At 69.0% G+C, this 112,292-nt stretch carries 106 protein-coding genes, 3 pseudogenes and 1 riboswitch (1 of these 110 only partly in view); of the genes and pseudogenes, 58 read left to right on the top strand and 51 right to left on the bottom strand.

Annotated features, from left to right (window positions below):
* Both QSK05_RS11715 and QSK05_RS11720 read left to right on the top strand, forming a co-directional pair.
* A protein-coding gene (locus tag QSK05_RS11715; RefSeq protein ID WP_285597028.1) for a CGNR zinc finger domain-containing protein crosses the window boundary here: on the top strand, positions 1-472 show its 3' portion. The gene continues 35 nt to the left of window position 1, outside the view; 472 of the gene's 507 nt are visible here — the last part of the coding sequence; its start codon lies off the left edge, out of view; the stop codon is at positions 470-472.
* A 129-nt stretch (positions 473-601) separates the two neighbouring features.
* A complete protein-coding gene (locus QSK05_RS11720) occupies positions 602-1,042 on the top strand; it encodes a response regulator (protein ID WP_285597030.1) in 441 nt (146 codons plus the stop codon).
* A gap of 6 nt (positions 1,043-1,048) precedes the next feature.
* Here the strand turns inward: QSK05_RS11720 and QSK05_RS11725 are convergent, their stop codons facing one another.
* Genes QSK05_RS11725 through QSK05_RS11735 form a run of 3 tightly spaced genes read right to left on the bottom strand, consistent with a single transcriptional unit; the run spans position 1,049 to position 3,313 of the window.
* The gene (locus QSK05_RS11725; protein WP_285597032.1) at positions 1,049-1,876 is read right to left on the bottom strand and encodes an alpha/beta hydrolase; all 828 of its coding nucleotides are present in this window, start codon (positions 1,874-1,876) and stop codon (positions 1,049-1,051) included.
* A gap of 37 nt (positions 1,877-1,913) precedes the next feature.
* The gene (locus QSK05_RS11730) at positions 1,914-2,465 is read right to left on the bottom strand and encodes a quercetin 2,3-dioxygenase (protein ID WP_285597034.1); all 552 of its coding nucleotides are present in this window, start codon (positions 2,463-2,465) and stop codon (positions 1,914-1,916) included.
* Positions 2,462-3,313 carry a cation:proton antiporter gene (locus QSK05_RS11735; RefSeq protein WP_352301035.1) on the bottom strand — a complete coding sequence of 284 codons (852 nt, stop codon included), beginning with the start codon at positions 3,311-3,313 and terminating at the stop codon, positions 2,462-2,464. Before QSK05_RS11735 ends, QSK05_RS11730 begins: the two co-directional genes overlap by 4 nt.
* 264 nt (positions 3,314-3,577) lie before the next feature.
* On the opposite strand from QSK05_RS11735, the gene QSK05_RS11740 reads away from it, so the two are divergent.
* The 3 genes from QSK05_RS11740 (at position 3,578) to QSK05_RS11750 (ending at position 5,301) form a co-directional block, all read left to right on the top strand.
* Complete coding sequence (locus tag QSK05_RS11740; RefSeq protein WP_285597036.1) at positions 3,578-4,171, top strand: sugar O-acetyltransferase; 594 nt, start codon at positions 3,578-3,580, stop codon at positions 4,169-4,171.
* A 41-nt stretch (positions 4,172-4,212) separates the two neighbouring features.
* A complete protein-coding gene (locus QSK05_RS11745) occupies positions 4,213-4,809 on the top strand; it encodes a sugar O-acetyltransferase (RefSeq protein ID WP_285597038.1) in 597 nt (198 codons plus the stop codon).
* A 72-nt stretch (positions 4,810-4,881) separates the two neighbouring features.
* Complete coding sequence (locus QSK05_RS11750) at positions 4,882-5,301, top strand: winged helix-turn-helix transcriptional regulator (RefSeq protein ID WP_285597040.1); 420 nt, start codon at positions 4,882-4,884, stop codon at positions 5,299-5,301.
* On the opposite strand, the gene QSK05_RS11755 is transcribed toward QSK05_RS11750, so the two are convergent.
* A complete protein-coding gene (locus QSK05_RS11755) occupies positions 5,282-6,037 on the bottom strand; it encodes an SDR family NAD(P)-dependent oxidoreductase (protein ID WP_285597042.1) in 756 nt (251 codons plus the stop codon). The genes QSK05_RS11750 and QSK05_RS11755 overlap by 20 nt on opposite strands.
* A gap of 118 nt (positions 6,038-6,155) precedes the next feature.
* Here QSK05_RS11755 and QSK05_RS11760 point away from each other — a divergent pair, with 118 nt between their 5' ends.
* From QSK05_RS11760 to QSK05_RS11770, 3 genes are all read left to right on the top strand, one after another.
* Positions 6,156-6,875 carry an MBL fold metallo-hydrolase gene (locus QSK05_RS11760; protein ID WP_285597044.1) on the top strand — a complete coding sequence of 240 codons (720 nt, stop codon included), beginning with the start codon at positions 6,156-6,158 and terminating at the stop codon, positions 6,873-6,875.
* A gap of 994 nt (positions 6,876-7,869) precedes the next feature.
* Positions 7,870-8,064 (top strand): hypothetical protein, encoded by a 195-nt coding sequence (locus QSK05_RS11765; RefSeq protein WP_285597046.1) that lies wholly within the window; start codon positions 7,870-7,872, stop codon positions 8,062-8,064.
* A 24-nt stretch (positions 8,065-8,088) separates the two neighbouring features.
* Positions 8,089-8,478, top strand: coding sequence for a PIN domain-containing protein (locus QSK05_RS11770; RefSeq protein WP_285597370.1), 390 nt, complete (start codon positions 8,089-8,091; stop codon positions 8,476-8,478).
* A gap of 490 nt (positions 8,479-8,968) precedes the next feature.
* On the opposite strand, the gene QSK05_RS11775 is transcribed toward QSK05_RS11770, so the two are convergent.
* The 3 genes from QSK05_RS11775 to QSK05_RS11785 form a co-directional block, all read right to left on the bottom strand.
* Positions 8,969-9,817, bottom strand: a complete 849-nt coding sequence (locus QSK05_RS11775) for an endo alpha-1,4 polygalactosaminidase (protein WP_285597048.1) — start codon at positions 9,815-9,817, stop codon at positions 8,969-8,971.
* A 183-nt stretch (positions 9,818-10,000) separates the two neighbouring features.
* Complete coding sequence (locus QSK05_RS11780; RefSeq protein ID WP_285597050.1) at positions 10,001-10,975, bottom strand: N-acetylglucosamine kinase; 975 nt, start codon at positions 10,973-10,975, stop codon at positions 10,001-10,003.
* Entirely contained in the window at positions 10,972-12,108 is a 1,137-nt protein-coding gene (locus tag QSK05_RS11785) for an SIS domain-containing protein (RefSeq protein WP_285597051.1), read from the bottom strand. Before QSK05_RS11785 ends, QSK05_RS11780 begins: the two co-directional genes overlap by 4 nt.
* 98 nt (positions 12,109-12,206) lie before the next feature.
* Here QSK05_RS11785 and QSK05_RS11790 point away from each other — a divergent pair, with 98 nt between their 5' ends.
* A complete protein-coding gene (locus tag QSK05_RS11790; protein ID WP_285597052.1) occupies positions 12,207-12,968 on the top strand; it encodes a DeoR/GlpR family DNA-binding transcription regulator in 762 nt (253 codons plus the stop codon).
* 17 nt (positions 12,969-12,985) lie between these two features.
* Here QSK05_RS11790 and melA read toward each other — a convergent pair whose 3' ends face one another.
* Positions 12,986-14,299, bottom strand: a complete 1,314-nt coding sequence (gene melA / locus QSK05_RS11795; protein ID WP_285597054.1) for an alpha-galactosidase — start codon at positions 14,297-14,299, stop codon at positions 12,986-12,988.
* Positions 14,300-14,795: 496 nt separating this feature from the next.
* Here melA and QSK05_RS11800 point away from each other — a divergent pair, with 496 nt between their 5' ends.
* The 4 genes from QSK05_RS11800 (at position 14,796) to QSK05_RS11815 (ending at position 18,723) form a co-directional block, all read left to right on the top strand.
* Entirely contained in the window at positions 14,796-16,031 is a 1,236-nt protein-coding gene (locus tag QSK05_RS11800) for an ABC transporter substrate-binding protein (protein ID WP_285597056.1), read from the top strand.
* Positions 16,031-16,930 carry a carbohydrate ABC transporter permease gene (locus QSK05_RS11805; protein WP_285597058.1) on the top strand — a complete coding sequence of 300 codons (900 nt, stop codon included), beginning with the start codon at positions 16,031-16,033 and terminating at the stop codon, positions 16,928-16,930. The genes QSK05_RS11800 and QSK05_RS11805 overlap by 1 nt, the downstream gene beginning before the upstream one ends.
* Entirely contained in the window at positions 16,927-17,757 is an 831-nt protein-coding gene (locus tag QSK05_RS11810; protein WP_285597060.1) for a carbohydrate ABC transporter permease, read from the top strand. Before QSK05_RS11805 ends, QSK05_RS11810 begins: the two co-directional genes overlap by 4 nt.
* Before the next feature lie 393 nt (positions 17,758-18,150).
* The gene (locus QSK05_RS11815; protein ID WP_285597062.1) at positions 18,151-18,723 is read left to right on the top strand and encodes a dihydrofolate reductase family protein; all 573 of its coding nucleotides are present in this window, start codon (positions 18,151-18,153) and stop codon (positions 18,721-18,723) included.
* 34 nt (positions 18,724-18,757) lie between these two features.
* Here the strand turns inward: QSK05_RS11815 and QSK05_RS11820 are convergent, their stop codons facing one another.
* From QSK05_RS11820 to QSK05_RS11830, 3 genes are all read right to left on the bottom strand, one after another.
* Positions 18,758-19,432, bottom strand: coding sequence for a GntR family transcriptional regulator (locus QSK05_RS11820; RefSeq protein WP_285597064.1), 675 nt, complete (start codon positions 19,430-19,432; stop codon positions 18,758-18,760).
* A 217-nt stretch (positions 19,433-19,649) separates the two neighbouring features.
* A complete protein-coding gene (locus QSK05_RS11825; RefSeq protein WP_285597066.1) occupies positions 19,650-20,222 on the bottom strand; it encodes a TetR/AcrR family transcriptional regulator in 573 nt (190 codons plus the stop codon).
* On the bottom strand, positions 20,219-21,883 hold the full coding sequence (locus QSK05_RS11830; RefSeq protein WP_285597068.1) for an MFS transporter: 1,665 nt from the start codon (positions 21,881-21,883) through the stop codon (positions 20,219-20,221). The genes QSK05_RS11825 and QSK05_RS11830 overlap by 4 nt, the downstream gene beginning before the upstream one ends.
* 254 nt (positions 21,884-22,137) lie before the next feature.
* Here QSK05_RS11830 and QSK05_RS11835 point away from each other — a divergent pair, with 254 nt between their 5' ends.
* The 3 genes from QSK05_RS11835 to QSK05_RS11845 are packed head-to-tail and all read left to right on the top strand — an operon-like array spanning position 22,138 to position 25,729.
* The gene (locus QSK05_RS11835; protein WP_352301038.1) at positions 22,138-23,259 is read left to right on the top strand and encodes a glycosyltransferase; all 1,122 of its coding nucleotides are present in this window, start codon (positions 22,138-22,140) and stop codon (positions 23,257-23,259) included.
* On the top strand, positions 23,256-24,269 hold the full coding sequence (locus QSK05_RS11840; protein WP_285597072.1) for a hypothetical protein: 1,014 nt from the start codon (positions 23,256-23,258) through the stop codon (positions 24,267-24,269). The genes QSK05_RS11835 and QSK05_RS11840 overlap by 4 nt, the downstream gene beginning before the upstream one ends.
* Positions 24,266-25,729: a glycoside hydrolase family 130 protein gene (locus QSK05_RS11845; RefSeq protein WP_285597074.1), complete on the top strand. Its 1,464-nt coding sequence runs from the start codon at positions 24,266-24,268 to the stop codon at positions 25,727-25,729. The genes QSK05_RS11840 and QSK05_RS11845 overlap by 4 nt, the downstream gene beginning before the upstream one ends.
* Positions 25,730-25,753: 24 nt before the next feature.
* On the opposite strand, the gene QSK05_RS11850 is transcribed toward QSK05_RS11845, so the two are convergent.
* The gene (locus QSK05_RS11850; RefSeq protein WP_285597076.1) at positions 25,754-26,752 is read right to left on the bottom strand and encodes a glycosyltransferase family 4 protein; all 999 of its coding nucleotides are present in this window, start codon (positions 26,750-26,752) and stop codon (positions 25,754-25,756) included.
* 165 nt (positions 26,753-26,917) lie between these two features.
* Positions 26,918-28,375, bottom strand: a complete 1,458-nt coding sequence (locus tag QSK05_RS11855; RefSeq protein WP_285597079.1) for an MFS transporter — start codon at positions 28,373-28,375, stop codon at positions 26,918-26,920.
* Positions 28,376-28,585: 210 nt separating this feature from the next.
* Here QSK05_RS11855 and QSK05_RS11860 point away from each other — a divergent pair, with 210 nt between their 5' ends.
* Positions 28,586-28,993, top strand: coding sequence for a MarR family winged helix-turn-helix transcriptional regulator (locus QSK05_RS11860; RefSeq protein ID WP_352301041.1), 408 nt, complete (start codon positions 28,586-28,588; stop codon positions 28,991-28,993).
* A 1-nt stretch (position 28,994) separates the two neighbouring features.
* On the opposite strand, the gene QSK05_RS11865 is transcribed toward QSK05_RS11860, so the two are convergent.
* Positions 28,995-29,423: an Lrp/AsnC family transcriptional regulator gene (locus tag QSK05_RS11865; RefSeq protein WP_231488013.1), complete on the bottom strand. Its 429-nt coding sequence runs from the start codon at positions 29,421-29,423 to the stop codon at positions 28,995-28,997.
* A gap of 120 nt (positions 29,424-29,543) precedes the next feature.
* Between QSK05_RS11865 and ocd the strand changes: the two genes are divergently transcribed.
* The 3 genes from ocd to lplAB are packed head-to-tail and all read left to right on the top strand — an operon-like array spanning position 29,544 to position 32,627.
* Positions 29,544-30,560, top strand: coding sequence for an ornithine cyclodeaminase (gene ocd, locus QSK05_RS11870; RefSeq protein WP_285597084.1), 1,017 nt, complete (start codon positions 29,544-29,546; stop codon positions 30,558-30,560).
* Entirely contained in the window at positions 30,541-31,530 is a 990-nt protein-coding gene (gene ctlX / locus QSK05_RS11875) for a citrulline utilization hydrolase CtlX (RefSeq protein ID WP_285597086.1), read from the top strand. Before ocd ends, ctlX begins: the two co-directional genes overlap by 20 nt.
* Positions 31,527-32,627, top strand: a complete 1,101-nt coding sequence (gene lplAB / locus QSK05_RS11880) for a lipoate-protein ligase LplAB (protein ID WP_285597088.1) — start codon at positions 31,527-31,529, stop codon at positions 32,625-32,627. Before ctlX ends, lplAB begins: the two co-directional genes overlap by 4 nt.
* Before the next feature lie 88 nt (positions 32,628-32,715).
* Here lplAB and QSK05_RS11885 read toward each other — a convergent pair whose 3' ends face one another.
* Complete coding sequence (locus QSK05_RS11885; protein ID WP_285597089.1) at positions 32,716-33,222, bottom strand: TetR/AcrR family transcriptional regulator; 507 nt, start codon at positions 33,220-33,222, stop codon at positions 32,716-32,718.
* On the opposite strand from QSK05_RS11885, the gene QSK05_RS11890 reads away from it, so the two are divergent.
* Positions 33,128-33,715: an NADPH-dependent F420 reductase gene (locus QSK05_RS11890; RefSeq protein WP_285597091.1), complete on the top strand. Its 588-nt coding sequence runs from the start codon at positions 33,128-33,130 to the stop codon at positions 33,713-33,715. The genes QSK05_RS11885 and QSK05_RS11890 overlap by 95 nt on opposite strands.
* A 1,079-nt stretch (positions 33,716-34,794) precedes the next feature.
* On the opposite strand, the gene QSK05_RS11895 is transcribed toward QSK05_RS11890, so the two are convergent.
* The 4 genes from QSK05_RS11895 to QSK05_RS11910 all read right to left on the bottom strand — a co-directional run bounded on the left by QSK05_RS11895 (position 34,795) and on the right by QSK05_RS11910 (position 38,368).
* On the bottom strand, positions 34,795-35,010 hold the full coding sequence (locus tag QSK05_RS11895; RefSeq protein ID WP_285597093.1) for a hypothetical protein: 216 nt from the start codon (positions 35,008-35,010) through the stop codon (positions 34,795-34,797).
* A 47-nt stretch (positions 35,011-35,057) separates the two neighbouring features.
* Positions 35,058-36,218 (bottom strand): 3-dehydroquinate synthase family protein, encoded by a 1,161-nt coding sequence (locus tag QSK05_RS11900; protein WP_285597095.1) that lies wholly within the window; start codon positions 36,216-36,218, stop codon positions 35,058-35,060.
* 144 nt (positions 36,219-36,362) lie between these two features.
* Positions 36,363-37,415 carry a S66 family peptidase gene (locus tag QSK05_RS11905; RefSeq protein ID WP_285597097.1) on the bottom strand — a complete coding sequence of 351 codons (1,053 nt, stop codon included), beginning with the start codon at positions 37,413-37,415 and terminating at the stop codon, positions 36,363-36,365.
* Between the two features lie 62 nt (positions 37,416-37,477).
* Positions 37,478-38,368, bottom strand: coding sequence for a helix-turn-helix transcriptional regulator (locus tag QSK05_RS11910; protein ID WP_352300925.1), 891 nt, complete (start codon positions 38,366-38,368; stop codon positions 37,478-37,480).
* A gap of 136 nt (positions 38,369-38,504) precedes the next feature.
* Here QSK05_RS11910 and QSK05_RS11915 point away from each other — a divergent pair, with 136 nt between their 5' ends.
* The 3 genes from QSK05_RS11915 (at position 38,505) to QSK05_RS11925 (ending at position 41,277) form a co-directional block, all read left to right on the top strand.
* Positions 38,505-39,542, top strand: coding sequence for a zinc-binding dehydrogenase (locus QSK05_RS11915; protein ID WP_285597102.1), 1,038 nt, complete (start codon positions 38,505-38,507; stop codon positions 39,540-39,542).
* Positions 39,543-39,699: 157 nt separating this feature from the next.
* Complete coding sequence (locus tag QSK05_RS11920) at positions 39,700-40,269, top strand: TetR/AcrR family transcriptional regulator (protein WP_285597104.1); 570 nt, start codon at positions 39,700-39,702, stop codon at positions 40,267-40,269.
* Between the two features lie 30 nt (positions 40,270-40,299).
* The gene (locus tag QSK05_RS11925; RefSeq protein WP_285597106.1) at positions 40,300-41,277 is read left to right on the top strand and encodes a zinc-binding dehydrogenase; all 978 of its coding nucleotides are present in this window, start codon (positions 40,300-40,302) and stop codon (positions 41,275-41,277) included.
* Between the two features lie 93 nt (positions 41,278-41,370).
* Here the strand turns inward: QSK05_RS11925 and QSK05_RS11930 are convergent, their stop codons facing one another.
* Both QSK05_RS11930 and QSK05_RS11935 read right to left on the bottom strand, forming a co-directional pair.
* A complete protein-coding gene (locus QSK05_RS11930; RefSeq protein WP_285597108.1) occupies positions 41,371-43,449 on the bottom strand; it encodes a PAS domain-containing protein in 2,079 nt (692 codons plus the stop codon).
* Positions 43,449-44,618, bottom strand: a complete 1,170-nt coding sequence (locus QSK05_RS11935) for an HDOD domain-containing protein (protein WP_285597110.1) — start codon at positions 44,616-44,618, stop codon at positions 43,449-43,451. Before QSK05_RS11935 ends, QSK05_RS11930 begins: the two co-directional genes overlap by 1 nt.
* A gap of 173 nt (positions 44,619-44,791) precedes the next feature.
* Between QSK05_RS11935 and QSK05_RS11940 the strand changes: the two genes are divergently transcribed.
* Positions 44,792-45,976, top strand: coding sequence for an HD domain-containing phosphohydrolase (locus tag QSK05_RS11940; RefSeq protein ID WP_285597112.1), 1,185 nt, complete (start codon positions 44,792-44,794; stop codon positions 45,974-45,976).
* 42 nt (positions 45,977-46,018) lie between these two features.
* Here QSK05_RS11940 and QSK05_RS11945 read toward each other — a convergent pair whose 3' ends face one another.
* The gene (locus QSK05_RS11945; protein WP_285597114.1) at positions 46,019-46,588 is read right to left on the bottom strand and encodes a hypothetical protein; all 570 of its coding nucleotides are present in this window, start codon (positions 46,586-46,588) and stop codon (positions 46,019-46,021) included.
* A gap of 124 nt (positions 46,589-46,712) precedes the next feature.
* On the opposite strand from QSK05_RS11945, the gene nhaA reads away from it, so the two are divergent.
* Entirely contained in the window at positions 46,713-48,026 is a 1,314-nt protein-coding gene (gene nhaA, locus QSK05_RS11950; protein ID WP_285597116.1) for a Na+/H+ antiporter NhaA, read from the top strand.
* 511 nt (positions 48,027-48,537) lie between these two features.
* Here nhaA and QSK05_RS11955 read toward each other — a convergent pair.
* Complete coding sequence (locus QSK05_RS11955) at positions 48,538-49,098, bottom strand: hypothetical protein (RefSeq protein ID WP_285597118.1); 561 nt, start codon at positions 49,096-49,098, stop codon at positions 48,538-48,540.
* 62 nt (positions 49,099-49,160) lie between these two features.
* On the opposite strand from QSK05_RS11955, the gene QSK05_RS11960 reads away from it, so the two are divergent.
* Positions 49,161-49,784: a TetR/AcrR family transcriptional regulator gene (locus tag QSK05_RS11960; RefSeq protein ID WP_285597120.1), complete on the top strand. Its 624-nt coding sequence runs from the start codon at positions 49,161-49,163 to the stop codon at positions 49,782-49,784.
* Positions 49,785-49,796: 12 nt separating this feature from the next.
* A complete protein-coding gene (locus tag QSK05_RS11965; RefSeq protein ID WP_285597122.1) occupies positions 49,797-50,294 on the top strand; it encodes a LysR family transcriptional regulator in 498 nt (165 codons plus the stop codon).
* Here QSK05_RS11965 and QSK05_RS36315 read toward each other — a convergent pair.
* From QSK05_RS36315 to QSK05_RS11980, 4 genes and pseudogenes are all read right to left on the bottom strand, one after another.
* Positions 50,262-50,876, bottom strand: coding sequence for a DUF6036 family nucleotidyltransferase (locus QSK05_RS36315; RefSeq protein WP_352300933.1), 615 nt, complete (start codon positions 50,874-50,876; stop codon positions 50,262-50,264). The two genes, QSK05_RS11965 and QSK05_RS36315, sit on opposite strands and share 33 nt — an antisense overlap.
* A 62-nt stretch (positions 50,877-50,938) precedes the next feature.
* Positions 50,939-51,529, bottom strand: coding sequence for a helix-turn-helix domain-containing protein (locus QSK05_RS11970; RefSeq protein ID WP_285597124.1), 591 nt, complete (start codon positions 51,527-51,529; stop codon positions 50,939-50,941).
* Positions 51,530-51,605: 76 nt separating this feature from the next.
* Positions 51,606-51,718: pseudogene (locus tag QSK05_RS36625) on the bottom strand (enterobactin ABC transporter permease); the annotation flags it as partial.
* 100 nt (positions 51,719-51,818) lie between these two features.
* On the bottom strand, positions 51,819-52,700 hold the full coding sequence (locus QSK05_RS11980; RefSeq protein WP_285597128.1) for a helix-turn-helix domain-containing protein: 882 nt from the start codon (positions 52,698-52,700) through the stop codon (positions 51,819-51,821).
* A 147-nt stretch (positions 52,701-52,847) separates the two neighbouring features.
* On the opposite strand from QSK05_RS11980, the pseudogene QSK05_RS11985 reads away from it, so the two are divergent.
* Positions 52,848-53,834 (top strand): annotated as a pseudogene (locus tag QSK05_RS11985) (aldo/keto reductase).
* Positions 53,835-53,933: 99 nt separating this feature from the next.
* Here the strand turns inward: QSK05_RS11985 and QSK05_RS11990 are convergent.
* The 3 genes from QSK05_RS11990 to QSK05_RS12000 form a co-directional block, all read right to left on the bottom strand.
* Positions 53,934-54,161, bottom strand: a complete 228-nt coding sequence (locus QSK05_RS11990; protein ID WP_285597129.1) for a DUF397 domain-containing protein — start codon at positions 54,159-54,161, stop codon at positions 53,934-53,936.
* Positions 54,162-54,543: 382 nt separating this feature from the next.
* Complete coding sequence (locus QSK05_RS11995) at positions 54,544-54,672, bottom strand: hypothetical protein (RefSeq protein WP_285597130.1); 129 nt, start codon at positions 54,670-54,672, stop codon at positions 54,544-54,546.
* 254 nt (positions 54,673-54,926) lie between these two features.
* Complete coding sequence (locus tag QSK05_RS12000) at positions 54,927-55,265, bottom strand: hypothetical protein (RefSeq protein WP_285597132.1); 339 nt, start codon at positions 55,263-55,265, stop codon at positions 54,927-54,929.
* A gap of 27 nt (positions 55,266-55,292) precedes the next feature.
* Here QSK05_RS12000 and QSK05_RS12005 point away from each other — a divergent pair, with 27 nt between their 5' ends.
* The 3 genes from QSK05_RS12005 (at position 55,293) to QSK05_RS12015 (ending at position 56,512) form a co-directional block, all read left to right on the top strand.
* Positions 55,293-55,682 carry a helix-turn-helix transcriptional regulator gene (locus tag QSK05_RS12005; RefSeq protein WP_285597133.1) on the top strand — a complete coding sequence of 130 codons (390 nt, stop codon included), beginning with the start codon at positions 55,293-55,295 and terminating at the stop codon, positions 55,680-55,682.
* Between the two features lie 90 nt (positions 55,683-55,772).
* The gene (locus tag QSK05_RS12010; RefSeq protein WP_285597135.1) at positions 55,773-56,300 is read left to right on the top strand and encodes a DUF5753 domain-containing protein; all 528 of its coding nucleotides are present in this window, start codon (positions 55,773-55,775) and stop codon (positions 56,298-56,300) included.
* The gene (locus tag QSK05_RS12015) at positions 56,297-56,512 is read left to right on the top strand and encodes a DUF397 domain-containing protein (RefSeq protein WP_285597137.1); all 216 of its coding nucleotides are present in this window, start codon (positions 56,297-56,299) and stop codon (positions 56,510-56,512) included. The genes QSK05_RS12010 and QSK05_RS12015 overlap by 4 nt, the downstream gene beginning before the upstream one ends.
* A gap of 78 nt (positions 56,513-56,590) precedes the next feature.
* Here the strand turns inward: QSK05_RS12015 and QSK05_RS12020 are convergent, their stop codons facing one another.
* Positions 56,591-57,400, bottom strand: a complete 810-nt coding sequence (locus tag QSK05_RS12020) for a hypothetical protein (protein WP_285597138.1) — start codon at positions 57,398-57,400, stop codon at positions 56,591-56,593.
* A gap of 97 nt (positions 57,401-57,497) precedes the next feature.
* Positions 57,498-57,701 (bottom strand): annotated as a pseudogene (locus tag QSK05_RS36320) (iron chelate uptake ABC transporter family permease subunit); the annotation flags it as partial.
* 26 nt (positions 57,702-57,727) lie between these two features.
* On the opposite strand from QSK05_RS36320, the gene QSK05_RS12025 reads away from it, so the two are divergent.
* Entirely contained in the window at positions 57,728-58,591 is an 864-nt protein-coding gene (locus QSK05_RS12025; RefSeq protein ID WP_285597140.1) for a PstS family phosphate ABC transporter substrate-binding protein, read from the top strand.
* A gap of 3 nt (positions 58,592-58,594) precedes the next feature.
* Here the strand turns inward: QSK05_RS12025 and QSK05_RS12030 are convergent, their stop codons facing one another.
* On the bottom strand, positions 58,595-59,818 hold the full coding sequence (locus QSK05_RS12030; RefSeq protein ID WP_285597143.1) for a hypothetical protein: 1,224 nt from the start codon (positions 59,816-59,818) through the stop codon (positions 58,595-58,597).
* Between the two features lie 82 nt (positions 59,819-59,900).
* The gene (locus tag QSK05_RS12035; protein WP_285597144.1) at positions 59,901-60,608 is read right to left on the bottom strand and encodes an MOSC domain-containing protein; all 708 of its coding nucleotides are present in this window, start codon (positions 60,606-60,608) and stop codon (positions 59,901-59,903) included.
* A gap of 527 nt (positions 60,609-61,135) precedes the next feature.
* On the opposite strand from QSK05_RS12035, the gene QSK05_RS12040 reads away from it, so the two are divergent.
* From QSK05_RS12040 to QSK05_RS12085, 10 genes are read left to right on the top strand one after another with little or no spacing between them, the layout of a single operon-like run.
* Entirely contained in the window at positions 61,136-63,706 is a 2,571-nt protein-coding gene (locus QSK05_RS12040) for a fibronectin type III domain-containing protein (protein WP_285597146.1), read from the top strand.
* Positions 63,707-63,761: 55 nt separating this feature from the next.
* Positions 63,762-64,730 carry an AAA family ATPase gene (locus QSK05_RS12045; protein ID WP_285597148.1) on the top strand — a complete coding sequence of 323 codons (969 nt, stop codon included), beginning with the start codon at positions 63,762-63,764 and terminating at the stop codon, positions 64,728-64,730.
* Complete coding sequence (locus QSK05_RS12050; RefSeq protein WP_285597150.1) at positions 64,730-65,914, top strand: DUF58 domain-containing protein; 1,185 nt, start codon at positions 64,730-64,732, stop codon at positions 65,912-65,914. Before QSK05_RS12045 ends, QSK05_RS12050 begins: the two co-directional genes overlap by 1 nt.
* Entirely contained in the window at positions 65,911-68,097 is a 2,187-nt protein-coding gene (locus QSK05_RS12055) for a transglutaminase TgpA family protein (RefSeq protein WP_285597152.1), read from the top strand. Before QSK05_RS12050 ends, QSK05_RS12055 begins: the two co-directional genes overlap by 4 nt.
* Positions 68,094-69,734: a protein kinase domain-containing protein gene (locus QSK05_RS12060; protein WP_285597154.1), complete on the top strand. Its 1,641-nt coding sequence runs from the start codon at positions 68,094-68,096 to the stop codon at positions 69,732-69,734. Before QSK05_RS12055 ends, QSK05_RS12060 begins: the two co-directional genes overlap by 4 nt.
* Before the next feature lie 24 nt (positions 69,735-69,758).
* On the top strand, positions 69,759-70,082 hold the full coding sequence (locus tag QSK05_RS12065) for a hypothetical protein (protein WP_285597156.1): 324 nt from the start codon (positions 69,759-69,761) through the stop codon (positions 70,080-70,082).
* Positions 70,079-70,720 carry a hypothetical protein gene (locus QSK05_RS12070; protein ID WP_285597158.1) on the top strand — a complete coding sequence of 214 codons (642 nt, stop codon included), beginning with the start codon at positions 70,079-70,081 and terminating at the stop codon, positions 70,718-70,720. The genes QSK05_RS12065 and QSK05_RS12070 overlap by 4 nt, the downstream gene beginning before the upstream one ends.
* A 3-nt stretch (positions 70,721-70,723) precedes the next feature.
* Positions 70,724-71,014 carry a WXG100 family type VII secretion target gene (locus QSK05_RS12075; protein WP_285597160.1) on the top strand — a complete coding sequence of 97 codons (291 nt, stop codon included), beginning with the start codon at positions 70,724-70,726 and terminating at the stop codon, positions 71,012-71,014.
* A gap of 40 nt (positions 71,015-71,054) precedes the next feature.
* Positions 71,055-75,500, top strand: coding sequence for an RHS repeat-associated core domain-containing protein (locus QSK05_RS12080; protein WP_285597162.1), 4,446 nt, complete (start codon positions 71,055-71,057; stop codon positions 75,498-75,500).
* Positions 75,501-75,516: 16 nt separating this feature from the next.
* Positions 75,517-75,963, top strand: a complete 447-nt coding sequence (locus QSK05_RS12085) for a hypothetical protein (protein ID WP_285597164.1) — start codon at positions 75,517-75,519, stop codon at positions 75,961-75,963.
* 40 nt (positions 75,964-76,003) lie between these two features.
* Here the strand turns inward: QSK05_RS12085 and QSK05_RS12090 are convergent, their stop codons facing one another.
* The 4 genes from QSK05_RS12090 to QSK05_RS12105 all read right to left on the bottom strand — a co-directional run bounded on the left by QSK05_RS12090 (position 76,004) and on the right by QSK05_RS12105 (position 82,585).
* Positions 76,004-76,210 carry a hypothetical protein gene (locus tag QSK05_RS12090; RefSeq protein WP_285597166.1) on the bottom strand — a complete coding sequence of 69 codons (207 nt, stop codon included), beginning with the start codon at positions 76,208-76,210 and terminating at the stop codon, positions 76,004-76,006.
* A 72-nt stretch (positions 76,211-76,282) separates the two neighbouring features.
* Positions 76,283-77,134 carry a hypothetical protein gene (locus tag QSK05_RS12095; protein WP_285597168.1) on the bottom strand — a complete coding sequence of 284 codons (852 nt, stop codon included), beginning with the start codon at positions 77,132-77,134 and terminating at the stop codon, positions 76,283-76,285.
* Between the two features lie 30 nt (positions 77,135-77,164).
* Positions 77,165-77,746: a hypothetical protein gene (locus QSK05_RS12100; protein ID WP_285597170.1), complete on the bottom strand. Its 582-nt coding sequence runs from the start codon at positions 77,744-77,746 to the stop codon at positions 77,165-77,167.
* 534 nt (positions 77,747-78,280) lie between these two features.
* Entirely contained in the window at positions 78,281-82,585 is a 4,305-nt protein-coding gene (locus tag QSK05_RS12105; RefSeq protein ID WP_285597171.1) for an FtsK/SpoIIIE domain-containing protein, read from the bottom strand.
* A 278-nt stretch (positions 82,586-82,863) separates the two neighbouring features.
* Here QSK05_RS12105 and QSK05_RS12110 point away from each other — a divergent pair, with 278 nt between their 5' ends.
* From QSK05_RS12110 to QSK05_RS12125, 4 genes are read left to right on the top strand one after another with little or no spacing between them, the layout of a single operon-like run.
* Entirely contained in the window at positions 82,864-84,090 is a 1,227-nt protein-coding gene (locus QSK05_RS12110) for an extracellular solute-binding protein (protein ID WP_352300950.1), read from the top strand.
* Positions 84,087-85,232, top strand: a complete 1,146-nt coding sequence (locus tag QSK05_RS12115) for an ABC transporter ATP-binding protein (RefSeq protein ID WP_285597174.1) — start codon at positions 84,087-84,089, stop codon at positions 85,230-85,232. Before QSK05_RS12110 ends, QSK05_RS12115 begins: the two co-directional genes overlap by 4 nt.
* 8 nt (positions 85,233-85,240) lie before the next feature.
* Entirely contained in the window at positions 85,241-86,170 is a 930-nt protein-coding gene (locus QSK05_RS12120) for an ABC transporter permease (protein WP_352301047.1), read from the top strand.
* Complete coding sequence (locus QSK05_RS12125; protein WP_285597177.1) at positions 86,167-87,048, top strand: ABC transporter permease; 882 nt, start codon at positions 86,167-86,169, stop codon at positions 87,046-87,048. The genes QSK05_RS12120 and QSK05_RS12125 overlap by 4 nt, the downstream gene beginning before the upstream one ends.
* Here QSK05_RS12125 and QSK05_RS12130 read toward each other — a convergent pair.
* Both QSK05_RS12130 and QSK05_RS12135 read right to left on the bottom strand, forming a co-directional pair.
* Positions 87,017-88,354 carry an NtaA/DmoA family FMN-dependent monooxygenase gene (locus tag QSK05_RS12130; RefSeq protein WP_285597179.1) on the bottom strand — a complete coding sequence of 446 codons (1,338 nt, stop codon included), beginning with the start codon at positions 88,352-88,354 and terminating at the stop codon, positions 87,017-87,019. The genes QSK05_RS12125 and QSK05_RS12130 overlap by 32 nt on opposite strands.
* Entirely contained in the window at positions 88,351-89,184 is an 834-nt protein-coding gene (locus QSK05_RS12135) for a helix-turn-helix transcriptional regulator (RefSeq protein ID WP_285597181.1), read from the bottom strand. The genes QSK05_RS12130 and QSK05_RS12135 overlap by 4 nt, the downstream gene beginning before the upstream one ends.
* Before the next feature lie 115 nt (positions 89,185-89,299).
* Between QSK05_RS12135 and QSK05_RS12140 the strand changes: the two genes are divergently transcribed.
* On the top strand, positions 89,300-90,355 hold the full coding sequence (locus QSK05_RS12140) for an aldo/keto reductase (protein ID WP_285597182.1): 1,056 nt from the start codon (positions 89,300-89,302) through the stop codon (positions 90,353-90,355).
* A gap of 5 nt (positions 90,356-90,360) precedes the next feature.
* Here the strand turns inward: QSK05_RS12140 and QSK05_RS12145 are convergent, their stop codons facing one another.
* From QSK05_RS12145 to mmsA, 8 genes are all read right to left on the bottom strand, one after another.
* On the bottom strand, positions 90,361-93,177 hold the full coding sequence (locus QSK05_RS12145) for an aminotransferase class III-fold pyridoxal phosphate-dependent enzyme (protein WP_285597184.1): 2,817 nt from the start codon (positions 93,175-93,177) through the stop codon (positions 90,361-90,363).
* Between the two features lie 98 nt (positions 93,178-93,275).
* A complete protein-coding gene (locus tag QSK05_RS12150) occupies positions 93,276-93,476 on the bottom strand; it encodes a hypothetical protein (protein WP_285597186.1) in 201 nt (66 codons plus the stop codon).
* Positions 93,477-93,495: 19 nt separating this feature from the next.
* On the bottom strand, positions 93,496-93,678 hold the full coding sequence (locus tag QSK05_RS12155; protein WP_285597188.1) for a hypothetical protein: 183 nt from the start codon (positions 93,676-93,678) through the stop codon (positions 93,496-93,498).
* A 65-nt stretch (positions 93,679-93,743) separates the two neighbouring features.
* Positions 93,744-94,793: an aldo/keto reductase gene (locus QSK05_RS12160; protein WP_285597191.1), complete on the bottom strand. Its 1,050-nt coding sequence runs from the start codon at positions 94,791-94,793 to the stop codon at positions 93,744-93,746.
* A 272-nt stretch (positions 94,794-95,065) separates the two neighbouring features.
* Positions 95,066-95,680 carry a phosphatase PAP2 family protein gene (locus QSK05_RS12165; protein WP_285597193.1) on the bottom strand — a complete coding sequence of 205 codons (615 nt, stop codon included), beginning with the start codon at positions 95,678-95,680 and terminating at the stop codon, positions 95,066-95,068.
* 91 nt (positions 95,681-95,771) lie between these two features.
* The gene (locus tag QSK05_RS12170; RefSeq protein ID WP_285597195.1) at positions 95,772-96,878 is read right to left on the bottom strand and encodes a substrate-binding domain-containing protein; all 1,107 of its coding nucleotides are present in this window, start codon (positions 96,876-96,878) and stop codon (positions 95,772-95,774) included.
* A 24-nt stretch (positions 96,879-96,902) separates the two neighbouring features.
* Entirely contained in the window at positions 96,903-98,192 is a 1,290-nt protein-coding gene (mmsB, locus tag QSK05_RS12175) for a multiple monosaccharide ABC transporter permease (RefSeq protein ID WP_285597197.1), read from the bottom strand.
* Positions 98,189-99,796 (bottom strand): multiple monosaccharide ABC transporter ATP-binding protein, encoded by a 1,608-nt coding sequence (mmsA, locus tag QSK05_RS12180; RefSeq protein ID WP_502879752.1) that lies wholly within the window; start codon positions 99,794-99,796, stop codon positions 98,189-98,191. The genes mmsB and mmsA overlap by 4 nt, the downstream gene beginning before the upstream one ends.
* Before the next feature lie 147 nt (positions 99,797-99,943).
* Between mmsA and QSK05_RS12185 the strand changes: the two genes are divergently transcribed.
* From QSK05_RS12185 to QSK05_RS12225, 9 genes are all read left to right on the top strand, one after another.
* Positions 99,944-101,179 carry an ROK family transcriptional regulator gene (locus tag QSK05_RS12185; RefSeq protein WP_285597202.1) on the top strand — a complete coding sequence of 412 codons (1,236 nt, stop codon included), beginning with the start codon at positions 99,944-99,946 and terminating at the stop codon, positions 101,177-101,179.
* 77 nt (positions 101,180-101,256) lie between these two features.
* Positions 101,257-101,354, top strand: a riboswitch (TPP riboswitch).
* Positions 101,347-102,165: a hydroxyethylthiazole kinase gene (gene thiM, locus QSK05_RS12190; protein ID WP_285597205.1), complete on the top strand. Its 819-nt coding sequence runs from the start codon at positions 101,347-101,349 to the stop codon at positions 102,163-102,165. (Overlaps the previous riboswitch by 8 nt.)
* Positions 102,162-102,812, top strand: coding sequence for a thiamine phosphate synthase (gene thiE / locus QSK05_RS12195; RefSeq protein ID WP_285597208.1), 651 nt, complete (start codon positions 102,162-102,164; stop codon positions 102,810-102,812). The genes thiM and thiE overlap by 4 nt, the downstream gene beginning before the upstream one ends.
* Positions 102,809-104,281, top strand: coding sequence for a bifunctional hydroxymethylpyrimidine kinase/phosphomethylpyrimidine kinase (thiD, locus tag QSK05_RS12200; RefSeq protein ID WP_285597210.1), 1,473 nt, complete (start codon positions 102,809-102,811; stop codon positions 104,279-104,281). Before thiE ends, thiD begins: the two co-directional genes overlap by 4 nt.
* A 164-nt stretch (positions 104,282-104,445) precedes the next feature.
* Positions 104,446-105,210 (top strand): DUF3152 domain-containing protein, encoded by a 765-nt coding sequence (locus QSK05_RS12205; RefSeq protein WP_285597212.1) that lies wholly within the window; start codon positions 104,446-104,448, stop codon positions 105,208-105,210.
* 114 nt (positions 105,211-105,324) lie between these two features.
* Positions 105,325-105,513: a hypothetical protein gene (locus QSK05_RS12210; protein ID WP_285597214.1), complete on the top strand. Its 189-nt coding sequence runs from the start codon at positions 105,325-105,327 to the stop codon at positions 105,511-105,513.
* Between the two features lie 9 nt (positions 105,514-105,522).
* Positions 105,523-106,290, top strand: coding sequence for a hypothetical protein (locus QSK05_RS12215; RefSeq protein WP_285597216.1), 768 nt, complete (start codon positions 105,523-105,525; stop codon positions 106,288-106,290).
* Position 106,291: 1 nt separating this feature from the next.
* Positions 106,292-107,554, top strand: coding sequence for an aminotransferase class III-fold pyridoxal phosphate-dependent enzyme (locus QSK05_RS12220; RefSeq protein WP_285597219.1), 1,263 nt, complete (start codon positions 106,292-106,294; stop codon positions 107,552-107,554).
* Positions 107,551-108,684: an MFS transporter gene (locus QSK05_RS12225; protein WP_285597221.1), complete on the top strand. Its 1,134-nt coding sequence runs from the start codon at positions 107,551-107,553 to the stop codon at positions 108,682-108,684. Before QSK05_RS12220 ends, QSK05_RS12225 begins: the two co-directional genes overlap by 4 nt.
* Positions 108,685-108,747: 63 nt before the next feature.
* On the opposite strand, the gene QSK05_RS12230 is transcribed toward QSK05_RS12225, so the two are convergent.
* Entirely contained in the window at positions 108,748-109,803 is a 1,056-nt protein-coding gene (locus tag QSK05_RS12230; protein ID WP_285597226.1) for a hypothetical protein, read from the bottom strand.
* A 333-nt stretch (positions 109,804-110,136) separates the two neighbouring features.
* On the opposite strand from QSK05_RS12230, the gene fxlM reads away from it, so the two are divergent.
* The gene (gene fxlM, locus QSK05_RS12235; RefSeq protein WP_285597228.1) at positions 110,137-111,360 is read left to right on the top strand and encodes a methyltransferase, FxLD system; all 1,224 of its coding nucleotides are present in this window, start codon (positions 110,137-110,139) and stop codon (positions 111,358-111,360) included.
* 31 nt (positions 111,361-111,391) lie between these two features.
* On the opposite strand, the gene QSK05_RS12240 is transcribed toward fxlM, so the two are convergent.
* Together QSK05_RS12240 and QSK05_RS12245 are read right to left on the bottom strand one after the other, a co-directional pair.
* Positions 111,392-111,886, bottom strand: a complete 495-nt coding sequence (locus QSK05_RS12240; RefSeq protein ID WP_285597229.1) for a GNAT family N-acetyltransferase — start codon at positions 111,884-111,886, stop codon at positions 111,392-111,394.
* Between the two features lies 1 nt (position 111,887).
* Positions 111,888-112,271, bottom strand: a complete 384-nt coding sequence (locus tag QSK05_RS12245; protein WP_285597231.1) for an ArsR/SmtB family transcription factor — start codon at positions 112,269-112,271, stop codon at positions 111,888-111,890.
* Between the last annotated feature and the right edge of the window lie 21 nt (positions 112,272-112,292).

Here is a 112,292-nt window from a genome sequence, read left to right on the forward strand (position 1 = left end):
GCTCGACGAGAGAACCTTCAGCCGGCACGGCGAGAACCATTTCGCCGCCGATGAGCTCACCTCGGTCGATGCGCTCGCGGCCTGGCTGGAGGCGCACGGCCTACCCTCGCCGGAACTGAGCGATTCCAGCCTGGCCACAGCCCTCACGCTGAGGGCGGCCCTGCGGGAGGTGGTCGCCGGTGACGCCCCGACGGTCGGGCTCCTGGGATTTCCCCTGCGGATGGCCCCCGACGAGAGCGGAGAGTTGCGTCTCGTCGCGGACAGTGGCGTCGCTGGTCTCGACGTGATCATCGAGACCGTCGCGGTGGCGGTGGCCTCAGGGAGATGGAGCCGTCTGAAACTGTGCGCCTCGACAGACTGCCACTGGGCCTTCTACGACACCTCACGCAGTGGCGGCGGCCGCTGGTGCTCGATGGAAGTGTGCGGCAATCGGCACAAGACGAGGACATATCGCAGGCGCCGGGCGGAGTAGGCGCGCGGGGGTGTTGTGGTGTGTGATGATTTCCCGACGTTCGTGCAGAGATTCGCGAACGTCGATGACGACGATGATGACCTGCAGAGAGCTATCGATGCAGTCCCGTAGTAAGGGCGTGTGTTGACGATGAATTCAAGGCTCCCGGTCGTGTTGCTGGTCGAGGACGATCCCGGTGACGTTCTGATGGTGACCGAAGCGCTCGAGCGCAGTCAGCGCCCGCCGGTGCTCCACGTGGCCGGCGACGGGCAGGAAGCCCTGGACTTCCTGCGTCGCGGTGGTCCGGACGCCGACCGCCCCGACCTCATCCTGCTCGACCTGAACATGCCCCGTCTCGACGGACGTCAGGCCCTGGCCGCGATCAAGGGTGACGAGAGGTTCCGCGCGATTCCAGTCGTGGTGTTCACCACCTCCGACGCCGAGAGCGACGTGCTGGCCAGCTACCAGCGGCACGCCAACGCCTACGTCACCAAGCCGATGGACCTGGATGCCCTCGAGGCCGTGGTGGACCAGATCGGGCACTTCTACACCGGGGTGAGCGCACTCCTGCCGCCCCAGCGCAACGGCTGAGCTGGATCAGGCCAGCCGCTCGCGCAGGAACTCGACGGTGAGATCGAAAGCAGTGCGAGCAGTTTCCGGAGAACCCAGCCACAGGTGATCCGCGCCCTCGAGCAGACGCAGACGAACGTCCACCCGCTGGGCCCGAAGGGCGTCGGCCAGTCGCTCCGACTGCCGGTGCGGCACAAAACGGTCTGCCGTACCGTGGATCAGTAAGAACGGGGGCGCGTTCTCGTGCACCCGTGCCACCGGGGACGCCTGAGCTGCCAGCTCAGGCACCTCGGCGGCCCGACCACCCAGCAGGGAAGCCTCGCGGGAGTCGGCGGCCGACGGATCGGTGACCGAGATACCCAGTTCGGCCGCGTCGGTGGGCAACCGGGCCAGGTCGGAGGGACCGTACCAGTCGACCACCGCGGCGACTCCCTCGGCGGTGAGCCCGAGCAGGGCAGCCAGGTGCCCGCCCGCCGACTCACCCCACACCGCGATCCGCCGCGGATCGATGCCCAGCTCGTCAGTGCGATCGCGCACCCAGGCCGCAGCGGCAGTGACATCGTCGAGCTGTGCCGGGAAACGCGCCTCCCCGGTCAACCGGTAGTCGACCGAGATCACCGCAAAACCCTTGCCCGCCAGTTGCTCCAGAGGTGACGGCAACCAGTCGGCATAGGTCGGCCCGACCGACGCCCGGCTGCCCACGTGCCAGCCGCCACCGTGCACGAAGATGACCGCGGGAACGGCCGCGCGGGTGTCGGGGCGATACACATCCAGCAGGAGCGGCCGGAACCCGGGTACCGTCGCGTACTCGATGGCTCTCCAGAACCGCAGGTCGCCATTGCGGTGAGGGCGCATCAATGGTGGACGCCCACCTCCCCCCACCGGGGCCGCCTCAGTCATGGAGGTGGACGTCGTGGTGGAACTCGTTCCGGAACTGCTGCGCGGCGGCCCCGAGCTGTTCACGGGACGGGATCAGCGGGACCGCCGGGGGCACACGCTCCTGCGTGCGCTCGCCGGCGGCGGCGAAGAACCGCTCGAAACCGCCCGTGTTCACGCCGAGTGTGCGGGCCCGGTGCGACTCGACCCGGAAGGAATGTTTGCGCCCCGCCGGCACGTATCCGAAATCGCCGGTGGTCAGCACCTTGTCGTGCCGGGTGCCGTCCAGGTCCTCGATGACGACACGCACCTTCCCGTCCAGCACGTAGAAGATCTCGTGGACGTCTGCGTGGGAGTGCACGGGAATGGCCTCGCCCCGGGGTGCCTCCATGGTGAACACCCCGAACTGGCCCTCGGTCTCGTCACCCGACAGCAGCACCGTGAACAGCTGGTCGAAGAGGTGGGCGCGCTCGCCCTCACCGGCTTCGAGGAAGTACGGCACCGGGCTGCCGGGCAGGGTGAAGGGCGGGTCCCCGCCGGTCGCTCGCTGGGTGAACTCCAGGGTCATCGTTGTCCTCCCGATGGTGGCGTCAGTGCCGCACCCAGCTTGCCCCAGGCACCTGATGATGTCCTGTGAGGAATCAGTTCGGCTGCTCCCGGCAGCGAGCCGGGTTCGCGGGGGAGCAGTGGCCCGGCCAGGGCTGTGGTGAAGAGAGCCATGATCACCATCATGGTGAACAGCTTCCCGTCCAGGACTCCCAGGCTGAGCGCGGCGTTGAGGATGATGAGCTCGGTCAGTCCCCGGGTGTTCATCAGCAGGCCCAGGATGCGGGCCTCCCGCCAGGGCAGCCCGAGCAGGCGGGCCGGTACCGTGGCACCGATCATCTTGCCGGCCGTGGCCACGACGAGGATCGCGGCAAGTTCCAGACAGTCTGCGCCGCCGAGACTTCCGAGGTCGACGCTGAGGCCGGTGACGATGAAGAACACCGGCAGCAGAATGGTCGCGATGTGGTTCAGCGGGGTGGCCACGTGCTCGGCCAGGGCCCGGGCGGGCTCGCGGGGGGTGATGAAACCGAAGGCGAAGGCGCCGAAGATGGCGTGGATGCCGATCCAGGTGGTGGCGTACGCCGACAGCAGGGCCCCGGCGCACAGCACCACGAAAAGTGCCCTCCAGTAGCCGCGGTCGCTCATGTGGCCGACGAACCGGGCGAGCACGGGGCGCGCGACGGCAACCATGAACGCCACGTAGACGAACGACAGAACGGCGATCTGGATCAGATCGCCGGGCCGGCCCTCCACGCTCACCAGCGCCGAGACCCACGCCAGCAGACACCAGGCGAGCACGTCGTCCACTGCGGCCCCGGCCAGTGCCAGTGCCGCCACCCGGGTGTGCCCGAGGCGGTTGTCGCTGATGATGCAGGCTCGGCCCGAGGATGATGCCGGCGGCGATCTCCCCGATGACCGCCGGCTGCGGGAAGCACTGGACCAGCCGGCCCAGCACCACCCCGCTCAGGAGCACCACGGCGACGGCGGCCATCACGGTGGCGATGCGCAGATCGGCCGCGGTGGCGACACTGTTCATGCGCTCACTCCCCTTTCTGGAAGAGGCTTTCGGGCGATCAGCAGGGTTTCGGCGACGAGGTCGAGCATCCCCTCTAAACTCGTCGCGTGAATCCGGCGATGAGCGAAGACGACGCGAAGGTTCTCGCGCGCATCCGGCAGGGATCCCTGTACACCGAGTCAGAGGCCGCGTTTCTCGCTCCCCGGCGACGGGCCGACCTCATCTTCGACTACAACCAGACCAGGCCCGGTGATACCGACCGTCGCCGCAGCCTGCTCGAGCAGATCCTGGGTTCGGTCGGTGCCCGCACCGTTCTGCTGTCGCCCTTTCACGCCGGGTTCGGCAGCAACGTGCACATCGGCGACGACTTCTTCGGCAACGTCAACCTGACCTTCGTGGATGACGTGGAGATCCGCATCGGGAACGGCGTGATGATCGCCCCGGGCGTCACGCTGACCACCACCGGCCACCCCGTGCATCCCGGCCTGCGTGTCGTTTTCCGGCGCTTCTCCGAGCCGATCGTGCTCGAGGACAAGGTCTGGATCGGCAGCAACGCGGTGGTTCTGCCAGGGGTGCGGATCGGGTACGGATCGGTGATCGGTGCGGGCAGCGTGGTCACGCACGACATTCCACCCCTGAGCGTCGCGGTGGGGGTGCCGTGCCGGGTGATGCGAGCAATCACGGAGGACGACCTGCGAAGGGTTCCGGATTAGGCTCAGGGGCGTTCCGGCGCAGCAGTCATCAGGGAGAAACAGTGGATCTGACCGAGCAGTTCGCACAGATGGCGACCGGCGGGATGTACGACGACCTGACCCCGGAGCTGCTGGAGGCCCGCACCCGGGCGGTGCTGGCGACGAACGTTTACAACGCCTCGTACGGCCGGCCGTCGCCCGAGCGGGAGAGTCTGCTGAAGGAGGTTGTCGGGTCGGCGGGTGAGGGGGCGAACTTCGAGCCGACGTTCCGCTGCGAGTTCGGCCGCAACATCCACCTCGGGGCGCGGTTCTTCGCCAACTTCGACTGCGTGATGCTCGACGGCGCCCCCATCGTGATCGGTGACGACGTGCTGATCGGCCCGAAAGTGGGGCTCTACACCTCCAACCACGCGCTCGACCTGGGGGAGAGGATTGCGGGTGGATGCTGGGCCCGGCCGATCACGATCGGGAACGGGGTCTGGATCGCGGGTGGCGTCACCGTGCTACCGGGCGTGACGATCGGCGACGGCGCGGTCATCGGTGGCGGGTCGGTGGTCACGAAAGACGTTCCGGCAGGAGCGGTCTTCGCCGGCAACCCGGGTCGCGTGCTGCGGGAGATCACCGAGAATGACCGCACGGGGTACACATCGACCCGCTGAGACGAACTGCGAACGGGTGGCGAACAGCTAGCTCACCTTTGGTAAGCAGCTTTCCCGAGGTAATCTGCGGGGATGACAGGTGACGACGAGCTGGCTGTGGCCGGCACTCTGCTGGCCGCCGACACGCTGGATCGCACCTGCACGAGCCGGGCGATCATGGATCAGGTGACGACGCGGTGGGGAACCCTGATCATCGCGGCGCTGATCAAGGGTCCGCACCGGTTCTCGCAGCTGCATGTCCGGGTCGACGGGATCAGTCAGAAGATGCTGTCGCACAACCTGAAGACCCTCGTGCGGGCAGGACTGGTGAACCGTGACGTGGAGCCCACCGTCCCGCCCCAGGTGACCTACTCACTCACCCCGATGGGTATGAGTCTGGCCACCCCGCTCACGCAACTCATCCACTGGTTCGGGCAGAACGCGTCCGGCATTCTCGAGGCCCAGGCCGGACACGACCGCCAGGCGGACGAACTCAGCGCTGCCCGCCACTGACGTGGAGGTGGGCGCCGGTGATCCAGCGGGCGGCGTCCGATGCGAGGAAGACCACGACCTGGCCGTAGTCGTCCGGGGTGCCCAGGCGTCCCAGCGGGATCTGCGCGACGGCCTGGTCGGCCAGCGGGGAGCCGATGAAACCGCTGGAGCGGGTGCCGTCGGTGTCCGAGACGCTGGGGGCGACGGTGTTCACGCGAATGCCGCGCGGGCCGAGTTCCTTGGCGGCGATCACGCTCGCCGCGTCGAGCGCCGCCTTGGTGGCCACGTACAGGCTGGCGTAGGGCGGCAGAGTGGTGGTTCCGGCGGTCGAGATGTTGATGATGGACGCGGGCCCCAGGTCGGTCTGCCCGATCAGTTCCTGCATGGTCAGCATGGGACCCCAGAAGTTCGTGTCCGTGTGCCGGCGGTACTGCTCGTCGGTGTAGGCGCCCAGAGGCGCAAACTCGGAGATGGCAGCGTTGTTGACCAGCACGTCCACTGTTCCGAAAGTCTCTCGCGCAGTGGCGAACAGGGCCTTCACCTCGTCGCTGCGGCCGACGTCGGCGCGCACGGCCACGGCCCGGCCCCCGTTCTCGGTGATCTCCTTGACCACCCGGTCGGCGCCGGACTCGTCGGAGCGGTAGTTCACGATCACGGCGGCGCCGGCCGCGGCCAGCTCGGTGGCGATGCGCGCGCCGATGCCCTTCGAGGCGCCGGTGACGAGGGCGGTGCGGTTGCTCAGTGCGGTGGTGTTCATGAGTTCGACGGTACGAACGGTGGGAGGACCGCGGAAGAAGGCACTATTGGGTGAGGCGATTACCTCAAGGTGAGCCTGCTGCTCAGGACCGGTTCCGGGATCCGATCAGGGGAGAACTGTGAAACTCGATCATCAGCTGCACTGCATCGGGAACGACATCGTCGCGGCGTACCTCGTCGTGACGGATGGGGGCGTCACCCTCATCGACGCCGGCCTGTCGGGGCTCTGGTCCGACCTGATCGCCGAGCTCTCCGGACTGGGCCTCACCCCCGCGGACATCCGGGGCGTGATCCTGACCCACGGCGACTCCGACCACATCGGTTTCGCCGAGCGACTGCGCCGCGACCACGGTGTCCCCGTCTACATCCATGCCGCCGACGCCGCCCGGGCCCGGGGCGAGGAGAAGACCAGCCCCGGCCTGGGCCCGGTGAAGATCGCGGCACTGGCCCGCTTCATCTGGTACGCGGCCCGAAAAGGTGGACTGCGCAACACCTATCTGACCGAGGTACGAACGGTCGCCGACGGTGACGTGCTCGACCTGCCGGGCGCTCCGGTCATCATCGGTATGCCGGGACACTCGCCCGGCAGCATCGCCGTGCACGTGCCGGTGGTGGACGCGGTCTTCGTCGGCGACGCCCTGACCACGAAGCACGTGCTGACCGGCCGCCCCGGCCCGGCGCCCGCCCCCTTCACGGACGACGTACCGGAAGCCCTGGCCTCCCTCGACCGGCTGGCCGGGATCCAGGCGCGGTGGGTGCTGCCCGGTCATGGCACGCCGTGGGATGGGGGAGTGGAGGAGGCGGTGAGCCGGGTGCGGGCGGTGGCGGCGGAGCCGTAACTGAGCCGACCAGCGGTATGCCCCGCCTGGAACAGGCCGAGCCCGGCCGCCAGTCGCTCCTGGGGAGCCTACGAGGAATCACGCGGCGGCCGGCAGGTCATCGACTTCGACTGCGTCCCCACCACCGAACCGGTCACGCCGGCGGGCAGCCGGATCGAGGTCTACGACCGCCTGACATCACTGAACCAGCAGGTCCAGGCCGGCGGGGACACCCACGTCGAGCAGACCACCGGCGCCCACCTGGTCTACCTGTCGTGTGTTCTGGGCGAGCGTCCCGAGCTGGATGACTACATGCGCGCGATCCAGGGGGCGGGACGGCCGGCTGGTCCGAGGACTACGTCGTCGAACTGGGTGAGCGAGCCCGCAACGCCTACGCCGACTTGGGCGTGAGCTGGGGCCCCAAGACCGCCGACGAGGTCTTTGAGCTGGAGACCCCGATGACGCTGGAGAGGGTAGCGACCCCAGGTGCGGGTCCTGGCGGAATTCGCGATTGCGTTTCAACGAGCGCACGGCCGTGTTCACCGAGGACGGGCTGCGGTTCTTCGCCCAGCACGAGCTGTTGGGCCATGCGTTGCAGTGCAGAATCTCGAGGTCTGACTGAAAATCATCTGACATCCGGGCGTCCGCGACGATTTACGCCGAGTGGTCTCGCTGTGCGCCGTTCGGATCAACTCGCCCGAAGGGGTTCCTGGATCCTTCGGTCACCTACCGGGCGGGGCATGACCTCGTGCTGCCCTGGTCCCAAGTGCGGTTGGCGCAAGTCCGCCAGCCACTGGCACCGAAGCGACCCAATCCCTGTGTCCGTCGCCGTACCCTGTCGGAGGAGCTACTCGAGCCAGGTGAGGCTGAGCGTGATCACCCGTCGCTGATCCTCAAGGTCAGTTTCAGTTTCCACGGGTTCGGGACTCCAGGCGCCCGGTTCGACATACTCGGCACCAGTACGCCCGACGGTAGAATCGGACCAGAACCGTCCAAGCAGGAAGGTGGTAGAGCGATGAGCGCTTCAGCGGAGCAGTACCCGGTGCCGGCCCCACGCCCCCGCCGCACGGTCGAAGAGCTGTTGGCAGCGAAGGGCACTCCCCCGCTCGGCCCGGCCGAAGAACTATCAGCCAATTTCGGCGTTCCGGACCCGGAGCTGGACGAATTCTTGGAGGCCTACCGGGCAGAGCGTCAGCAGAACCAGGCCTGATCGATCCTGCTGCAGCCAGTCATCCTGGACACCGACGTTGCATCGCGTCTCCACAAGAACAGTCTTCCGCCGCAACTCGCGGCTCGTATCGCTGGCCGCCGCGCGCTCCTGACCTTCGTGACACTCGGCGAACTTACGAAGTGGGTCGAGGTTCGCCACTGGGGCAACACGCGCCGCCAGAACTTCTCCGACTGGGTTTCAGGGTTCGCCGTGTTGGAGGGGGACGAGAGCGTCGCCACCACCTGGGGGCGGATCGCCGCCCAAGCGCAGTTGCGAGGGCAGACCGGCCCGCAGAACGACAGCTGGATTGCGGCTGCTTGTCTCACCCACGATCTGCCGTTGGCGACGCTTAAAGTGAAGGACTTCCAGCGGTTCGTCGACCACAACGGCCTGCGGCTGATCACGGCCGAGTAGGTCTGTGCCCCAGAAAGAGGCCTTCGGACGTAGATCCCAGGTCAGGGATATAGCCGCATCGGTTTCCTCAACTGCTTGTCGGGGTGGCGTTGCTCGTGGCGCCGGTGTGCCGCCGAACGGATCAACGGGAGAATCGCTGGGCCGATCACCTCAGCCTGTTGGCTCGCCTTTCGCCACCGCGCCCTGACTCCCAGGGCGGGGTACTGCACCCCGCGGCGGAACCGGGAACATCACCGGTCCCGCCGCGAGAGCACTAGGGGAGGGCAAGATCATGAGCCGCCCACGCCCCGTACTTTCTGGACTCCGGCCCTCCTGCTATCGGATGCTCCCGGATAGATCACTCGCCGCCGACCGCTGGCACCCATCCGGTCCCGGCGACGGATTCACCAGACGACCCTGCGGGTCTTCGTCCAGCTCAAACTGGAGCTGGTCCGATCCGAGGGAAAGCATCGATTGGGGCTGGCTGGTCAACCTCGCGGTCTGTGCGCGGTCAGCAGGACTCGTAGTGGTAGGCGGAGTTTCCGGCCGGGACGACCTCGCGGTCGCGCAGGATGATGGAGATGGCGCTGCCGCGCGTCGAGCAGGAGTTCGTGTAGGCCGATTTCGCGTTGTCGGTGTACTCGATCTCGATCACGTTGTTGCCGTAGACGGCCTGGTAGTCGCCGCACTCGTTGTAGTCCGCGACGTTGCACTCCTCGGCGATGGCGAAGTCGAACTTGGCCGTGTCGCGCCCGAGAGAGCCCAGTTCGGCGGTGTTCTTCTGGGCGATCGCCAGGCCCTGGGCGTGGGCCCGGGAGGCCAGGGCAGTGGCCCAGGAGATGGCCTTGGCCTGGGTCAGGACGCCGTTCGAGCGGGTGTAGGAGTCGATGTTGTCGGGCTCGACCGCCTGGAAGCCAGAGGTCGCGCAGCCGTCGATCCACGGGCCGACGATCGCCATCAGGGCGTCGCGCTTGGCCGCGGTGGAGATGTCCATCAGGTATTCGTCGGGCCAGTCCGGGTCGACCAGCAGAGAGCCGTTCGACTTCTTCACCAGCAGGTCCGGGTGGTTCGTCGACCACCACGACTTGTCGTCGGGCTGGGTCTGGAACGCGTTGACGTAGCAGATGTTGTACTTGCCGCTGACCGGCTTCTGGGATCGGTCACGGTCGACAATCTTCACGCTGGCGGCGGGGGTGTACGCACCACCGATCTGGTAGTCGAACTGGCCGTTGACCGGCGGTTTGACGACAGCCGCGGAGGCTGAGCCGGCCGAGACGAAACTCAGGCCGCTGACCAGGACGACCACTCCGGCGGCACCGGCGAGCGCGAATCGGGAGCGCATGGACGAGAGAAGGCGCATGTTCGTTTCCCTGCTGTGGATACCCCGCCTCGAGCGATTCTCTGGCGACCGGGCCGGGTCGAAGCGATGGTCGGTGACGCATCCTTCGCCGGCTGGGCTCTCCACGAAACTGGGGAGAGCCTATGCACAGATGCACGCCAGGGATACCCAGAAACCGATGCCATACGTGCATTTGGGAATAATTTAAGCCCCGCTCCGACGAAGGTTCTCCAGCGCCGCCGGTGTCATCGGGTGCCCGGACAGCTGAGCGGCGTGCAGCACCGCCCCCAGCACCGGCGACAGGATCGGGGTCCGCAGCTCGCAGTCGACCGGCTCCAGTGCGTGTGCGAAGGCCTCGAACACCTCGTGCACCCCCAGGACGCCTCCGGAGTAGGACACCGGAAACTTCTCCCTGGCAGTGAATCCCAGTCGCCGGGCGGTCGTGGTGACCAGCCGGGCGAGTTCGGTGCCGGCCTCGGCGATCAGGGACTGCGCGGCCCGGTCGCCGGCCCGGGCGGCCTCCACCAGGGGTCGGGAGAGTGCCGCGATCCGGGTCCGGTCGGCGTTCCACTCGTTGATGACCAGCCCGACCAGATCCAGGTCGTCGTCCAGGTTCAGGTGCTCGCGCAGGATCGTCAGCAGCGGCCCGGGCTCGGCCCGGCCGTCGCTCATCTGCGAGAAGATTTGCAGGGCACGCACTCCGAGCCAGTAGCCGGATCCTTCGTCACCGAAGACCTCACCCCAGCCGCCGACCCGGACGCCTTGCCCACCGCGTCGTCCGTACGTGATCGAGCCGGTGCCACTGATCACGTTGATACCGTCGGCGCCGGCCAGTGAGCCGGCCCAACCGCACACCGTGTCGTTGTCGCACCGGTACCGGTCGTGCCCGAGTACCGAGCGGGGAAGGCCCTCGATGATCGGGACGTCGGCCTTGTCCTCGCCGAATCCGGGCAGGCCGAGGAACACGAAAGTAATGTCCTGCGGGGATACTTCGGCGGTGCGGCAGATGGCGGCCATGCCCTCGTGCAGCAGCGTGGCCAGGTGGGTCAGCCGGTCGGGGCCCACGCTGTACACGCTGCCGATCCGGCTGCCGGCCAGCACCGTGCCCTCGTCATCGGCCAGGCACAACGCGGTCTTGGTGCCGCCCCCGTCGATGCCGAGGAACAGTCGGCGGCTCATGCGGGGAGCGGGTGCAGGGTCACGCCCTTTACGACCCGGTTCACCTGGCCGCCGGGAAAGGGGTTGTCCGAGCCGATGCCGTGGGCCAGGGAGAAGCGCAGGGCCAGTTCCTGGGCGGCCACCACGAAGACCGCGGCGAGCACCGCGTCGTCCACTGCTGCCAGACCGTCCGGCACCAGGGTGAGCCCGGTGGTGTCGCGGGGAGCGGACGCTCCGATCACGAGTACCTGCGAACTGCCCAGCTGGGTACGCAGTTCGGTGACGATGTCCTCGTCGTACAGGCGGGTGTAGGGGTCGTTGGAGAGGTAGACCAGGGCCAGGGTGGAGCCGGTGAGCACGGCCTTGGGGCCGTGCCGGAACCCCAGGGCCGACTCGGCCCAGGTGGGCACCGCACCGGCGGTGAGTTCGGTGAGCTTGAGGGCGGATTCGCGGGCCAGACCGGTGAGGGCGCCGCTGCCGAGGTAGACCACGCGCTCGAACGTGCGCGCGGCCAGCTGGGCGGCCAGGCCGTCCGGACCGCTCATGACCGACAGCACCTGCTCGGCGGCCCGGGCGGCCTGTTCCATCCAGCCGGCATTCCCGCCCAGCACGATCCGGCAGGCCAGCAGCATGCTGGTGAAGCTGGAGGTCATCGCGAAGCCGCGGTCGTTGGTGCCCTCGGGCATGACCAGCACCAGCGAGCGGTCCGGCCGCTGCCGGGCCAGGGCGCCGTCCGGGTTGCACGTGAGGACGAGGTGGTGCACGTCCGAGAGCTGGCTGTCGGCGAACTGCACGGCGGCCAGGCTTTCCGGGCTGTCGCCGGAGCGGGCGAAGGAGACCAGGAGGGTGGGGACGTCCTCGGCGAAGATCTGCTGGGGATGGCTGACGATGTCGGTGGTCGGCACGGCGTCGACGCGACGGGACAGGGTGCGGCTCAGACCCGGCGCCAGGACCTGCCCGGCGTAGGCCGAGGTGCCCGCTCCGGTCAGCACGATCCGCAGATCGGCCCGGCTCAGCAGCGGTTCCAGGAAGGCGCGGACGGTGTCCGCCCGCTCCTCGAGGTCCTGGGCGAGGAGGCGCCAGACGGCCGGCTGGTGGGTGATCTCCTCGGCGGTCGACGCGGCGCCCAGGGCGCTCAGGTCTTCGGAACTCATCGGGAGTCCTTTCGGTGTGGTGAGGGCGAGGAGAGTGGCCGTGCGCGAAATGCGCAGGCGTCTGCGCGTTTGTGATCACGATGAACTAGGGTGGGCAGATGCGTCAGGAAGATCGGCTGGGCCTCATCCTGGAGCGCCTCAGCCGCCAGAACACCGTCGGGGTGCCGGAGCTGGCCCGGGAGCTGGAGGTCTCGCAGGCCTCCGTACGTCGTGACCTGGCCCGGCTGGAGGAGCAGAACCTGCTCACCCGCACCCACGGCGGCGCTGTCGCGAGTGGAGTGCTGTACGAGCTGCCGATGAAGTATCGCGGTGGGCGGCGTCAGGACGCCAAGCGCCTGATCGCCCTGCGGGCCGCGGAGCTGATCCCCGCGGGAGTCACCTCGGTGGCCCTGAACGGTGGCTCGACCACGACCGAGGTCGCCCGGGTGCTGGTGGCCCGGCCGCGGCTGCGCGTGGTGACGAACGCGCTGAACATCGCCTCGGAACTGGCCGTCCGCACGCACATCGACCTGGTCGTGTGCGGTGGTACCGCCCGGGCCGAGTCCTACGAGCTGATCGGTCCGATCGCGGAGACGACCCTGAACGGACTGAACCCGGACGTCGCCGTGATCGGCGTCGACGGCATCAGCGCCCGCACCGGCCTCACCACGCACCATGAGGTGGAGGCGCAGACCAACCGGGCCATGCTGCTCTCGGCCGAGACGGTGATCGTGGTCGCGGACGGCACCAAGATCGGCCGCCGCGGCTTCGCCCGGATCAGCGAGATCGCCGCCGTGTCCGACCTGGTCACCGATTCCACGGCCGACCCCGACGCGGTGGCCGAGCTGAGGAAGGCCGGTCTGCGGGTGCACCAGGTCTGAGCTGCTCACCAGACGCTTCAGGCCTGGAGCGAGGCCGGCAGCAGATCGGCGTGCGCCGCGAACATCGCCTCGGCCAGATCGGCGATCCGGCCGACGGGCAGCTGGGCGGAGGTGGCGGGGTCACACATCAGGGCCTGCACGACGTGGTCGCGGCGCCCTTCCACGGCTGCCCGCACGGTCAGGTCGGCGACGTTCAGCACCGAGCGGTTGAGCGCCGCGCACTGCGGCGGCAGTTCGCCGACATACAGCGGCCGGGCGCCCTGGGCGTCAATCACGCACGGGACCTCGACCGGCGCCCCGGCCGGCAGGTTGGTGATCAGCCCGGTGTTGACGGTGTTCACCTGGATCACCCGGGGCCGGCCGGTGACGATCGAGTGAATGACCTGCGGCGCGTACTCGGCAGCCTCTTCCTCGGGCTCGGTGTACTCGCCGGCGTCGATCGAGGCCTCCAGCTGCGCCACCTGGGCGGCGTTGCCGGCGCTGATCCCCACGTAGTCGCGCAGCGGGATGCGCAGCCGCTCGATCTCGGCCTCGTCGTGCAGGTACCAGGGCACGTACTCGCAGGAGTGCTCGCTGGTCTCGGTCGGGTAGAAGCCCAGGCGGCGGTACATGTCCACACGCACCCGGCGGCGCAGCTGCTCGTCGTTGGCGATCAGCGCGTCCAGCCGGGGGTACAGGTCTTCACCGTTGTGCTGCCACTCCAGCACCCAGGCCTGGTGGTTCACGCCGGCACTGCGGAAGGTCACCTCGTCCAGCGGCGCGCCCACCAGCGCGCTCAGGTCGTGGATGGTCCAGTAGACGGAGTGGCACAGCCCCAGCACCTTCAGGCCGGGAGCCACCGCGTTGAGGTAGGCGATGTTCATCGCCATCGGGTTGGTGTAGTTCAGCAGCCAGGCCTGCGGGCAGACATCGAGCATGTCCTGCGCGAGGGCGGCCAGGAAGGGAAAGGTGCGCAGGCCCCGGAAGATCCCGCCGACGCCGAGGGTGTCACCGATGGTCTGGCGGATCCCGAACGTCTCGGGCACGTCGAAGTCGGTGAGCGTCGCGGCGTGGCCACCGATATTGACCACATTGATGACGAAGTCCGCACCGGCCAGCGCCCGGCGGCGGTCGGTGGTGGCGGTCACCGTGGCCCGGGCGCCGTGGTGCCGGATCGTCACGTGGGCGATCTTCTCGGCCAGGTCGAGGCGGCGCTGGTCAATGTCGTGCAGAACGATCCGGCAGCCGGCAAGCTCCGGTTCGGACAGCAGGTCGCGCAGCAGTTGCCGGGTGAACTCCACTGAGCCCGCACCGACGAAACAAACCACGGGTTCCGGCTTTTCGTGTGACATCGACGTGTTCTCCTCTGAACCCGGGCGGGCACCGTCACAGCGGACGGGTGACGACGAGTGTCACAGGCCTGCTCGCGGCTCGATATTGATCGTTGTGAGCAACATACGATCAGAAATGCGCATCATCGTCAATCCTCCGGATCGACCTCCGTGACCCCTGGGCCGCCTCGCCGCACCCGCGTCCGCAGTCTCTTCGTCGTCCTCAATTATCCCTGCTCCGAACCGGTGTGAGCAGCCGTGGCGCGAGCGGCCCAGCAGATTTCCGGCAGGTAACCAGTCGTTGACGGCCGAGAAGAGCGTGTGCAAGATTGCGCACACTGAATGAGCAAATCAGCTCGATGGTGCCGGTGCGGACCGATGCGCGCGCTCTCCAGGACCGGATCTCCTGGTCGGTTCGAGCCTCTCCGGCACGGTGACTGCGTCCGTTCTCCCAGCGAAGAGAGTTCTCATGCGTCAACAGGGTCGTTTCGCAGTGTCCTGCGCCGGTGCACTGACGGTGGCGATCGCACTGGGCGCCTGTGGGGGGTCGGGAGACGTCGACGACGGTACGGCGAAGATCACCCTCTGGCACGGGTACACCGGTGCGCAGACCGACGCGATCAACGCGCTGGGCAAGCAATGGAACGCCGAGCACCCCGACCAGACGGTCACGCTCGTGTTCGACGGCGGGAACGACGACGTGCTCCAGAAGACGACCGCGGGTTTCGTGGCCGGGAACTACCCCGACGTGGCGTACGAGTACGGCTCGTCGGTCGGGCCCCTGAGCCGCCAGCCCCGGCTGGCCGACCTGACCGAGCGCTCCCAGGACCCGGCCGTGGACTGGGACGACTTCTTCCCCGCGGTGAAGGAGGCCTCGACGGTGAACGGCAAGGTCGTGGCCGTGCCGGCGCTCGTGGACAACCTGGCGCTCGTCTACAACAAAGACCTCTTCGCCCGGGCCGGTATCGCCGAGCCCACCCAGGACTGGACCTGGCAGGACTTCCGACAGGCGGCCTCCGCCCTGACCGACAAGGAGGCCGGTGTGTACGGCTGGTCGTACGTCAACGACGGCACCGAGGACACGGTCTGGCGCTACCTGGCGATGTTGTGGCAGGCCGGTGGCGAGCTGCTGACGGCCGACAACAAGAAGCCGGCGTTCAACTCCGCGGCCGGACTCGCCGCCCTGAACCAGTTGCGGGACATGGCGATCACCGACAAGTCGGTCTATCTCGACACCGGCAACCAGAATTACTCGAACCTGTTCGCCGACGGCAAGATCGGCATGCTGTGGACCGGCCCCTGGGACCTGAGCAGCTTCGACAAGGTTCACTACGGGGTCGTGCGGTTGCCGGGGTACAACGGCAACCACGAATCCATCTCCGGGCCCGACCTGTACATGATGTTCAACCGCTCGGACCGCAAGACCGACACGGCCTGGGCCTTCACCACCTGGCTCACCTCGCCGAAGGTGCACCTGGAGTACGCCATCCAGACCGGCGACCTACCGCTGCGCACGTCCGAGACCAAGCTGCCCGAGTACCGCAGCACGTATCTCAAGAAGTACCCGGGCGCTAAGGAATTCACCGACAATCTCGGCAACGTCCATCACGCCCGGCCCAACATTCCTGAGTACTCGCAGGTTTCGCAGGCGGTCGGGGAGATGGTGCAGTCCGTGCTGCTGGGCCAGGCCCAGCCGCAGGAGGCGCTCGACGCCGCCACCGAGACCGTCCAGTCCGTGCTGGCCGGTTCGTGATGATCACCGCCTGGGCCCGGCGCCGGAGCACGGCCGACCATCTGTCCGGCTGGATGCTCGTGGCCCCCAGCGTGCTGCTGATCGGCCTGTTCGGGCTCGTCCCGCTGGTCTGGTCGTTCGCGATGTCGTTCCAGCGCAACGACTTGCAGACCCCCGCGGAATGGGTCGGCCTGCACAACTACGACCAGATGCTCGGCGATCCGGTGCTGGTCGCGTCACTGCGGCACACCGTGATCTACACCGTGCTGTTCGTGCCGCTCACCCTGATCGGCTCCCTGATGGTGGCCGGGGCCCTGAATCGGAACATCCGCGGGATCTCGATCTACCGGCTGGCGGTATTCGTCCCGGTGATCACTTCGACGGTGGCGACCGGCGTCATCTTCAACTTTCTCCTCGATCCCGAGTACGGCCTGGCCAACGGGCTTCTGGAGAAGGTCGGCCTGCCGGCCCAGGGGTTCTTCTCCGATCCCGATCAGGCGTTGTACGCCATGGTGGCCATGACGGTCTGGGGCTGGATCGGATTCGGGGCCCTGATCTATCTGGCGGCGTTGCAGTCGGTTCCGAAAGACCTGCTGGAGGCCGCGGCCCTGGACGGGTGCGGGCCGGTGCGCACGTTCTGGCAGATCCAGGTGCCCCAGCTGCGTCCCGTCACCGCGTTCCTGACCACCTGGCTCATCATCAACGCCCTGCAGTTGTTCGACGAGGTTTACGTGACCACGAAAGGTGGCCCACTGCACGCGACCACGGTGGTCGTCTACTACCTCTACCAGCAGGCGTTCCAGTACTTCCACGCCGGCTACGCCAGTGCCCTGGCCTGCCTGCTGTTCGTCGTGATCGTGCTGGTCACGTTGATCCAGATGCGACTGACCCGAGCGAACGACGAGAGCGGTGCGGCATGAGTGAGTCTTCGGTGCGCGTCTGGCGCCGGCCCAGTCCCTGGCACCTGGTGCTGATCCCTCTGGCCCTGGTGATGGCGTCCCCCCTGATCTGGATGGTATTGACCAGTCTGTCGAGCGTGGCCGACACCCAGCGGTTCCCACCCGGCCTGCCTTCCGCCCTGCACTGGTCGAACTTCTCGAAAGCCTGGAACCAAGGACCTTTCGGTCGCTGGCTGTTCAACAGCGCCGTCGTGTCGATCGCCTGCGTCGTCAGCAACCTGGTGCTGTGCAGCCTCGCCGCCTACGCCTTCGCCCGGATCCGGTTCTTCGGCCGGGGCGTCGTCTTCGTGCTCCTGCTGGCCACGCTGATGGTGCCGTTCCAGGTGGTGATGATCCCGAGCCTCGTGATCATGCGGAACCTCGGGCTGATCGACAGCCTCCCCGCCCTGATCGCGCCGAACTTGGTGACTCCCTTCGGCATCTACATGCTGCGCCAGTTCTTCCTGTCCCTCCCGATCGAGCTGGAAGAAGCGGCCGTGCTCGACGGCGCGGGCCGCCTGAGGATCCTGCGCAGCATCCTGCTGCCGCTGATGGGCCCGCCCCTGTCCACCCTGGCGATCCTCACGTTCCTCACGTCCTGGAACGACTTCCTCTGGCCGCTCATCGTCAACACCTCGTCCGACGTCATGACGGTGCAGATCGGCCTGGCGTCCTTCCAGGGAGCCCACTTCACCAACTGGCCGGTGTTGATGGCCGGCACCCTGATCAGCCAGCTGCCGCTGATGGCGCTCTTCCTCGTCGGTCAACGCTGGTTCGTCGCCTCGCTCGCCACCACCGGCATCAAATAGCCTGCCTGGAGGTACCCACAGAGAGCGCTGTGAAGTGCGAGGCCTCGCAATCCCGACCGCCACATCGGAATAGCCATGATCGGTGGCTATTCCGACGTGCCGAGAACCTCGCCATCGGAACACCATCCGGCACCGGTAAGCCACACGTCGTCGAGGCCATCGCCGACAAAGTCATCGACACAGCTCCTGATCAGCTGAGGTGCCCGGCCACGGGGGCCGCCGACAGGCCAGGCCCTCCGCGCCTCGGAGCAGGTCGGGGCAGGCCCTACGGTCTCTTTCTTCGAGATAGCGAGAGAAGTTCTTGTCGCGAGCTGACCGGATGACCGGACGTCGAGGGCCGGAACATCGCTACCTTGGGTGCCTGGACCGCTCCCGACCTCGAGGAATGCCCGCATGCGCACTCTGATCAGCACCGCCTTCGTCTCACTGGACGGCGTCATGGAAGCTCCCGGCGGTGAGGCCGGGTACCGCAACGCCGGCTGGACCTTCAAGGACATCGAGTTCCTGCCCGAGGCCTACGCGATGAAGGGGCAGGAGCAGACCGAGGCCGGCGCGATGCTGCTGGGGCGGGTCAGCTATCAGGCGTTCAGCCCGGTGTGGCCGACGATGGACGACTTCGCCATCTACAACGCGATGCCCAAGTACGTCGTCTCCACCACCCTGGCCGAGGCCGACCTGGCCACGAACTGGGGGCAGACCACGATCCTGCGCTCCCTCGACGAGGTCGCGCAGCTGAAGCAGACCGACGGCGGCCCGATCCTGTTGCAGGGCAGCGCCGATCTGAACCACGCCCTGTCCGACGCGGGCCTGATCGATCGCTACCACCTGCTGGTCTTCCCGCTGTTGCTCGGCGCGGGCAAGCGCCTGTTCAGCGACACGGACAAGGACACCCAGCAGCTGAAGCTCGTCGAGCACGAGACCTACGGCAACGGGGTGCAGAAGAACATCTTCGACGTGGTGCGCTGACCGCAGGCTGCCGGACGGTGCGGTGTGAGCCCTTCTACCCGTGGAACACGGTGCTCGAGCGCCGCTCGTACCAGTGCACCAGGTGCTCGCCCACCTTGATCACGTGGGCGCGCATCTCCTGGGCGGCCGTCTCGCCGTCACCGGCGGCCAGGGCGGCGATGATGCGGTCGTGGGCTGCGAACGCCTGATCGCGCTGCCGGGGATTCTCGGACAGCAACTGCGCCGGTACATTCCGGGGAAAGCTCTGGTCGATGTCGCGCACGGCCCGCCGGAGGTGCCCGTTCGAGGCATTGTCCAGGATCAGCGTGTGGAAGGCATGGTCGGTCCAGGCGCTGCCGGCCTGGCCGGGGGTCAGGTCGTGGGCCTGCTGGTTCACCCGGCGCAGCCGGTCCAGGTCTGCCCTCCGCATCCGGCCGGCCGCGCGGGCGGTGGCCAGGCCCTCGAGCTGCGCCCGGATCTCGTAGGCCTCCCGGACCTCCCACGGAGCGGGCACACGCACCGAGGCGGCCCGGTTCGGCAGCATCTCGATCAGGCCGTCGCTCTGCAGGCGGCGCAGCGCCTCGCGGATCGGCGTGCGGCTGATGCCGAACTCCGTGGACAGCTCCGCCGGACGGATCGGCATACCCATCGGCAACGCGCCGGACATGATGCGATCGCGGATGTGCCCGGTGATCTCGTCGACGAGCAGGTGAGCCATGTACTCCTCCATCGCAACAGTATCCACATCGTGTCAGATTGGATCCACGGAGGCAAGCATGGTCCGGTCACCCACCGAGTCCAGCACCGGCAGGCTCAGTAGATCGGCGGTCGGCGCGGTGGCGGGCAGCTGTCGTCCTACCGGCCACCGGTCGGCGAATGGTGGACGCCGGGGCGCGAGTTCGTGGGTGTCCGGCAGGTCTCCGACGAGCTTCCAGACCCTCTCGCGTCTAAGCGTCGAGCAGCTGCGTCAGCATGTCGGCGACTAGACGGGCGACGTCGTCGGAGGAGGCCTGGTGGAGGGTCTGGAAGGTGCCGGAGGAGCGGCTGAGCACGACGCCCGCCAGCGCGGCGGTGGCGACCTCGGCCCGCAGCTGGGCCTGGTCGAGCCCGGTCTTGGCGGCGGTCTCCCGGCTCGGGGTGAGCAGCCGGTGCTCGAGCATCTCGACGGCGGCGTTCTGGAGTTCGTCGTCCTGATGAGGGTGTACGGCGGCGTACAGGCTCGGGCTGGCGCCCATCTCGCTGACCCGGTCGAGCAGGCGACGCAGGCGGGCGGGGTCGCGCAGGTCGATCGGGTCGATGCCGCCGGTCTGGCTCTCCAGCCGCAGGGCGGCCAGGTAGAGCTTCGCCTTGCTGCCGAAATACCTTGCGATCAGGGCCGGGTCGACACCGGCGCGGACCCCGATCTCGCGCAGCGTGGTCTTCTCGTAGCCGCGCTCGGCGAACAGCTCGCCGGCCGCTGTCAGCAGCAGCTCCCGGCTCTGGGCCGAGTTCCGTCGGCGGGTCTCGCTATCGGTGTTCATCGGCGGGCACTTCCGGTGGTCTCGGGAACGTCTTCCGGCTCAAAGCCAATCACGTTGGCGACCGCGGCGTCCGTAGCCTCCTCGACGAGGAGTTCCTGTTCCTGGTCGAGGTCGATCACGGAGCGGCTGGGCAGGATCAGGGCCGCCAGTGCCGCGACCAGGCACAGTCCGACCGCGGCCCAGGCGCCCACGGAGTAGCCACTGTTGCGCGGCAGCACATCGGGAGCGTGGGTGTGCGCAGCCAGGATGGTGGCGCCCACAGCGCTGCCGAGCGAGTAACCGATGGTCCGCAGCACCTGGTTCAGGGCCAGGGCGGCGCCGGTCTCCTCACCGGGCACGGCGCTGACGATCATCCGGGGCATCACGGCGAACAGGCAGCCGGTGCCCAGGCCGGTGATGCCCATGACCACGAAGATCTGCCAGAGATCGCTGCGGAGGGTGGCGAACATGACCAGGGCCAGGGCGAAGAAGACGGCGCCGATCGCGAGCATCCGGGAGGAACCGGTGCGGGAGGCCAGGCCCGGCACGAACCGGCTGGCCAGGAAGCTGGCGGCGGACATCGGCAGCAGCACCAGCCCACCGACCACCACCGAGGCGGCGAGCCCGTAGCCGGTGGACGCCGGGGTCTGCACGTAGCGGATCACCATCGACAGCAGCATGTAGAGGCCCATCCCGGCGAGCACCGCGGTGACGTCTGCGGTCAGCACCGCGCGGTGACGCACCAGCCGCAGGTCGACCAGCGGGTGGGAGACGCGCAGTTCGTGCCGGACCCAGATGGCCAGCACCACGACGGCGACGGCCAGCAGACCCCAGATCCGCGATGAGCCCCAGCCCCAGTCCTCACCCTGGCTGATCGCCAGGAGCACGCAGACCAGCCAGACGGCCATCAGCACCAGGCCGGGAAGGTCGAACGGCGATGAGTGCCGGTGCCGGCTCGGCGGCACCACCACGGCGCACAGCACCAGCGCGAGCAGGGCGAGTCCGGCCGCCACCCAGAAGGCCGCGTGGAACCCGAGGTGCTCGGCGATGACGCCGGTGAAGGGGTAGCCGAGCCCGAGCCCGACGACGGCGGTGACGGACAGCGTGGCCAGGGCGGGCCGGGCCTGCTCGGGAGCCAGGTGGTCACGGGCCACGCCCATCGCCAGCGGCAGCAGGGCCAGGCCGAGGCCCTGCAGGGCCCGCCCGGCCACCAGGAGGGCGAACACCGTGAAGGGTAGGGCCGCGAGCACGAGTCCGGCGATCAGCAGGCCCAGCGCGACGAGCAGCACCGGGAGCCGGCGGGGGCCGTCACCGAGCCGGCCGATCACGGGGGCGCTGACGGCTCCCACGAGCAGGGTGATCGTCAGTGACCACTGCGCCGTGCTCAGCGAGATGCCGTAGTCGGTGGCGATGGTCGGGATCAGCGGGGCCCCGAGGCTGCTGACCAGGGCCAGCAGCAGGCCGACGTAGGCCAGGACCGGCACGAGCAGCCGCCCCCGCCAGGACCGGGGATCGACGATCAGGGGAGCGGGCCGGGTGATCGATGGCGTGTTGACGAGTGCGCTGATGGGAGTGCCTCCTGCGGGTGCCGCGCCGAGCCCGGTGCGGGAAGTGCCGGATGTCCGAAGCGCCCCGGCGACATCGCCGATCAGGCTCCCATCCGTGTCAACAACCGATGTCATCACGCGATGACATTACTGTCCAGTGATCGTGCCCGGGTGTGGCCGGGCTCACCCGCTCGGCGCCGGATTTGCTCACAGCGAGTACAGTCAGCGTGTCTCTCGGCTCCCCGGTGCGCTGACACCGCCCGGATCTGTGCCGATGCTCGTCAGAGCCGTTCTCCACCGATGCCGGTGGGATTCGGAGCGACCACGTGGGGCCTCGTGCCCACCGCTGGTGCCGCCCGACCGAAAGGCTTCAGACAATGACGATTCGTATGGGCTTCGTGAGTTCTTACCCACCCACCGTGTGTGGGCTGGCCACCTTCACCTCTTCCCTGCGCCGCGAGCTGGTCGCGGCCGGGGGTGCTCGCGGCAGCGTGATCCAGGCCGTCGACGCCCCCTCCGCCCCCGCCGGCGACGAGGTGATCGGCAGTCTCGTGGCCGGTGAGCCGGGCAGCGGCCTCCGGGCGGCCGCGCAGCTCAACCAGGGTGACATCGCGATCGTGCAGCACGAGTACGGCATCTACGGCGGCATCGACGGCGACGAGATCCTGCCGCTGCTGGCCGCGCTGACCGTGCCGTCGATCGTCGTGCTGCACACCGTGCTGAGCGAACCCACGCCCGGTCAGCGGGCCGTGCTGGAGATGGTGGCCGGCCTGGCCGGGGCCGTCGTGACGATGGGGACCACCGCCCGCGACCGGCTCGCCACCGGGTACGCCGTCGACATGGCCAAGGTCAGCGTGATCCCGCACGGCGCCCCGGTGGTGAAAGCGGCGCCCGTGCGCCCCCGCGCCGACGCCACCACCCGTCCGACCGTGCTCACCTGGGGCCTGCTCGGCCCGGGCAAGGGCATCGAGTGGGGCGTCGAGGCGATGGCGTTGCTGAGAGATCTCAGCCCCGCGCCGCGGTACCTGGTCGCCGGTCGTACCCACCCGAAAGTGCTGGCGTACGAAGGTGATGTGTACCGGCAGCGGCTGATCGAGAGAACCCGGCAGCTGGGTCTGGACGACGCCGTGACCTTCGACAGCCGCTACCTCACCACCACCGAACTGAACGCCATGGTGGCCGCCGCGGACATCGTCCTCCTGCCCTACGACTCCACCGACCAGGTGACCTCCGGCGTGCTCAGCGAAGCCGTCGCCGCGTCCAAACCCGTGGTGGCGACCAGATTCCCGCACGCCGTGGAACTGCTCTCGGGCGGCGCCGGCCTGCTCGTGCCGCACCGCGACCCGACCGCCACGGCGACGGCCCTGCGCACCCTGCTGACCCGCCGCGACATCGCCGAGGACATGAGCCGCGCCGCGGTCACCACCACGCCCGGCGTGCTCTGGCCCGCGGTGGCCCAGCGCTACCTGGCCCTCGCCGACCAGTTGGTACGAGCCCGGGTGGGCGCATGACCACCACCAGTACCGCCCCCGGGCCGCTGTTCGACCATCTCCAGCGGCTCACCGTCGGGCCGGGCCTGTTCGAGCACGCCGACCACGCCGACCCGCGCCCCGAACACGGTTACTGCGTGGACGATGTCGCGCGGGCGCTGGTCGTGACCAGCCGTGAGCCCGACCCTTCCGCGCAGGTTCAGGCCCTGGCCCGCACCTACCTGGACTTCACCCTGGCCTCGCTGCGGCCCGACGGCTCCTGCCGCAACCGGATGAGTGTGGACGGCACCTGGTCCGAACCCGGCACCGGGGACTGGTGGGGCCGGGCCGTCTGGGGCCTGGGGGTCGCCAGCGCGCACGGGCCGACACCGGAGTTCCGCGCCGAGGCACTGCGGGGTTTCCGGCTGGCCGCCGGCGCCCGTCTGTCGCCCCACCTGCGTCCCCGCACGTTCGCCGCCCTCGGGGCCTGCGAGGTGCCCGGTGAGCACGACCTGCTGCGTGACGCGGTCCAGGCCGTCGGCGTACCGTCCCCGGCCATGGTGGACCCGTTCTGGCCCTGGCCCGAACGCTGGCTCACCTACGCCAACGCCTCGATCGCCGAGGCCCTGCTGGTGGCGGGGTCGGTGCTGGGTGACCAAGCCGCCCTCGGGCACGGCCTGCGGCTGCTGGAGTTCCTGTTACGCACCGAGACCCGCGACGGTCACCTGTCGGTGACGCCCGTCCGGGGGCGCGACCGGGCCGCCGAGGAGCCCGGCTTCGACCAGCAGCCGATCGAGGTGTCGACCCTGGCCGACGCCTGCGCCCGCGCCTACGACCTGACCGGTGAGGAACGCTGGCGCACCGCGGTCGGCGCCGCCTGGGACTGGTTCCTGGGCGCGAACGACTCCGGTGTGCCGATGTTCGATCCGGCCACCGGCGCCGGGTTCGACGGCCTGCTCAAGGATGGCCGAAACCTCAACCAGGGCGCGGAATCCACTCTGGCGGCGCTCTCCACCGCGCAGCAGGCGCGACGTCTGGGGGTGTGGGGGTGACGCTCTCGCACCCTGTGGCGGCGATGGTCCTGCCCGACCCGGCCCGGGTGATCGCCCAGCTCTTCGTGCCCGGTGAGGAACTCTCCCACGGCACCTCCCGGCGGGGCGCCGTGGTCGCCCGGGTGCTCGCCCTGCCCGAGGACGAGGTGGAGCGCCTGGTGGACGAGCTGCTCCGGGACTTCCGCGGACGGCACCGCGGGTACCACGACCTCCTGCTCGCCCACGCCGCGCTGGTCAGCCCGCACGTGCTGGGCGAGGCCCGGATGTCGGTCAGCCGGACCCTGCTGATGGGCGCCACCTTCACGAACGAGTACGCGCTGGAGGGAGCGGCGCTGTGCAACCCGAGCGCGGTCCCGCACCCCGACCAGAGCGGCCTGAAGGACGGGCAGTTACGGCTGGCGATCAGCCTGCGTGCCATCGGCGAGGGGCACCTCTCGTCCATCGGCTTCTGCACCGCCGTGGCCGGGCCCGGACCGGAGTGGTCGTTCGAGCCACGGCCGCTACCGGTGGTTCCCGGCACGAGTTCGCCGGCCCGCTGGCACCGTGAGCATCTGCGGGCGGTGCTGGCCGACCGGGGGCAGATCGACGGACTCGCCCACAGCGTGCTGGTCAGCCTGCCGGAGCTGTTCACCGAGGCGGACCTGGAGCTCGCCCTGGCCGGTGCGCACCACGACCGGCTCGGGCACATCGGCGGCCGGCCCACCACCGAACTGCTGCGTCATCTGGTCACCTCCGCCTACCAGGTGACCTTCCCCGACGACATCGACCTCGGTCAGCAGGTGCTCTGCCCGGTCTCCGAGGAGGAGAGCCACGGGCTTGAGGACGCCCGTTTCGTGCGGTTCACGGGGGACGACGGATCGGTCGGGTACCGGGCGACCTACACCGCCTACGACGGGCGGCAGATCGCCCCGCGCCTATTGATCAGCCCGGACCTGCGCACCTTCCACGCCCACCGGCTCGCCGGCCCGGCCGCGCGGAACAAGGGCATGGCGCTCTTCCCGCGCCAGGTGGGCGGCGAGCACCTGGCGCTGTGCCGCTCGGACGGGGAGAGCACCAGCCTGACCCGCTCGGCCGACGGATTCGTCTGGCAGGAGCCCACTGCGTTGCACACTCCCACCCTGCCGTGGGAGGTGCTCCAGGTGGGCAACTGCGGGTCGCCGATCGAGACCGACCGGGGCTGGCTCGTGCTGACCCACGGGGTCGGGCCGATGCGGGTCTACACGATCGGGGCGCTCCTGCTGGACCTCGACGATCCCCGGCGGGTGCTCGCGCACCTGGAAGAGCCCTTCCTGCGGGCGGCCCCGGCCGAACGGGAGGGGTACGTGCCGAACGTCGTGTACTCCTGCGGGGGAGTCGTGCACGACGGACGTCTGTGGCTTCCGTACGGGATCGGGGACGCGCGGATCGGGGTGGCGTGGGCCGACGTCGAGGAGCTGCTCGACGCCATGACGACGCACTGAACACGCTCAGAGGGCTCAGAGGGCTCAGAGGGTGGTGAAGAGCTGTTCGTAGGCGGCGACCATGCGCTGCGCGGTGAAGCGGGTCTCGACGTCTTCCCGGCAGGTGCGGCGGTTCAGGGTCGCGGCCTGCTCGACAGCCTTCACCGCCTGGTCCAGATCATCGGGGAGAAAACCGGTTTCCCCGGGCCGGACCAGCTCCGGCAGCGAACCCAGGGGATGGGCGATCACGGGTGTGCCGGTGGCGAGGGACTCCACCACCGACAGCCCGAACGGCTCGGCGAAGCTGATCAGGTGCAGCAGGGCCAGCGCACCCCCGAGCAGCCGGTCCCGCTCGGCCGGTCCGACCGGGCCCAGATAGGTGACGCCCGGGCCCAGGTGCGGTTCGACCTGCTCGGCGAAATAGTCCTGATCCTGGATGATTCCGGCCAGGATCAGGGGAACACCCGCGCGCCGGGCCACCTCGATCGCGCGGTGGGCGCCCTTGTGCGGGTGGATCCGGCCCAGGAACAACAGGTATTCACCGGCCTGCGCGTGGAACGTGAACTCCGCCAGGTCGATGCCGTGATGGATCGTCGCCCGGTAGGGCAGGTCCGGGTGCCGGTCGGCGTCACTGATCGAGACGTAGTGACCGACATCGGCGTAGGCCCGGTACACCGGCAGGATCGCGGGGGACGAGAAGCCGTGAATGGTGGTGACCACCGGCGTCCGCACCAGACGGCTGTAGGTCAGGGGCAGGAAGTCGAACTGGTTGGACAGCACGTCGAACTCGCCCGCCCGCTCGAAAGCGGCTGATATGTGCAGACTCTCGTAGACCTTCGCGTCGAGCGTGAGGTCTTCCTCGTAGCCGGCCGGGCTCTCGGAGTGCAGCCGGCCGGCGGTGAGCGAGTCGGCGGTCGCGAACAGCGTCACCTCGTGCCCGAGCGCGACCAGCCCTTCGGCCAGGGTCGACGCCACTTGTTCCCACGGCCCGTACGACCTCGGCGGCGTGCGATGCGCGACCGAGGCGATCACCCCGATACGCATGGCCCCAGCATAGTGCGGTGCCCACGAGATAGTGCGGTGCCTACTCCTCTGCGTTCGTGATCATGCAATCCCCCAGCCTCCGGCCGGGAGGTGCCCCCACTTCCCCGGGGGCACTTTGCATGATCACGAACAAAAAATGGGGAGGGGGGACGCCCGCACGCGTCCCTAGTGAGCGGCCTGGGGGGCCGGCTCCTTCGTGAGGTCGGCGGCCGGAGTGGTCGGGGTGGCCACCGGCTGGGCAGCCGGGATGAGCGCGGCCAGCACCGCGGCGAGCAGGGAGACGCCGGCGCCGAGCATCAGGGCCACGCGGAACCCGTCTTCGGAGGCCAGGGAGAATCCACCGAGGTCGATCGTCATCTGGGCCAGCACCACACCGATCACGGCCGAGCCGATCGTCGTGCCCAGCGAGCGCATCAGGGTGTTGAACCCGTTGGCGGCGGCCGTCTCCGAGATCGGGACCGCACCCATGATCAGGGCGGGCATGGAACCGTAGGCGAGGGCGACACCACCGCTGATGACGATGCCCGAGACCATGAGGCCCCACGCGTCCCCCATCAGGAACAGGGAGAGGCCGTAACCGGCGGCGATGATGATCGCGCCCAGGGACAGCACGGCCTTGGGGCCGCGGCTGTCGATGAGCTTCCCGCCGACCGGGGAGATGACCATCATGACCAGGCCGGCGGGGGCCATCCAGAGACCGGTCGCGAGCATCGACTGCCCGAGGCCGTGACCGGTGGCGGAGGGGAACTGCAGCAGCTGCGGGAAGACCAGCATCTGCGCGTACATGCCGATGCCGACGAACACCGAGGCGATGTTGGTGACGAGCACCCGCGGGCGGGCGGTGGTGCGCAGGTCGACCAGCGGGTCGGTGGTGCGGGTCTCCCAGAAGCCCCAGGAGAGCAGGGAGAGCACAGCCACGGCGAACAGGATCAGCGTGGTGGCCGAGGTCCAGCCCCAGTCGGCACCCTTGGAGATGGCCAGCAGGAGCGAGACCAGGCCGACGGCCAGGCCGAGGGCGCCGGGGTAGTCGAAGCGCTGGCCCTTCGCGGCGGCCGGGGTGGTCGGCACGAAGGTGTAGATCAGGGTGGCGACGATCAGGGCCAGTACGGCCGAGCCCCAGAACAGCACGCGCCAGCTGGCGTACTCGGCCACCGCGGCGGCGATCGGCAGGCCGAGGCCACCGCCGATACCCATGGAGGCGCTGACCAGGGCGATGGAGCTGCTCAGGCGGGCGGCGGGAACCACGTCGCGCAGCAGGGCGATGCCCAGCGGCACCATGCCCATGCCCAGCCCCTGCATGCCGCGCCCGACGATCATCGGCACGACGGAGGACGAGAGGGCGCAGACGATCGAGCCGGCGATCAGGGGGACGCTGCAGGCCAGCAGCATGGTGCGCTTGCCGAGCATGTCGCCGAGACGTCCGGCGATCGGCACGGCCACGCCGGCCACCAGAAGGGTCACGGTGATGACCCAGGCGGCGTTGCCGGAGGTGGTGTTCAGGATCTGGGGCAGCTCGGCGATGAGCGGCGTGACGAGGGTCTGCATGACGGCCGCGGTGGTGCCGGCGAAGGCCAGGGTGGCCACCACCGCACCGGGGCGGGTCGTGCTTTCGGGGGTGCTCAAAGCCGGTCTCCAGGGTGAGGGGTCTACGGCGTTCCATGTGTACGATACACATGACATGCACGATGCACACAACATGCGTCATGCACATGCCGGAGGCGCCGTTCGTAGGCATGGGAAGCTGACCGTGAACGGTCGCGGTCGATGGAGGATGCAGTGGTGAGCGGAGAGGCGAGCGGAACACGTCGGACCGCGGAGATCGAGTACGAGCAGATGCTGCTCTCGCGGCACTCGCTCGTCACTGCCAACCGTGCGCACATGATCGAGCGCAGCGCCTACATCCTGCTCAGCCGGATCCGGGTGCAGGGACCGATGTCGATCAGTGAGCTGAGTGAGGCTCTCGGGCTGGATGCCTCCACCCTGAACCGCCAGACGGCCGCGGCCATGCGGGCCGGCCTGCTCGAGCGCATCCCCGACCCGGACGGCGGTATCGCCCGCAAGTTCGTCATCACGCAGCAGGGGTCGCAGTTGCTCGATGCCCAGCGCGAGATGGTGACCAACGGCCTGGACAAGCTGATGGCCGACTGGTCGGACGAGGATCTGGCCACCTTCGGGGCGTTCCTCAAGCGGTTCAACATGGACATAGAGCGCCATACCGGCCGGATCTGGCCGCGCCCCTGACTTACATCAAGACCGAGGTCAGCAGCAAACTGGTCTCGGAGTTCACCACCCCCTCGACCGATCTGATCCGGCTCAGGACGCGGTCGAACTCGGCCAGGGAGGTGGTGCGGGTCTCGGCGACGAGGTCCCAGCCGCCGTTGGTGGTGTGCAGCGAAACAATCTCGGGAAGTCCCCGTAACTTGGCAATAACACGTTCTGTGGCGCGGCCTTCCAGCTCGATGAAGGAGACCGCCCGGACGTCGCCGCCGGCGTCTTCCCGCACGCGCGTGGTGAAACCGATGATGACGCCGGTGCGCTGCAGGCGCTCGATGCGCTGGGTGATCGTGCCGCGGCTCACCCCGAGCCGCCGGGCCAGCGCGGCGGCCGGCTCACGCGCATCAATCCGCAGAGCGGAGAGTAGCTTTCGGTCGAGATCGTCAAGATCGGGCACTCTCTCACTCTAGCGGTGGCGATGTGCTCGCCGGAACTGTGCAATCTGCTGGATACGGCCCCGCAGATCGATCGGTTGGCTGGTTGTCCGGTAGCGGGGCTGATTCCTACGCTCATGGCCATGCTGTTCGTCAACGTGCAGAACATGGCCCGATGGGTGACCGAAACCGGGCCTGAGGCAATCATCTCCAGCATGACCGGGGCTCTGGAGCGCAACTTCCGCCGGTGGCCGGAGTTCGACCGCACCCCGCGACTGGCCACTCACTCACCGGTGGGTGTCATCGAGCTGATGCCGACCACCGACGGTGAGGCGTACGCGTTCAAGTACGTGAACGGGCATCCGGGCAACCCGGCGCACGGGCTGCAGACCGTCACCGCGTTCGGGGTGATGGCCGACGTCTACACCGGCTACCCGACCTTCATCTCCGAGATGACCCTGCTGACCGCGCTGCGCACCGCCGCGACCTCGGCCCTGGCCGCCCGCTGGCTGGCCCCGCGGGACGTGGACACGATGGCGATGATCGGCACCGGTTCCCAGGCCGAGTTCCAGGCCCTGGGAATGCGCGCGCAGCTCGGTATCTCGAAGCTGCGGGTGTTCGACGTCGATCCCGCCGCCACCGCCAAGTTCGTGCGCAACCTGGGCGGGCGCGGCTTCACGATCGAGGTGGCCGCGAGCGCCGCCGACGCCGTCCGGGGCGCCCGGATCATCACGACCTGCACCGCCGACAAGGCCAACGCCGCCGTGCTCCGGTTCGACGACGTCACGCCCGGCGCCTACCTGAACGCGATCGGCGGCGACTGCCCGGGCAAGACCGAGCTCGACCCGCGCATCGTCGCCGAGGCCGACGTGTTCGTCGAGCACACCGAGCAGACCCGGATCGAGGGCGAGATCCAGCGTCAGGCAGCCGACTTCCCGGTGACCGAGCTGTGGCGGGTGATTCGCGGCGAGGCTCCGGCGGGTGCCGGGCGCACCGTGGTGTTCGACTCGGTCGGTTTCGCGATCGAGGACTTCACCGCTCTGGCCTACGTGCGCGAGGCCGTGACGGGTACCCGCTACGCCGAGCACATCGACCTGATCGCCGGCCCGGACGACCCCAAGGACCTGTTCGGGATGCTCGGTGCCCCCGTTCCCGCGTGAGGCCGGGCTGCACCAGGCGCCCTCCGCGGTCGTCATGGTGCGCCCGCACCTGTTCCGCTCTAACCCGGCAACGTTGGCGGACAACAGTTTCCAATGCGTGTCCGCGGTGTCGTCGGCTTTGGACGCCTGGCGCGAGACGACCGCGGTCGCGGACGCCCTGCGCGGTCACGGGGTGGAGGTTCACCTTTTCGAGGACCCGACCGACCGCACCCCCGACAGCGTCTTCCCCAACAACTGGTTCACCACGCACCCGGACGGGACGGTCGTCCTCTATCCGATGTACGTCGCGAACCGGCGGCTGGAACGTCGCGACGACGTGGTCGACCTGCTGCGGGAGCGGTACCGGGTGCGGCGCGTGGTCGATCTGGCCCACGGCGCCGCGCCGGGGGTGGCCCTGGAAGGCACGGGTGCCCTGGTGCTGGACCATGTCGCCCGCACGGCCTACGTCTGCCGCTCCCATCGCGCCGATGCGCGCCTGGTGGCCCGGTTCTGTGCCGAACTGGGTTACGAGGCAATAATTTTTGATGCGTCCGACCGGGGCGAGGCGGTCTATCACACCAACGTCATGATGGCGGTGGGCACCACCTTCGCCGTGATCGGGGCCGAGCTGATCGATCGGGCTGATCGGGCCGCCGTTCTGCAGGCGCTGGGGGAGAGCGGCCGGGACGTGATCGTGCTGTCCCGGCAGCAGATCCGCCGGTTCGCGGGCAACTGCCTGGAGTTGAGCGGCCGGGCCGGGTCGGTGCTGGCCCTGTCGGCCACCGCGGAGGCCGCCCTCACCGATCGGCAGCGGGCGCGCCTGGCCGAGCACACCACCCTGTTGCCCCTGGGCGTGCCGACGATCGAGACGGCCGGTGGATCGGTGCGCTGCATGCTGGCGGGGATCCATCTGGAGCCGGCCGTGGTCGTGTCACCTCGTCCCTTCACGGACGGGCATGATCGGGGCCCCGGCGCCGTTGAGGTGGCGTGACTTCAGGATCTTCCAGCCCTTCTTCCGAACGTGAGCCGAGCGACACCCACCGGCACGGCGAGTACAAGGTTCCCGGCGGCAAGCTGGTGGTCGCCGACCTCACGGTCCGCGACGGCCGATTGTCCGACGTGGTGCTCTCGGGTGATTTCTTCCTCGAGCCCGACGAGGCGCTGGGGCGTTTCTCGCAGGCGCTGGAGGGTCTGGCGGCCGACGCGACGCTGGCCACGCTCGAGCAGGCGGTGGAGACGGCCCGTCAGGACGCGGTCATGGTCGGGTTCGACCCGCGGGCGGTCGCCCTGACGGTGCTGCGGGCCCTGGGCCGCTCCAGCGCCTGGCACGACCACCGGTTCGAGGTGCTGGACAGCGGTCAGCAGCACCCGCACATGCAGATGGCCCTGGACGAGGTGCTCGCCCGTCAGGTCGGTGCGGGGGAGCGGGCCCCCACCCTGCGGGTGTGGGAGTGGGCGTCCAACTCGGTGATCATCGGGTCTTTCCAGTCGCTGTCCAACGAGGTCGACCTGGAGGCGGCGCAGCGCCACGGCGCCACGGTGGTGCGGCGCATCTCCGGTGGCGGGGCGATGTTCGTCGAGCCCGGCAACACGATCACCTACTCGCTCTACGTGCCCACCACCCTGGTCGAGGGCATGAGCTTCGCCGACTCGTACGCGTTCCTGGACGCCTGGGTGATCCGGGCCCTGCGCGAACTCGGCGTGGACGCCTCCTACGTGCCCCTCAATGACATCGCCTCCCCGTCGGGCAAGATCGGCGGCGCCGCGCAGAAGCGCCTCGCCTCGGGCGCGGTCCTTCACCACGTCACGATGTCGTACGACATCGACGCGCAGAAGATGCTCGACATCATCCGGATCGGCCGGGAGAAGCTGTCGGACAAGGGAATCAAGAGCGCGGTCAAGCGCGTCGACCCGATCCGCAGTCAGACCGGCCTGTCCCGCGAGAAGGTCATCGAGGCCATGATCGAGCACTTCCGGGCCAGCTACGGCCTCACCCCGGTGCAGCTCGACGACGCCACCCGGGCCGAGGCCGAGGAATTGGCGACGAGCAAGTACCGCGACCCGCAGTGGCTGGCCCGGGTGCCGTGAAACCGGGGCCACCGAGGGTGGTGCCTCCTCACCGAACCGAGTCGTGCATCGTGATGCAGGACGTGGCGGGTAACGAGTTCTGCCGGGCCTAGTTTTTCTGCTTCCTGACGCCGTCGAGCGCCATGCCCAGCACCCGGTCGCGCTGGGCGGGCTCGACGGCATCGGCTCCGCTGATGCCGCGGATCAGGAACAGGACGTCGTCGAAACTCACATCTCCCCGGGCGCTTCCGGCCTCCTGGGCGCGGGCGAGCAGGGGCTCGCCGGCGGTGTGGATCAGCTCGCGGGCCGCGACGAACATCGGGGCCTGGTGATTGAGCGCGTCGAAAATGGCCTTCTTGGTGGTGGCGTAGCTGACGAACTGCCGCAGCCACGTGGCCAGCGCCTCCCAGGGATCGAGATCCTCCAGCTCGGCGGCTTTCTCGGAGAGGGCCTCGACCTCGTCCAGGTAGACGGCCTCGAACAGGTGCTGCCGGGTGGGGAAGTTGCGGTAGAGCGTGGCGATGTTGACCCCGGCCCGCCGGGCGACCTCTTCCAGGGACGCCGCCGCCCCGTCGCGGGCGAACACCCCGCAGCAGGCGGCCGAGCAGGGCGACATCGTCGTGGTGGCGATTCCCCTGACCGCCTACGCGCAGGTGCCGGCCGGGCCCTTGCGCGGCAAGGTCGTCGTCGACACGGCCAACTACAAGCCCGCCGAGCATCCCGGCCACCTGCCCGCCGTGGACGCCGGTCTCACCACACCTCACGAGCTCATGCAGTTCCAGCTGCCGGACGCCCACGTGGTGAAGGCGTTCAGCAACATCTTCTTCCGGCACCTGGCCACGCTCGGCCGCCCCGCCGGGGCCCCCGATCGCAGCGCCCTGCCCATCGCCGGCGACGACACCGAGGCGAAGGCCACGGTCGCGGCGCTGATCGACACGCTCGGCTACGACACCGTGGACGCCGGAGACTTGCGGGAGTCACGACTTTTCGCCGTGTTCGGCACCCCGGCCAACGGCGCTCACCTCGATCCGGTCGGTGGTTTCGCCGCCCCCGGCCGGCCTGCCTCGGTCGCTGCCGTGGCCGAGCTTCTGGAGCAGAGCCGCCCGTGAAGGCCGCCGTCGTCACCGCCTGCGGTGGGGCGCCGCACTAGCTGGGCCTCCCGGATCCTTCTGCGGCGGCTCGCCCGTGCCACCGGTGCCCTCTATCACCAGGCGCAAGAGGTGGATCGGGTCCAGGCCCTGGCTCGCTTCGCCGACGATATCGGGGTTTCTCTGGGAATCGGCCGGGGGCAGCTGCACTTCGGTGATGGGGAGACGGCTCTACGGACAGCTCTGGCTTACCCCGGGCGTGGATCGTAAACGCTGCCCTCGCCGGGGGCCTCGGGGCCCGGGCGGATTATCGTCATCGACGAACTTCCGTATCTGCTGGCCCATTCGCCGGAGATTCAGAGCGTCCTTCAGGAGATCTACGGCGAGTCGCGCGACCAGGGGCACTATCCACCGGCAGCGGTCATCATCTGTGGGTTGGCGCTGTCCGCAATGTCCGAACTGCTCTCCGGTTCCAAGGCCATGCGGGGGCGAGCGCAACTGGACATGACGCTGCGTCCTTCCAACTACCGGCTGGCCCGCCGGTACTGGGGTGTCGAGGATCCGGCGGTTGCCTTTCAGCTCGACGCGGTTCTGGGCGGAACCGCCGGGTACAAGCCGCTGGTCGCCGCTGCCCCACCCGCACGATCCGATGAAATCCCCGGCTGGCTGGCTGCATCCGTACCGAACCCGGCGCACGCCCTGTTTCAGGAGACGGACTACCTACCCCCTGCAGGTACTCGAGTCCGCCGGGTTCCTGAACAAGGTAGAAGACCTTCTGACCCAGAAGAGGCCGCTGTACTACATCGCCGACCCGATCATCCGGTTCGGGGAGGGCGTGATCGAGCCCTATCGAGCCTTGTTGGAGGAAGGCGACGTCGACGCGGTCTGGAATCGGGCGGCCTCGGCATTCTCGTCCGGGGTTCTGGGGCCACACTTCGAGCAGCTTGCTCTGACCTGGACCGCCCGGTACTCCGGTGACCGACCCGGTACTCCGGTGACCGATGGGGCCAGGAGATCGGCCGGACCGGCCCCGCCGTGGTCAACGACGCCGCCGGTCGGTCCCAGCACCATCTCGATGTCATGGCTTTCGAACGCAACACTCAGAGGTTCGACGTCAAGGCCCGGATCGTCATGCTCGGGGAGGCGAATCGACGAACCGCAACCGCACATCTGCGGATCTTGACCGTCTCGAGCGGATCCGCGGCCTGCTGGTCACCCGGGGGTGGGACGCCGAGGCCGCCCACCTGGCCATCTTCAGCCGGGAAGGCTTCGATCAGCACCTGACGCAGATCGCGGCCGAACGACCCGACGTCCATCTCATCGGTCTGGACGATCTCTACGAGCCCGGGTGAGGATGGCCGCCTCACCCCTGGTGCACAGCGGCGTGGGCCAGCGACATTTCTTCCAGGACATGCCGGATCAGGTTCAGGGGGACCGGGATCAGGGGCATCTCGGAGGTTCCCGCCGGCCGGCCGAGATCGTGCAGGATGACCAGGGCCGCCTCGTCGGCCTTCAGCGGCAGGTATCCGCGTTTGTTGTCGGCCCGGATTGCCGTCATCATCCGCTCGATCTCGATCCCGGGCGGAATGGTCTGCGGGGCACCGAGTACCTGGGCCAACTCGGTGTGGACGGCCAGAGTCTCCGGTCGCATCAGGCCCATCTCCACCGAGATCCGGGCCGCGGCGATCATGCCGAACATGACCGACGCACCGTGGGAGAAACCCTCGGCGCCCCGCCGGCGCCGGTCACAGAGTTCGAGCGCGTGCCCGACGGTGTGCCCGTACTCGAGCACCAGACCGCGGCCCTGTTCGTGGGGGTCGTCGAAGGTCACGGCCGTCTTGACGGCCAGGCTCTCCTCCAGCAGCCAGAGCATCGACTCCGGTTCGTCCAGCCGCCCGGAGGAGGCCAGGGCCCGCAGCCGGTCGATGGACCCGGGCCGGACCGCCAGGCAGTTCTTCGTGGCTTCCCCCAGCCCGGAACGTAGTTCGCGGTCGGGCAGGCTCTGCAGCATCTGCACGTCGAGGTAGACGGCATTCGGGGTGAGGAAGGTGCCGAAGGTGTTCATGCCCCGGCTGCTGTTGATCGCCTGCTGCAGGGAAATCACCGAGTCCATGGCGGCGAGGGTGGTCGTCGGCACGTGCACGAGCCGGACCCCGCTGAAGAGCAGGGCGGCCACCAGACCGGCCAGATTGCCCGGGGCGCCCCCACCGAATCCGATGACCACGGACCGCCGGGTGGCCCCGTCCGTGATCGCCTGCTCCAGATGTTCCGACAGGCTGAGGATCGACTTCGCCGCATCCCCCGGGGGGACGCTGAGCAGGGTCACGGGGGCCAGCGAGCTCAGGCCGGGCAGGAACTGCGAGCCGTGCAGATTCAGCACGGTGCCATCGGTCACGACGATGAACCGGTCGGCGTCGAGGTGCTTCATCGACTCCAGAATCGCTGGTACACAGTTAATTCCGTAGTGATAGGGATAGCTGATGTCGCCCACGTGGATCAGCTTGGTGTTCAGGTTGTTCGTCACGACGTTCCTTCTCGACGTTCAGGTACGGCACCGCCCCCGCACCGCTGATGAATCCAGTAGCGGGGCGAAGGGGGCGATGTGAACCCGTCGTTGACAGGAAAACGACGACCGGAAGGCTCTTTCTGACGAAACTCTGACAGCCGCTCAGCTGTAGTCGGCGCTCACCGTCCGGGTCGTGCCGTCGAGGCGGATCGTGCCGCCGTGGGGCAGGATCCACTGCGGGCGGGTGTGGCCGAAGGGCACCCCGACACAGACCACGGCGTCGGGGTTGTACCGGGTCACCTGCTCGATGACGGTGTCTCGCTGTTCGGCGCGCAGTTTCGCGCGGTCGTCGGCCGAGGGCGCGTCCGTGCCCAGGGCACTCGTCGGCGGACGGGCCACCAGCACCCCGGCCACGGCCCCCAGCAGACCGCGTTCGCCGAGCCCCCGCACCCAGCGCTTCACCGTGTCTGCCGTCGGGATCTCCTCGCTGGTCTCCAGCAGCAGCACACCACCTTCGAGGTCGGCTACGTCGGGCAGGCGACCAGCCAGGGCGAGCTGGTCGATGACTTCCAGGCAGCCGCCCCAGCTGCGCCCCTCGGCCACCACCTCCGGCCCGGCCCAGGCCCACGGTTCGGTCGTCTCACGCTCGCCGAACTCGGTCAGCGCCCGGGGATCGGTCCAGGAGACGCCGAAGTCTTCCGCCTGGCCCGGATCGGTGATCTCCAGGATCCCGCCGTCGAGCAGGGCCGCGCGCAACGACATCAGGTGCACGTCGTCGAGGTGCGGGCCCGGCCCGAGGTGCACCTGGGTCGAACCGCCGTAGTAGCTGGGCACACCCAGGTTCCACAGGAAGGTGTGGAGGTTGGTGTTGTCGCTGTAGCCCAGGAACGGCTTGGGGTTCGCGGCCACCACCTGCGCGTCCAGGTGCGGGACGACCGTGATCTGGTCGTCACCACCGATCGTCGCGAGCACGGCCCGGATCGTCGGGTCGGCGAAGGCGGCCGTGACGTCGGCGGCCCGGTCCTGCGCGCTCGCCCCGAGCTGACGTGTCGTCGGGTACTCGACCGGGATCAGCCCGGTAGCCTCGGTAAGGCGCCGTAGCGCCTGCTCGTGGACGGCCTCGGACACTGCGGGGGCGGCGAACGCCGGCGACAGGATCGCCACCCGATCACCCGGTTGGGCCTTCGCAACCCCGGCAAAGCTGTGCTCACTCATCGGGTCATTCAACCAGCGGGACATCTTGGGACGCAGGTCAGTTTCGGTGACCATCCGCGTCCTCAGTGGGAGGTCTGGGTCTGGGGGGCCGACCAGCTGGCGAGCAGCCGCAGGCGCTCCTCGTCGGCGGAGCCGGGCTCGGCGGTGCAGACCGTCATCATCTCGGCCTCCTGCACGGAGATCGGCAGGTTCATCGAGTGGTAGGCCAGTGTCAGCGGGCCGGCGGTGGGGTGGCGGAAGAGCTTGGTACCGCGGTTGTGGATGACGACGTTGTGCGCGGCCCAGCGGGTGCGGAACTCCGGGCTGGCCTGCGACAGTTCGGTCACCAGGTCGGTGATACCGGTGTCGCAGTGGTCGCGGCCGGCTTCGGTGCGCAACAGCCCCACGAGTACGTCGGCCGTGATGTGCCAGTTGCCGTAGAAGTCCTGGGCGCCCGGGTCGGTGAAGTGGTAGCGGGCCAGGTTCGCCTGGCCGTGCTCGCGGGTGGTGGGGCTCTCGAGCATGGGGGAGTACAGGGCCCGGCCGAGCGGGTTGATGGCCAGGACGTCGAGGCGCTTGTTGCTGACCATCGCGCTGGAGAGGGCCATGCTGTCGAGCAGCCACTGCACGGTCGGCGGCAGGTCGGTGGCCTCGCGGGAACCGCAGGTGCGGTCGGGCTCGTCGGCGCGGGCGGCCCGGGCCAGGTCGAACAGATAGATCCGCTCCTCGTCGTCGAGCCTCAGAGCGCGGGCCACGGCGTCGAGCACGTCGTAGGAGACGTCGGCGATGTGGCCCTTCTCCAGACGGGCGTACCACTCGCTGCTGACCCCGGCGAGCACGGCGACCTCCTCGCGGCGCAGCCCCGGCACGCGGCGGTGACCCGAAACGGGCAGACCGGCCTGAGCCGGGGTGATGCGGGCCCGGCGGCTCATCAGGAAGTCACGGACGGCAGGTCGGTTGTTCACGTCGTCCACGGTACGTCGGGTTCCCGCCCTCAGGGAGGTGGTGTCTCTACCCCCTGTCATCTGAGCCTGTCGCCCTGATCGCATCGCGACTTGCATGGTGATCGGCCCGGTTCCGGGCCGTCATCGAATTCAGGAGACAAGAGCCATGCGTGCAACCCTGATGTACGGCGCCGGCGACGTGCGCATCGAGAACGTCCCCGACTCCGTGATCGCCCTGCCGACCGACGCCGTGGTCCGCGTGACCGCCGCCTGCATCTGCGGCTCGGACCTGTGGCCCTACGGCCAGATGCCCGCCGGGTCGGGCCCGGCCCGGATGGGCCACGAGTTCATCGGTGTCGTGGAGGAGACCGGGTCGGAGGTCACGTCGGTCCGTCGGGGCGACCTGGTCGTCTCGCCGTGGGTCTTCAGCGACGGCACCTGCGAGTACTGCCAGGAAGGGCTGACCACGTCGTGCGTGCACGGCGGACTGTGGGGCTACGGGCCGCACGAGGGGGCCCAGGCCGAGGCGATCCGGGTTCCCTACGCCGACGGCACGCTGGTCAAGCTGCCGGTCGCGGCCGACTCGGCCCTGATCCCGTCCCTGCTCACCCTGTCGGACGTGTTCGGCACCGGCCACCACGCCGCCGTGCGCGGCGGGGTCACGGCGGGCTCGAGCGTCACCGTGATCGGTGACGGCGCGGTCGGTCTGCTGGCCGTGCTCGCCGCCAAGCGTCTGGGCGCGCAGGAGATCCTGCTGATGGGCCGGCACCAGGCCCGCACCGACCTGGGCCGGGAGTTCGGTGCCACCGAGGTGATCGCCGCCCGCGGCGACGAAGGGGTCGAAGGGGTGCGGGAACTCACGGGTGGCCAGGGGACGTCGGTGGTCATCGAGGCGGTCGGCAGCCGGTCGGCCTACGACCAAGCGGTCGGGGCCGTGCGCAACGGCGGAACGATCAGCCGGGTCGGCGTGCCGCAGTACGAGGAGGCCCCGATCGGCCTGGGCAGCCTGTTCTTCCGCAACGTACGGCTCACCGGTGGGGCCGCGCCGACGCGGGCTTACATCAACGAGCTGATGCCGGCTGTTCTTGACGGGAGCATCAATCCGGGAAAGGTTTTCGACGTGAGCACCGACCTGGACGGGGTGGCCGCCGGATACCGGCAGATGGCCGACCGCACGAGCCTGAAGGTGCTCGTGCGGCCCTGATGCCCGGTGGGGATGCCGGGCTTGCGCGGCCCGGCATCTCGAATCTGCACGCCTCGCGGTCCCTGGCCGCGCTCGACGCGGTGCCCTCGCGCTCCTCGCAGGTGTCGTTCGGGTGACTCCAGAGGCTGCTTTCTCTTACACGTGTTAAATTTCTTACGTGTGTAAGACGGAGCGCGAGAACCCCATCGTGACCCGGTCGCGGGCTGCGCTGATCGGGGCGGCGACCGTGCTGCTGGATGAACGGGACGCCTCGGCGATCTCCGTCAAGGATGTCGTCGAGACCGCGGCGATGAGCCGCCCCACCTTCTACCAGCACTTCGCCGACCTGGGAGCGTTGTTCGCGGCTGCCGGTCTGGTGCGTCTGGAGCAGTCGATGGCCGGTATCGAGCCGGCCGTGCAGGCCCCGAGGGGTCTGCACGAGGCGTTCGCACCGGTGCTGATGGTCATCGTCGACCGGATGCAGCCGCACGCGGAGTTCTATTCCCGCGTTAACGGTAGCTCCGGTGGGCAGCTCTTCCACGCGGGTGTCGTGGCGTCCACGGCGATGCGTCTGCGGCGTGAGCCGTTGCTCCAGTCGTGGGCGCACCGTGACGACATCTTCTGGGAGTTCTTCGCGGCGGGGGTGGTGTGGGCGCTGACCCGTCATCTGAATGCCGTCTCCGCCGGTGAGTCGTCCCACGTGGCGGCCGATCTCGCGGGCATCTTCGACTTCGTCTTCACCCGCTGACCCGACCCGAAAGTGAGAGCTGAGAACATCATGCGCGCTGTCGTCCATCATGAGTTCGGTGACCCCTCCGAGGTACTCGTCGTCGAGGAGGTGCCCACGCCCGAGCCCGCCGAGGGCGAGGTGCGGGTGCGGACCGTCCTGTCCGCCGTGCACAACCACGATCTGTGGACCATTCGCGGCACCTACGGGTTCAAGCCCGAGCTGCCCGCCCGGGCCGGTACCGAGGCCGTCGGGGTCGTCGACGCGCTCGGCGCCGGTGTCGAGGGCCTGACCGTCGGTCAGAGGGTCGTCGCCAGCACCATTTTCGGTGTCTGGGCGGAGTACTTCGTGGCCAAGGCCAGCTCGCTGATCCCGGTACCCGATGCGCTGTCCGACGAGGTCGCCGCGCAGCTGGTCTCCATGCCGTTCTCCGCGCTGAGCCTGATCGACTCGCTCGGCCTGAAGGAGGGTGACTGGATCGTCGAGAACGCCGCCAACGGTGCGGTCGGCCGTCTGGTGGCCCAGCTGGCGGCCCCGCGCGGCATCAACGTGCTCGGGCTGGTGCGCCGGGCCGAGGGCGTCGAGGAACTGGCGAAGCACGGCATCGGCAACATCGTCGCCACCGACGCCGAGGATTGGCAGGACAAGGCCGGCGAGATCACCGGCGGCGCACCGGTCGTCGTGGGGGTGGACTCCGTGGGTGGTTCCTCGGCCGGTGACGTGCTGTCGCTGATCGCCGAGGACGGCACACTGGTGGTCTTCGGGGCGATGGCCTCGCCGACCATGGAGCTGAGCTCCGGCACCATCATCTTCAAGAACATCACGGTGAAGGGCTTCTGGGGCAGCACGGTGAGCCGGGCGATGGCCGCCGACCACCGTAAGAAGCTCCTGACCGAGCTCGTCACCCGGGCGATCGACGGTTCCCTGACCCTGCCGGTCGACGCGGTGTACTCGTTCGACGAGGTGCGCAAGGCCAGCACGGCGAACTTCACGGCCGGGCGCGACGGCAAGATTCTGCTGCGCCCGTGAGCATCGGGCCGCGCCCGTGATCCCAGGCCGGGCCCGGAGATTCGGGCCCGGTCGGTTCTGGCTGGTCTGTTCTGGCTGGTCCGGCGGGTCTGGTCAGGCTGCGTCGTCGACCGGGGCATCGGGTCGCGCGTCGGGCAGGTCGATCGTGAAAGACGTTCCCTGCCCGGGAGCAGAGTCCACGACGATGTTGCCGGCGTGCTTCTGGGCGATGACGGCGTAGGCCATGCTGAGCCCCTGCCCGGTACCCCGGCCGACCGGTTTGGTGGTGAAGAAGGGGTCGAACACGCGGCGCCTGACCTCCTCGTCCATCCCGGGGCCGTCGTCGCTCACCACGATGCGCACGCCTTCGGCCGTTCGGCGACTGGTGATCAGGATGTGGCCCAGATCGTCCCGGCCCACCTGGGCCCGCTGCTCGTCGATCGCCTGGGCCGCGTTCACCACGATGTTCAGCAGCACCTGCTTGAGTTCGCCCTCGTAGCAGGCGACCAGCCCGACCGCGTCCGACAGGTCGAGTTCGACATCGGCCACGTAGCGCCATTCGTTGCGGCAGACCTGGATGGTGGTGCGGACGGCCTGGTTCAGGTCGGCCTCGGCCCGGCCCTGCCCGGGATGCGAGAAGTCCTTCATCGCCCGGACGATCTGGGCAACCCGGGTGAGGCCCTCCTGGCTCTGGCTCAGGGCGCTGGGGATCTCCTCGGCCAGGAAGTCCAGGTCGATCGCGGCCAGCGCGCTCCGGGCGGCGTCCAGGTCGGAATCGTTCTCCAGCGTCTCGCGGGTGATCGTCAGGGCGTCCAGAATCTCGCGGAAACAGCTCACCAGGAAACCGGTGTTGTCGGAGACATACTGCACCGGCGTGTTGATCTCGTGGGCGATACCGGCGGCGAGCTGCCCGATCGACTCCAGTCGGCTGGCCTGGGCGAGTTGTTGTTCCAGGGCGGACAACTGGGTGACGTCGGCCGCCACACCGATGACGCCGCCGATCACGCCGTCGTCGTCGGTCTGCGGCAGCACACTCAGTAACAGACTCCGCCAGCCGGACCCTTCCTTGGCGGAATTGATGAGCACGCGCTGGTTCTCGCGCGGCTGCCCGCTGAGGAGCACGGCCGTCTCGGCGTCGAGCAGGACATCGGTCAGGTCGTCGGAGTGGTCCAGCTCGCCCTCGGTACGCTCCAGCACGTCTTCGGGGCGCGACAGGCCCCGCAGGGACAGGAACGCGGGATTCACACCCGCATAGCGCAGATCGGCGTCCTTCCAGTAGACCAGATGCGGAATGGCGCCCAGAACCTCCGCCAGCAGGTTCTTCTCGGCGTGCAGCTCCTCGGCGAGCAGCCGCGCGTGGCGGTTCGCGGCCCGTAGCTGCTCGTCGGCGCTGCGCTGATTGGTGATATCGCGTTCGATGCAGATGAAGAGGCCCGCCATGGATCCGTCTTCGGTAATGGGCCGGATCTCCATCTGCACCCAGTAGGTGCGGCCGCCCTTGCTCTGGTTCGGTACCTGGAGGTCGGCGCTGCTGCCCTCGCGCAGTGCCTGCTCGAACGCGGCGAAACCCTTGCTGCGGGCGAACGGGCCCGGCACCAGGTCGCTGCGGTGCCGGCCGACCACCTCCTCGACGGGATACTCGCTGATCCGGCTGAAGGCCTCGTTCACCCATTCGACCCGCCCCTGCGCGTCGAGGATCACCACCGCGCTGTCGGTGTGCCGCGCGACCAGCGCGATCATCTGGGCCTGGTCGGCGGTGCGGCGCTGCTCCTGCTGCACGTGCAAGGGGCCCGTGATGTCGACGATGGTGACGACGGCGGCAGCCTGCCGGTCGCCGTGAACCGGCCGCAGTCGCACCACCACCCGCTCCGTGCCCTGACCGGCCGGCAGTTCACCTTTCACCTCCATCGGAGGGCCCCCGGCCAGGACCAGGTCCAGAGCCGCCGCCAGGGGTCCGGCCAGATCGGAGGTCAGGGAGCGGGCCCGGCTGAGCAGGTTGCCCCCGTGCGGGCCGTGTACCGCCCAGCCGGTTCCGGCGGCCATCTGGTCCCACGCGCAGTTGGCCTCGAAAACCTCACCGTCGCGGGCGAGCACGCCGATCCGGCCGTCCAGGCTGTCGAAGACGTGGCGCATCAGGGCGTCGTCCGGCGTACCCGGGGCGGGCAGGTCGGAGTGCACGTCGGAAACGCTCATCAGGCGGTCACCTCCATGACGGGAAGGGCACGGGCGATCTCGTCCCAGTGCCGGAAACGGGCGGCCGTCACCTGGTCCGGTGGTGGGTCGGGCCAGATGACGTGTGCATCAGGCACATAGCGACTGCTGAAATCCATCACCTCCTCGGCCGGGGTCGGGCTGCTGCCGGCCGGTAGCGGAAGGTTCGCCACGGCATGGACGACCGAGGGGGCGAAAGCCCACAGGCCCAGGAGATAGGCGCTCGCCTGGGCCACCGTGCAGCCGAAGTGCTCCCGTTCCAGGGCGGCCATGTCCGGCGGAGTGACGGGAGAGCGCTCGGCCAGTACGGCCGCCAGGGCGTCGGCCTGTTCGGGTAGACCCTCGGTCAGCACGAGGCGTCCCACATCACGTAGCAGACAGGCGAGTGCGACGATGTCGCACTCGTACGCGGGCCATCCCTCGGCGTGGGCCACGGCCCGGGCGATGCCCGCCCGGGCCAGCGCCCTCGACTGCAACGCACGCACGTCGAGGTGGCTGCTCAGGTCGGCGCTGACCCGGAAGACGTGCCCGGTCAGGATCAGGGCCTGGATGTTGTCGAGGCCGAGCAGGGAGACCGCGGTGCGGACCGTGACGACGGTTCTCGGCAGGCCGAAGAAGGCCGAGTTGACCAGTTTGAGCAGGTCGGTGGTGGCGGCGATGTCCCGGCTGATGATCTCGGCGATCCGGTCCAGGCCGGTGTCCGCGGCGTTCATCGCCGAGACCAGCTCGTGGTAGACGACAGGCAGGGAAGGAACCGACTCGATCCCCCCGATCAGCGCCCGCAGGTACGGGTCGGTCAGTTGCCGCTGCACCTCGAGCGTGCGCTCCACGGCTTCTACGAGCACGTTCACCTCGCACGGTTTGGCCAGGAACTTCTGCGCCGAGCGCACGACGGCGAGGACGGCGTCGATGTCGGCCTGGCCGGAGAGCACGATGCGGGCGGTTCCCGGTGACCGGCGCTGTACTTCGGTGAGTAGGCGGGCACCGTCCATCCCGGGCATCCGCATGTCCGAGACCACGGCGTCGATACCGCCCGCGTCGATCATCTCCAGAGCCTCTGGGCCGGAGCCGGCGAAGCGGGTCTGCCAGGTCGGCCGGTGGCCGTGCAGCGATCGCCTCAATCCGGCCAGAAGGTGTGGCTCGTCGTCCACGAAGAGGACGCAGGGCGCCTTTTCGCCACAGTTCGGGTCTTGGTGTGCCATCGAGCTCCCCTGGTCCTCGCCGACCGACTACTACGCTAAGTAAGGGGCGGATACGTTGAGTTTTCAAGGGGCGTGGCCCACACTGGCGGCGACACGCACCCGACAATGAGGCCGAGGCGACGATGAGCGTCAATGAGCTGACTCCCGTCCTGATGGTGGACGACGAACCGAACGTCCTCGACGGCTACCGCCGGTCTCTGCACGGGCGCTTCCGGGTGGTCACGGCCAAGTCGGGTGCAGAAGGGCTGGCCGCCGTCGAACGTGCGGTCAAGGCGGGCAAACCGTTTCCGGTGATCGTCTCGGACATGAAGATGCCGGCCATGAACGGCGCCGAATTCCTGGGCAAGGCAAGGGCGATCGACTCCGACGCGGTGCAGATGCTGCTCAGCGGCCAGGCCGATCTGGAGTCGACGATCGCCGCTGTGAACAACGGCAACCTCTTCCGGTTCCTGTCCAAGCCCTGTTCCGGCGACGACATGGAGGCCGCGCTCACCGACGCGGCACGCCACCACCAGCTGGTGCGCGCCGAGCGGGAACTGCTCGAGAGCACCCTGGCCGGAGCCGTCGACGTGCTCACCGAGGTCCTCGCGAGCGCCAGCCCGGAGGCCTTCGCCCGCACCCGGCGGGTGCACGACCTGGTGACGTCGGCGGCCAAGAGCCTGAAGCTCTCGGACTGGCGCCTGCCTCTGGCCGCCATGCTCAGCCAGGTCGGTGCCGTGGCCGTGCCTCCGGACGTGCTCCAGCGGGCGCTCACCGGAAAAGCCCTGGCTCCTGAGGAGATCGAGGTCTACCGGCGCCATCCGGAGGTGGGCCGGCGGATGCTGGAGAAGATCCCCCGCCTGGAGGACATCGCCCGGTGGATCGGCGACCAGCCGGTCCGCCCGCCGGCCTCGACCGAGACCGGTATGCCGTCGGACGACCTCGACTGGGACCGGCCGGCACCCGAGGGCGCGGAGCCGGCCGAGGTGCTGCTGCACGCGGCTCTGGTGCAGGTCATCCTGGTGGATGCGGGTGTCCCGGTGCGTGAGGTGTCGGTGCTGCTGGCCGAGTCGGGACGTCATCCGAAGAACGTGCTCGACGCCCTGGCCCGGGCGTCGTCGTCGCTGGCCCCCCAGGGAGTGCGCCGCGAGATCACCGTCGACTTCGTCGCGCCCGGGATGGTGCTCCTCGAAGACGTCGTCACCCGCACGGGAATCGCCCTGATGCGCAAGGGTGAACGCATCACCGAGGCGACCGCGATGCGGCTGGACAACTTCGCCCGCACGGTGGGGATCTGTGAGCCCGTCGTCGTGCAGGACCGCGCTTGATCGCGCCTGATCGCGCCTGATCACTGCGACGTGGCGTCTGCCTCAGACGTAGAAGGGCTGAGGCTGGGTCGGGTCGGCCTTGACGATGTCGAGTTCGGGGATGGCCCGGAGGTCTTCCAGGGCGGCTTCGGAGGCGCCGATGCCGGCCCAGTGCTGGTCGACGTCTTTGGCGATGCACCAGGTACGGTCGGCGGGCCAGATGAAGGCGGGAAGGGGCGGGTCTTCGTCGGACGGGGTGCCCCAGTCACCGAGGTCGGTGAGGGCTCCCTCGAAGAGGTGGTAAGTGCGGTGGGGGACCCGCACCAAGGACGCGGTATCCGGGATCGGGGTGCCCCAGCCGTCCCAGAGGCAGAAGTAGGCCAGTTCCGGGGTGGTGGTGTGGCGGCTGAGGACCTTGAGGGCCAGCCGCAGCCGGTCGTTCCCGGACAGGGCGCTGGGGAGGTCCGGTGCGTCGGCCTCGCTCTGCCAGGTGCCCTCGGGATCGGGCAGGAAGAGCAGACGGGCGTGGGCGGACAGACTGCTGGGGCCGAAATCGGCGATCTGGGGCCAGTCTTCCTCGCTGCCGGTGATCCAGGAAGCCGCAGTTCGTTTGGGTGAGGGCGTCAAAGGCACCGGGGCATCTTCTCAGGTACATTCCGGCCGCCGAAGTGAGAGGTCACCAGCTATAGTGACTGGCGGTGCGCCGGGAAGTCTGGTCGGCAAGGTCTTTGTCGATCCTTCCTGAGGAGTAGCGCCCATGTCTTCACCCCGTTCTGGCCCTCGCTTGTTCGGCCGCGGTACCTGGCCCGAGTCCCGGCGGATCGCCGACGTGCTGCGCAAGGAGACCGTCGGGGGTGCGCTGCTCCTGGTCGCAACCGTGCTGGCGCTGGTCTGGGCCAACTCGGCCTGGTCCGGCGGGTACACGTCACTGCGCGACACCACGGTCGGGCCGCACAGCCTTCATCTCGACCTGACGCTCGGGCAGTGGGCTGCCGACGGTCTGCTGGCGATCTTCTTCTTCGTGGCCGGGCTGGAACTCAAGCGCGAGTTCGTCGCCGGTGACCTGCGCGATCCCCGCCGGGCCGCGCTCCCGGTCACCGCTGCGATCGGCGGCATGATCGCGCCCGCCGTGATCTTCGTGCTGGTCAACCGGGGCACCGGAGACGGCGCGCTCCAGGGCTGGGCCATCCCGACCGCCACCGACATCGCCTTCGCCCTGGCGGTGCTGGCCGTGATCAGCAGTCACCTGCCGGTGGCCCTGCGCACGTTCCTGCTGACCCTGGCCGTGGTCGACGACCTCCTGGCCATCGTCATCATCGCCGTTTTCTTCACCTCCGACCTGAGCCTCGTACCGCTGCTGCTCGCCGCGCTCACCCTCGGCGCCTTCACCGTCCTGGTCCAGCGCCGCGTGCGTTCCTGGTGGCTCCTGCTGCCGCTGGCCGTGATCACCTGGGCCCTGGTGCACGCTTCCGGTATCCACGCCACGGTCGCCGGGGTCCTGCTCGGGTTCGCCGTGCCGGTCATCCGCAGCCAGGCCGCGGGTGGCCCCGACGCCGGCCCGGGACTGGCCGAGCACTTCGAGCACCGGTTCCGGCCGATCTCGACCGGGTTCGCGGTGCCGGTCTTCGCCTTCTTCTCCGCCGGTGTCGCCGTGGGTGGCCTCAGCGGTCTCGGCGATGCGCTGCGTGACCCGATCGCCCTCGGGATCATCGCCGGGCTGGTCGGCGGCAAGACCATCGGCATCTTCACCGCGACCTTCGCCATGTCCCGTTTCACCAACGCGAAGCTCGACGAAAGCCTCAGCTGGATCGACGTCTTCGGCCTGGCCCTGCTGGCCGGGATCGGGTTCACCGTGTCCCTGCTGATCGGCGAGCTGGCCTTCGGGGCCGGAAGCCTGCGGGACGAGCACGTCAAGGTCGGCGTGCTCGCCGGCAGTCTGCTCGCGGCGGTGCTGGCCACCGTCGTGCTGCGGCTGCGCAACCGCACGTACCGTCGTCTGCACGAGGCCGAGAGCGCCGACCGCGACGGTGACGGGATTCCCGACGTCTACCAGGGAGATCCCACGGGATGATCCGTGCCTACGAACCGTAGGTGCTCGGCTGCCCAGCTGATGGGGGCCGTTCAGCCCGTCGAAGCGGGCCCGGTGTCCTGGCTCGGTGCGCCTGGGCTCTCACGGTTGTGTGGGTAGGGGCGAGTGAGCTTCGGGCCGGGTGCATCTCGTGGCCGTCCACGGAGAGCTTCGTCCACGGAGGGTTCTGAGTGTCGCCACCGGCACCACGAGTCCTGGGGCAAGGGCCTCAGCGTTGTGTACACCTGGTACATCCGGTACCGGATGTACCAGGTGTACACAACGCACAGGCCTCGCTCCTGGCATCGAGTCCTCTCGGCGAGCCCGGGTTTCGGGAGGCATGCCGACACCCGGGCTTATCGCACGACCACTGCGGCCGACGGGGTCTGCCGATCAGGGCTGGTCCGGTGCCGGCGGAACCGAGGTGAGCAACCGCGTCCTCAATGATCGGCAGTCGCAAGCTTTCGGGGTCGGTCAAGGAAAGCCGGTGCGTCCGGACAGAGGACGCACCCCGTCAGAAATAGTGGGGTTGTTCCTGGGTCGGGTCAGCTCGCACGATGTCGAGGCCGGGCACGGTCAGGAGTTCTTCGACAGCGGCCTCGGAGGCGCCGATGCCGGCCCAGTGCGGGTCGATGTCGCGGGCCACGCACCAGGCGTGGTCGGCCGGCCAGACGAACGCCGGGGGCGGTGGGTCTTCGTCGTGGCCCGGAATCCATTGCCCGAAAGCACTCAGCGGGCCCTCGAAGAGGTAGTAGGCGCGGTTGGGGATCTCGACCTCGGCGGGCCCGGACCCTTCGGGGACGACGCCCCACCCTTCCCAGAGGCAGAAGTAACCCAGAGCCGGGGTGCGGGTGTGGCGGGACAGGACGTCGAGGACCAGGCCCAGCTGGCGGTGCTCGGAGATCGGCGGAACGTCGTTCTCGCCCCCGCCCGGCTGATCGGGATCGGGCATGAACCGCAGCCGGGCGTGCGCGGGCAGGCTCAGCAGCCCGAATTTGGCGGTGTCGGACCAGTCTTGTGCCGCTCCGGTGATCCACGAAGCCGCAGACAGATGGGTGGAGGGCAAAAGGGACATGGGTCCAGCGTGACAGACAATGGCGGTTAACGACTGAAAGGTTACGTGCGTATTATCAGGGGGTGGAGAAGACCGGGACGACCCGTACACGTAATCGCCGGGGTGAGGGCGGCCGCCTGCGCGAGGAGATCATCCAGGCCGCCATCGACCTGCTCGACGAGACCGGCGACGAGCGGAATCTGACGCTGCGCTCGATCGCCCGCCAGGCCGGTATTGCGGCACCGTCGATCTACAAGCATTTCCCCGACCAGCCGGCGATCATGCTCGCCGTCGTACAGAGCGCCTTCGGGGAGCTGAACGCATCCCTGCGGGCGGCGGACGCGGGGGACGACCCGCGTCGTCGGCTCGAGTCGGTCTGTCACGCGTACCTGAAGTTCGCGCAGACCCACCCCGAGCGCTACCGCACGATGTTCGGCGGGCTCTGGGTGCCGACACTGGGGGAGGGCACCTCGGTGACCGCGGACGACCTGGGCGCGCTGGGGGTGGAGAGCTTCGACATCCTCACCCGGGTGCTCGTCGACTGTGCCGCCGCGGGCCGATCGACCAGTCAGGACCCGGCCACCGACGCCGTCGCGTTGTGGCTCGGCCTGCACGGCCTGGCCCATCAGCGGGCCGTGACGGCGGCCTTCCCCTGGCCCGCCGACATCGAGCACCGGCTCGTCGCCGCGCTGGCCCACCTCTCCTGACCGGCCGCCACAGTGGCTGATCTGGATCTGCGCCGGCTGCGGTACTTCGTGACGCTCGCCGCCACCCTGAACTACGGCCAGGCGGCGCAGACGCTGCACATTACCCAGCCTGCTCTCAGCCGGTCGATCAGCACTCTCGAACGAGAGCTCGGCGTCACGCTTTTCGAGCGCTCGCGAGCGGGGACGAAGCTGACCGCGGCCGGGGAGTTGTTGCGGGACGAGGCCCAGGCGCTGCTGCACTCGGCGCAGGCCCTGCAACAGCGTCTGCGCCAGGCCGATCGCGAGAGTCTGACCGTGGGTTTCATGCCCGGCCTGATCCTCACCCCGCTGGTGCGGCATCACGATGCCCCGGCCCGCGGCGACCTGCTCGAACTTCTCCTCCACCGACGGCGGCGCCTCGCAGGCAGTGGCGTAGGTGCGCCGAGAAAGAATTGGCTGACTTCACCGGCGATCGCCACGACGAGACGAGCATGGCCTCTATCGACCGCTGACCGGGTCATCGACGGATGAAATCACTGGTTTCGTACCGCCTCCGCCGCACGGACTGCGATGGCGCCCCTCGCCAGGGCCTCGGTTCGTACGTCCTCGTAAGGTACGCCCAGCACCTGCTGTAGCGAATCTACATCTCCGTAAACGCGTTCTAGCAGGTCGGCGTACTCGTCGGCGGTGGCGTTCAGCATGTTCCATCCGGCGCGCCAAGGCGACGATGTCCGGAACATCTTGCCTGCGCATGGCAATGAGCTTCATGGCGAGAAGGTGTTCGGGCGGCGCGTAAATAACTTTGAGACCTGGCTCTTCGGGTGCCGATAGGTCGCTGGGTGCAGGAATCCACGGGCGGGCCGCCTGATTGAGCCAACCGGGTGCAAGCTTTTCGTTGATCGCGATCTTACGGGCTTCCTCCAGTACCGCAGAACTAGTGGCCAGAACGTCAATATCTCTTGTACGTCTGTCGCTTTCGATAGATAGGGCAATGGCGGCACCACCGACGACGTAAACCGCTGCCGCAATTCCACGCTGCTGCAGGCTGGAATCCAGCAAGCCGAGCAGTCGCTGCATCTCGTGTCCGGTGAATTCGGTGGATGAGCTGCTCATCGAAAAGGCCCCCTTGCGTTTGCGTCAGTGATGACAGCCTGCCTTTCAGGGCCGGGAGGCCGTCAAACGGTTGTCAGATCTCGGCTCGAGACATAGACCCTGCGCAGGGCCAGCCAGGAGGGCGTGGAACGACGGACGCCTTCCTCGTCGAGCAGTGGACTGTCCAGGATCCAGTCCTCGGTGAGGACGGCCTGCTGCATCCAGTCCGGCGGCTCCATAGAGAGGCTGCGGAACTCGTGCTCCATCACTGCGGCAAGAAAGACGTCCCACTCCGGCCGGTCGGTGCTCGGCGGTATCGCTTCCCAGGCTCCCGCCAGTTTCGGACGTGTGTGGAGGGCTTCATGAACGTGGTCACGAGCCTGTAGCACCAGTTTGAAGGCCCAGATCTCGTCGGGTTCGGCCAGGGCCTTCGTGATGGCGTCGGCAACAACCGGCGGAGTTGTCCAGCCGTTGTCCAGGGTCTCCCCGAGGGCGGCACCGATGCGTTGCGCTCGTAGGTAGAAAGCCGCGGACGGGACCGTTCGCCCGGACCGGTACGTCGAGAGTCGTGAAGGAGAGGTACCGAGCGCGGCCGCGAAAGCGCTCTGACTTAACCCGCTGGCTTCCAGAGCGCGGTTCAGTCCTCGGCACACGGCGGCGTGATCGGAGTCCATGAGTGCATGTTATCTGATCTGATAACCAATTGCGGGAAGTGGCAACGCGCCGCTATCCCTTCCTCCAGGTCAGCACCTACAGCAGGTACAGCCCGCACCGGGCGGCGGTCACCAGCCCGACCGGGATGTGGAAGGGACTGAGTAGGTGCTGGGCCAGGAGGTCGCCGCGCTGAGCAGCACCGCGCCCATGGTCAGGAAACCGATCGGATTCTGGCGCGGTCCGCCAGGCTTCACCGAGGAGGGCTGGGTGCGGCTCAGCGCCGACGACCTGGAGTTGCAGCGGTCCTTCTCACTGACGGGGTAGTTCGCTCGGGTTCTGGGTGGCGGCCCAGGTGGCCAGGAGGGCGAGGGCGTCGGCGTCCGGGCTGCCGGCGGGGGCGGTGAAGGTGACGAGGAGCAGGCCCGGGTCGGCGGGTAGTTCCAGCACCTCGAAGTTCAGGTGCATCTCGCCCACCGCGGGATGCCGGAAGTGCTTGGTGCCGAGCTGGTGCAGGCGGACGTCGTGGGCGGCCCAGCGCCGCCGGAATGCCTCGCTGCGGGTGGACAGTTCGCCGACCAGACCGCTGAGATTCTTGTCGTAGGGATTGCGGCCGGCCTCGACGCGTAACGAAGCCACGGCGTCGTCGGCGGCTCGTTCCCAGTCGGTCCAGAAGTCCTGGGCGCGGGCGTCGAGGAATGTGAAGCGGGCATGGTTGACCGGCCCACCGTGCAACCGGACGGAGCTGTCGAAGACGGGAGCGAAGAGCGCCCGGCCGAGGTCGTTGGCGGCCACCGTGTCGAGATAGGCGTTGTTGATGATCGCCGGAACCGCCGGCATCAGGTCGAGCAGACGCTGAACCGTGGGGCGGACCTGGGCGGCGATCGGTTTGCGGCGCCTGGCGCGGCCCGGTCCGGCAGCTGCGGCGAGGTCGAGCAGATGGCACCGTTCGGCCTCGTCCAGGCGGAGCGCCCGGCTCAGGGCATCCAGCACGCTTTCGGACACGCCGGCCAGGTTCCCGCGCTCGAGCTGCGCGTAGTACTCGACGCTGACCCCGGCCAGATCGGCGACCTCGCTGCGCCGCAGCCCCGGCACCCGGCGGCCACGGTTGACCATGCTGAGCCCCACCTGCTCCGGGGTGACCTTCGCCCGGCGTGAGGTGAGGAACGCCTTGACCTCGTCACGGTTGCTCACGTTCTCGAGCTTAGGCGCGTGACGGGGCGCCCGGGGTGGGCTGTCAGTACACCTGTCATCAGCGTGTTCCTTCTTCTTCCGGCCGGTCGTTACCTGGAGTCCGCCGCGGTTCATCGCGGTCAGGATCACCGGAAGGGATGCATCACCATGAAGAACGCCAAGCTCGGACATCTCGAGGTCTCCCGCATCGGTCTGGGCGCGATGACCATGGCCGGCACCTACACCAGCGAGGGAGCTCTGGACGACTCCGAGTCGATCCGCACGATTCACCGTGCTCTCGACCTCGGGGTGACGCACATCGACACCGCCGAGGTGTACGGGCCTTACCTGAGCGAAGAACTCGTGGGCCGGGCCCTGGCGGGTCGCCGCGACCAGGTGGTCATCTCGACCAAGTTCGGCCTGATCGCCCACACCGGGAACGGCAGCACACCAGGGGTTGCCGACAGTAGCCCGGCGAATGTCCGCGCTGCCGTGTAAGGTTCACTGCGGCGGCTGGGCACCGATCACATCGACCTGTACTACCAGCACCGCGTCGACCCGAACACGCCGGTCGAGGAGACCGCCGGGGCGGTGGCCGAGCTGATCGCCGAGGGCAAGGTTGTGCACTTCGGGCTGTCGGAAGCCGGGCCGGACACGATCCGCCGGGCCCACGCCGTGCAGCCGGTCACCGCACTGCAGACCGAGTACTCGCTGTGGACCCGCGACGTGGAGGACGAGATCCTGCCGCTGCTGCGGCAACTCGGTATCGGCTTCGTGCCCTACTCACCGCTCGGTCACGGTCTGCTCACCGGTCAGATCCGCACCGTCGACGACTTCCGGGACGACGACTGGCGCACGACCAACCCGCGGTTCACCGGCGAGAACTTCCGGCGAAACCTGGCCATCGTGGACGAGGTGAGGGCGATCGGGGCCGAAATCGGTGCCAGCCCGGCCCAGACCGCCCTGGCCTGGATTCTCACCCGGGGGGACGACATCGCCCCGATCCCCGGCACCCGCCGGGTCGCCCGCGTCGAGGAGAACACGGCCGCCGACACCATCGAGCTGACCGCGGACCAGCTCGAACGCCTGAACACGCTGCGGCCCGCCGCGGGCGAGCGTCACGACGAGGTGAACATGGCCTCAATCGACCGCTGACCGGGCTCTGTCGGACCGCCCTGGCGCATGATCTCGCTGAGCGGCATTGTCCTCCCGTGCTCGTTTCCCTGTCCCCCTGCAGGTCGTGCGAAGAAAGATTCAGTGGCCCGGCCGGCACCCGGAGGGCGCGAGATCGAATTCCCCGGCCTTGACGGCGTCGAGAAAGGCTCGCCATTCGTCGTGGGTGAAGGAGAAGGGCAGGGCCTGGCTCATTTTCGTGTCGCCTACCTCGATGCCGACACCTCGGCTGTCGACGCGTACCTGCACGCAGTCCCGGCCGCGGGCCGAGGTACTTGCCTTCTGCCAACGGCCGTCGGTCCTGAGCATGGTGATCCTCCTGATCGGTGAAAGTGCAGGGAACGGGCCCGGATCCCCGTCGAGCCCGCCCCCTGCTCGTGGCGCCGCTGCCCCTTCGGCGCCTCCATGTGTCCCGCTGGGCGTCCGGCATCCTGTGCCGGGGGCGGGTGGTTCTGGTGCTGGGCGGGAGCGGACCCCTAGATCCCGCTGGGGGTCCGCCCCGCCGGCGTCGCACGCCCGTCTATCGACGCCCTTCGTGCCCGCGGAGGGTCGGCGCCTCAGGGGTGCCGGCGGGTGGTGGGAGCCTCGCGACGGGCGCTGGGGAAGGGCTCAGCTGCCGTCGTGAGGGATGGTGGGTCCGACACGAATCCTGTTCGCGAGGATGGCTTTTTGCGCCGGGATCGGCGATGCTCTACGGCCTGTCGCTCAGCTCGGCCAGAAAGGTGTCCCGCTGGGTGTCCGTGAAGGTGACGCGGTGACAGTCGATACGCAGGCTGTGCACCACCTCGACGTCACCAGCGGCACGCTGACGAGCGGTCACGCTGTTGCTCGCGCTGGATCTGAACCAGCCGTTTCCGATTGATGTGGCTGAGGTGGGGACGAAGCCCCCTTCACCGAGTCGCATGTGCATCAGCTCTCTTTCGGTACTCCGAGGTCTGACCGCTGCCCCGACCCGCGAGGGGAGGGGACTGCCCTGCGCTGGTTCGACAGGGCCGGGGCCGGGGCAGCGGGGTTTACGGGGTGACTCCGAAGCCCATGGAAACGGTCACATCGCAGAATGTTTCCGTGGCCGAGCTATTTCTGGCGGCGTGTGGAGACGCGATCAGGATCACCCTCGACGCGCTGGGCCAGACCGCCGGTGGCCAGCCACTCGTCGATGTAGGCCTGCCGCAGTTCGGCGGCCGGGCAGGCCTGCCGGCGACGGCAGCTGCGGCACTGGCCGTGAGCGTCCGCGGTGTGGTCGTCCAGCACGCGGAGCACGGCCGTGAGCGCCTGCCGGGTGACCCGGCCCGCGGCCAGGTCGGCACTTCCGTCTCGGAGCAACTGCACGGTCTCGCCCTGCAACTGTTCCAGAAACGCGGTCAGCTCGGCATGTATGTGACGACCTGTGATGCCGGAGTCTGCGGTCGGCATCGGTGTCACGATGCGAAAGACGTCGTTGTGGTGCGCATTACCGTTGCACTGATTGATGTCAGCATCCTCGTTGCTCCCTCACGAGCGGTAAGTTCCTACCTACAGACCGTCGCAGTTGGGTCAACAGGAAAACAAGTATGCATTTTGTTGGGTCGGCAGCGCAGAATGAATGCCACGGATGGGGCCAAGGGGGCACAGGTGAAATCAAACGGGACCGGGCGGCACGTCTCACTCGCTCAGCGGCAGCTTTCGACGAAGCTGCGGGAAGCACGCGAACGAGCTGGGTTGACGCAGGGGGAGGTCGCCGAGCTCATGGGCGTTCATGTGATGACGGTGTCGCGGATCGAAAATGCGCATACGCCTGTGAAGAACGGTCAAGTTCTTGAGATGGCAAGGCTTTACAAGATGACCGATTAAGAGACTGATAACTTTCTCGCCCTCGCCCGGGGAGCCAAGGATCCGGGCTGGGCGGATAGACATCGAGACGTGATTCCGTCTCTCGTCTCCATGCTGGTCGACCTGGAGTCGGCAACGTCGGGCATCCTCGACTACGCACCGGAGATCCTGCCGGGTCTGCTGCAGACTCCCTCCTATGCGGAGCATCTGATCGGTCTGGCTGCCGATGTTCCTGCGGATGTCCGCCGCCAGAGGCTTGCCTACAGGCTCGAGCGCCAGCAGCGAATCTTCGCTCGTGCCGATCGGCCAAGGCTGCGCTTCATTCTTCACGAGGCAGTGCTGCGCGCGCGTGTTCCGGACCCGAACCTGATGCCCGAACAGCTTGCTCACCTGACGCGGTTGTCGCGGCAGAGGGGCATCGAGATCCGCGTGTGGACGTACGAGTCCGGGCTGCACCAGTGGATGTCTGGCGCCTTCACAGTGCTGCAGTCTGGCGACGGGAAGTATCCGCACGTGGTGTACACCGAGAACGCCGTTGAAGGGAGGTATTTGGATATTCCGAATCAGGTCGAAGAGTACGCCCGTCTTTTCGGTGTGATTCGTCGAAAAACCATCCCACTCAAGGAGTTCAAAGAATGACGGCAGAAACGCCGGACCCTTCCCTCTGGATCAAGTCGGGGCGGAGTGCGCAGAACAACAACTGCGTTGAGATGAGGCGCGCCTCGAACGTCGAGGTGCGCGACACCAAGCAGCGCGGGCACGGCCCGACGCTGCAGCTTGACCGTGGCGCGTTCGCGGCCTGGGTCGCCGGCGCGAAGTCCGGCGAGCTCGATCACCTGCTGAGCGAGTAGCAGGACGCGCGAAGAGGGGCCCCGGCCGTATCCCGCTCGGTCGGGGCCCCTCCGGGTTCACGACGCCTCAGTCCTCGGCTAACCCGCCACCCAGCCGCGGCCTCCGGGGTCGTAGTAGTACATCGGCCGGTCGGCGGCTCCAGTGGTGCGGAACGGGTTTCCGTTGTCGTCGATCTTCAGCGTGCCGTGCTCGCTGCCGGACGCCCAGTCGATCTTCAGGTACCAGGTGACGCCGCGGCTCGTGGCCTGGGCCGCGACCTGCAGTACCACCGGATCGTCTTCGCTGGTCTTCAGCGGTAGGGCCTGGGTCTCGGGGGAGGAGGGCACCGGGTGGAGCTTGTCCAGGTTCACAGTGAAGGTCGACGTGTCGACCGCCCCGCCGCACCCGTCGCCCAGCACATAGACGTTGCCGGTCGTGGGCGGGTCCAGCGCCTTGATCCTCCGCACGTGCAGTGCCTGGATCACGACCGTACGGTCATCGACACCCTGCACGGTCACCGCGAGGTCGTGATAGCCGGTGACGACTCCGTCCATCGCGGTGACCCAGGCCGGGGTGTCCTGCACATCGACCGGGGCCGCCACCTCGTCCGGTACCTGGTCCACCAGGATGTTTCGGCTGCACACGGTGAAAGGCGTGACCGAGACGTCGAGAGGGGCGGCGTCGGTGACGGGACTCGACTTCGCGGCCGGGGGCAGGGCCACCGGTGAGGGGTTGTCGTCACCGACGGCCAGAATCGTCAGCGGCACGGTGACGGCGAGGGTGGTGACGGCGATCCCCACCAGGATCCACCCTCTCCGTCGGGGAGTCGGCGCGGGCTCGATCGGCATCTCCGGTTCGCCGTGGGTGGTCGTGTGGAACATGCGATCCCAGTTGTCCCGCTCGCTCATCGGTGCTCCGATAGTTCGGCGATTCGTCCTGATAAATGACAGAACGGTGCATCCTACCGAGGCAGTACGACGTTCGATCACCACAAGGACGGGGCCTCAGCCCACCCAGCGCCGCCGTGGCCAGTCCGACCGGGATCTGGAAGGGACTGAGCAGGCGCTGGGCCAGGAGGTCGCCGGCGCTGAGCAGCACCGCGCCCATCGCCATCGAGGGCAGCAGGGCGATGCCGGGGGAGTGGGCGACCTTGCGGGCCAGCTGGGGCGCAGCCATGGCCGGGAAGCCGATCGGTCCGGACGTGGCCACGGGTGATGCTGGTCGGGAACGACAGGATGTCGGCCATTCTCGACGAGCTGAACCGGGAGTTCACGAAGCTCCATCCCGACGTGGTTTTTCACGGGGTGTACGAGGGGTCGTCGCCCGGGTTCCCGGCTCTGCTCAGCCGGGCCACGCCCTTCACCGCCCTGGCCCGGGAGGTGTGGCCGGCGCCGTTGGAGGCGTTCCGGGCCACGCACGGCCGGGTTCCGCGCAGTATTCGGATCGGCTACTCCGGGCACGGGCCGCGCGACAACGGCAAGACACCGCCGTCTCTCTACGTGCATCGCGACAACCCGCTGCCCGGGCTCAATCTGGCGTCGGTGGTCAGGGTGTTCGCCGACGGGGACCCGGCGGGTGACCTCACCCGCTGGTCGCAGCTGGGACTGGAGGGGCGCTGGGCGGGGCGGCGTATTCACGTGTACGTGCCCGACGACGGGCTCGGGTTCGTCGGGGGTTTCCGGGCGAGGTTCGTCCCGCGGCTACAGCTCTCGGTGCGCTGCGAGAACGTCGGTGGACGCGCGAACGTCGTGCGGGCGGTCGCGGACGAGCCGTTAGGGATCGGGCTGACCGGCTGGTGCGACGCCGGGAAGGTGAGTGATCGCGTGCGCCATCTGCCCCTCAGCCGCACCGCCGACGAACCGTTCGTGACCGCGTCCATCATCGACGTGGCGGCCTACCCCCTCACCTACCCACTGAATCTCTATCTGTGGGAAGACGATCGGGGCATCGACCCGATCGCCTACGCCTACTGCGAGCTCGCCCTCTCGGACCGGGGTCAGGACGTCGTGGCCCGCCAGACCCCCACCGAGGAGGGATACGTTCGGCTCAGCGACGGCGATCTCGAAGCCCAGCGCGCCGTGCTGCGCTCCTGGCAATGAATCTCATTCCAGGCCAGTCGAACTCATGATGATTTCGTCGGCCTGACGGGTGGTGGTCAGTGGCCGGGCGACCGGTGTGGGGGCCCGGCGGAAGGCCAGGGCGGTCACCGCGGTGCTGGGCGCGAGGCCGGTGAGGTGGATCGGTGAGTCGGGGTCGAGAGGCCCGAAGGTCAGGTCGCGGCCCCGGAAACGCTGCGAGCTCCCGGCCTGGGAGAGCGTGGCCCAGCCGCGCGGGCGCCGATCGAGAGTGATCCTGAGGAACCAGTTCCCGGAGTCCTGGGAGCCGAAGGGTGGGTACTGGCCCGCCGTCAGGAAGTCGCACAGGGGCTCACGTTCGAACCCCGCCGTCCAGCGGTCGGCCGCCTGCCCGGAGGTCACCCGGGCCCAGAACGCGTCCGGCACCTGCTGCGCGAGCAGACGCAGCCAGTGCCGGGAATCGCGCAGGGCCAGCGCGTAGGCGAGGTCGAAGGCGGCGCCACCGTCGAGATCGGTCTGCTCGCGCTGCTCGGCACCCTGGACCGCCTGCCATCGGGAGTCGAGATTGATGCCGCTGGAACGGGATCCGCGCACGCCCCGGGGCATCCGGCCGGGGGCCGGGAAGCGCCTGATCAAAGGCGCGACGAACAGGACGGGGATGCGCAGCAGGGCCGCCGGGGTGAGCCGCACCCGGCCGTGGGACGGGGAGGGGCTCTCGTGCGAGTGGTGCACCCCGCCGGTGAGCAGGCCGTCCGGAACCGGGGCACCCGGCCAGGTCTCGAGCCAGGTGGTGTCGCGGCGCGGTGGAGCGTCGATCCAGTTGCTGTGGCTGTAGAAGTCTTGCACCGCATGCAGTCCGATACCGATGAGATGCCGTGCGGCGGCTACATCGTCGTGCTTCCCGGCCTCGGCCAGGCCGATCCGGGTGCCGCCGAGGAGGCGGCGCCAGATCTCCTCGAGCTCGTCGCTTCCGGCCAGGTCGTCGAAGTGAATCTTGTCGAGCGACTGCTTGAGGCGGCGGGCCGCGGCCCAGCGGCGCGGACCACCGTGGGCCACCCAGATCGGGTGGTAGCTGTACAGGTCCACGCCGAGGGTCGCCCAGGACGTCTCGTCGGCCGCGGCCGGGCCCCAGCCCTCCTCGTCGCAGGCCTGCCGGGTCAGGTCGCGGTGATGCCAGCGGGCCTGGCCGACCGGGGCCAGCGGGTCTTCACTGCCGAAGAGCAGGGTGAAGGCCATCAGACCCGGGATCATCCGAAGACCTCCATCGCCGGTTGTCGCGGGTCCAAGTATCCCGCACCTGGCCGCTCTCCTCAGAGCTGTTCGTGCCCGCGCCTCAGGATCCGGCCCGGAACACCGGGCTGCCGACGGTCACCGGGCCCGGGGCGACGACCGAGCCGTAGACGCCGAGGCAGGTGTCGCGGTGCCGGGCGACGGCCTTCAGGACCTCGGGGGAGCGGTGGCCCGTGGCGGGGTCGATGTTGATGACGACGCACCGCTTGTCGCGGCGGTCCACCCGCATGGTCATCCCGCCCACACGCAGGGTGGCGCCGACCCAGGCGTCCTCGGGGAACGCATCGTCACCGATCGGCTCGACGACGAGGTTCGGACGGAAGCGCAGCACGTCGGCCGGGGTGCCGGCCAGGGTACCGATCTCCGTGACGGTGCGGGTCGAGACCAGGGACAGCGGCATGCTGTCGAACGCGCCCCGGTCGAGCTTCATCACCTGGGCGCCGAGCTCCTGGGCGAGCTCGGGGGAGGTGATCTCCAACTCGGCGTCGGTGGGGGTGCGCACCAGCACGGCCGACCGGTCCGGGCGGGTGGGATCCACCCAGCGCGGTCGGTAGGCGTTCAGGTCGTTGCGCTGACGCAGGGTCAGCCAGGGGAAGCCGTTGCGTTCCAGGTCGGGCCGTACGAAGGCCCACCGCCGGTCGCCGGGCAGGCCGTTCCAGGAGACGTCGGCCGACTCCAGCGGCTCGGCCGCCATCGACTTGACCGGGTACCGGAGGATCGCCGCGACCCGTCCCACCAGTTCGTCGTGCATCCGGGCACCCCTTCTTCCGTCGGAGGGGCGCCCTTGTTCCGGTCGGGTGTGGACGGAGCGTGGCGAACCGAGGTCCGTCGCAGCGCCTCTCCGTCTGCAGGAGAGGTCAGAATCTCATGGACCGGTTCTGGGTCATCGGGACATCCGACCGGGTGATTCGTCACCTGTGGGTCTTATGTGAGAAACGAGATCCGCAGATGGCCGGTGCAGTGCCGATGCTCGATAGAACTGGACATGCAACCACTCTCGATCGCGGGGGTCCGAGTTCGTTCGCAGGAAAGAGATTCCGGCCGTCAACATTAAGCGGCTGCTAAGGCGAAGGTAATCCTGCGCCCGAGAGCGTCACGCGTCGTCACGGGTCGATGGCATTCGGTGAAAATTGCGAGAGTTTGCCAAGTTTGCAGATGAGTTGGGTACGGTGGCGGACGAAGGTGCTGAAGGAAAGCTCTGTGTTTTTGCGTAGGTAGAGGAACGTCGAGGGGCAGGCTCCCGTAGCGGGAGCGGCAGGACGTTCCGGGGGGAGACCGGTGAACTGGGGTTGGCGCCTGCCGTTGCAGAAACGGCAGGGAGTTGGACTTGCTGCGTGCGTCGCGGTTTTCGCGCTCGTACTGGGTACCGGGCTGCTCGGTGCCCAGGCGACCGGTGCGGTCGTGCGCCTGCAGGACGGTGGCGCCTGGCTGGCCAACGTCGCGCAGGGCTCGGTCACCTGGGTGAACGGGTATGCCGGGCAGGCCGGCAAGACGGTCCCGGTCGGGTCGCTGAGCTCGCCGTTCAAGGTCGTGCAGCGGCCGGACGGTGCCTATGCGGTGGATGAGCAGGGCAACGCCACGCTGATCGACGGGGCGCAGCTCAAGGCCACCGACGCGCCCAGCCCCCTGTCCAGCGGTGTCGACATCGTGGCCAACAGCGCCGCCACCTGGCTGATCGACTCGAAGAAGAACCAGGTCCAGCGCCTCGACCCCGACACCCTCGAGCCGTCGGGGAAGGCCGTCGCGATCAAGGGCGTGACCCAGGCCGTCATCGACAACGAGGGCTACCTCTGGGCCGCGATCCCCTCCGAGGGCGTCGTGGTGCGGATCTGGGACGACGAGAGCGGCCGCACCGAGGTGGGCCGCCCGGGCGAGAACCTGACCGTCGCCGCCGACGAGCAGGGTGAGCACGTCGTGGCTGTGAACACCACGGCCGGATCCACCTTCTCCCTGCACGGCGATGATCCCGCCCGCTCCTTCCCGGCGCTGCCCGCAGGCTCGGGCACCGACGGTCTTCAGGTGGACGTCGATCACGACGGGAGCCTCCTGATCGGCCTGGACGGGCGCGCCGTGGTGGTGCCGGCCGACGGGGAGGGCCGCGCCGTGAGCCTGCCCTCGGGCACGAAGGTCGACCAGGTCGACATCGTCGCGGGCGTCGGGTACGTCACCGACCGTGATTCCGGCAGCCTGGTGCGGGTCGACCTCGGCTCCGCCGCGGGCAAGACCATCCCGAACGTCGGCGACAACGACCTCACCGACGTCGAGGCTCACGGAAACCTGCTGTATCTGAACGACTCCGGTGGTAATCAGGTCAAGGTCGTGAAGCCCGACGGTGTGATCGTGCCGATCGAGAAGTACCGGCCCGGGCAGGACCCGGCGCCCCAGTCCTCTCCCGCGAACACCTCCAGGCCCACCACTCCGACCGATCCGCAGACGGCACCGACGGAGACCGAGGACACCCCGGCGGGTCAGCCCACGCGTACGCCCCGGCGGAACCAGGGCAACCCGGTGACGGGCAAGCCGTCCGCGGGTGACGAGACCCCGCAGGGTGACGAGACCCCGGCCGACGAACCCGAGGTCGAGAAGTCACCGACCCCGTCACCGACGCCGACCGAGGCCGAACCCGAGGCCCCCGGGGCGCCGGCCATCGCCACCCTCACGGCGGACGACGCCAAGGCCGAGCTCGAGTGGAGCGCCGCCGCCGACCGCGGCTCCGCGATCACCGGCTACGAGATCCTCGTCGACAACGCGCCCGTCGAGCAGGTCGGCGCCGACCAGCTGACCTACACGCTGACCGGGTTGACCAACGGCACGCGGTACGGCGTGCGGGTGCGGGCGCTGAGTGAGGTGGGGCAGGGCGATCTCTCCCGCATCAAGTACGTGACGCCCAGTGCCGACCTGCCCGGAGCGCCGCAGAGCGTGACGGCGGCACCGGGCGACGGTCAGATCGTCGTCACCTGGGGCGCCGCCGCGGACGGTCCGCGCAGCACCGTCCAGAACTACGTGGTCACCGTCACGGTGGTCGGCGGGGGCTCAACGACCACCGAGTCCAACGGCCTGCAGTCGACCGTGACCGAGCTGACCAACGGCACGCAGTACACGGTCACGGTGGCCGCCCGGTCGACGGGTGGCACCGGTGAGGCGGCAGCACCGGCCGACGGTCAGCCGGGTAGTGCGGGTACGCCGGCCGTGCCGTCGGGCAAGCCGGGCACCATCACGTTCAAGGCCCCGGTCAACGGCGACAAGCAGGTCACGGTCAGCTGGACCGCCGCGAACGCCGCCGGGAGCCCGATCACCGGGTACGAGGTGAGCGTCGACCAGGGCGCGGCGAAGACCGTGACCACCACCAGCTACACGGCTACTGGACTGACCAACGACGTCAACCACAACGTCCGGGTGCGGGCCGTGAACAAGAACGGTGCCGGGGACTGGGTCTCGGGAACGGTGAAGCCGGTGACGCCGCGCAAGGCGTTCTACCAGTGCCAGTCGAACCAGGTCTCTGACATCTACATGCTCAACAAGACCAACAACTGCAACAATGCCCAGGCTTCCCGGTGGAACACCGGGGTCGAGGTGTTCAAGGTGCCAACGGCGCAGCAGCCCGGCACCGTGCAGTGGATGCGCTGCCAGATGGTCACGGCCCGGGCTATCGTCCGCAAGCAGGCCAAGGCCTGCACGGGCGATTGGACGAGCAACGCCGGAGTGGCCTTCTGGGCCTGGACTTCCGCGCACGCCGGGGCCACTCAGATCGTCGAGTACCACTACTCCAACGGTGGCTACTACTACGCGCCCGTCGGCAAGTCCGCACCGTCCGGTTTCGCCAAGACCGGCGTGAACTTCTGGGTCTGACCGCCCGCAGTCAGCCCGCCCCCTACGAGCCAGCCGAAACACAGGAGAGAGCACGATGTCTGAACTTGCCGAGATCGCGGGAAAGATCCGGTCCAGCGTGGAGCGGGCCCTGCAGGGCAAGCCGGAGCAGGTGCGGCTGGCCGTGATCGCCCTGCTCAGCGAGGGGCACCTGCTGGTCGAGGACGTGCCCGGCGTCGGCAAGACCACGCTCGCCCGGGCGATGGCCGCGACCGTCGAAGGTCGCTGGCAGCGGGTGCAGTTCACCCCCGACCTGCTGCCCTCCGACGTCACCGGTATCACCGTGTACCACCAGCAGGCGCAGAAGTTCGAGTTCCGCCCGGGCCCGGTCTTCGCGAATATCGTGCTCGCCGACGAGATCAACCGGGCCTCCCCGAAGACCCAGTCCGCCCTGCTCGAGGTGATGGAGGAGCGGCACGTCACGGTCGACGGTCGGCAGTACCCGGTGCCCCGTCCGTTCGTGGTGGTCGCCACCCAGAACCCGGTCGAGATGGACGGCACGTTCCGCCTGCCCGAGGCCCAGCTCGACCGCTTCATGATGCGGATCAGCATCGGCTACCCGCAGGCGGAGACCGAGTCGCAGATGCTGCGGCACGAGGCGAACGGCCCGACGGTCGAGTCGATCCGCCCCGTCGTCACCCTCGAGACCGTGCAGCAGATGATCCAGCACATCACCCGGCTGCACGTCGCCGACGAGGTGCGCGACTACATCGTCGCCGTCACCGGGGCCACCCGGTCGCTGCCGGAGGCCCGGATCGGGGCGAGCCCGCGCGCCAGCCTCGCCCTGCTGCGGGCGTCCCGTACCTCGGCCGCCGTCGACGGGCGTGACTTCGTCACCGCCGACGACGTGAAGACCATGGCATCCGCTGTGCTTTCGCACCGGCTGATCCTCACCCCGCAGGCCGAGATGGCCGGCGTCACCCAGGCCGACCTCGTTGACCGGGTGATCAGCGGCCTGCCCACGCCGACCTCGCGGGCGGCAGGAGCGGGCAGCCGCCGGTGGTGATGACTGATCCGGTGAGCCTGGGCAACCCGGAAACCGTTGACCTGGGCCGGATCCGGCTCAGTCCGGCCGGGCGCGCCCTGCTGGCCGTCGCGGGGGTGGGCCTGGTCGCCGGCTTCGCGCTCGGTTACCGCGAACTGATCGGGCTGGCCGGAGCGGCCGGGCTCCTCGTGCTGGTCGCGGTCGCCCAGGTGGTGCTGCGCGTGTCGGTCCGGGTCGAGCGCAGCATCTCGCCCCAGCGGGTCACCGTCGGCGAGACGGCCATGGGCATGCTGCAGATCCACGTGCGCGGCCGGGGGCGTTCCATGCGCGCCACCGACACGGTCGGCGGCCGGGTGCACGAGATCCCGGTCCCGCCGGGCGGTGGCGACGTGCGGCGGGTGGTGTACGAACTCGACACCAGCCGCCGGGGCGTCTTCCCGGTCGGTCCGCTGCGGGTGCACCAGCACGACCTCACCGACCTCGCCCACCGGCAGCGGGAGGTCGGCGACCTGCTGCAGCTGATCGTCCGTCCGGTCACCCATTCTTTGCGCCAGCCCGCCCAGGGGCGCTCGCGTGACCTCGAGGGTCCGCGCACCACGTCTGGTTCGGAGAGCGGCGTCACGTTCTCCGGCCTGCGCGAGTACGTGATGGGCGACGACCTGCGCATCATCCACTGGAAGGGACTGGCCCGCGGCGGGCCGCTGACCGTGCGCACGCACGTGGACAGCACCCGCAGCGACATCCTCGTCCTGCTCGACGACCGGGCCGACTCCTACCGCACCGAGAACGATTTCGAGCAGGCCGTCTCGTTCGCGGCCTCGGTCGCGGCGATGGCCTTCGAGGCCGCGGTGACCGTGCGGGTGATACCCGTGAACGGGCCCACCCTGGCCGGTTCCGCGGCCGCCGTCCTGGACGGGCTGGCGGGTATCGCGCTGATGCCCGCTGCTCCCGGTGGGCCGTCCCTGGCCGGTGTGGCGCAGCAGGGGTCGTTCCAGGGTGGTCGCAGTGCGGTCGCCGTGCTGGGACCGAACGCCGCGGGCGAACTCTCGTCCCTGGCCGCCCTTCGGCAGAGCTGGGGCACGGTGGTGGCCGCCGTCGTCGACCCGCGCCCCTCGCAGAGCCACCTGACCGACTCCGGCGTCTCTGTCATCGCCGAGGCGAGCGCCGCCGACCTGGCGCTGGCCTGGAACCGGAGATACGCATGAGCGCCCCGGTGCTCGACGCACCCACCCGCCGCGCTCCGGTGACGTCCCGGCCGGTACCCCGGCCCGCCACGCCGCAACCGGCTCGTGACACCGCCGCCGGGCGTCGCCTCGTCCTCGGTCTCCTCACCGTCCTGGCCGCGTCCTGGGCCTGGTGGCGCATCTACCCGGCGGCCTGGCTGCCGGTGCCCGCCCTGGCGGGCGTGCTGCTCGGTGCGGGGGCGGTCGTGCTGGCCGATCAGGGGACGAGGTCTGCACCGGCCCTGCGCACCCCGGCCCGGGTGGTGGCCCTGGTTCTCCTGGCCTTCCTGGCCGGCCTGATCACCGCTCTCACCGTGGCGGTGCCCCGGGCGGCGAGCCCGGCCGCGGCCGTCACCGGGGTGAGCGACGCGATGACCGGGGGGCTGGCCCGCATCCTCACCACCACGCTGCCCGCACCCCCGGCCCCCGACCTGCTGCCGCAGTTCGCCGTGCTCTGCGCGCTGGCCGCGGCCGTGACGACGGCGATCGCCCGCAGCCGGGAAGGCCTGGTGCTCGCGGCCCCGGCCCTGTGCCTGCTGCTGACGGCCCTGGTCTGCGGCGTCGGGGGCGCCGGATCGCCGCTGCTGGTCAGCCTCCCGTTCGTGGTGGTGGCCGGCCTGCTGGTGCTGCCGCGTCTGCGGATCGTTCCGGTCCTGGTGACCGGCCTGGTGCTGGCCCTGGGCTGCGCGGGCGGGCTGGCCCTGGCCGACGCCGCGCGCGAGCCCCTCGACCCCCGGCACCTGACCGCGCCGCCCCTGCGGGCGCAGCAGCCGACCGCGCCGATGGACGAGATCGCCGGCTGGCTGCGGCATTCCCAGGACACGGCGTTCACCGCCACCGTCGATGCGGGCTGGCGCGAGAACCCGCAGCCCTGGCGCATCGCCTCCCTCGACACGTACGACGGCATCCGCTGGACCAGCAGCACCCCGGCCGTGCCGATCGGCTACGACCTGCCCGCCTCCTCGGCCGGGAACAGCACGGGCACGTCGCTGGTGAGCATCACCCCCGGCGATCTGGACGGCGTCTACGTGCCGGTGCCCGGTCGCCTGGAGCACCTGGCCCGGCCCGGCATGACCTACGACCTGACCGGCGAGACCCTCGTCGACCCGGACGGTGTGCACGGCGTCTACGACCAGACGGTGTCCCTGCCGGACTTCACCGGGCTGGAGAAAGCCCCCGCCGGACGGGCCGTCTCGGGAGACCCCAGCCTGGCCTTGGACGGTTGCACCGACGACCGCATCCTGAACCTGGCCGAGACGGCCGCCACCGGCGCCGGGTCGAACGCCCACGCCCAGGCGCAGGCGCTGCAGACCTGGTTCCACGACACCCCGTCTCTGCGCCTGGACCCGGAGGCCGAGCCCGGTGACAGCTGCGCCCGGGTGCTGGAACTGCTCGACACCACCACCGGTGCGGGCAACGGCACCCCCGACCAGTTCGCGACCGCGTACGTGCTGATGGCCCGCAGCCTGGGTCTGCCGGCCCGGGTCGCGGTCGGGTTCGAGGCGGGCAAGGCCGATGACAGCGGCAAGGTCACGGTGAGCTTCGGCGACGCGACCGCCTGGCCGGAGATCTGGTTCGACGGGGCCGGCTGGGTGCCGTTCTCCGCGGTGCCCGAGCGCACCGGCTCGGCGCAGACCCAGCCGGAGGAGAAGCAGGAGACGAAGACGCCCGACAGCCCGCAGGACGCCTCGGACAGCGCGCAGCAGCAGGATCCGGTCCCGCCGCCGACGGCCCGCCCCGCCGACGGGTCCGGCCACGCCGTCCTGATCGTGGTCGGTGCGTCGGTGCTGGCCCTGATCGTGATGCTGCCCCTGGCCGGGCTCGCGCTCGGTCTGGCCCGCCGCCGGCGTCGGCGGGGGAGCGGTCCACTCGGGGCCTGGGCCGAACTGCTCGACCGGCTGGCCGATCTCGGCCATCCCTGTGCCGGGAAGACCTCGTCGGAGGTGCGGACGGTGCTCTCCGGCCTCACCTCGCGCAGCGACTCCGAGGCCCGGGCCCTGGCCGATCTGGTGGACACCGAGGTCTACGCCGGTCCCGAACGCCCGGCGGGCGGCCCGGACGCCTGGACGCTGTTGCGCAACATCGAGAAGGCGCTGGCCGGGAAGTCGTCGTGGTGGCGCCGCGTCCTGCACCGGATCGACCCCCGGCCCCGGAGGTGGGCATGACCGACGAAGCCTCCCGTCTGGTCGAGGCGATCCCCGAGCTCGACGGCGTCACCGGGATGAAAGCCGTCGCCAGTGGCGGGTTCAGCCGCATCTACCAGGCCTACCAGCCGGCCCTGAACCGGACCGTGGCGATCAAGATCGTCGAGTCCAGCGGTATCGACCCGCGCACCCGGGAGCGGTTCGCCCGGGAGATGGGCATGACCGGGATGCTCGGCGAGCACCCGCACATCGTCGACGTCTACCATTCCGGCCTCACCCGCAGCGGCGAGCCGTTCCTGATGATGCGCTGGTACGAGGGCGGTTCCCTGGCCGACGGCCTGCGCGAGAGCGGGCCGATGCCGACGGCCGTGTTGCTGCCGTTCGCCGTCAAGGTCACCTCCGCGCTGGCGTACGTGCACCGGCACCAGATGCTGCACCGCGACATCAAGCCGGGCAACATCCTGCTCACCGCGCTGAACGAGCCGGTGCTGGCCGACTTCGGCATTGCGGTGGACGCCCGTCAGGCCGGCACGGCCACCGCCGTCTGGACCCCGGTGCACGCCGCTCCCGAGGTGATGGCCTACGAGGAGCCGACACCCAGCTCCGACATCTGGTCGCTCGGGTCGACGCTGTACGCCGCCCTCGCGGGACGCCCGCCGTTCCCCGTCGATCCGGGGAACACGCTCGCCTCGATCCAGCAGCGGTTCCGGGCGGCGCCGCCGCCGTTCGTGCGCACCGACGTCCCCTCGTCCCTCACCGATCTGCTCGCCCAGGCCCTCGCGACGAAACCGGACGACCGCCCGGACGCCGTCGGGATCGTCACCCGGCTGCAGGAGATCGAACGGGAGTGCGGGCTGCCGGTGACGAGTGCGCCGGGTGTGATCACGGCGCCGGGGCGGTCGGGCCCGGCTCGGCCTCAGCCACCGCGTCCGGTTCCGCCTGAGTCACCGAGCACCGGCGGGCCGTCGTTCACGCCGAAGCTGGCTGATTCGTCAAGGTCTTCGGAACCCTCGGCGTCGCTGCCGTTCGGGGCGGTCCTGCTCGGCGGTGCCGACCCGAGGGCCCTTCAGGAGGAAGCCACGCTGGTACCGCAGCGATCCGCGGCAGCCTCCGGGGGCGTCCTCTCGTTGCCCTCCGAGGTGACCGGGACACCCGACGCCCCGACCGTTCTGGGCGCGGACGTGATCCGGGACAAACCTCAGGGCTGGTCATGGAAGCGTCGCCTGGTCACGGCGGCGCTCGGCGGGCTCTCGACCCTCGTCCTGGTGCTGGTGGCTCTGTCGGTGATGGCCCCGGACCGCTCGAACCCTGACGAAACCCCAGAAGTAACAGCGAGCTTCGCCCCTCCGGTGGTCAGTGGGCTGCGCCGGACCGACAGGAGCCCGACGAGCATCACCATTGCCTGGCACACCCAGGGCGCCTACGTTTACCCGCACCGGGTGGTGTTCGAGGGTGGTCAGCCGGTGTGGCTCAAGGACGACGAGAACAAGGCGGAGATCGCGGTGCTGACCGGTCTGGAACCTGGTACCCGGTACTGCATCCGGCTCGACGCGGTGTACACGCTGCCGCAGACCCCGGCGCCGCAGGCCTCTTCGACGGCGGGCCCGAAGATCGCGAGCTCGTCGTCCGAACGCAAATGCTTCTGGACCGCCCAGTGAGGACGCGTACGAGGGAGGGTCTGCGTGGCTGACAGTTTCGGGGTGGACGTGCGGGTGGCGGAGGAGATGGCGCGCCATCTGGCCGACATCCGCACCTCGTTCAACGATCTGCAGAACATCTTCGGGTCGCAGGGCGGGGTCACCGGTTCCTCACGGGTCCAGAGCGCCCTGGACGATTTCGCGAGCGAGTCGTCCGACGTCCGCAAGAAGCTCGACGAGTCCCTGGAGCGTGCCGCCGGCATGCTGTCGGGCCTGGCCACCGGGGCGGGGCAGCTGGACACCGGGCTGGCTGACGCGGTGACCGTGGACCCGGCCCAGGTCGCAGCCACGAGCGGGAGCGCACCATGACCACCACTATGGGTACCGAGGCCGAAAAGCCGGCGTTCACCATCCGGGTTCCCCCGGTCTGGTTCGAGTTCGACGTCTGGCGTGCGACCCGCACCGGCGACCTGGCCCGCCTGGTCGACACCCGGATCGCGGGCGACACCCGGCTCTCCCGGTTCCGGGCCCCGCTGCTGAAGGCCTTGCGGGAGGCCGCCGAACAGGCCGAACGGCAGGGCGCCATGATCTGCGCCGCGATGATGCAGCCGCAGGAGGAGGCCGTGCTCGCTGCCATGCTCACGGTCTTCCACCGTGCGGACACGCCCGCGGAGACGGTCGAGGCGATCGCCGCGCAGATCACCTCGACCGCGCCCGGCGAGGGGTCGAACTCCTGGCGGCGTGTCGAGATTACCTCCACCACGGCTGGTTCCGCCGTGCGGGTGACCGGGGTGGAAGCCGTGCGGTTCGGCGACGGATCGGCGGACTGCGTCACCATGCAGACCCTGATCCCGGCGCCCGCCGGAGGCGTTGTCAATGTCGTCCTGACCAGCCCGCAGATCGAACTCACCGAATCCTGGCTCGACCTGTTCGACGCGATCAGCTCCACCTTCGCGTGGTCGAGTGAAACCGGTACCACCCGGAAAACCGAAACAACAGAGGGGTAAACCATGTCGATCAACGTGCGTTACGAGGACCTGCAGAGCACCGCCACGCAGCTCAACAGCGGCCGTGAGGAAATGGTCGCCAACCTGAACCGGCTCAAGGGTCTCGTCGACTCCCTGGTCAGCAGCGGCTTCGTCACCGACCAGGCGTCGGGCCGCTTCCAGCAGTCGTACCAGCAGTGGAACACCGGTGCCAGCAACGCCATCCAGGGCCTCGAGGGCATGTCCCAGTTCCTGAACACGGCGATCGCCAAGCACCAGCAGCTGGACTCGGAGCTGGGCTCCGCCGCGGGCTGACGCAGTAGTTCGACCGAAGAGACGCTGAGGAGGGGGACCAGTGGCTGACTGGGCAGTTCTGAACCGGAGCGATCCGGCGCCGGGTGACGTCGAAGGCACCCGTGCGCTGGGCCGCAGGCTGCTGAACCAGGCGGCGACGGTGGAGCAGGAGACTGCCCGGTTGCGGTCACTGGCCTCTTCCAGCGGTGATCTGAAGATGGCCGGTGACTACGCGGCCGAGTACACGGCGACGCTGAGCGAGCTGCCGGACGACCTGTCCAAGCTCGGGGTCGCCTACCGGGGCTGCGGCAATGCCCTGACCCGGTTCGCGGAAGACCTGTCCGTGGCCAAGAGCAAGGCCAAGCAGGCCCTTTCCGACGGGGTGGACGCGGACACCCGCTACCGGTCGGCGCTCCAGGACCTGAAATCGCTGTTGCCGCCCGACCAGCAGGGGCTGGCGTCCAACGGCCTCAGTCTCAGCCCGTCGGCGGTCGACGCGGCCACGGTGTCGCTGGACGAGAACACCCGGGCCCAGATCCGTCACGCCGCCAGTCGCGCGCGCACCGCCGACAGCGATCTGGACCGCGCCCGCACCCTGGCAGACCAGGCCGCCGCGCTGCGGGGTGACGCCGAGGACCGCGCCGAGCGGGGCATCAACGACTCGCTCGAGGGCAGCGGCATCAAGAACAAGTCCTGGGCGCAGAAGGCCTGGGACACCGTGTCCAAGCCGTTCCGCTCCTGGGACGACTTCGTCTCCCTGTGTGGCACCGTCGCCCTGGTCGCGGGCGTCGCGGCGTTGTTCATCTCCGGCCCGATCGGCTGGGCCCTGATGGCCGCGGCCCTGGTGGCGGGCGCGGTGGTCTTCGGCGACAGCCTGGTGAAATATGCCAACGGAGAAGTGGGCCTGGGCACGGTGGCCCTCAACGCCCTGGGCCTGATCCCCGGCGGGCGGGGTGTGGTCAGTCTGACCCGTTTCGGCCGGGCGCTGGGCCCCCTGGGCAAGGCCCTGACCTCTCCGGGCGGTTTCCGGGTGCTGGCCTCCACCGCCGGCAAGGGCCTGCGGAACCTGGCCACCGCCTTCCCCCATGCACTCTCGACCGCCGGTGGCGGTATCCGCAGCGCGTTGGCCAACCCGAAACTGGCCGCGCGCGCCTTCGCCTGCCGGTTCCTGGGGCGCGACCCGATCGACATGGTCAGCGGCGAGATGGTCATGCAGATGACCGATTTCGAGCTGCCCGCTCTGCTCCCGATCGTGCTGGAGCGCACGTACGCCTCGTCGTACGGGGTGGGCCGCTGGTTCGGCCCGTCGTGGAGCAGCTTCCTCGACCAGCGCCTGGAGGTCGATGCGCAGGGCGTGTGCTTCGCCTACACCGAGGCCGTGCTGCTGACCTACCCGTCGCTGGCCCCGGGTGAGAGCGCGCTGCCCGACGAGGGCCCCCGCGTGCCCCTGACCCGGCGTAGCGACGGCCACTACTCGATCACGGAACCCGATACCGGCCGCACCTTCTGGTTCGCCCCGCCGCCGGCCGAAGGCCACGCGGTGCTGCCCCTGGCCGCCGTGAGCGACCGCAACAGCAACCGCATCGACCTGGGCTACGACCCGTCCACCGGCTGGCTCGCCGAGATCACCCACACCGGCGGCTACCGCGTGCACGTGGAATGCCAGGACGGCCACATCACCGAGTTCCGCCTCGCCGGACGCGACGGCTCGGACGACACCACGATCATCCGCTACGGGTACGACGATCGCGGCCGGCTGACCGACGTCATCAATTCTTCCGGTCTGCCGTTGAAATTCGGCTACGACCGCCACCACCGCATCACCTCGTGGACCGACCGCAACGGCACCTGGTACCGCTACACCTACGACGGGGCCGGGCGGGTCATCCGCACGGCGGGGTCGGCGCACTGCCTCGACGGGCAGATGCGGTACGACACCGAGAACCGGGTGACGGTCGAGGTGAACTCGCTGGGGGCGCAGACCGCTTACCACTACAACGAAGACGGTCAGGTCGTGCGGGTGGTGGATGCTCGTGGGCAGGCCACTCGTCATCTTTGGGACCGGTATCACCGCAAGACCGGCGAGGTCGATCCACTGGGCCGGAGCACGCGGTTCGACTACGACGAGAACGACGACCTGATCCGGGTCGTGCGACCCGACGGTGCTTCCTTCAGATCGGAGTACGACGAGAGGCACCGGGTTGTCCGGTACGTGGAGCCGGACGGTTCCGCATGGGGGCAGGAGTTCGACCAATACGGCAATGTCAGAGCGGTCACCGATCCGTTGGGGGCAGTGACCACCTTCAGCTACGACGCCACGGGGGCCATGCGAAGGCGGGTCGATCCGCTCGGGCGCGTTACCGAGTACACAGTGGACACAGCCGGTCTGGCGCTCTCCTTCACCGATGCGCTCGGCAACGCCACCGGCCTGGAACGGGATGCCTTCGGGCGGGTCACGGCTCTGACCGATGCTCGGGGCAACACCACGCGCTACCAGTGGACCGTCGAAGGGCGGATTGCCCGCGAGACCCTTCCGGACGGGGTGACCCGTTCGTGGGGGTACGACGCCGAGAACAACCTCGTTGAGTACGTCGATCCGATGGGCGGTTCGTCGACGACGGAGTACACGAGTTTCGACCTTCCCTCGGTCAGGACCGATGCGATCGGTGGGCGTCTGGTGCTCACCTACGACACCGAGCTACGCCTGACCTCTGTCACCGACCCCCGTGGTCTGGTCTGGCGGTACGAGTACGACGCCTGCGGGGCGATGCTGCGGGAGACCGATTACGACGGTCGCGTCCTCACGTATCGCCGGGATGCGGTCGGCCACGTGATCGGGCATACGAATGCGGTCGGCGAAACCGTGGAGATGGCCTACGACGAGCTGGGGAACCTGGTGTCCCGGCGTGGGGGCGGTGAGAATTCCACCTTCCGCTACGACGCCATGTCCCGGCTGCTGCTCGCCGCCAACCAGGACTCCCAGGTGGAGTTCGTCCGGGACCGGATGGGCCGTGTGCTCGCCGAGACCGTCGACGGCCGCACGGTCGAGTCCCGCTACGACCGGGCAGGCCACCGGGTGCAGCGGCGCTCGCCGAGCGGGGCGACAAGCGTGTGGCAGTACGACCGGGCGGGCCGTCCGGCGGTGCTGACCCTCGGCGAGCAGCGGGTCAGCTTCTCCTACGACGCCGACGGCAGCGAGATCGAGCGTCGGCACGGTCATGCGGTCATGCGCCAGGCCTGGAGTGCATCGGGGCAGCTCCTGGGACAGGCCGTGGACACGCTGGCCGGTGCTCCGGCCACCGATACTGCCGTGCAGCGGCGGGTTTTCGGGTACGACCGCTTCGGGCGTCTGACCGATGAAGACGACACCCTGCGCGGAGTTCGGCGGTACGAGCTGGACCCGCTGGACCGAGTCGTCGCGGTGCACGATGGTGGCGCGAAACAGGAGCAGTACACCTACGACGCCGGGGGCAGTCTGGCGGGTGCAGGGACGGCCTGGGTATTCGAAGGCAGCCATCTCCGAGCCACTGCTGACTTCAGCTATGAGTATGACGCCCAGGGGCGCCTGAGCCGTCGCGTCCGCCGCGATCCGGAGGGTCAGGAGCAGACCTGGTTCTTCCGGTGGAACGTCATGGGCCGGATGACCTCCGTCGTGACGTCTTCGGGGGAACGGTGGCGGTACACCTACGACGCGCTCGGGCGCCGCACGAGCAAGCAGCTGCTGGCCGCTGACGGTGCGGTTGAGAGGGCGGTCGTGTTCTCCTGGGACGGTAACGCCTTGGTGGAGGCCGCGGAGAGGGCCGGAGCCGCAAAGCGAGTCACCACCTGGGAGTGGCACCCTGACGACAACCGTCCGCTGATCCAGTCGGGCGACGACCGATGCTTCAGCATTGTCACGGATTTCGTCGGAACTCCCACGGAACTGGTTACTCCGGACGGTGCCGTGGCCTGGCAGTCCGGCGGTAACCTCTGGGGGCTGCAGAGCGGTGACACCGAACAACTCTGCCCGCTGGGCTTCCCCGGTCAGTACCGTGACACCGAGACCGGCTTGCTCTACAACCAGCAGCGATACTACGACCCGGCCGGCGCCGTCTACGTGAGTCCGGATCCTCTGGGCATCGCTCCGGACGTCAATCCGTACGCGTACGTGCCCAATCCACTGACGTGGGTGGATCCGCTCGGACTGGCGCCCTACCAGGCGCCCAAGGTGCCGGACCCCTTTGCCGTCCGGGTCCAGGCCCAGGGCGGAGGGCTGGAAAAGAGCGTCGTGCTGTCGAAGACGACCCCGGTCACGGTGGAGGAAGCGCTCGAAGCCATGAAGAACCTGAAGGGTCAGCTGTCCAAGAAGGAGCTGAAAGAGCGAGCCGAGTTCTTCGCCAGGGCCGAGAAATGGATCCGGAATGCCCCCAAGGGAGGCGGCGTGAGCCCGATGGGCAAGACTTTCAACTTGCACACCCCGATCCGTGTGGACATCGAGATCCTGCGCGGTCTCAACCTGACAAGCTGAAACCTGGGAGTACGTGGTGCTGGATCCGGAAGCTCTGTCACAGTTCCTGGCCGATGACGAGCACTATCAGGCTGCCGAAAGGATGTGGTGGGACTGGCTCGTAGTACAGCTGCGTGAGGTGCCGGGTCGGCCGGAGTGGGTGTCGTGGAACGTTGTACCCGGGCAGGGCACTGTCGATGACGACGAGGCGGGCAACCCCGTCCTGAGCGCCCGTGCGACGGACTTCAGCCGAGCACTCCGCATGATTCAGCATGCTCCGGAGCCTGAGAACACTGATGTGGTCTTTGCATCCTGGGTCACCCGCTGTCCGCCGGATTTCGAGGAACTGCCGCGGGAGGAGCTCGTGGTGAGTCTGATTGCATCTGCGGTGGCCGTGGAGCGAGCCGAACGTCTGGTGCGGGCCTGGTTGTCGGGTGCAGACAGGGACAAGCTGCAGGAGATCAATCCAGACCACGAGGAATGACCGCGTCCGGACATCATGACCATGCTCCCGACCGGTGCGATCAGCTGGGGTGAATGAGTGCCCTGACCCAGGTGCCGTCCTCGGCCGGATAGGTATCCAGAACCAGGCCGGCTTCCGCGAGGGCACTCTCGAACTCCTCGGCCGTCAACGGCCGGGACAGGAAGGTCTGGGTCCAGCGGGAGTCCGGGTAGACATTCTCGACCTGCACCGACCGCACGCCCGGGCCGACCGGTTCTGAGGAGAGCACCCGCACCACTCCGTTGCCGCTGGTCCGGACGCCTTCGCCAACGTGTTGCCCAGGGGACGCGTTCCGGGGAGGTCAGACCCTCGCCACGGTGACCAGGATCGGCGACGTACCTCCAAGATGCACGAAACAGTCGGCGAGCGCCCCGGCGAGCCAGCCGATGGTCTCGCCCGTCCACTCGACGAGTTGCCCGGTGATAACGGCTCCGTGGGCGTCAGGAGCGTTCCAGAAGAAGTTGTCCGTGGGATCGGTCAAGGGCTCCGGCGTCGGTGGCACGAAGCCGTCGACAACGAAAACTTTCTGATCGAGCCCGGCCAGGAATTCGCCGAGACGGTTCAGCGATGACCGGTTTCCCTCACCGTCCGCGCTGCTGACGCTGACCCGTACCTCGGCGCGGGTGGTCGGGTCGCCGTCGAGGAAGTAGTCCGCGACCGACAGCGACGGGATCGGGGTGGAGGAGGCCCGCGGTGAGGTGGTGAGCGCTTGCGTGGGCAGTTCGATGCGGACCTTGGTGAGTCGCAGTGTGCCCAGACGGCCGGTCGCGGCTTCGGCGCAGGCGAGGAACGGCTGGGTGGGCAGCGGGCGATCGCTGGGCACCGTGCTGGCCTCGACCTGGAACCAGGTGATCTGATCGGAGCCTGCCGGGGCGTCGTCGTTCCGGCTGCCGGCGTCGTTCATGGCCCAGAGGCCGGGCGCCTGCAGGAGATCGGCAGAGCCACTGCGGTCGTCGAGCCAGCCCATGGCCCGGGAACGGTCGTGGAAGAGCGCGTAGGGATCGTTCCGGGGTTCCTCGAGCGAGTGCGGTGAGAGGTCGCCGTACAGAGCGGCATACAGGGTGCCCGCCGAAGGTGGCGAGCCCGGTAGAACACCGGGCTCGCTCGCCTCGGCGCGATACCGGAGCGGCTGATGTTTCGATGATTCAGTCATGGCGCTACCAGTATCGCAATCGCCTTGCGGCTAGAACGTGCGGCAGGCGACGTTCGCCTTCTTCGAGTGATAGTCACTCGGGTCCGTACGGCCGTCGACGTCCACGTCTACCCGGTTGGTCCATGTCGTCATGACGTTCGTGTGGCAGGCAATTCGCGAGTTTGCCCGCTTTCCTGTGCCCGGCTTCACCTTTCGGCTGTTGCAGTCCTTCTGGTAGAAGTACCCGTCCGTGTACCACTCGTACAGGCAGCTCGTGACGTGAGCAGTGGCTGCGGTACACGTGCCCTTCTGCCACCAACCGTGGCCGGACACGTCCACCTTGGTCTTGCTGACGTGCGGATTGTCCACACCCGTCTCCGGGGTGCAGCTGATCTGCGCTGTCGTCATGGATCCGCTGTCGTCGGCCGGCGCGATCACGTTGCCTGCCTCGTCCTTGTAACCCTTGACATCGTCGGCGTCGGACACGACGCCGGGAACGGCCCCGTCGGTCACCGCACCACTCGTCGGTGTCGGCGTAGGTGCCGTGTCGTCGGCCATCGCCGGTGCTCCCGCCAGCAGGGAGATGCTCAGGGTCACCCCCGCCCCGAGAATGCCAAATCGAACTGCTCGCATGCTTTTCCCCTCCAGCTAACTCATGTGTCTTGCCTCGTGCCACCGGACGCTGCTGCTCAGGTGCCCGGCTCCCCGAACGTCCCGCGTCCGGGCTGGTGCGCCTGTCGTCGGCGAAGCGGGCGTCGGATGGCGCCCATACGTGATTCGCCGGTGCGCGGTCGCCCCAGGACCTCGCTGACAGGTTCGGCCGTGACCTTCCCCCATCCCGGTATCAACGGCCATTTCCGGATATTCCTGATCATCGTGAGGGGTGAGGGGTAGGTCAAGTGCCCGGCCGGGGCTGGTGGTGTGTCTCATCTCACCGAGGGTGGGTGGGTGATGCCTAGCTCCGCGGTTCTGCCGGATCGAGGGGGTGGTAGGTGGCGGGATCGTGAAAATAATTGATGGGTAGGCGATTATGCGTGTGGTGGGGGGACCTGGTGCACGAGGCTGCAGGTCCACCACCGACCCTGCCGGTCGGGTACCTGAGCTGGACATCCCGATCTCGAACCTCGGCCTCGCCGGCAGTGTTGGTCGCGCTCCCCGCTCCGGTGGTCACCGGGTCGGCGAGGCCCCCTGAATCTGCTGCACCACCCGCCGCGCCACCACGTACCCGCGCCCGGGCGGCACCGGCAGGATCTGGTCGCGCTCGAGCGTGAGCCCCAGCTGCCGGGCCGCGAAAACGCCCATGGGGGAGAGCACCAGCCGGGTTCCGCCCTGTACCGAGGCCTCGACCACGCGGGCCAGGCCGCGCACGGCGCCGTCGAGGACGGGTCCGGCGTCGCCGCACAGCACCAGGGCACGTTTACCGGCGGAGGCGGGGTCGGCCAGCTCGTCGAGGAGGGTCGGGGCGGGGGCGAAGTTCTCCATCCGCGCCTCGATCTTCATCTGGTCGAAGTCGTCGACCACCACCACGTAGGGGTCGCCGTCGAAAACCGCTGCCGCCTCGTGCAGTTTCTCGTCCGTCCACGCGGTCCCGGCCAGGATCTGGAGATCGGGGTCGGGGGTGATGAGGCGGTGCAGCGGTGAGCGCGGGGGCGCGATGGCGATGACCGGGACCCCGGCCTGACGCAGACCGTGCACGACGGCGGCGGCCGACGTGCTGCGTCCACTGCCGGCGGGCCCACTGATCAGGAGCAGGTGGGGGTCGTCACCGAACAGGTCCACCCCGATGGGTTCGACCTGGGCGCCTCCGCGACCCAGGGGGATCCAGGTGGACGTGGTGGCGGCGGTCCAGAGAGTGCGGTCGCTGAGCGGGACCTGGGTCGGGAGACGGTCGAAACGCCGTGCCGCGTTGGCGAACCGGCCGGCAGGGACGGTCCAGGGCTCGGGCGGGCCGACGTGGACGATCTGGGCGTGGCAGCCGCTGGCGGTCTCGATGCCGCGCCCGGCCAGGGGCGGGGGCGGGCTGAACGAGCCGCCGACGGCGGAACGGCGGGTCGACTCGCTGGGGAAGGACAGCAGCAGACGACGGTTGTAGAGATCGGGCAGGCGGCTGTTGAGCATGACCTGGCCGCCGGTGACCACGACGTGGACGCCGACCGGGGTGCCGGCGGAGATGACGTCGTACAGGGTGGTGAGCACGCTGGTCTCGTCGAACAGGCCCTGGCCACGGTGTTCCAGGTCTTCCCAGCCGTCGACGACGAGCATGATCGCGGGCTGCGGGCCGGTGTCGGAGAAGCGTTCGCGGGTGCGGCGCTGGACCTCCTGGCCGAGCCAGGTGACCAGGCGCCGGATGCGGTCGGGCTCACCACTGTGCATGACGGCGCCGACCTGCGGCATCTCGCCGTACGGGGTGAGTTCGCCGTCGCGATTGGCGATCACGTAGACATGGACCTGGTCGGGGCGGTAGCGCGCGGCGCTGCTCAGGAGGGCGCGCAGGGCGTTCGTGCGGCCGGACTGGGGCCCACCGGCGATCATCCAGCGGTCGGTGCCGGTCAGGTCGAGGGCCAGGACGGGCTGCTCCTGGTTCTCCGGGTCGTCCGCGAGCGCGAAGGCCAGTTCTCCGGGCGCCGCCTGCCGGGTCGCGGCGTAGCGCAGGTCTTCCGGGCGTAGCTGCGAGGGAAGGGGCGGCAGCAGAGGACGCTTCGACATCGGGATGCGCGCGGCGGTACAGGCCGCCTCGACGGCGGCGATGGCCAGCGTCTGATCGGTCTCGCGTTCGGCGTGGTTCACCCGGCTCTCGGGGCGCGGCAGGCCGAGGACCGACCAGTCGACCAGGCGGATCTGCGCGGGCCGGCTGGTGCCGTCGGGCGGCGGGTTGCCGAGGTAGCCGGACTGGAACGGACGCGGCTGGCGGTTCTCGTCGAGGGTGCAGATGATCATGCCGCGGCCCTTGAACCGGCCGGGGATGGTGACGGCGTCGGGCACACCGAGAACTTCGACGCTGTCGGACTTCTCGTTCTGGCGCAGGGTGATGCGCAGGCTGATGTTGTTTTTCATCTCGGGCGAGAGCTTGCCCTGCAGCGACTGCGTGGCGAAGACCAGGTGCATGCCCAGGGAGCGGCCCTTACCGGCGACCGCCATGAGTTCCTTGGGGAAGTCGGGGGAGGTGTCCATGGCCCGGGCGTACTCGTCGAACACCATGACCAGGCGGGGGAGCGGGGGCAGGGAGGCGTCGCGGGTGCGGGCCTTCCAGTAGTGGTCGATCTCGCCACCGTGCCGGCCCAGGATCGATTCCCGGCGCCGCACCTCGGCCCGCACCGATGCCAGCACCCGCTGGGCGGCGGCCTCGTCGAACTTCTGGGCGGGGTCGTCCTCGGTGTTGCGGATGAGGGCGACGACGTGGGGGCAGTGCTCGAAGGGCAGGAACGCGCTGCCGCCCTTGAAGTCGACGAGGACCAGGTTCAGTTCGTCCGGGCGGTTGGCCAGGATCAGGGAGGTCACCAGGGTCTGCAGCAAGATGCTCTTACCGGCGCCGGTGGCCCCGGCGAGCATGGTGTGGGGGCCCTGGCCGGCCAGGTCGACGGTGACGGGGCCCTGGGCATCGGCGCCGAGCGGCACCTCCAGCGTCGGGCCCGGGTTCTCCTTCCACAGCCGCAGCACGTCTTCGGTGGCGGGCCGGCCGATGCCGAGCAGGTCGAGGAACCGCTGCGGGTAGGGCAGGGCGCCCGGGTCGTCGCGGGCGCTGAGCCGGTCACGCATCGGGGCCAGGGCCCGGGCCAGCATCTCGGCGCGCGGGCCGGTGACGCGCTCGGGCTCGATCACGTCGGCGGTCTCGTTGCGCTGGCGCCAGGCGGTGACGGTGTCGTCGTCGAGCCGGATCAGGCCGCGGCAGTCGATCATGTCGCGGGTGTCGATGCAGATCGAGTAGACGCCGACCCGGGGGCCGTCATGCAGGAGCTCGCGGATACCGGGCACCTTGCGCAGGGTCAGCGCCCCCTGCAGGACGACCACGACGTGCTGGTCGAAGCGTGGGGCGTACTGATCACGCAGAGCGTCTTCACGCTGGGCGATGAGCTGCTTGAGTTCGTCCAGGCGGGCGGCCCGGGTGGCGTGGGTGACGCCGATGGCGCACGGGGTCTCGGTGCCGTCGCCGACGGCGACGTGGGGCAGCCAGCGGGTCCAGGCCAGGTCGGTGTCACCGTCGGGGGCGAGGACGATCAGCCGCAGGTCGTTCGGGCTGCACAGGGTGCCCAGCTGGGTGAGCAGCCAATTGGTGACGGGGGTGGTGCGGTCGGGCGGTCCCACCAGCCCGAGGACGCCGGTGGTGCGCAGGTCGACGGTCCAGGGAACGCCGTGCACCTGGGGTTCGGTGAAACCGGGCCAGGGGTCGCCGCGCAGGTCGAGGGCGGCCGGGCCGCTGTGCCGGCCGACCCGCAGCAGGAGGGCGTCGTCGGCCTCGGCCTCGCGGGGCCACAGGCCGCGCACCGCGCCGGAGGCGGTCATCGCGACCGAGTCCGGGTCGGGCGCCTGGGCGTGACGCACCCGGGTCTCGGTGACCGTGGCCTGGTCGATCTGGGTACGGATGCGCTCCTTGGCGGCCTCGAACTCCTGGGTCTTGGCGCCGCGCTGACGGCGCTCGGTGAACCAGGTGACGCCCATGGTCAGCGGCGTGAAGGCGGCGAACAGCAGCATGGTGGGCTGCTTCATCACCAGGGCCATGGTGACGCCGAGGGCCATCGGGACGGCCATCGCCATGATCATGGCCTTGGCGCCGCTGCCGGCCGGGGGCGCGCTGGGGAAGTTCAGCGAGACCCGGGCGACCTGGGGGGTCGGGGCGAAGGCCCGGTCGAACTCCAGGCGGGCGTCGGCGGTCCGCCCGACGTGAACGGGCGGGCCGGGGGAGGCGCTGACCTCGAGCACGTCGTCGCCCACCTGGAACCGGTCGCCGGTGTCGAGGCGGTGCAGGCCGACGATCCGGGTGCCGGAGACCCGCACCCCGTTGGCCTTCTCGGCGGAGTCGCTCACCGTCACGGTGAGACTGTCGCGGGAGGCGGTGATCTGGGCGTGCTGCCGCGACACCATCGGGTCGCGCAGCTGGATGTCGCACGACGCCGAGCGCCCGAGCCAGTTCTCGCCCGGGCGCAGCGAGAAGGATCGCCCGGCGTCCGGTCCGCTGAGCACCCGCAGGCGGCCGACGAGGTCGGGCGCCACGGGGCGGGTCAGGGGGCCGGGGCCCCCGATGCTCAGGTACGAGCCCACGGTCAGCGGGCAGAACTCGAGCTCCTCGTCGGGGTCGAGTTCTTGATCGCCGACGAAACACGGCCGGCCGCCGATGTCGAACGGCAGCGAGGTCAGCAGTGACCGCACCGAACTGTCAGGTTCCGCACTGACCTCGATGTCGTGCGCCGTACCTCGTTGCTGATCCAGCACCGTCAGCCGGAAGATCACCTTCGCCCACCCCAGATCGCGCCCCACCTGCATGAAAATCCCCGGCCGGGATCCTAGCCCGATTCGAGAAGTAGGGGAGCAATCGTCACGCTGAGTGGGCCGGTAGGTGCTTTGGGTGTCGGCGCCCAGGCGCGCAGCGGCCGGTTCGGGGCCCGCGTCCGGTGCTTGAAATTGCGTTTTTCCGAAAAGTTTTCGACGCTGACACCTCGTTGACAGGCCTCTGCAAACGGTTGCATGCTGCTCTAGCAGTTCCGGCAAAACGGACATGATCGCCCTTCTCGGCGCTGACGAAGGGGAACATCCTCATGAGCATGAGCCGCCGCCAGATTCTGGCCGTCACGGCCACGGCAGCGATGGGAGCCGCGGTTTCCGCGTGCGGATCGCCGGACTCACCGGGATCCGGTTCGCCGGTCGCGGGGACCGCCGAGGCCGTACCCGCGGCGCCGGAGAAACCCGTGGTGCTGAACATTCTCGATGTCGCGGGCAATCTGCAGCTGACCCAGCCGATGATCGACGATTTCGTGAAGAAGAACCCGAAAGTCATCTCGAAGGTGACCTACGCGACCGCCACGGCCCCCGACCTGGTCGGGAAGATCAAGGCCCAGCAGGGAGCCAAGCGGGTCAGCATCGGGCTGGTGCTCACCGGTACCGACGGTCTGTCCGCCGGGATCGAGCAGGGGCTCTGGCAGCAGTTGCTGCCGGTCAACGAGAAGCTGCTCTCCAACATGGGCACCTACCAGGAGCCCGCGGCGAACATGCAGAAGCTCGCCGGTGACAGCGGTGTCGTGGTCACCTACTACCCCTCCGGGCCGCTCCTGGAATACATGCCCGACCGCGTCCCCGAGCCCCCGACCACCGCGGAAGAGCTTCTGGCGTACGCCAAGGCGAACCCGGGCAAGGTCGAGTACGCCCGCCCGGCCAACTCCGGCCCCGGTCGCACGCTGCTCATGGGCCTGCCGTACGTGCTGAGCGACTCCGACCCCCAGGACCCGGTCAAGGGCTGGGACAAGACCTGGGCCTACCTGGCCGAACTGGCCAAGTACATCGACCGGTACCCCTCCGGCACCACCCAGACGATGAAAGACCTGGCCGGTGGCACGGTCGACATCATCGCGAGCACCACCGGCTGGGACATCAACGCGCGCGCCCTGGGTACCGTCCCGCCCGAAGCGAAAATTACTACCCTGAAAGGATTTCACTGGGTGACGGACGCGCACTACGCCGTCGTCCCGCGCGGTGTCACCCGCGACCAGGAGGCCGCCGTGATCGCTCTGGTGCAGAACATGCTGACCCCGCAGCAGCAGGCGAAGGCGTACGACACCGGCTACTTCTACCCCGGCCCGGCCGTGGAGGGCGTCGACGTGTCGATGGCCCCGGACAAGAGCCGCCAGGTGCTCGACACCTACGGCCGTCCGGAGTACGACGCGCTGATCGAGAACAACCCGAAAGAGGTTCCGCTGGCTGCCGAGGCGCTGGTCACGGCGTTCGACACCTGGGACCGTACGATCGGCGGCTCCAAGGTGGAGAAGTGACCTTTTCCCAGCTGCGCCTGGAGAACGTCGGGCGGCGCTTCGCCGGCACCGACGCGCTGCAGCATCTCGACCTCACCATCCAGCAGGGCGAGTTCATCGCCCTGCTGGGCCCTTCCGGCTGCGGCAAGTCCACCGCCCTGAACTGCCTGGCCGGTCTGCTGCCGCTCAGCAGCGGGCGGATCTGGCTGGACGAGCAACGGATCGACGTGCTGGCCCCCGAACGCCGCGGGTTCGGCATGGTCTTCCAGAACTACGCCCTCTTCCCCCACCTGACCGTGCGCCGCAACATCGAGTTCGGGCTGCGCATGCGTCGTCTGCCCAAGCCCGAGATCGCCCGCCGGGCCACCCAGGCCCTGGAACTGGTGCACCTGGAGGACCAGGCCGGCAAGCTGCCCGGCCAGCTCTCCGGCGGGCAGCAGCAGCGGGTGGCCATCGCCCGGGCGGTCGCTCTGGAACCCTCCGTGGTGCTGATGGACGAGCCACTGTCCAACCTCGACGCCAAGCTGCGCCTCGAGATGCGCACCGAGATCCGGCGCCTGCACCAGAGCCTCGGCCTGACCACGATCTACGTGACGCACGACCAGGAAGAGGCCCTCTCGATGGCCGACCGCCTGGTGGTGCTCCGCCAGGGCCAGGTCCAGCAGATCGGCACCCCTGAGGAGTTGCACTCACAACCCCTCAGCTGGCCCGTGGCCGACTTCATGGGCTGCCGCAACCTGTTCGCGGGCTCTCTCATCACCTCGGCGGCCGACCGGGGAGAAACAGCCATGGTGGACGTCCTGGGGCTGCGCATCGAGGGAACCGCGGCTGCGCGCGTGGAGACTCCCGATGCGGTGGCCGTAGGGATCCGGCCCGAGGACATCGAGGTCGCCCCGGTCTCCGGGCCGCACACGGTGGACGCCACGGTCTCCGTGGTGGAGTACCAGGGCCGGGAGTTCGCTGTGGAGGCCCTCACCGGCCCGGGCCTGAGGCTGCACATACGCACCACGGCCCGTCTGGTGCCCGGCGATCCGGTGGCCCTGCGTCTGCCGCCCGAACGCCTGCTGGTCTTCCCCGGCGGTGCCGACCTGCCCCGGCCGGTCGCCCCGCTCGGCGAGGAGATCACGCCCGACCTCCCGGCTGATGCGGGTGCTCCGGCATGACCACTGGCATGACCACCGGCATGGCCACCACCGAACCGCCGGCCGCCTCGTCCTCCGATCGGGCCGGTCTGCGTCATCGCCTGGCCGAACGCGGCATCGACGCCCGCCTGCTGCTGCTCCTGCCCGGCCTGGTGCTCGTCATCGCCCTGTTCGTCTACCCGTTCGTCTACGGCCTGGGCCTGTCGTTCCAGCCGATGGACGGCGGCGGCCCGTTCGAGAACTACCGCCGCTTCTTCGGGGACGCCTTCCAGCGGGCCACGATCGGCAAGACCCTCTGGCTGGCCCTGCCCGCCGCCCTGCTCAACGTCGCCGCCTCCGTCCCGATCGCCTACCGGCTGCGCGGACGGTTCCGGGGAAAACGACTCCTCACCACCATTCTCGTCATCCCGATCACCCTCGGAACGGTGCTGACCGCCGAGGGTCTGCTGAACTTCGCCGGCCCCTCCGGCTGGCTCAACCGGGCCCTGCAGGGCATCGGCCTGATCGACGAACCGCTGCGCCTGGTGAACAACTACTGGGGTGTCTTCTTCTCCCTGATCATCAGCGGATTTCCCTTCGCCTTCCTGCTCATCCTGAGCTACCTGTCCGGCATCGACCCGTCCCTCGAACGCGCCGCCGCGTCGCTGGGCGCAGGCGCCTGGAACCGCTTCCGCCTCATCACCCTTCCCCTCCTGGCACCCGGGCTGGCCACCACGTTCTGTCTCACCTTCGTCCTCGCGTTCAGCGTGTTCCCCTCCGCGATCCTCGTCGGCGACCCCACCGGCTCCACCCGCGTCATCTCGATCGCCGCCTACCAGGCCGCCTACGAGCAGTACGACTACCCGTTCGCGTCGACCATCGCGATCGTCATGGGCGTCATCGAACTCGCCGTGATCGGGGTGGTACTGGCCGCCCGGTCACGCCTCTACACCGGCACCACCGGAGGCAAGGGCGCATGAGAACCACCCTCATCCCTGACACTCAGGACATCCGCGAGCCCGCACCCCGCCGCCTGGTCGCATCCCCCCTGGCCTGGCTGGTCTGGGGCGCCGTCGGCTTCTTCCTGCTGGCCCTGCTCGGGGTCGTCGCCTCGGTCGTCGTGAACTCCCTGGGCAACCGCTGGTTCGATACCTGGCTGCCGTCGGGCTGGACCACCCAGTGGTACCGCGAGGCCTGGGCCGCCTTCGACCTGTTCTCGGTGATCGTCACCACGCTCGAGGTCGCGCTCGCCGTCGTGGTGCTGTCGGTCGTCGTCGGCGTGCCCACCGCGTACGTGCTGGCCCGCCGCACCTTTCCCGGAAAACGACTGATCTTCCTGCTGTTCCTGTTGCCGATCATGATGCCGCCCATCACCTACGGCATCCCGCTGGCGACCGTGCTCTACAAGATCGGCCTGGCCGGCAACCTCAGCGGCGTCATCCTGGCCAACCTGGTGCCGTGCGTGCCGTTCGTGGTGCTGACCATGACCCCGTTCATCGAGCAGATCGACCCGGCCATCGAGAACGCCGCGAGAATGTCCGGGGCCGGGACCTTCTCGGTCTTCACCCGGATCCTGGCGCCGCTGCTGCTGCCGGGCATCCTCGCCTCCGCGATCCTCGTGCTGGTGCGCACGGTCGGGATGTTCGAGCTGACCTTCCTGACCGCCGGCCCCACCTCGACCACCCTCGTCGTGGCCCTGTTCAACTCGATGAACGCCGCCGGCATCCGGGCCCAGCAGTCCGTCGACGCGATGGCCGTGGTCTACATGCTGGTGATGCTCGTGCTCCTGGTCACGGCCCTGCGCTTCGTCAACCCGACCCAGCTGGTCAGCCAGGTGAAGGAAGAACCCCCGGAGTAGTGCGGAACCACGATGTACGTCGCCCCCCGAGGTGTTCCCGCAAGGTGCTGCCCGTGTACTCGGTGCGGAAACGACCGCGCTGCTGCAGGATCGGGACGACCTGGTCGACGAAGGTGGACAGCTCGTAGGGCAGCGTCGAACCCATGACGGTGAAACCGTCGACGGCGCCGGCGTCCTGCCACTCGATGATCAGGTCGGCGAGTTGTTCGGGTGTGCCCACGAAATGGTTCTGGCCCGCTCCGCCCTCGATGTGTTGTGCGACCTCCCGCAGCGATGCCTCCGGCCGGGCCGCGGCAGCCGCGTACAGTAGCTCGGCGCGGCTGGAGGGGACGCTCCCGGCCGGTGGGGGCAGCGGTAGGTCGGGGTCGAAGGCGTCGGGGTCGAGACCCGCTGTGTAGAGCGCGTTCTGCCAGCGGAACTCCGGGCTGGACAGTTCTTCCAGCGTGCGGGCGCGCTCGCGGGCCTCGGCCTCGGTGCTGCCCAGGGTCACCATCAGCGCGGGCAGTACGAGCACCTGATCCGGGCGACGGCCTGCCTTCACCACCTGCTCGTGCAGGGTGGTGCGGAACTTCACCGCGGCCTCCAGTGACGGCGGCCCGGAGAAGACCAGCTCGGCGTACTTCGCCGCGAGCCCCACGCCGGCCGACGACTGACCCGCCTGCACGAGTACCGGACGTCCCTGCGGGGAACGCGGGAACGGCAGGATGCCGTCGACGTCGTGGAACTGCCCGTGGAAGTGCGGGTCGTGAACCTTCGAACGGTCGGCCCACATGCCCCGCTCCCGGTCGCCGACGAGCGCGTCGTCGTCCCAGGCATCCCAGAGGCGAGTGACGACGTCCGCAAATTCGTGGGCCCGCACGTACCGTTCGGCCGGGTCGGGATGGCTCGTCTCACCGAAGGCGGCCGCCGCCAGCGGCGTGACCGTGGTGACGATGTTCCAGCCGGCGCGGCCCCCGCTCAGATGGTCGAGGGTCGCGAAGCGGCGGGCCAGGTCCCAGGGCTTGGCGTAGGTGGTCGAGCCGGTGCCGATCAGGCCGATGTGGCTGGTGACGGCGGCCAGTGCCGACAGGACGGAGATCGGGTCGAACTGGGTCTGGGGCAAATGAGTGACGCGGTACTCGGCGATCGCGAGATTGTCGGCGAGGAAGATGGAATCCATCAGGCCGCGCTCGGCGATCCGCGCGATCTCGGCGTAGTAAGGCAACCCCAGAACCTGGCGGACATCGTCGGGCACCACCCGCCAGGCCGACTCGTGGTAACCGTGCGGCCAGATGAAGGCATTGAAGTGCAAGGGTTTCGGGCTCATCGGGGGAGTAGCCTCTCCAGGGCCGCGCGGCCCTCGTCGTCGGCCGCCCGGAAGATGAGCAGCCGCTGGTCGGGATCCTGCATCGGTATGAGCATCTCGAAGTCCAGGGAGATGGTGCCGACCTGCGGGTGGTGCATGACCTTTCGTCCACGGCCCTGGCTGCGGACCTCCGGATCGGCCCACAGTCGCGCGAAGTCTTCGACGTCGGCGATGAATTCGACGATCAGGTCATTCAGTTGCGGATCGTCGGGATGCGCGGCCCAGGCGGTGCGCAGGTTGGCGATCCCGTCGCGCAGCACCTTCTCGCGGTCGGGATAGGACCGGCTGATTTCCGGGTGCAGCAGGCACAACCGCACCAGATTGAGTTCTGACGGCGGCAGCGTGTCGAAATCCACCAACAAGCGAGCCATTTCCACATTCCAGGTGAGAATGTCGTAGCGGTGGTTGAGCAACATGACCGGGAGCGGCGACAGGTCGTCGACGAGCCCGCTCAGGGACGCGGTCGCGCTGGTGGCGGGCCGGCCGGCCGTGCGGGGACGCTGCTGGGCCAGGTCGAAGAGGTAGTCGCGCTCGTCGGGGGCCAGGCGCATCGCCCCGGCCAGTGCCTCCAGCACAGCCACGGAGGGGCGCAGTCCCCGGGCCTGTTCCAGGCGCACGATGTAGTCGGTGCTGATGCCCGCCAGTTCGGCGACCTCCTCGCGGCGCAGGCCCGGGGTGCGCCGCGACTGCCGGCGCCGGGGCAGGCCGAAGTCGTGCGGATCCAGGCGCTCGCGCCGGGAACGCAGGAACGTGGCCAGCTCCTGCGTCCGGTCCACCGTGCGGGTCGTCATTCCCGGTCCAACAGCAGGGTAGGACTGGTATTCCCAGGAACTTCCTTCTCTGACCCCCGACTCCCGGTCGTCCCAGACTCGGTTTCACCACGGATCACCGACACCGGAGAAGATGATGACTCTGACGCTCGACACCTACCGCCTGCTGGGCCGCTCCGGCTTGCGGGTCTCCCCGCTGGCCCTGGGAGCGGCCACCTTCGGCACCGACTGGGGCTGGGGTGCGGACCGTGACGATGCGCGCAAACTGTTCGATCTCTACGTGGATCGCGGCGGCAACTTCATCGACACGGCCGTGACCTACACCAACGGTCAGTCCGAGCGCCTTCTGGGTGAGTTCGCCGCCTCGCGCCGCGAGAGCCTGGTGCTGTCGACGAAATACACCACGCTGCGCCGCCCCGGTGACCCGAACTCCAGTGGGAGTCACCGCAAGAGCCTGGTCGGTGCGGTGGAGACCAGCCTGCGGCAGCTGAACACGGACTACATCGACCTGCTCTACCTGCACGTGTGGGACTTCCGGACCCCGGTCGAGGAGATCCTGCGCAGCCTGGACGACATCGTGCGGCAGGGCAAGGTCTTGTACGTCGCGATCTCCAACACCCCGGCCTGGCAGGTGTCGCGGATGCAGGCGATCGCCGACCTGCGCGGCTGGTCGCCCCTGGCCGCCCTGCAGATCGAGTACAACCTGCTCCAACGCGACGGTGAGCGCGACCTGATCCCGATGGCCCAGGAGATGGGCCTGGGCGTCACCCTGTGGTCACCCCTGGCCGGAGGGGTGCTGACCGGCAAGTACCGCCGCGAGGACCTGCACACGGTGGCTATTGATGACGGCACCCGAAAGAGTTTCAACCTCGCCCTGGGCGGGCTCGGCGAGCGCACGTTCGGCATCGTCGACGTGGTGAAGGAGATCGCTGCGGACCTGGGCCGCACTCCCGCCCAGGTCGCCCTGGCCTGGACCCTGCAGAATCCGGGCATCACGGCCCCGATCCTCGGCGCCCGTACCCCCGCCCAGCTGGACGACAATCTGGGGGCCCTCGACGTCGAGTTCACCGCCGACCAGCTGGCCCGGCTCGACGAGGTCAGCGCGATCGACCTCGGCTTTCCGCACGCCATGCTGGCGAGCGACCACATCCGGGCCCAGATGCTGGGGGACATGACCGTCGAGGCCCGCTGACGCGCTCACCAGCCGGTGCGGAGAACCCTTTCCAGAGCATCGACGAAGTAGCCGGCGGACTGCTCACCCAGACACAGCGGAGGCTTGATCTTCAGCACGTTCTGGTGATCGCCCGTCGGCTGCATGAACACGCCCAGCTCGAGGAGCCGGTCGCAGATGGCGGCCGTCTCCTCGGTGGCGGGTTCCAGGGTCTCCCGGTCGCGGACGAACTCCAGCCCGAGGTACAGGCCGTGCCCGTGCACGGCGCCGACGATCGGGTAGGTGTCACCGAGCTCCCGCAGCTGCCGGGCCAGTTGGCCGCCGACGTCCAGGGCGTTGCGCTGTAGCTGCTCGCTCTGGATGATGTCCAGCACCGTCGTGCCGATGACACTCGAGACCGGGGACCCGCCGGTGGACGAGAAGAAGTACCCTCCCGTGCGGTAGCGGTCGGCGATGGCCCGGGTGGTGATGACCGCGCCGATCGGATGCCCGCTGCCGGCCGACTTGGCCACGGCCACGATGTCCGGCACGACACCCTGCTGCTCGAAACCCCAGAACCAGTGCCCCAGACGTCCGTACCCGACCTGGACCTCGTCGGCGATGGCCAGCCCACCGGCCTCCCGCACGGCCTGGTACACGGCTTTCAGGTAGCCGTCGGGCAGGGCGATGCCGCCGGCGTTGCCGAAGTAGCTCTCGGCCATGAAACCGGCTGCCCGGTCGCCTACTTCTTGAATCTTCGCGACTGCCTCGTCCGCGTACCGCCAGGCCTCCTCACCACGGTAGAGGCCGCGGTAGCTGTTCGCCGCCTCCACGGTGTGCACCCAGGACGGTCGGGTGGCCAGGGCATTGGGGTTGTCGGCGACGGACGTGGACACGGCGTCGCTGGCGTAGGTCCAGCCGTGGTAGGCCTCGCGCATGGCGACGATGTCGGTGCGCCCGGTCGCGGCCATCGCCAGGCGGATCGCGAGATCGGCGGCCTCGGAGCCGGAGTTGACGAAGAACACGGTGTCGAGCTCGTCGGGCAGCGTGGCGGCGATGCGCTCGGCGAACGTCGCGACGGCCTCGTAGTTGAAGCGGGAGTTGGTGTTCAGCAGCCGCATCTGGCGATGGGCCGCCTCCACCAGCCGAGGATGGGCATGTCCGGCCGAGGTGACGTTGTTGACCATGTCCAGGTAGACCCGGCCGTCGGTGTCGATCAGGTGCTCCCGCCAGCCCCGCTCGACCTGCGGCGGCTGCGCGTAGTAGTGCTCCTGCACCCCGGCGACATGACGTTCCCTACGCTGCAGCAGATCCGAGCCGATGGAGGACGTCGTTGTCACCAGCCCGAGTGCCGCTGCGGGATCGATCGTGATGGCTTCCCAGCCCTTGCGGTACCCGGCTTCGACGAGGAACGGAGCTGGTGCCTTCCCCGGGGAAAACACGTGAACCTGAACGCGGGTGCGAGCGGGAATCACCCCGTCCTCGAGCGGCTCGAGATGAAGTGCTTCAACAGGGGCGGGCTCGCCCACGAGCGTGGGTTCGCGGAGCCAGAGGGTGATGCCGGTGGTCACCGTGGCGGGGGGCGTTGAGCTGTACGTCGGTGATCCGGCCAGGACGGTGGCGCCGAAGGGCACGACGACCGCGTCAGCGCCCTCGTCCAAAAGCCGTGATGCTTCTCGGTCCAGGACGGTCGGGTCCTGCCAGCCGCCCTCGTCGAACAGCGGCGAGACGGTCGAGGTGTCCAGCACCTCGACCCGCCCGGAAAGGTCCACGACCGCGTCCCCCTGCCACACCGGCCGTTCCGGGGCGGGCAGGCCCAGCTCGTGCCGGATCACGCCCGCCATCACCTCGGCCGGTACCGATGCGGCCAGATCCAGGATGCGCCGCTCGGACTCCAGACCCTCTTCGGCGTAGGCATTGTCGGCGTCCAGCCGGACCTGCTGGCGGCCGCTGAGCACGAGCACGGCGCCGCGCAGCACGACCAGGGGCCAGAGGGCGTCCGCCTCGGCCGGGCTGAGGGGGCGCAGGGCGTGGAAGGCCCGGACCGCGGGCAGGACCGACAGCGGGGTGGCCCCGTCGTGGTGCAGCACGCAGGAGATGGTGACGGCCAGCTCGGCGACCCGCCACGACCGCATCACGTCACCGAAGTCGATGATCGCGTCGGGCAGGGCCACGGGAGCGTGCGGAGCCATGACGTTGTCGTCGGTCAGGTCGAAGTGGCCCAGTTGCAAGGGCAGTTCGTCCTCGACCGCAGCCAGCAACCGCCCGGCCGTCGATGCGGCGGCGAGCACGTCGTCCCGCACCTGCAGATCCGGCTCGGACGCGGCCAGAAGATCGATCACCCGCCGGGCATGCCGCAGGTCCCACTGCAGGACCCGGTCGGCGGCTGGGTCGTCCAGGTCTTTCAGCGCCACGCTGACCCGCCCGGCGAGCTCACCGAGCCGGGCGACGGCAGCGGGGGAGAGATACCGCGGCCCGCCGAGTGTGGTCCCCTCCACGTACTCGAGAACCCGAGCGCGCAGACGTCCACCAGGGGTCGCCCAACCCGCGTCCATCGGCCCGTTCGCCCCGACGGCCACCGCAGCCACCCGCAGATCCGGGTTGGCCTCGGCGACCAGCCGCGCCGCCGTGGTCTGCAGATCGATCTCGGCGTCGGAGAACGCCGGATTACTGAGCTTGAGCACACCCAGCGTGCGGGCGGTGCCGGGCTCCCGCAGAAGAAAATTCTGGTCCTGCTGACTCCCCAGCGGCAGCAGCTCCGCGGTCATGCCGAAGGTGCTGGCCAGCAGATCCTTTGCCTGCGCCACCGGCAGCGTGGGCACAGGCAGTTCCGGCTGCGTGAAGAAGTCGAAAAGGGTGCTCATGCCGGACGCCTCCTGAAGATACGGGTCTCCGAGAGGGTACGGGGCCAGGGGCAATCCATGTCTGCCCGGGTGCCCGCCGACCGCGCGGCAGCCCTCTCTCAGTCGTTGACGTCGGCTCGCACCTGGGTTGTTCCGAGGCGACCGGCGGCCAGATCCTGGGTGAGGATGGTGTAGGCGAATCGGTAGGACTCGGCGGGATCGCTGTTCGAGGACAGGAGCACCCGGCACTCGCCACGCAGGCGTTCGAAGATCTCCTCCTTCTGCTCGTGTGTCTGTCCTTCCCCGAGCTCCTCCGCCATCTCCCACTCGGGCGGCAGTTCATGATTCGGATAGCCGCCCAGAGCGAAGTCTCCCCAGACGGGAGTTCGCCAGGGCGACCTCGTCCAGATCTTCGTGCAGACCCTCCGCGTGGTACTCCCTCAGGGCATCGAGGAACGACGTGTGCACGGCCGGGCCCGGTCGGGTGAGGGCCGGCTCGTGACCGGGCATTGCGTTCAGCACGAGAACACCTTGGGGGGTGGTGTTCCTGCTCCGGCCGGTCGGACCGGAGCAGGAACGTTCAGGACCTACAGGAAGGGCTTGAGCAGGCTCAGGTCGGCTGCCGACAGCCGGTCGCTCGCGGTCGCGGCCTGGTGCCAGTACGGGTAGCGCAGTGGAGTCTGGCTCACGGTGTCGAGGCGCGTGCGTTCCTCGTCGGTGAGGACGAGGTCGGCGGCGGCCAGGTTGTCGGTCAGCTGGGTCTCGGTGCGGGCGCCGATGACCAGGGAGGTCACGCCGGGGCGGCCGAGCAGCCAGGCCAGGGCCACCTGGGCGGCCGAGACGCCGTGCGTCTCGCCGGTTTCGACCAGGGCATCGACGATGTCGTAGAGCTTGGTCTCGTCGTGGACCGGGGGTTCGTTCCAGTCGCCGAGGTGGCGTGAGCCCTCGGGGGCCGTGACGTCGCGGCGGTACTTGCCCGACAGCAGACCGCCGGCGAGCGGGCTCCAGACCAGGATGCCGAGGTCCTGGTCGAGGGTGAGGGGGATGAGCTCGTCCTCGGCGTCGCGGGCCTGCAGCGTGTAGTGGATCTGCTGGGACACGTAGCGCTGGTAGCCCCGGGAGTCCGCGGTGGCCAGAGCCTTCATCAGCTGCCAGCCGCTGTAGTTCGAGGCGCCGACGTAGCGGATCTTGCCCGCGCTGATCAGGCTGTCGAGAGCTTCCAGGGTCTCCTCGAGCGGGGTCTGGCCGTCCCACTCGTGGATCTGGAACAGGTCGATGTAGTCGGTGCGCAGGCGCTTCAGGCTGCGCTCGACCGAACGGACGAGGTGGTGGCGCGAGGCCCCGCCGTCGTTGGGACCGGGCCCCACGACCATCCGGGCCTTGGTGGCCAGCAGCACGTCGTCGCGACGCCCCTGCAGCACCTCCCCGGTGATCTCCTCGCTGACCCCGTCGCTGTACACATCGGCGGTGTCGATCAGGTTCACACCCGCGTCCAGGGCCAGATCGATCTGGCGCCGGGCCGTTTCGACGTCGGTGTTGCCGACCGCGGAGAAGCCTCCCTTCCCGCCGAAGGTCATCGTGCCCATCGTCAATGTCGAGACGCGTAGCCCCGACCGTCCAAGTCGTCGGTACTCCATGGATGACGACGCTACCTCGTCCTCATCCCCGCGCGTTCTGGGCTGCGGCCGCGACGAACGCGGTGACCGCTTCGCAGGCGATGTCCAGCAGATCGTTTCCAGGGCGTCCGCTGACGGATGTGCTCGTGTTGGTGCTCAACCCGGAGGCGGAGCTGGGAGACGTCCGTACTTACGCCTTCGCCATCGGATACCCCCTGTGAGCCCTCCATCAGTGGGGAAGATCCGTGCGCTGAGTCCGCACGGATCTTCCCCACTGATGGAGGCGGCCGTCGTCAGCCGGTGAGCTCTCCGAACAGCCCCGCCGCCACCGCAGCCCCGAGCAGGAGCCCGGCTGCGACCTGGGCGGGGGTGTGGGCCCGGAGCCGGATGCGTGACCAGGCCACCGCGGTGGCGCCGACGACAGTGATCGCCGTGGTGGGCGTGCCCAGTTCGATCCCCAGACAGACGGTGCTGCCCGCGGCGACGGCCGCGTGCACCGAGATCTTCCAGAGCGTGGTGACGGCCAGGGTGGTGACCAGGCCCGCGGTCATGGCGATCACGAGGGCGCTCAGGGGTGTCGGGGCACCGGCGAGGGCCAGCACGGTGAGGCCCAGGATGATGGACGCGACGGCGGCGGTCAGGGGGATCAGCCGCTGTTCGCGGATGCGCACGTGGCGGTCGGTCCACCAGCCCCGGCGGATGCCGACGAGGATCAGGGCGTAGGGCAGGCCCGGCGCGAAGAACAGGGTGAGCAGGCTCCAGCCCAGCCCGGCGACCAGGCCCGATTCCGAGCAGGCGACCACGAGCACGGTGAGGGTCACCAACTGGGCGGGCGCCAGGATGTCGGTGATCTGCCGGGCTGCGCGGTCGGTGGGGGATCGGACTTCGTGCTCGGCCTCGACAACCACGGGCAAAACGTTACTCGCCGGAACGATGAACAGGGCACCGGAGCCGGACCCATTCCTGGGGACCCGCGATCGCGGGTCCCCAGGCGGACGACTACTTCGTGAGAGGTTCCAGCGTGGGGTCGTTGGCGTAGGCCTCGGCCGCGTTCTCCTTGGTCACGATGACCGGGGGGAGCAGGTACGAGGGGACGACCTTCTCGCCGTTGTCGTAGGAGTCGGTGTCGTTGACGGTCGGCTCCTGGCCGGCCTGCAGCGACTTGACCATGGTGAGGGTCTCGGCCACCAGCTTGCGGGTGTCCTTGTTGATGGTCGAGTACTGCTCCCCGGCCATGATCGACTTCACCGACTCGACCTCGGAGTCCTGACCGGTCACGACCGGGATCGGCTTACCGGCGCCCTTGACCGAGGTGATGATTGCGCGGGCCAGGGTGTCGTTGGGCGACAGCACGCCGTCGACCTTCTTGTCCCCGCTGTAGGCCGAGGTCAGCAGCGAGTCCATGCGGGACTGGGCGTTCTCGGCCTTCCAGCCCTGGGTCGCGGTCTGCTTGATGTCGGTCTGCTTCGACCCGACGACGACGTCACCCTTGTCGATCGCCGGCTGCAGCACGCTCATCGCGCCGTCGAAGAAGACCTTCGAGTTGTTGTCGTCCGGCGAGCCGGAGAACAGCTCGATCGTCCAGGGACCGTTGGGCTTCTTCTCCTTCATGCCGTCGAGCAGCGCCTGACCCTGCAACTCGCCGACCTTGAAATTGTCGAAGGCGATGTAGTAGTCGACGTCCTTGGTGTTGGTGATCAGCCGGTCGTAGGCGACCACCACGGCGCCGGACTCCTTGGCCTGGGCCACCTGGGTGGACAGCTGAGCCGCGTCGGTCGCGCCGATCACGATGACCTTGGCACCCTTGGTGACCATCGCGGTGATCTGGGCCTGCTGGTCGGCCACCGTCGTGGACGCGCCGGCGTACTGCACGTCGGCCTGGAAACCCGCGTCTTTCAGGCCCTGGGTGAACAGGTCGCCGGCCAGGACCCAGTTCTCCGACGTCTTGGCCGGCAGGGCCACGCCGATCAGCGAGTTCTGCGCGAAACCCTTCTCCGGTGCGGCGGAGTCGCTGCCGGTTTCGCCGTCGCGCTCGGAGCCGCAGGCGGTCAGGGCCAGTAGCGCCGCGGCGCCGACCAGGAGACCCTTGGTGAGTACGGTACGCATGCTGGGATCACCCTCCATTGGGAATCAGCTTGCTGTAGTTGCTTTGACGTCCTGCTGTGGGCCCTCGGGCAGTGCGGCGGGAGCAGGTCTGAAGGGGCGTGACAAGGTTCCTATGATCGAGAACCGCCCCTGGTTCTTGTTGTAGACGTCGAGAGCGACGGCGGCGAGCAGGAACAGGCCCTTGATGATCTGGACCATGTCGGAGCCGGTGCCGATGAGCTGCAGGCCGTTGCTCAGCACGGCCATCACCAGGCCACCGACGATCGAGCCGCTGATGGTGCCGAGGCCACCGGACACGGCGGCACCACCGATGAACACCGCGGCGATGGCGTCCAGTTCCCAGCTCAGCCCGTCTTGCGGGCCGGAGGCGGCGGAGCGGGCCACGAAGATCATGCCGGCCAGTGCGGCCAGGATCGACATGTTCATCATGACCAGGAAGTTGACCCGCTTGAGCTTGACGCCGGACAGTTCCGCGGCCCGCGAGTTACCTCCGACGGCGTAGATGTAGCGGCCTCCCGCGGTGTTCCGCGTGTAGAACGAGTACGCGACGGCCAGGACCGCCAGGATGATGCCGGAGACGGGGAAGCTGGTACCCACCCGGCCCCCGGCGAAGCGCAGGGTGACGAAGACGATCAGGAGCAGCATCACGGCGATGCGCACGATCGAGATCCACAGCGGGGCGGGTTCGGCACCTTCCATCTGCCGGCGGACCTGACGGGCCCGCACTTCGCGCCACACCACGACGAGGCAGATGAACAGGCCCAGGAGCAGGGTCGGGTTGTTGTACCCGGTGTCCGGGCCCATCTCGGGAAGGTAGCCCGCGCCGATGTTACGGAACCCCTCCGGCACCGGCACGGTGTCGGCGTTGCCGATGTACTGGTTGCCGCCGCGGAACAGCAGCATCCCGGCGAGCGTGACGATGAACGCGGGCACCCCGATGTACGCGACCCAGAAGCCCTGCCAGGCGCCGATCAGGGCACCGACACCCAGGCCGAGCAGAACGCCCAGGGGCCAGGGCACGTCGTGCTCGGTGACCGCCTTGGCCACCACGATGCCGGTGAACGCCGCGACCGAGCCGACGGACAGGTCGATGTGGCCGGCGACGATGACCATCAGCATGCCGATGGACAGGATCGAGATGTAGGCGTACTGCTGGGTGAGCGCGATCAGGTTGCCCGAGGTCAGGGTCAGGCCGTCGGTGCGGATCTGGAAGAACAGCACGATCGCGGCCAGGGTGAAGATCATCCCGAACTGCCGGGCGTTCGACGTGTTGCCGCCGAAGAGGTTGCGCTGCAATTCCTTCAGATAGCTCATGGGGTGGGCATCCTCCTCGTCGAGGTCATCTTCTTCATCAGGATCTCGGGATCGGCGTCGGCACGGGCGATCTCACCGGTCACCGTGCCCTCCGACACGGTGTAGATGCGGTCGCACAGGCCGATCAGCTCGGGCAGCTCGGAGGAGATCACGATGACGCCCTTGCCCTGGTCGGCGAGCGCCTGGATGATCCCGTAGATCTCGTACTTGGCGCCGACATCGATGCCCCGGGTGGGCTCGTCGAGGATCAGCAGGTCGGGGTCGGTGAACATCCACTTGGCCAGCACGACCTTCTGCTGGTTGCCGCCGGAGAGCTTGACCACGCCCTCGTCGACGCTGGGGGCCTTGATCCGCAGACTCTTCCGGTACTCCTCGGCCTCGTGGTACTGGCTGGAGCGGTCGAGCACGCCCCGGCGGGTGATCTTGCGCAGTTTGGCCGACACCACCGACGTCTTGATGTCGTCGAGCAGGTTCAGGCCGATGGCCTTGCGGTCTTCGCTGACGTAGGCCAGGCCGTGTTTGATCGCGTCGGCGACGGACTTCAGCTCGACCGGCCTGCCGTCCTTGATGATCTGACCGCTGAGGAAGATCCCGTACGAGCGGCCGAACAGGCTCATCGCCAGCTCAGTGCGCCCGGCGCCCATCAGACCTGCGAAACCGACAATCTCGCCGTGCCTTACGGTGAAGTTGGAGCCCTTGCAGACGAGTCGCTCGGTGGAGACGGGGTGGCGCACGGTCCAGTCCCGGACCTCGAAGAACACCTCGCCGATGTGCGGGGTGTGATCGGGGAAGCGGCTGTTCAGCTCGCGTCCGACCATGCCGCGCACGATGCGGTCCTCGTTCGCGCCGTCGGTGGCCACGTCGATGGTCTCGATCGTGCGGCCGTCGCGCAGGATCGTGATCGAGTCGGCGATCGCCTCGATCTCGTTCAGCTTGTGCGAGATCATGATCGAGGTGATCCCGCGCTGTTTGAAGCCTTTCAGCAGGTCGAGCAGGTGCCGGGAGTCGTTCTCGTTCAGGGCGGCCGTCGGCTCGTCGAGGATCAGCAGCTTCACGTCCTTGGCGAACGCCTTCGCGATCTCGACGAGCTGCTGCTTGCCCACACCGATGTCCTTGACCAGGGTGTCGGGGTCGTCTTTCAGGCCGACCATCGACATCAGCTCCAAGGCTCTGCGGTTGGCCGCTGTCCAGTCGATCCGGCCCAGGCGGCGGGGTTCGTTCCCGAGGAAGATGTTCTCGGTGATCGACATGCCCGGCACCAGGGCGAGTTCCTGGTGGATGATCACGATTCCCGCGCGCTCACTGCTGCGGATGTCCGAGAACCGGGTCTGCGATCCCTGGTAGACGATGGCCCCGGTGTAGGTGCCGTAGGGGTAGACCCCGCTGAGAACCTTCATCAGCGTTGACTTCCCGGCGCCGTTCTCGCCGCAGATGGCGTGGATCTCGCCGGGCCGGACCACCAGGTTCACATCCGCGAGGGCTTTGACTCCCGGGAAGTCCTTGGTGATCGAGCGCATCTCCAGAAGTGGAGCCGCATCCATGTCTCCTCCAAGGCCGCGGCCATGGTGGCCGTTTCGGCTCAGCGGGTGATCGTCCGTGATCATCCGTCGCCGGTGACCGCTTGACGACCGTTCCCCGCCCAACACTCACCGACTGCTGCCGAACACTAAATTCAATTGATTTACTAAGTCAACGGCGTCTGGACCCATGTCGGCGAACGTGAGACGAACGGTAACGGGAGACGTGGTCGCGTGCGGCAGACAGGAACCAATCTCTCCAAAGTCGCTCAGTACAACCGGGCCGTGGTGCTGGATCAGATCCGGTTCGCGGACGGCATCAGCCGGGTGGAGATCGCCCAGCTCACAGGCCTGACACCGCAGACGGTTTCGGGAATCGTGCGCCGGTTCATCGCGGAGGGCGTCGTCCGGGAGGACGGGTCAGGGCGCTCCAGCGGTGGCAAGCCGCGAACGCGGCTGCTGGTCAATGCTTCGGCCGGCCGGGCGGTCGGTGTGCACTTCGACCCGGCCGAGTTGTCGTGTGTCGTGGTGGACCTTCTGGGTACTCCGCTGGGGAGCCTGCGGCGCCCGACCCCTCCGGACGCCGACCCGGCCCTGATCGCGGCGGCGGTGGCCGAATTGGTGGACGAAGTGCTGGTGGCCGCGGGTGTCACGCGCGAGGAGGTTCTCGGGCTGGGCATCGTCACACCAGGGCCGATCGACCACGGTCGCGGCCTGCTGATGGCCCCGCCGCAGCTGGCCGGCTGGACCCGGGTACCGTTGGGACGTCTGGTCGCCGAGGCGACCGGCCTGCCGGTGACCCTCGAGAACGACGCGACCGCGGCCGCGATCGGTGAACGCTGGGCCGGGGCCGGTCGGGGCGTCGCGAATTTCGCCTACGTCTTTCTCGGCACCGGTGTCGGCGGCGGGCTCGTGCTGGGGCATCAGGTGTATCGCGGCGGCTCGATGAACGCCGCCGAGTTCGGGCACACCTCGGTCCGTCCCGACGGGCCCCTCTGCTACTGCGGGAACACCGGATGCCTGGAGACGCTGGTCAGCCCGGCGGCGGTGGTGGCCGACGTGCGGCGGCGCCTGGCGGCGGGTGGGGGAGCGGACTCGGTGTTGTCGTGCGGCGGCGATCCGCAGGCTCTCACTCACGATGCGGTGTACCGGGCTGCGGCCGGCGGTGACCGGTTCGCCGCCAAGATCGCCGACGAGGCGGCCGAGCACGTCGCCACCGTGGTGGTGAACGTGGTGAACATCGTCGACGTCGAACTCGTGGTGCTGGGTGGCTTGGGTATCCGGCACGTCGAGGACCGGTTCCGGCGCACGGTGGAACGAGCTCTGCGCACGCGTCCGCTGGCCCGGCAGATCCGCACCGCCCGGGTCGAGCTGTCACCGCTGGTCCAGGACGGCGCCGCGATCGGTGGGGCCGCGCTGGTGCTCTACGCCACCTACTCACCGCAGGTGTCGGCGCTGCTCTCGTTGTGACCTCGCGGTGATCTCGCGGGGATCAGTGGCTGATCGCCTGCGGCCTTGCGCGAAATGGCCGGAAGTGGGAACGTCCTCGCAGAGACACGGGGTGCCCCTACCAAGGGGGGCTGAGATGAGACCCGTCGAACCTGATCTAGTTTGCACTAGCGAAGGGATGTCTTCGGATGACGGATTTTGCCGTACCCGAGAACACCGTTGTGACGGCCACGGCCGAGCTCCTGACCCGGGTCAGGCGGCAGACGCCGCTGGTCCAGTGCATCACCAATGACGTGGTGGTGAATTTCACCGCGAACGTGCTGCTGGCCCTCGGCGCGGCTCCGGCCATGGTCGATATTCCCGAGGAGTCGGGCCTTTTCGCTCAGGCGGCCGGTGGTGTGCTGATCAATCTCGGCACCCCGCACGCCGAGCGGCGGGCGGCGATGGAGGTGGCGGCCGCGTCGGCGCAACAGGCGGGTACCCCCTGGGTGCTCGACCCGGTTGCCATCGGCTCCTTGCCGGTGCGCACCGAATTGGCCCACCGGCTCTACGATGTGGGCCCTACGATCGTGCGCGGCAACGCCTCCGAGATTCTCGCGCTGGCCGGTTCCGGTGCGGGTGGGCGCGGGGTCGATGCCACGTCCACGGTCGATGACGCGGCCCGGGCGGCCGGTGACATTGCCCGGAAGACAGGCGGAGTCGTCGCGGTATCCGGTCCCGTCGACCTGATCACCGATGGCCGCCGCAGCGTGCGTCTGGCCAACGGGCACGAATGGCTGACACGGGTCACCGGGGGTGGTTGCGCGCTGGGGGCGGTGATGGCGGCCTTCGCCGCGGTCGATCCCGACGCCTTCGCCGCGACCACGGCCGCGGTACTCGCCTACACGGTGGCGGCCGAGCAGGCCGCCGCGGTGGCCGGTGGGCCAGGCTCTTTCGCTGTCGCGTTCCTCGATGCGCTGTCCTCGGTCACGGGTGACGACGTCGAGCGTCTGGCGCGCGTGTCATGACCGCACCCGACCTCAGTCTCTATCTGGTCACCGACGCCGCATGTGCCCGGAGGGCCGGGATCTCCCTGCCCGATCTGGTCGTGGCGGCCGCCTCCGGGGGCGTCACCACCGTTCAGGTGCGGGAGAAGGACCAGCCCGCGGGGATTTTCCTGCGTACCGTGCTGGAGATCGGGCAGGTGCTGCCGGAAGGCGTGACCCTGCTGGTCAACGACCGCGTCGACGTGTACCTCGCGGCCCGCGACCTCGGCGCTCCGGTCGCCGGGGTGCACCTGGGGCAGAAGGATCTGCCCGCGGCCAGTGCCCGGGACCTGATCGGGCCGGACGCCGTGCTGGGTGTCAGTGCCTCCCATCCGGACCAGTTGACGGCTGCCGCAGCCAGTTCCGCACGCGTGGACTATGTCGGTATCGGGGTGCTGAGGGCCACGGCGACCAAGTCCGACGCCCCGGAGCCCCTGGGGGTCGACGGGATGCGGGAGCGAGCGAAACTGTCTGCCCTGCCGGCGGTCGCGATCGGTGGCATCCAGATCGCCGACGCCGCCGCGCTGAGTGGCAGCGACCTGGCGGGAGTGGCTGTGGTCAGCGGGATCTGCGCCGCGAGCGACCCGGCCGCGGCTGCCGCCTCCTACCGGGCCGCGTGGGCGGCATGAGCGGCCCCGTGACCAGCGGGCCGGAAACGCTGACGGTGACCCCGCGCGTCCTCTCGATCGCCGGTACCGACCCGACCGGAGGGGCCGGCATCCAGGCCGACCTCAAGAGCATCGCGGCCAACGGCGGCTACGGGATGGCCGTCGTGACCGCGCTCGTCGCCCAGAACACCCGCGGCGTACGCTCGGTGCACACCCCGCCGACCGGATTCCTGCGTGAGCAGCTGAATTCCGTCAGCGACGACGTCGAGACCGACGCCGTGAAGATCGGCATGCTCGGCGCCCCGGAGATCATCGCCGAGGTCGCCGGCTGGCTGCGGCGTGTGCGGCCGCCGATCGTGGTGCTCGACCCGGTGATGGTGGCCACGAGCGGCGACCGGCTGCTGACGCCCGAGGCCGAGCAGGCGCTGCGCGACCTGCTGCCACTGGCCGGGCTGGTGACCCCGAACGTGCCCGAACTGGCCGTGCTGGCCGATGCCGGGCCGGCGCGGGACTGGGACGAGGTGGTGCGGCAGGCCCTGGAGGTCTCCGGTCGCTGGGGCGTGCGGGTCCTGGCGAAGGGCGGTCATCTGGCCGGGGACGAGGTCAGCGACGCATTGGTGGATGCGGGCGCGACCGACCCGGTGCTCCGCCTGGATGCCCCGCGCGTCCACACGTCGTCCACCCACGGCACCGGTTGTTCCCTGTCGTCGGCCGTCGCGACCTGGCAGGTGGCGACGGGAGACTGGTTCACGAGTATCGACCGGTCCAAGCGCTGGCTGACCGAGAGTCTTCGCCACGGTGAGCAACTGAACGTCGGGCAGGGGCACGGGCCGGTCAGTCATTTCGCCGGGTTGTGGCAGCGCGCAGGATTGAGCACCAGTGCCGGTGACGAATGGTGGCAGCGTGTCGACGGACTGCGTCGGGCCACCGATACCGACCCGTTCCTGACCGGCCTGGCCGACGGCTCCCTGGCGGGAGCGGCCTTCCGTTACTACCTCGCCCAGGACGCTTACTACCTCGAGGGATACGCGGGCGTGCTGAGCCGGCTCGGGCAGCTGGCGGACGATCCCGTCGAGCGGGCGTTCTGGGTGGCCGCGGCCACCGCCTGCGTGACCACGGAGTCGAACCTGCACCGTACCTGGCTGGGCGCGAGCGAACGCCCCGCGCCCGGGCCGGCGACCCACGCCTACCTCGGCCACCTGCGTCAGGCCGTCGAGACGGGCTACGGGCAGGGCGTGGCCGCGGTGCTGCCCTGCTACTGGATGTATGCCGACATCGGTCACCGGCTGGCGTCTCGCGCCGCGGGGAACCCCTACGCCGAATGGATCGAGACCTACGCCGATCCGCTGTTCCAGTACGCCACCCGGCAGGCCCGGGAGATCGCCGACCGGGTGGCCGGGGCCGTGTCCCCACCGCAGCGGGAACAGATGTGGCGGGCCTTCGAGAGGTCGGCCCAGCTGGAGCGGGAGTTCTTCGCCGCCGCGGTGTGAGCGCCGATCGCTGAGCGCGTTATCGTCTGGGGCAACCTTTTCGGCGCCACCCAACGTCCAAGGGGGGCAGGTGTCGGCGGGACCTCCAGGAGGAACACGAAGTGCGATCGGGTCATGACTCCGAGATGGCCGGAGCCCACCGGGGACCACGTCGATTCCTGGGCGTGGTCCTCCTCGCCGTGGTGACCCTGCTGCTGTCGGGATGTCTTACCGGGGTCACCATCACCTACGTTCCCGCCGGCCACCGGTCGGTCACGGCGCTGCCCACACCCAGCCCCACGCCCTCGGCGGTGGCCACCTCGACGAGGTCGAAGGCCGTTCCCATCACGTATCCCCGCGCCGGGAAGCGGACCTGGACGGTGGCGCCGGGGCACAGCCGGGTGGCGGGCAGCAGCGGCCGGCTGTTCCGCTACCGGGTGGCTGTGGAGAGGGACATCTCCGGGGTCACCGCTGATCAGTTCGCCCGCACCGTGGTGAAGACGCTGGGTGGTGCCCGGGGCTGGACCGCCACGGGCGATGTCCGCCTGCAACGGGTGGCGGCCGGCCGTCCCGCCGACTTCACCATCTACCTGGCGACGCCCAAGACCCGCGACCAGTTGTGCGGTGACGAGGCGGTCGGCCACGTCGACGAGTACACGTCCTGCCGGAACGGTGCCAACGTCGTGGTGAACGTGGCGCGATGGGTGCACGGCGTGCCCCGGTACGGTGCCTCACTGGGCATCTACCGGGAGTACGTGATCAACCACGAGACCGGGCACGCCCTCGGTCACAGCCACGAACTGTGCCCCGGCGCCGGGAAGAAGGCCCCGGTGATGCAGCAGCAGACCCTGGGCCTGCACGGCTGCACGGCCAACGGGTGGCCCGTGGTCAAGGGGAGGCTCCTGACCGGTGCCCTCGGCCAGTACGACGACCCGGTTCCCTCGCCCTGATATTTCGCCTGCGTAAAGCGGCGTAAAGATTGCCTGCGGTGCTGGCCACCGGCCCGGCGCATGCGCCACTCTGACCCAAGTTGGACGCTTGACCAATTTGAGTGAGGGAATGGTGTGAGCAACGTCGTGAACGTTGGGGAAAGCGTCGACCGGGCTGGGAAGATCCTGCCGCGCCCCTCATCGGCACCTAGCCTGACCTGGGGACGTCAGCACCGGCTCAACGCCCTCGGGGCCCGGCTGGCACCCCGGCGCATCGTTGTGGCGATCGCCGCCCGCACCGCCACCGGCCCCCAGAACGTCTGAGAGGCAACGATGCTCACCGACATCGATCCGCGCGTCACCGCACGGGTGAACCTCGAGGCCGTGCTCGGCGCCCTGCCGCTGCTGGCCTCCCTGGTGCCCGAGGCCGAGAAGCTCCTGCTGCCGCTCGCGAAACCGGTCACGCTCCGGCTGGTGGTGCGCGGCGGGCCCAGGGGCTCGTACACGTTCGACCGTAACGGCATCCGGCCCGGCACCGGTGGCGCGACCGCCGGCCTGGTGTTCACCTCCTGCGACCACTTCAACCGGGTCATCGCCGGTACCGCCCAGCCGGTCCCGTTCGGCGGGCCCACCGGTCTGCGCTTCCTGACCGGCGTCTTCACCCCGATTAGCCAGATCCTCGGCCGCTATCTGGAACCCACCGCCGACGACCTGCCCGACCCGGTGTTCCGGGCCGCCAGTGTGCGCCTGACCCTGCGGGTCGCGCTGGCGGCCGTCGCGGTCATCGGTAATGAGGACCGCAGCGGACGCGTGAGTGCCGGGCAGATGCGCGACGGGCGGGTCGATCTCGAGGTCGGTGACGACCTGCGTCATCAGGTGTGGGTACAGGACCATCGGCTCACCTTCGTGGAGAACCCCACCGAACCACCGCAGGCCGCTCTGCGGTTCAGTGATTTGGATCTTGCGGGTGGGGTGTTCTCCGGCACGACGTCCGCGATCGCGGCCGTGAGCGACGGGCGCATGTCGATGCGCGGCGTGATCTCGATGATCGACAATCTCAACCGCATTCTCGACCGCACCGGTCAGTACCTGGGGAAGTGACATGCGCACCTACACGTACGAGGCCAGCCGCAAGGCCTTCGAGCGGGCCCTTCAGGTCATCCCCTCCGGCGTCTACGGCCATCTGGGCCCGGTGAACGGCTGTTTCATCCCGCAGTCGGCCTTCCCGCTGTTCTCCGCCCGCGCGGAGGGTACCCGGTTCTGGGACGTGGACGGCAACGAGTACATCGACTACATGTGCGGTTACGGCCCCAATGTGCTGGGCTACGGCGACCCGGACGTGAAGGCGGCCGCCGACCGGCAGGCCCTTCTCGAAGACGTCGTGAGCCTGCCCTCGTCTGTCATGGTGGACTTCGCCGAACTGCTCGTGGACACGGTGGCCTGCGCCGACTGGGCGTTCTTCGCCAAGAACGGCGGCGACGCGACCACTCTCGCGGTGATGACGGCCCGGGCCGCCACTCTGCGCAAGAAGATCGTCTTCATCAAGGGGTATTACCACGGCAGCGCCGCCTGGACCCAGAAGCTCGACTACCCGGGCGTCCTCGAGGAAGACGTCGTCCACAATCTGTATGTTCCCTTCAACGATCTCGCCGCGCTGGAGGAGGTGCTGGCCGAGAACGAGGGCTCGGTGGCCGGGCTGATCGCCCAGCCCTACATGCACGGCAACTTCGCCGACAACGTGCTGCCCGCGCCGGGCTACTGGCATGCCGTGCGGGCGCTGTGCGACCGGTACGGCATCGTGCTGATCGTCGACGACGTTCGGGCCGGGTTCCGGCTGGACATGGCTGGTTCCGACCACTTCTACGGTTTCCGGGCCGACCTCATCTGCTTCTGCAAGGCCCTGGCCAACGGGTACAACGTCTCCGCGCTCTGCGGGAGGGACTCGCTGAAAGACGTGGTCGGCAGCCTGAGTTACACGGGCAGCTACTGGATGAGCGCGGTGCCCTTCGCGGCCGGTATCGCGACGATCACCAAGCTGCGGGAGATCGACGCGCCGTCGCTGTTCGCCCGGCTGGGTACCGAACTCACCACCGGCCTGGTGTCGGCGGCCTCCGAGCACGGCTTCGACCTGGTGGCCAGTGGCGAACCGGCCCTGTTCTACCTGCGTCTGGCCGACGACGACTCCCTGATGCTGCACCAGGAGTGGGTGGCCGAGTGTGTGCGGCGCGGCGTCTTCATCAGCTCGCACCACAACCACTTCATCAATGCCGCACTGACCTCCGACGACATCGCCCACACCCTCGAAGTGGCGCACGAGGCGTTCGGCGTGGTGCGGGACAGACACCCCGAGGCCGGTCTGCGATGAGAGCGGTATGGGTCGCCGGGGGATACGCCGCGCAGGGGCTGGGGTACGCCACCCTGGTCACCGCGCTGCCGATGTTCAAGGAACGGCAGCACATCGGCGACGGGTACGTGTCGGTGGTGCTGCTGCTGATCTGCGTGGCCGCGGCCGGAGGGTCGATGGTGGCCGATCGGGTCGCCGCCCGCTGGGGGAGTAGATATGCCCTGGCCGGAGGCCTGCTGACAGTTGCCGCAGGACTCGCGCTGAGCACTGTCTGGACGCCGATGCCGGTGTTCACCGTCGCGCTCGTCGGGTACGGCGTGGGGCTCGGCGCGGTCGATGCGAGCCTGAGCATGCAGGGTGTTCTGGTGCAGGCCCGGCTCGGGCGCAGCGTGATGAACCGGCTTTTCGCGGCGTACACGGCGGCGGCCATCCTGGCGGCGCTGCTGATGTCGGGTTTCGTGGCCTCCGGCGCGGGCGCGGCGGTCATGGTGGGTGTCGCCGCAGCCTTCGCCCTGATCGTGGCCATCGTCGGCCGAACGACGTTCGAGCCCGGGCGCACGCTACCGGCCGCGCATCACAGCACCGGCGGCAACCGCAATGTCGTCCTGGTCTGCGGTCTGCTGGTCTTCACCGCCTTCCTGGCCGACTCGGCCGTGAGCACGTGGAGCTCGGTCTATCTGCACGACAGCCTTCTCGCCTCGTCCGCAGCCGCTCCGCTGGGCTACGTGGCCTACCAGTTTGCCGTTCTCGTCTCCCGCCTGGCCGGTGACCACCTGGTGCCGAGGCTGGGCCAGGCCCGGTCGGCAGCCGGCTGCATCACCGTCTGCGCACTGGGCTGCGGCCTGGTGGTGGCGGTGCCGTCGGTCGCGATGGCCGTCGTCGGCTTCGCCCTCACCGGCATCGGGGTGGGCATTCTCGTCCCCCTCGCCTTTACCGCAGCCGGCGAGGCCAGCCCTGGCCACAGTGACGAGGTGATCGCCCGGGTGAACCTGTTCAACTACGGCGGAGCTCTGCTGGGAGCCGTTGCCCTGGGCGCCCTCTCGGCCCCGATCGGACTGCAACTGGCCTTCCTCGTCCCCACTCTGGCACTGGTGCTGACCCTGCCGGTGGTGCGCAGACTGGCACAGCTGCGGGCCCCGCTCCCGTCGTGATCAGGCCAAGCCACCCCGATCCGGCCGTCATGGGTGAGCCGCGCTGACGGTGCGGAACCGGTGTCAGTTCACCGGCCGGATCGCGACCGCGACGGCGTCGGCCGGGGACTCGAAGAGCTTCGCGGCCAGCTCCGAGCCGGCTCGCTGGGCGCCCTCGATGTCGCCGGACATGGCCAACTGCTGGGCCAGGCCGCCCAGACCGTCGATGTCCGGTGGTCCTGAGGGGTGGGGGCGCACCACGACCTCGAACTCCAGTACGGGAGCGCTGTCCAGGTAGGCGCTCACGGCGGCCGGGCACCACAGGTCAAGGGTGCCGGTGCCGTCGTGAACGCTCAGACGACGGCCCTCGGAGGTGCCGGCGCTCAGGCCGATCTGGGCGTGGATGACGCCGTGGCTGCGGACCCCGCGGGCGGCGGTGGCCATCAGCGTGGCGATCGTGCTGTCGGCTCCGACGGCCTGACGGTCCTGACGGTCCTGACGGTCCTGATCGGTCAGGCCGCTGGGGAGGCGCCAGTGCCGGGGCCAGTCGCGGATCGGGCCGGGGATGGTGCGGCGACGTCCGTGCACCGGTAGCGGGAGGGTACCGGTGAGCCGGATCCGGGCGATCTCCTCCCAGCGGTTCTCCGGGTCGAACTCGCACCAGTCGTCGCCGTCCGACAGCCGTTCCCGGCTGAACTCGCCCAGCTCGATCATGGTGGTCAACTGGTCGAGGTACGACGTCAGGTCCGGATGGGTCAGCTCGAAGTCGTCCGGCCCGTTGAAGATCGCACCGCCGGGGTGATGGCCGTCGCTCAGCTCGACGAAGGTGTAGCAATGGCTCTGGTAGGCAAGGGGAAACAGCAGGGTCGGGATCGTCCGCTGCTCCTTCTCGAACTCGCGCCGGCAGTGCAGGGCGAAGTCCGGGCTCGTCAGCCGCGGAAACGGGCACAGTGGTTGCAGGGATCCGGGATCGACCCGCTGCCAGAACCTGAGCACGTCGTCCGGCAGACGCAGGGGAGAGATCGCGGCGGTGATCTCGTCGAGCACGCCTGGCGTGTCCGGGCGTGGATCGGACAGCGGTCGCAGCCCGTTCTCCGCCAGCACGGTCGCCAGCCGGTCGATCACCTGATCCATGAGCATCCGAACCTCCGCCGGAGCCATCGGAAGCGTTCGGACCGCTCTGAATGACGCCATCGACGGTCGCACTCGCACGGAGGAGTGGCACCGGCCGTTAAGGACGTTTCGTCAACGAACGGGCGAGTGGTCCTGACCTGATGCGGTAGATGATGCGGTGGACGATGCGGTGGACGATGCGGTGGACAGGGCGGCTGCACCGAGATCTGGAGAACCTCCCGGTAGCTCCATCTGGTCTCGCTAGGCTCCCCGACCTGGGCGTGTGACCTGCCCACCACCCTGCGGGTGGTGATGCGTCCTTCGTGTGTCGTTCCTTCACAGACGTTCTCGGGAGTTTGCATGTCTGCCTCGACCTCAGCATCGCCCATCCGTCCCGCCGATGAACGCCGCGAGGAGATGGTCGCTGTGCTGCGGGAGAAGGGCGCCGCGCGTTCGCCTGAGGTCATCGAGGCTCTGCGCGCGGTGCCCCGGCATCTGGTCGGGGGTGTTGACGCCGAGAGGATGTACGACCCGTTCCGGGCCGTGGTCACGAAGCGGGACGCCAAGGGAATCAGCCTGAGTTCGGTGTCCGCCCCCCACATGCAGGCGTACCAGCTGGAGCAGGCCCAGGTGCGTGCGGGGCAACGAGTTCTGGAGATCGGTTCGGGCGGGGTGAACGCGGCCTACCTGGCCGAGCTGGTCGGACCGGACGGCCTGGTGGTGACGATCGACATCGACGAGGACGTGACCTCTCGCGCCCGCCGGTTCCTGGCCGACAACGGCTACGGCCGGGTGCAGGTGATCACCGGCGACGCCGCGTTCGGCGTGGCGCAGTTCGCCCCGTTCGACCTGATCCTGGCCACCGTCGAGATCACGGACATCCCGCAGACGTGGTGGAACCAGCTGAGCGGGACCGGCCGGATCGTGGCCCCGATCCGGTGGCGTGGCCAGCGCCGGACCGCCACCCTCGTCCGGCAGAGCGTGGACGTCATGGTTGCTGTCGATATCGCGCAGGCCGGGTTCGTGGCGATGCAGGGTGCCGGTGAGCACCGGGAGCGCTCGGCGGTTCTGCACAATGCCCCTGGTCAGCGAGTGGCATTGCGCCTGGACGACGGCATGACCGTCGATGTCGAGGCCCTGGGCCGGTCTCTCAAGGGGGAGAGGACCACGCGCTGGACCGGGGTGACCCATCAGGGGCAACGGTCGTACGAGCTGCTGGACATGTGGTTGGTCACCGTGCTCGACGTGGCCGTGCTGACCGGTGACGCCGGGGCGCACGCAGCGGGGCTCATTCCCCCGCCCTCACCCATCGGTATCGGCTGGCCCGCCCTCATCGAGGGTTCGAGCATGGCCTACCGCACGCAGCGTCCGACCGGCACGGAGAACGGGTGGGAGATCGGGATCGTCGGCCAGGGGCCGGCCGGTGAGGAACTGGCCGAACGCTACGCCGCCGCGATCGCGGCGTGGGACCCGCAGGCCCGCCCGCGCCTGACCGTCACCCGCCAGAGGCCACCGGCCCCGACGAACCTCATCCATCGCAGCGTGCGCCGGCCCACCAGCACGTTCACGATCTCCTGGTCGTGACCACGCCGGACGTCGCCGAGCGGAATGCGCCCTACACGATGTGAGGGCTTCTGCGTTCGATCAGGACGACGTCCCGCCAGACGCCATGGTGCCGTCCGATCCGCTCACGGATGCCGATGTCGCGAAAACCGAGCCGATGGTGAAGCTTCAGGCTGCCGAGGTTTTCCGGGAAGATCCCGGACTGGATCGTCCAGATACCCGCGGCCTCGGTCGAGGCGATCAGCGCCTCGAGGAGCGCGGTGGCGACTCCCCGGCCTCGTGCTGCGGGAGCCACGTAGACCGAGTGCTCGATGACGCCGCCGTAGACGCAGCGGTCGGAAACGCGGCCGGCAGCCACCCATCCGATCACCTGGCCGTCGGTCAGGGCCACGAAGCGATGCTCCGGCAGCTTCGCGCTGTCGAAGGCCGGCCAGGAGGGGGCGACCGTTTCGAACGTGGCGTTCCCCTCGTCGATCCCGGCCTGGTAGATCGCCAGTACCGGCGCGGCGTGCTCGGGCGTCAGGGGCGCGATCAGGAGGGCGACCATGTCAGCGGGTGAAATCGAGGGCCTGGGCGATCTGTTGCATGCGCTCGGGAACGAGCGTGTAGTACGCCCATACGCCCCGCTTCTCGCGGGTCAGGAGGCCGGCGTCGACGAGGATCTTCAAGTGGTGCGAGACCGTCGGCTGCGACAGGCCGACCGGTCCGGTCAGGTCGCAGACACACGCCTCGCCGCCCGCGTGCGCCGCGACCAGGGACAGTAGTCGCAGCCGGGTCGGCTCGGCCAGCGCCTTCAGCAGACCGGCGAGCCTTTCGGCCTCCTCGGCGGTGCGGATCGGCCCGGTTGCGACGCTCGAGCAGCACGTGGCACCACCCGTGCCCGAGGGTGCGTCGCTACCGCGGGTGTCCAGGTTCAGTCGCGCGCTCGCCATGCCTCCAGTCTGCCGAAGGCA

It is taken from the genome of Kineosporia sp. NBRC 101731, assembly GCF_030269305.1.
Classification (GTDB): Bacteria; Actinomycetota; Actinomycetes; order Actinomycetales; family Kineosporiaceae; genus Kineosporia.

Excerpts from the sequence above, each read along its gene's own strand:
- QSK05_RS11730 (WP_285597034.1), bottom strand. The coding sequence starts at position 2,465 with ATGACCCTGGAGTTCACCCAGCGAGCGACCGGCGGGGACCCGCCCTTC.
- QSK05_RS12030 (WP_285597143.1), bottom strand. The coding sequence starts at position 59,818 with ATGATCCCGGGTCTGATGGCCTTCACCCTGCTCTTCGGCAGTGAAGAC.
- thiM (WP_285597205.1), top strand. The coding sequence starts at position 101,347 with ATGACGGATTTTGCCGTACCCGAGAACACCGTTGTGACGGCCACGGCC.
- QSK05_RS11905 (WP_285597097.1), bottom strand. The coding sequence starts at position 37,415 with ATGAGTGAGCACAGCTTTGCCGGGGTTGCGAAGGCCCAACCGGGTGAT.
- QSK05_RS11780 (WP_285597050.1), bottom strand. The coding sequence starts at position 10,975 with ATGAGCCGCCGACTGTTCCTCGGCATCGACGGGGGCGGCACCAAGACC.
- QSK05_RS11740 (WP_285597036.1), top strand. The coding sequence starts at position 3,578 with ATGAGCGAAGACGACGCGAAGGTTCTCGCGCGCATCCGGCAGGGATCC.
- QSK05_RS12160 (WP_285597191.1), bottom strand. The coding sequence starts at position 94,793 with ATGGAGTACCGACGACTTGGACGGTCGGGGCTACGCGTCTCGACATTG.
- QSK05_RS11750 (WP_285597040.1), top strand. The coding sequence starts at position 4,882 with ATGACAGGTGACGACGAGCTGGCTGTGGCCGGCACTCTGCTGGCCGCC.
- QSK05_RS11815 (WP_285597062.1), top strand. The coding sequence starts at position 18,151 with ATGCGCACTCTGATCAGCACCGCCTTCGTCTCACTGGACGGCGTCATG.
- QSK05_RS11840 (WP_285597072.1), top strand. The coding sequence starts at position 23,256 with ATGACCACCACCAGTACCGCCCCCGGGCCGCTGTTCGACCATCTCCAG.
- QSK05_RS11775 (WP_285597048.1), bottom strand. The coding sequence starts at position 9,817 with ATGCGCCTTCTCTCGTCCATGCGCTCCCGATTCGCGCTCGCCGGTGCC.
- QSK05_RS12140 (WP_285597182.1), top strand. The coding sequence starts at position 89,300 with ATGACTCTGACGCTCGACACCTACCGCCTGCTGGGCCGCTCCGGCTTG.
- QSK05_RS11955 (WP_285597118.1), bottom strand. The coding sequence starts at position 49,098 with ATGTCCCTTTTGCCCTCCACCCATCTGTCTGCGGCTTCGTGGATCACC.
- QSK05_RS11850 (WP_285597076.1), bottom strand. The coding sequence starts at position 26,752 with ATGCGTATCGGGGTGATCGCCTCGGTCGCGCATCGCACGCCGCCGAGG.
- QSK05_RS12225 (WP_285597221.1), top strand. The coding sequence starts at position 107,551 with ATGAGAGCGGTATGGGTCGCCGGGGGATACGCCGCGCAGGGGCTGGGG.
- mmsA (WP_502879752.1), bottom strand. The coding sequence starts at position 99,796 with ATGATCACGGACGATCACCCGCTGAGCCGAAACGGCCACCATGGCCGC.
- thiD (WP_285597210.1), top strand. The coding sequence starts at position 102,809 with ATGAGCGGCCCCGTGACCAGCGGGCCGGAAACGCTGACGGTGACCCCG.
- QSK05_RS12230 (WP_285597226.1), bottom strand. The coding sequence starts at position 109,803 with ATGCTCATGGATCAGGTGATCGACCGGCTGGCGACCGTGCTGGCGGAG.
- QSK05_RS12130 (WP_285597179.1), bottom strand. The coding sequence starts at position 88,354 with ATGAGCCCGAAACCCTTGCACTTCAATGCCTTCATCTGGCCGCACGGT.
- QSK05_RS11790 (WP_285597052.1), top strand. The coding sequence starts at position 12,207 with ATGCGTCAGGAAGATCGGCTGGGCCTCATCCTGGAGCGCCTCAGCCGC.
- QSK05_RS11755 (WP_285597042.1), bottom strand. The coding sequence starts at position 6,037 with ATGAACACCACCGCACTGAGCAACCGCACCGCCCTCGTCACCGGCGCC.
- QSK05_RS12220 (WP_285597219.1), top strand. The coding sequence starts at position 106,292 with ATGCGCACCTACACGTACGAGGCCAGCCGCAAGGCCTTCGAGCGGGCC.
- QSK05_RS11765 (WP_285597046.1), top strand. The coding sequence starts at position 7,870 with ATGAGCGCTTCAGCGGAGCAGTACCCGGTGCCGGCCCCACGCCCCCGC.
- QSK05_RS12055 (WP_285597152.1), top strand. The coding sequence starts at position 65,911 with ATGAGCGCCCCGGTGCTCGACGCACCCACCCGCCGCGCTCCGGTGACG.
- QSK05_RS12050 (WP_285597150.1), top strand. The coding sequence starts at position 64,730 with ATGACTGATCCGGTGAGCCTGGGCAACCCGGAAACCGTTGACCTGGGC.
- QSK05_RS11820 (WP_285597064.1), bottom strand. The coding sequence starts at position 19,432 with ATGGAGGAGTACATGGCTCACCTGCTCGTCGACGAGATCACCGGGCAC.
- QSK05_RS12170 (WP_285597195.1), bottom strand. The coding sequence starts at position 96,878 with ATGCGTACCGTACTCACCAAGGGTCTCCTGGTCGGCGCCGCGGCGCTA.
- QSK05_RS11825 (WP_285597066.1), bottom strand. The coding sequence starts at position 20,222 with ATGAACACCGATAGCGAGACCCGCCGACGGAACTCGGCCCAGAGCCGG.
- QSK05_RS12240 (WP_285597229.1), bottom strand. The coding sequence starts at position 111,886 with ATGGTCGCCCTCCTGATCGCGCCCCTGACGCCCGAGCACGCCGCGCCG.
- QSK05_RS12060 (WP_285597154.1), top strand. The coding sequence starts at position 68,094 with ATGACCGACGAAGCCTCCCGTCTGGTCGAGGCGATCCCCGAGCTCGAC.
- QSK05_RS12015 (WP_285597137.1), top strand. The coding sequence starts at position 56,297 with ATGACGGCAGAAACGCCGGACCCTTCCCTCTGGATCAAGTCGGGGCGG.
- QSK05_RS12075 (WP_285597160.1), top strand. The coding sequence starts at position 70,724 with ATGTCGATCAACGTGCGTTACGAGGACCTGCAGAGCACCGCCACGCAG.
- QSK05_RS11930 (WP_285597108.1), bottom strand. The coding sequence starts at position 43,449 with ATGAGCGTTTCCGACGTGCACTCCGACCTGCCCGCCCCGGGTACGCCG.
- QSK05_RS11885 (WP_285597089.1), bottom strand. The coding sequence starts at position 33,222 with ATGTCGCCCTGCTCGGCCGCCTGCTGCGGGGTGTTCGCCCGCGACGGG.
- fxlM (WP_285597228.1), top strand. The coding sequence starts at position 110,137 with ATGTCTGCCTCGACCTCAGCATCGCCCATCCGTCCCGCCGATGAACGC.
- QSK05_RS12025 (WP_285597140.1), top strand. The coding sequence starts at position 57,728 with ATGTCGGCCATTCTCGACGAGCTGAACCGGGAGTTCACGAAGCTCCAT.
- QSK05_RS11830 (WP_285597068.1), bottom strand. The coding sequence starts at position 21,883 with ATGACATCGGTTGTTGACACGGATGGGAGCCTGATCGGCGATGTCGCC.
- mmsB (WP_285597197.1), bottom strand. The coding sequence starts at position 98,192 with ATGAGCTATCTGAAGGAATTGCAGCGCAACCTCTTCGGCGGCAACACG.
- QSK05_RS11925 (WP_285597106.1), top strand. The coding sequence starts at position 40,300 with ATGCGCGCTGTCGTCCATCATGAGTTCGGTGACCCCTCCGAGGTACTC.
- QSK05_RS11810 (WP_285597060.1), top strand. The coding sequence starts at position 16,927 with ATGAGTGAGTCTTCGGTGCGCGTCTGGCGCCGGCCCAGTCCCTGGCAC.
- QSK05_RS12120 (WP_352301047.1), top strand. The coding sequence starts at position 85,241 with ATGACCACCGGCATGGCCACCACCGAACCGCCGGCCGCCTCGTCCTCC.
- QSK05_RS11940 (WP_285597112.1), top strand. The coding sequence starts at position 44,792 with ATGAGCGTCAATGAGCTGACTCCCGTCCTGATGGTGGACGACGAACCG.
- QSK05_RS12125 (WP_285597177.1), top strand. The coding sequence starts at position 86,167 with ATGAGAACCACCCTCATCCCTGACACTCAGGACATCCGCGAGCCCGCA.
- QSK05_RS11890 (WP_285597091.1), top strand. The coding sequence starts at position 33,128 with ATGTTGACCCCGGCCCGCCGGGCGACCTCTTCCAGGGACGCCGCCGCC.
- QSK05_RS11895 (WP_285597093.1), bottom strand. The coding sequence starts at position 35,010 with ATGGACGTCGGGTCGTTCGGCCGCGATCTGCGTCAGGTGCTGATCGAA.
- QSK05_RS12000 (WP_285597132.1), bottom strand. The coding sequence starts at position 55,265 with ATGCCGACCGCAGACTCCGGCATCACAGGTCGTCACATACATGCCGAG.
- QSK05_RS12245 (WP_285597231.1), bottom strand. The coding sequence starts at position 112,271 with ATGGCGAGCGCGCGACTGAACCTGGACACCCGCGGTAGCGACGCACCC.
- ocd (WP_285597084.1), top strand. The coding sequence starts at position 29,544 with ATGCTGTTCGTCAACGTGCAGAACATGGCCCGATGGGTGACCGAAACC.
- QSK05_RS12020 (WP_285597138.1), bottom strand. The coding sequence starts at position 57,400 with ATGAGCGAGCGGGACAACTGGGATCGCATGTTCCACACGACCACCCAC.
- QSK05_RS12035 (WP_285597144.1), bottom strand. The coding sequence starts at position 60,608 with ATGCACGACGAACTGGTGGGACGGGTCGCGGCGATCCTCCGGTACCCG.
- thiE (WP_285597208.1), top strand. The coding sequence starts at position 102,162 with ATGACCGCACCCGACCTCAGTCTCTATCTGGTCACCGACGCCGCATGT.
- QSK05_RS11720 (WP_285597030.1), top strand. The coding sequence starts at position 602 with ATGAATTCAAGGCTCCCGGTCGTGTTGCTGGTCGAGGACGATCCCGGT.
- QSK05_RS11785 (WP_285597051.1), bottom strand. The coding sequence starts at position 12,108 with ATGAGTTCCGAAGACCTGAGCGCCCTGGGCGCCGCGTCGACCGCCGAG.
- QSK05_RS12100 (WP_285597170.1), bottom strand. The coding sequence starts at position 77,746 with ATGCGAGCAGTTCGATTTGGCATTCTCGGGGCGGGGGTGACCCTGAGC.
- QSK05_RS11915 (WP_285597102.1), top strand. The coding sequence starts at position 38,505 with ATGCGTGCAACCCTGATGTACGGCGCCGGCGACGTGCGCATCGAGAAC.
- QSK05_RS11805 (WP_285597058.1), top strand. The coding sequence starts at position 16,031 with ATGATCACCGCCTGGGCCCGGCGCCGGAGCACGGCCGACCATCTGTCC.
- QSK05_RS12110 (WP_352300950.1), top strand. The coding sequence starts at position 82,864 with ATGAGCATGAGCCGCCGCCAGATTCTGGCCGTCACGGCCACGGCAGCG.
- QSK05_RS11725 (WP_285597032.1), bottom strand. The coding sequence starts at position 1,876 with ATGCGCCCTCACCGCAATGGCGACCTGCGGTTCTGGAGAGCCATCGAG.
- QSK05_RS11835 (WP_352301038.1), top strand. The coding sequence starts at position 22,138 with ATGGGCTTCGTGAGTTCTTACCCACCCACCGTGTGTGGGCTGGCCACC.
- QSK05_RS12215 (WP_285597216.1), top strand. The coding sequence starts at position 105,523 with ATGCTCACCGACATCGATCCGCGCGTCACCGCACGGGTGAACCTCGAG.
- QSK05_RS11970 (WP_285597124.1), bottom strand. The coding sequence starts at position 51,529 with ATGGACTCCGATCACGCCGCCGTGTGCCGAGGACTGAACCGCGCTCTG.
- QSK05_RS12095 (WP_285597168.1), bottom strand. The coding sequence starts at position 77,134 with ATGACTGAATCATCGAAACATCAGCCGCTCCGGTATCGCGCCGAGGCG.
- QSK05_RS12010 (WP_285597135.1), top strand. The coding sequence starts at position 55,773 with ATGCTGGTCGACCTGGAGTCGGCAACGTCGGGCATCCTCGACTACGCA.
- QSK05_RS12045 (WP_285597148.1), top strand. The coding sequence starts at position 63,762 with ATGTCTGAACTTGCCGAGATCGCGGGAAAGATCCGGTCCAGCGTGGAG.
- QSK05_RS11860 (WP_352301041.1), top strand. The coding sequence starts at position 28,586 with ATGCTGCTCTCGCGGCACTCGCTCGTCACTGCCAACCGTGCGCACATG.
- QSK05_RS12070 (WP_285597158.1), top strand. The coding sequence starts at position 70,079 with ATGACCACCACTATGGGTACCGAGGCCGAAAAGCCGGCGTTCACCATC.
- QSK05_RS12135 (WP_285597181.1), bottom strand. The coding sequence starts at position 89,184 with ATGACGACCCGCACGGTGGACCGGACGCAGGAGCTGGCCACGTTCCTG.
- QSK05_RS11990 (WP_285597129.1), bottom strand. The coding sequence starts at position 54,161 with ATGCTCAGGACCGACGGCCGTTGGCAGAAGGCAAGTACCTCGGCCCGC.
- QSK05_RS12150 (WP_285597186.1), bottom strand. The coding sequence starts at position 93,476 with ATGGCGGAGGAGCTCGGGGAAGGACAGACACACGAGCAGAAGGAGGAG.
- QSK05_RS12145 (WP_285597184.1), bottom strand. The coding sequence starts at position 93,177 with ATGAGCACCCTTTTCGACTTCTTCACGCAGCCGGAACTGCCTGTGCCC.
- nhaA (WP_285597116.1), top strand. The coding sequence starts at position 46,713 with ATGTCTTCACCCCGTTCTGGCCCTCGCTTGTTCGGCCGCGGTACCTGG.
- QSK05_RS36315 (WP_352300933.1), bottom strand. The coding sequence starts at position 50,876 with ATGAGCAGCTCATCCACCGAATTCACCGGACACGAGATGCAGCGACTG.
- melA (WP_285597054.1), bottom strand. The coding sequence starts at position 14,299 with ATGTCACACGAAAAGCCGGAACCCGTGGTTTGTTTCGTCGGTGCGGGC.